Origin of the sequence: Natronoflexus pectinivorans, assembly GCF_004345615.1 — a bacterium.
Taxonomy (GTDB): domain Bacteria; phylum Bacteroidota; class Bacteroidia; order Bacteroidales; family Marinilabiliaceae; genus Natronoflexus; species Natronoflexus pectinivorans.
The window spans coordinates 1-115,343 of the sequence record NZ_SLWK01000007.1; the positions used below are offsets into that span (position 1 = coordinate 1).

Sequence of the window (115,343 nt, forward strand, 5' to 3'; positions counted from 1 at the left end):
CTGTCCGGATAATTCCAGAACGCATGTCCGGATATTACCGGAATGCCTGCCCGGATAATTCCAGAACGGGTGTCCGGATGCCTCCGGATTTTGCACCTTGCTCTACTGTTTCGTATCTTTTCACCCATCACCCTTGCTATTGCCCGCCCTCAAGCAAAAATTCCGCCAGCCCCTTGCTGTAAACAGTAGCCATCCATTGCCCTCATTCTTCGGGCTCTTAGTCTGCCACCGGTGGCTCCACTCGCAGTCGGCTCGCACTTCGTTCCTTCGCTTCGGTTGCAATCCGTTCGTACCTCACTCATTGCACCCTACGCCCCAACGCTTGCTCAAGGCTGTATAACCTGTTTTTCCCGACTCGCAAATTAAAACAGCAATTGACGAAAGTAATCTAACGACAGTAAATTTCTGATTATCAAATACACCAAAACATAATAGCAAAGTTACAGGTATGGTTGCCAAAGCTGACAAGGGTTCGCTTCGCCAGCCTCAAAAATTCTCCACCCTCATTCTTCGGGTAGTATTTTTTGGTCTGCCCTTGCATCTTTGTCCCCCAACCTGGGCTGAATGGGCATTATGTTTAAATGTATTTTTTCCAGTAAGTTGGGTGGCTGGTGGCTTCTCGCTTACAAATGCAGTTCAGCTAATTTCCGCTATTCTTACATAGGCGGTTATGCTCCGGTTTACACTCTTCAGCTCTTGTGGCTGCAAATCTCAATTAGTAGGCTGCCTTTTTAGGTAGCTTACTATTTATATGACATTCTCTTGAAAAACAATAAATCGAAATGAAATTATCATGAATTGAAAGTATGATATAAGCAATGTAATGCATATAAACGCAACAACTACCAATATCATTCATTTGCCCAAAATTTAGCTTAATTTTCCTCGAAAGCTAGAACAACGCCGGGTTTCAACCGTGCCAAGTCCAAGAATGATTTATTTGTTTAACTTAATTTCTTTAGAAAATGGGAAAAATTAGTCAGGGTATTTTAGGTGGTTTCTCCGGGAAAGTTGGAAGCGTTATTGGAGGTAGCTGGAAAGGCATAAGTTACATGCGTGCTAAAGCCACCTCGGTAAGCAATCCACGTACCGATGGGCAAGTTAATCAGCGTACTAAGTTTGCCTTAGTATTGTCAATTTTGAAGCCAATAACCGGATTTATCCGTGTAGGTTACAAAAAGTACGCAATCAAACAAACAGCGTTTAATGCTGCCATGTCCTACATTCTTAACAATGCTGTTACTGGCAGTTATTCCGACGATTATAGCATTGACTTTTCAAAAATGCTTGTTTCTCGTGGTAACCTCACTGGGGCTGTAAATGCACAAGCAACCTCTGCAAATGGTGTCGTAACCCTTACATGGGATGACAATTCAGGTAGTGGTACTGCAACCCAAACAGACAAAGCTTTGATTGTTGTTTTGAATCCAACAAGAGCCGAATCTGTATTTGATGCAGGTGGAAACCAAAGGGGCTTTGGCACAGAAGATATTTCTGTTCCTGCTGATTGGGCTGGCGAAAATGTTGAAGTGTTCCTGGGTTTCATTACCGCAGACGGAAAAGAAGTTGCAAACAGTGTTTATTTGGGTTCTTTGACTGCTGCCTAAGCGTAGATGTTTGATTTCCTTGCGATTGCCGCCCTCAAAAGGGGCGGCTTTTTTTATTTATTAAATCAGAATTATTATATTTGAAGCGTGTTTATGAATACTTATCTACAAGCAGTTAAGTAGCAGAATAACAGCATGATATATTCTGTTTTTAATACTTAAATATTTGTACCATATTTGCAACATAACGCTATAAGTAATTGAAATATAGAGCGTATTAATTTTGAAGAAGTGAAGTAATCGTTTCTTTGCCATATTAAATAAAGAGTAAGACAATTATAGTGAAAGCCGGGTCGTCCGTTCGGACGACCCGGCTTTTTTTTGGTACTATTATTGGAATATATTAATTTGGACACGATTTTTATGCTGAACTATTTTAATTAACGGGATTTACCAGATGGGAAAAATGAGAGTTGTTTTATTAATGGTTTTGATGGCTGTGATGCCTGGAGTTGTTTCTGCTCAGCAAACTTTCAGTGCTTCTGAAGGTCAGGAAGCACAGGTTAATTATACCGACGAGAACGGTCTTCGACAGGGGTTATGGGAACGATCATATCCAAACGGACGATTAATGTATCGTGCAAATTTTGTGGATAATAAGCCGGTAGGGGAAATGGTGCGTTTTCATCCCAACGGAAATAAAATGGCTCAGATTGTATATGATGAAGATGGCGAGAATGGTGATGGGAAGCTTTTTGACCAGAACGGAAGGCTTATTGCAGAAGGAAAATACAGGCAAACCAGTAAAGAAGGTGAATGGGTTTTTTACAATGAACGTGGATCAATCATATCCCGGGAAAGCTACAAGAATGATAAACTTCATGGTGAAGCCATTGCCTATTACCCCAACGGCAATAAAGCTGCAGTACGTAATTGGGTAAATGGTATTCAGGATGGTCAGGAGGTTGTTTTTTTTCCTAACGGAAATAAACGTCTGGAAGCTAACTATCGTGAGGGAAACCTGCATGGAGCTTATACTGTCTATTATAGAAACGGACGCAGAGAAGTACATGGCATGTATAACCGTGGACGAATGCATGGGCCATGGTTCTTTTTTGACGGACTTGGAAATGAGGATTATCGTTTGAATTTTGAAAACGGCGTGTCGAAAGAAGCTGATTTGCTTGATCAGCAACAAGAAGAGCGATTCCGGGAGTTTGAACGAAGTCGTGGCCGGATAGCTGATCCCGAGGATTATATGGATGACCCGGACGGGTATATGAGAACATGGTAACATAGTTATATCCTAGTTTTTGTCATGCCACAAGAAAAAGCCATTTCATTATTTGAACTGAATCAGCGTCTGCGCGATGTTGTAAAGGAGTCCTTTTCAATTGCCGTATGGATAAGGGCAGAAGTGGCCGAGTTGCGTGAAAACCGAAATGGACACTGCTATCTTGATCTCATAGAGAAGGATGAAGCTTCAGATCAGGTCATTGCCCGAATGAAAGCCATGATCTGGAGTTATAATTACCGGATGATCAAACCATATTTTGAAACCACAGCAGGCCGGCCATTGAGTCAGGGGATAAAAATAATGGTTAGAGGAGTTGTTGAGTTTCAGGAGCTGTATGGCATAAGTTTTATTATAAGAGATATCGATCCTGCTTATACTCTGGGCGATCTGGCTCAGCGACGACGAGAGGTGCTCTTGAAATTGCAGGAGGAGGGCGTGGTTGAGATGAATAAAGAATTGCCTCTTCCGCTGGTTCCCCAGCGAATAGCGGTGATTTCGTCTCCAACTGCAGCAGGGTATGGCGACTTTGTTCATCAATTGCGTACCAATTCCAGAGGAATTGTTTTTTATCCCAGATTATTTCCCGCTTTAATGCAGGGTGAGCAGGCTTCTGCTTCTATTATTGCTGCATTGGATAAAGTGTTCGAAAACAGTTCTTTGTTTGATGTGGTAGTGATAATCAGAGGCGGCGGGGCTTCTCTTGATTTGCTCTGTTTTGATGATTACTGGCTGGCATCGCATATCGCTCAGTTCCCAATGCCGGTTTTAACCGGCATTGGTCATGAACGAGATACTTCCGTGGCCGACCTGGTGGCTCATACTTACTTGAAAACTCCAACTGCAGTCGCTGAATTTCTGATTTCCGGCACCGAACAGGTTTTAGAAAAACTGGATGAGTTCTCAGAGACTCTCATGCAGAGTGTCCGCAGTAGCATTAATCAACAAACCAGAATACTTGACAAGCATTCCTATAATTTTACCCGGGTGGTCAAAGAGTTGCTACAGATAGAGAAATACGGTCTCCAAAGAATCACAGAAAAACTCCCGGTGCATTCCGGTCAGATCATACGTGGGCAGAGAGAGAAAATCAACCAGTTCTCTCAATACCTAAGTCGTACCCCTTTAAAAAATCTGGAAACTAACCGAAATGAACTAAATCGCTTGCTAACTTTTTTGAGATCGCAGGTAAAAGTTCTCCTGAAACAGGAGTCAGGTAGAATGGAATTTTATGACAAATCCTGCCAATTAAATGACCCGTTGTTGATACTTAACCGAGGTTTCACCATTAGCAAACGCAATGGGAAAGTTGTAAAAGATGTTTCAGCCATTTCACCGGGAGAAATTCTCGAAACCCGCTTCAGGGATGGTATCGCTGTCAGTGAGGTGATTTCAAAGAACCAAGAGAAATAGAATAATCAACCACAAGACCTTTACTTTTAAAAATTGGTTTCGTATTTTTGGTTTTATTTATTTTAATGTTGAGTAGCGATTTCTGCCTGACAATGAGCTGTGATCATTGTACGAACTGGGGATATTTTAAAAACAACTCCTTTGGAATTGTTTTATTTAGGTTTTTCTTGCAATATGCAAACATCACAACCGTTACCACATGTTGTTATTTTACGTAGTTTCAAATTTTCCTAGTATTTTTATCAGACAGTCGTCAGGCGCTGGCTTATATCATCTGATTCAGGATGTTGTTGGATTCCAATCGTATATGTGGGTGGGTCCTTCCTCGTTTTCCACCATTTCGTTATTTATTTTTATTGCAGCGTTGATATTACTATTGGTGATTTTTCGTCAGAAAAATCACAAGTTAATGGCTCGTAACAAGAAACTTGAACAGGAGAATGCTGCAAAAGACCGTTTTTTTTCCATCGTTGCACACGATCTGAAAAGTCCTTTTAATTCATTAATTGGGTTGTCGGAGATGCTTATGCTTCACTCTGAAAGCATGAATCAGGAGCAGGTGAAAAACTACAGCAAAATGGTGCACCAATCCACTTCTAAGCTATATTCATTGGTTGATAATCTGTTACAATGGTCGCGCACACAATTGGGGAAAACTGATTACAGACCCGAAAAAATTGATGTCAGTATTGTAACCTCTAATATTGTTAATCTTCTGAGAATTTCTGCTCAGGAGAAGGATATTGTGATATCTCTAAACATGAACAAGGATTTGGTCGGAATTGCTGATGTTAATATTTTTTCTGCTGTGATAAGAAATCTAGTCAGCAATGCTGTGAAGTTTTCAAAAATAGGTGGAACAATATATGTCAACGGAAAAATGCGTCCTGATAAAATGATTGAGGTAGAAGTTGCAGATCGTGGTGTGGGAATGGATAAGATACAGATTGAAAAAGCTTTCAGAATTGATTCAGGCACTTCCACAACCGGAACATTTAACGAAAAAGGAACTGGGTTAGGTCTTATATTGTGCAAAGAATTTGTGGAAATTAACAAAGGTTCCATTCTGCTCGAAAGTAAACCAGGGAAAGGCACTTCAGTGAAATTTACAGTTCCATCCATTGGCTACAATATGAATTAGAAGATTTTTGTAACTTTAAAGCTGAATACAAAATCTCAAATTATTACTATGAGCAAAAAGAAATTGAAATATAGTGAGGCCATTGCTGAAATCGAAGAGGTTCTGGAGCAAATGGAAAATGAGGAGTTAGATGTGGATGATTTATCCGAAAAAGTAAAACGTGTTTCCGAATTGATTCGTCTTTGCAGGGAAAAACTCACCAAAACAGAAGACGAGGTGGTGAAAGTGTTAAACGAGATTGAGGATTAAAAATAATCAGACCCAAAGATTAATGGAAGCAATTCTGTTGAGTCATCTATTTTTAGGATGTTGTTTTTCCCGATAAGTATAATCGGGAAATTTTGTTTATATCGATGAGAGGTTTCAACAATAACCTGCCTACAGCTTCCGCATGGTGAAATCACCTGATTTGTTATTTCATCATCTTTTAGAGCAACAACTGCCATAGAGGAAACCGGAACATCCGGAAAGTTTGCACCGGCGTAGAATAAAGCTACTCTTTCGGCGCACAAACCAGATGGATATGCAGCATTTTCCTGATTGTTTCCACAAATTATTTCCCCATTTTTCAGTTTGATGGCGGTTCCCACGTTAAATCGTGAGTAAGGAGCATATGCTGATTTTGCACTGTTAATTGCCTTCTCTGCTAACTCCCTGTCGCCGGTGGATAATTGATCAACAGATTGGTATTCTGTATAACTGATCGTCTTTTTATGGGACTGCATAATTCAGCTGTTAGGTTATTGCCTGATGCGTCGTCGCAAATTAAGTCTGTCGCCTGCCTTCGGCTGCTCTCCGGCTTGCATCCTGTTAAAATGGTATAGCCGGTTTAATCTGACCCCGTATTGCTGGCTGATTTCATGCATTGTTTCACCTTCTTTTACAATGTGATAAGGATGGTCGGGGTGTGCGTTTCTCCTTTTATTCTCAATGTAAAGAATACGGTATTTATTGATGTTGGCATTGGCCGGAAGATCGTTATAGCTTGGGATTTCCCAGTTTCTGAGGTTAAACATCCTTGACAAACTTTCGAAGGTGTCACCGGGCTCAACCATTACATATCTTACCCCGTTATTATATGCTGTTTGGCGCTTGCCAAACGGATCAATAACCAGTTCTCCGGAAGTGTCTCTTCTCTGTGTTTCCCTGCGGGAGCGACGAGCAGATTCAGAAATGTCCTGATCTAAAAGATATAGTTGATTCTCTTCTATGATCCTAATTAAAAGCCTGGCGTAGTTGGGATTGGTGGCATAGCCGGCTTGTTGCAGACCGTTTGCCCAACCTTTATAATCGGTGGTGGCCAGTTCAAATAGTCCCGAGTATCTCGGACGTGTTGTTAAGAATGTTGTATGATCCTCAAAGGATTGTCGGGGATTTCTGTATTTTCTGAAGCATTCGTTTCTGGCATCGTCATGATGAAAAACTCTCTCTCCTTCCCATCCTGTATGGCACTTTATACCAAAATGGTTGTTGGCCTCCACGGCCAGACGGCTATTGCCGCTAGCAGATTCCAAAATTCCCTGAGCCAGTTTGATGGATGCCGGAATTCCTGAGCGCCGCATGTCTTCAATGGCCCAGTCTTTATAAGTTTCAATATATTGTTCTCGGGTAATGCGGTTTTGGCCTGTAATCTCAGAAATCTGAAAAAATAGAATAGCAGATAAGAGTAAACCCTGACTCGAATATTTATTGATCATTGTTTTATGATGTTTCGTATGGCGTTAATAATGGACAGTTCGTACTTAATTGTACAAACCTTCTGAAAACGTTAATAACACAAATATAATTATTACCTGATAATTTGCAAGCAGTAGTTATTTCAAAACAGTTCCGTTTTGCCAGTTGTAACCTTTAAGAAAATCAATAGATGTCATGCGTTTTTTGCCGGCCAGTTGAAGTTCTTTAATTTCTAAGTCGCCATCAGCTGTGCCAACTAATATATATGTTTTATCATCGCTGCGGCTCTCTCCGGGTTTTAGATCACTGGAAGGTCTTGGCATGGTTTTGAATATTTTCATGGTGGTGGTTTTACCATCGGGGGTCTCTATTTCGGTCCAGCTTGCGGGATATGGACTTAGTCCCCGAACTCTATTGTGCACTTTTGTGGCTCGATGATTCCAGTCTATTTTGCAGTCCTCTTTAAAAATCTTGGGAGCGGACTTTAGTTCAACGTCTTTTGTTAATCTCTCCTGAGGGATTGGTTTGATGTTGTCATCTGCAATGGCCTTAACTGTCTCTACTACCAGCCGGGCTCCGGTTTCCATTAGCTTATCATGAACTGTGCCGGCATCATCTTCCGGTTCTATGGCAACTTTTTGTTGCATAATAATATTGCCGGTATCAATGTCATGATTCAGAAAAAAAGTACTAACGCCGGTTTCTGTTTCTCCGTTGATTACTGCCCAATTAATGGGAGCCGCACCACGGTATTGAGGTAAAAGTGACGCATGCAGGTTAAAGGTTCCTTTAGGCGGAAGATTCCAGACTTGTTCGGGCAACATTCTGAAAGCCACCACTACTTGCAAATCGGGTTTATAACTTTTAAGTTCTTGCAGAAAGTCCGGGTTTTTTAATTTTTCAGGTTGAAGTACTGGAATATTTAGTTCTATGGCCGTTTGCTTTACATCGGACGGAGTTAGTTTACGTCCACGTCCTGCAGGTTTGTCAGGCGCTGTTATCACTGCCACAATATTTGCACCAGCCTCATGCAATACTCTTAAGCTATGCGAAGCAAATGCGGGCGTACCCATGAAAACGATTCGAAGATTTTTCATTGACTTATTGTTTGAATGCAAATTTACAATTTAAAAATGAGCCGTGAGAATCATTAAGCAGTTTTGAAGCCGAAGTCTAATACCTCGTTTAGAGAAAATGTAAAGCAACGCATTTTATGTTTTGTAATTAATTGTTTACCTTTAATTCTTGATTCAATAGGTCTTTTATTCCGAATATCTCGGGGTTAGTTGTTAGACAAATTAAACTATTAAGTTTAATGAGATTTAATAGAAATGAGCAAGTCCTTATATGTGATATGTTTGTAAATAAGGCAGATGACTAAATTTGAATAAGTGTTATATTTAATTTAGACCCTATATTATGAAAAAACATTATGTTGTTTCTTGCTTTTTTGTTATTCTTGCGTTCACATCATGTAAAAAGGATAGTGACTCTGAATATCTTCCATCTTTTGAGGGGATTACGATTAGAGATAATGGTTATGATCTTCCAATTGAAAATGATCCTGATGATTGGAGGTTAGATGTAGAATTTTCTCAAATAGAACGTAATTTATTTGACACCATAGATTTTAACAACATTGCTTCTGTAGAGGAAGCTGTTGTTGAAGAAGTTACTGGATCTATTCCTGCAATTATTAAGTGCCCTAAGCCAGTCTTTTATCCAAATCCCGTAAATCATTATGGATATATCAGTCATAATGCAGGAGATATAGTTAATATCGTTGTTGTTAATAAGTCCTTTCAAAGGCTTTTCGAGTTTAGAGGGGATTCTTTTCGAGTGATGCGCATCGATTTTAGTGATTTCCCCGAGGGTTTTTACAGACTTTATTACGTATTTCAGAATTTAGAATATGAAATAACTGGAATGGGGTATGGAGATGTTTCGGTTGGAATGTTCGATCTCTTTTATGGGGATATGTAGGTATTATATTCTAGTAATTTAAAAACTGTGATATTTCGTTTTGATAAATCAGGTTGCTGATTAACAAGTCAATATAAAAGCACGGATTTATCCGTGCTTTTATATTATTACTTTTGTGCCTTATGTGTAAATTTCTAGTAATGCTGGCAATCCACTTCAAAGTGTTCACGGTCGTGATCACATGCAGGGCACACTTTTGGTGCTTTTTGAGATTCATGTACAAAACCGCAGTTACGGCATTTCCAGCGAACTTTCTCTTCCTTCTCGAAAACAGTTCCGTTTTCAACATTTGCCAACAATGCTAAATATCTTGCTTCATGCTCTTTTTCTACTTTGGCGATGTTTTTGAAAGCGTTGGCGATTTTTTGAAACCCTTCTTTTGCAGCTACTTCGGCAAATTCAGGATAAAGGTCAGCCCATTCCTCGTTTTCTCCTTCTGCAGCGGCTTTCAGGTTTTCGGCTGTAGTTCCTACTTTTCCCGCAGGGAAAGTAGCAGTTACTTCAACCATGCCACCCTCCAAGTACTTAAAGAATCGTTTGGCATGCTCCAATTCCTGCTCAGCAGTTTCCATAAAAATGGCTTCAATCTGACGGTATCCCTCTTTGCGAGCCTGCTTGGCAAACATGGTGTAACGACTGCGTGCTTGAGATTCTCCGGCAAATGCCTTCAATAGATTTTTTTCAGTTTCAGTTCCTTTCAATGATTTTTCCATCTTATTATCTTCGTTTTTAGTTAAACTTTCGAGACTTCGAAAATAATATGGGAAAAGTTGAGAATGAAACTAAATAGGCTGTTCAGTTGCTTTCAACTTATCAACAATCAACTACCAACCCTCAACATCTTATTAAAACCTCCAGCCCAGAGTTACTGCTAATGTATGAGTGTTAGCTTTCATGGAAACTGGCTCCTGAAACTCGTCTTCAATATGTGGAGCATAGTACATCGAATACATATATTTTTGGTATCTCATCATGTAGGCAACGTCCACAAACATGTTCTGCATTCTGTAACCAACTCCAAAAGAGTAGGTTTGGGTTTTATCTCCGCTTTTAAAATGATCCGATTGATATGGGCTTTGATAATTGGCAAAACCTCCTCGCAATGTCACGGTCTCTGTAGGTCGAAATTCTGCTCCAAATCTCAGGTTGTGTGTTGCTCTGAAGGTGTTATTGATTTGATTGTTGAGTTCTGAAACCGCAGCTTTATCGGCTACGCTTGAACTTTTACTGCGGTATTGCATGCTTGAATTGTCTGTGTACTCATAATCCATGCTTATTAATCCACGAGTGCCAAACAAATAAGATACACTACCTATTGCTTTAAATGGTGTGCGAAAGTTGTACGAGTTCTCCGCATAACGGCGTTCATCAAATCTGTCCAGATCATAAAACAGGTAAGTTTCTTCATCGTCGCTTAAGTCAATTAAAAACTGGTCAGCAATAATTCTTGTGGTATATTCATTGTCAACGGAAAAGAAAGTGGGTGTGTGAAACGCAGCACCAATTCGCAATGCATTAATAGGTTTATAAATGATTCCGGTTTTTAGATTGATTCCGGTGGCACGTGTTGTTACTCTTTCCCTGAATGTATAATTGTCAAGACCAAAGAACCCTTCTTCTTCGTTATCCAGCCAAAGTTGTTCTGATTCAAGCCATCGGTATTCATAATACCCTTCAAGCTGTTCGGGGAAATTTGCATAATTATTTCTGCCTCCTGCAACTTCCTCAAAATGATCCATGTTTCTGGTATATGAAAAAACCGGAATTCCTAATGATGCTCCAATATAGAACGTATGGCTGATGTTTGCTCCTGCAGCTATATTAAACTCTCCTGAACTTCCGCTTTCTGATAAAATCCGGGTCTGGTTTATTCCATCCAGAGGTCCCCATTGAGGAACAGCCAGGTCATAACTCGGGAATCCATTCTCATCATCAACATTAAACCTGTTATATTCAAATGCATTCAAATAGTTATGCGGATATGATTCATTTGGAAACATGCTCGCCACATCTGATGCGTAAGGGTTTCTATCCAATAAAAATGCATCATATGCCAGTCTTTCATATAAGTTATCCATTCTACCCATATTAGCATTATGGGTGAACATATCCAATAATGATGAGCCAATATTTAAACCATTTATATACGTTTTTCTTGAAAACGTATTGTTTCGGTTATATCCTATGGCAAAATGTGTGCTTATTATTCCACTTGTAGCTTCTCTAATTGGCTTATAAGTACCAACAAAACCAATTTGCTGGAAAGGCATGGTGATTCTGTCGTCATCGGTTTTCATCCCATAGTAATCGGCTTCAGTTCTGTCGAAACGAAATGATGGAGTGAATGTGAATTCACTGCTTCGGTAAACTGCAATACCTGCCGGATTTATCCCAATGCTGGAGTAATCGCCACCCAATGAGCCCATAGCATTTCCTAACGACATGCTTCTGGCAGTTCCGGTGGGCTGGCTTGATGTAAACCGAATGGCATCTTCTGTTGTTTGGCCTGTTACCATTAATGAAGCTGTTAGAAAGGCCAAAGCACCTATATATCTTTTCATCATGATGAGTTTTATTGGTTTTTAGAAATTATGAATCCAGAGGTAACAATATTCCTTAAATATTAATTAGTAATCTATATCTAGTGTCAAATCAATCATAAATTGACGGGTTAATATAGTGCGTATGCCTTGGCTTCGACGTGAGTGTTCGACTGAGCTCACACCGAAGTCTCACACCGAAATCTGAGCCGAATGGGGCTAGGGGTGAGCTCTGGATACAATTCTATTTTGATATAACACTAACCCGTTTTGTTAATTTTTTAACAAATCAATGAGTTTTATTTTCCCTCAGTTTTTTCAAAAAAAACTGAGGGAAATATAAATTTGAGGAGAATTTTATCTAAATTTTAGCGGCGTCCACCTCTGGATGAAGAACTGCTTGAGCTACTACTTCCACCTGAACTTCTGCTTGAAGACCCACTGCTGCTTGATGGCGCAACTGATCTGGATGGTGTACTGCTGCTTGAAGGTGCAACTGACCTTGAAGGTGTGCTGCTTCTCGCTGGCGCAACCGATCTGGATGGTGTTGTAGTTCTTGAAGGAGAACTCTGAACACCTGATTGTCTTTGCGGTGCGCTGCTGCTACCTCGTTGGTATGTCGCCGGTGCGCTCTGCCTGGTTGTTGCTCCAGACTGACGGTTCCCGGTATTTTGAATGTCTTGCCTGGTTGGCGCTGATTGCACAGATCTTGTGTTTTGCTGTGTTGCAGTACGCGATGTTTGTTGCACTTGCCGAGTTGTACTACTACTTGCTCCCTGAACTGTTCCGGTGGTTTGTGTCTGCCTTGTATTATTGGCATTACTTACTCTTGTGTAGGTTGCCCGGTTGTATGTTGGTCTTGTGTTTCCTTCTGGTTGAGAGTACGTAGGTGTATAACTTCTTCTTACAGTAGTCTCAGAGTTCCTACGTGATGAAGATGAAGCAGAACCTTCTCTTGTAGATCTAAGTTCCCCGTCACCGCTGGTTCCTCTGGCAATCGCTCCGCTTGCATTCCCTGATACACGGCTTGATCTTTCACGTGCATCTAAAGTGGATGTTCGTGCCATGCGATCGTCCGAAGAGGTTCTTGTGGCTCTGTCGGTGGTACTTCTCAGGCCTTCACTTCTACCAACTGATGCCGTTCCACGACTGTCTCCGCTTAAGCTACCTCTGAATCCTTGATATACAACAGGACGGGTAGTATGTGGTCTGTGATTGTAAGGTCTGTGATACGCATAATAAGGATTGTGATAAAATGGCCTGTAATAGCCACCCCAAAAATACGGTCTGTGCCAGTGCCAGTAATGACCTGCAAACCAAGGTGAATGCCAGTCATACCATCCGAATCCATAGTATGGCGATCCAAAATGCCAACTCATACCCCACCCGAATGGGCGTCCATGCCATCCACCAAAGTAGAAACTATTATACCATCTGTTGTGCCAAGCTGGAACTGCGTAAGCATAATGTCCGTCAACATATACATTCCAGTCATAATGGTTGAAATACACTATCTCGCTGTAAACCGGAGAGTGATAAGGGATTCGTATAGCAGGGCCATGAAACCTGATGATGCGTTCTGCATAGTTTCGATCCGAGGCAGAGCCTCTAAATCCATCTACCCAATATCCGGTTTCTTCATTGTAATAGAGTAAAGTATCCGTTTCCTGAATGTTTTCATCACTCAGAATGGCAGCATACTCTTCCTGGATTCCTGAAAAATCACGAAGGTCTTGCTGTTCGCGAGATCTTTGGCTTCTTTCGAATTCATTTTGCTGAATGGCCAAATCACGTCTTTCATTTTTTCTATCTTCACCAGTCAATGAGGGTACAGGCGAGAATGCCTGATGCACATTTTCACGACTGGATCCTGGTACAAAATAAATATCATCGTAATAAACTCCAGGCCCTGTCAAATTAGTTGATGCGCAGGATGTAAGAATCATTACGCTTACCAGTGCAGTTGTTAGTTTTATAGCTTTCATAATATCTCCTCCTCATTGGTTTGCTACTTTTAATTTAGCAAATACTATACCAAAACATATCTCTTCTTCTTTGATTTGCTTATTTATATAAAATACTTCTAAAATATGTAAAATATTACTCAAATATGGCTGTTTGTTTGCAAATATACAAACAAAGAACTTGTTTTCGTAAAGCAACTGCATTTAAACAGAAGCTATGTTTAGGCAATGTTTATAACCTGTTTAAATTCTATTTAAGTGTTTTTTATTTTTATGTTAGCAGAGCATGTTTTGTAGGATGTGTTTTATGTAATTGTCAGTGGGTCAGGTTTGTATTGTTGTAGTTTAAGTTAGCGTCCGGAGTTGAATCTTTCTGTTTCCATAAACTATTAGTGATTTTTCGCTCTTTTTAAGGCGATAATTCCTATTTTTGTGCCTCAAAATGTGACACACAGTTAGAGTTTTAGATTCATTATTTTTGAATTAATCATTTTTATGGCAAAAGTATTAACAAGCCGTTCCGAGAGTTATGCACAATGGTACAATGATTTGGTGCTAAAAGCTGATTTGGCTGAAAACTCTTCCGTACGTGGGTGTATGGTTATAAAGCCTTACGGTTACGCTATTTGGGAAAAAATGCAACGTGTTTTAGATGATATGTTTAAAGAAACCGGACACGTTAATGCTTATTTCCCCCTGTTCATTCCAAAATCATTTTTTAGCAAAGAGGCTGCTCACGTAGATGGTTTCGCCAAAGAGTGTGCTATAGTTACTCACTACAGACTGAAAAATGATCCTGATGGTAAAGGTGTAATCGTTGACCCGGATGCCAAACTTGAAGAAGAGTATATTGTTCGTCCCACATCAGAAACCATCATTTGGAATACATATAAAAACTGGATTCAATCCTACCGTGATTTACCAATTTTGGTTAATCAATGGGCAAATGTGGTAAGATGGGAAATGCGCACCAGATTGTTTTTGAGAACTGCTGAGTTCTTATGGCAGGAAGGACATACTGCCCATTCAACAAAAGAGGAAGCGATAAAAGAAACTGAAACCATGCTTGGTGTTTATGCCAATTTTGCTGAGCAGTGGATGGCAATGCCGGTGGTTCAAGGATATAAAACTGCCAACGAGAGATTTGCCGGTGCATTGGAAACTTTAACCATTGAAGCTTTGATGCAGGATGGAAAAGCTCTTCAATCAGGTACATCGCACTTTCTTGGTCAAAATTTTGCCAAAGCTTTTGACGTAACTTTCACCAACAAAGAAGGAAAAATTGAGCATGTATGGGCAACTTCATGGGGTGTTTCAACACGATTGATGGGAGCACTAATCATGACTCACTCAGATGATAACGGATTGGTTTTGCCTCCCAAACTTGCACCTACTCAGGTAGTCATTGTGCCTATATACAAAAAAGATGAAGAGTTAAGCAAAATATCAGAAGTAGCGGAAAAACTGGTGACTGAATTGAAATTACGCGGTATTTCGGTGAAATATGACGATGATGACAAGCGAAAACCCGGTTGGAAATTTGCAGAGTACGAATTAAAAGGTGTACCCGTTCGTTTAGCCATTGGCCCACGCGATCTTGAAAACGGAACAGTGGAAGTTGCCCGAAGGGATACCCTTACCAAGGAAATTATGCCACTAGAAGGTATCACTGGTAAGATTGAAGCTTTATTGAATGATATTCAGGAGAATATTTTCAAAAAGGCACTTGATTACCGCACAGAGCACACAACGAAAGTGGACGATTACGAGGAGTTCAAGCAACTTTTGGATGATAAAGGTGGATTTTTCCTCTGTCACTGGGACGGAACCTCTGAAACCGAAGAAAAAATTAAAGCCGATACAAAAGCTACCATTCGTTGTATCCCATTGGATGCGCCCGATGAAGAGGGTAAATGTATGGTTACTGGTAAACCATCTTCAAAGCGAGTGTTGTTTGCACGATCGTATTAGTCTGTTCGTTTTAATACACAGATACAAAGCTCACAAAGGATTGTCTAAATCTCCTTTGTGAGCTTTGTGCTTTCGTGGGTGTTTTTTTATTTTGAGTCTCGACTCTTTTTTTTAGCCCCCTGGTCACTTTTTGCAATATTTCATTAAATTGTAGCACTCAATTAATCATTAAGAACCATTTATGGAAAAGAGAATAGTTGAATTGCTAAGGACACGTGCATCTTTAAAACAAGGTGTTTTTGACACTACCCTGGATACATTTAATATACTGAAAGAAGCTCTAAGAGACTTACCATCTCATTATAATTCTCAAATTGCTGAGCAGGATAGTCGATTATTTCTGGAATATGAGGAAGTTGGCAACTTTGTAGCCAAACTAAAAATTGCAGGTGATGTTTTGGTTTTTTTCATGCATACCAATGCTTTTATGTTCGATCGCGATCATAAAGTATGGAACAATGCGTATGTCAAGGAAAATGGAGCTCGATGTTATACTGGCGTCATAAATATCTACAATTTTTTATACGACTCTTTCCGATACAGCCGGATGGAGGATTACGGTTACATGGTGGCGAGGGTTTTTGTAAACCGGGAACGTAGTTTTTTTGTTGAAGGTAAAAGACAACGATCTATGGGATTGAGCAATTTTGGTAAGTCAAAACTTGATAAAGATAACATTCTCAAAATTGTAGAAACGGCCATGCACTATTCCCTTGAATTTGATTTGCTGGTACCCCCATACGAAAATATGAATGTAATTACCATGGCTCAGATGAACGAAGAAATTTTTCAATCGCGACAACGAACCGGTAAGCGATTAGGTTTTATCTTTAAAAGTGATGATGTACAGCAATAAACATACTGTTAGTTATTTATGAATGTAGTAGATAGATTCCTTGAATATGTATCGATAGATACCCGTTCCAATGATCAATTAGAGGAATGTCCCAGCACTTCGGGTCAGATGTTTTTGGCTCGTCTTTTATCTGATGAATTGAAAAGAATCGGGATGCAGGAGGTTGAGTTGGACGATAATGGTTATGTAATGGCCACCTTGCCATCGAATTTCGATGGCAAGGTTCCTGTAATTGGTTTTATTGCGCACATGGACACAAGTCCCGATATGTCGGGTGAAAATGTCAAACCCCGCATAACAAAGAATTATGATGGCGGAGACATCATTCTTGATAAGAAAAATAATATCATTCTTAAACCAGATGACTTCCCGGAGTTAATAAATTACATCGGTCAGGATATCATTACCACCAGCGGAAATACTCTCCTAGGGGCAGATGACAAAGCCGGAATTGCCGAAATTGTAACGGCAATGGAGTTTCTGATTCAAAATCCATCGGTAAAACATGGTGAAATAAGAGTCTGTTTTACACCCGATGAAGAAATTGGACGTGGTGCCAATAAGTTTGATGTTAGAAAGTTCGGAGCCAATTTTGCATATACCATCGATGGAGGTGAAATTGGGGAGTTGGAGTATGAAAATTTTAACGCTGCAGTAGCGCTGATTGAAATTCAGGGAAGGAATGTTCATCCCGGTTATGCCTTCAAGAAAATGGTCAATTCCCTCGAAATTGCTGGTAGGATTGTTTCAACTCTGCCTGTTTCAGAGTCCCCGGCACATACAAAAGATTATGATGGGTTTTACCACGTCATTTCGGTAAATGGCGAGGTAGAGAAAACTGAAATTGAAATTCTCATCAGAGATTTTGATGAGGAAGGATTTAATTCTAGGAAAAAATATCTGGAAAATCTGGTTTCCAAGATAAATGAAGAGATTTCCATTAAACCGGTTAAAATAAAGATTGAGGATCAATATCAAAACATGCGTAAGCAAATTGAGTCGGTGCTGCATGTGGTGGAACTGGCTAAAAAAGCCATGTTGGAGTCCGGTGTTAAGCCAATTATTCGGCCTATCAGAGGCGGCACCGATGGCGCACGACTATCTTATATGGGATTACCAACTCCTAATATTTTTGCAGGAGGCCACAACTTTCATGGTCGTTATGAGTTTATTCCTGTTCAGAGCATGGAAAAGGCTGTAGATGTTATTGTAAAAATTTCTGAACTGGCAATAAATTAAAGAATTATTTCTGTATAAATTTTGTTTATGGATTATCAGGATTAATTAAGCAAAAAAATACTTTTATGCTTGGTTGTGTTTCTTTGATTCTATAAGTTTGCAACTGAAAACATGTTACTTGTTTTCATATTAATGCATTTAGCGAGAATATACTTATAAATTAACTTTTAAATTGTAATCTATGTCAGTATTAGTAGGTAAAAAAGCTCCTGCCTTTTCTGCAAAAGCAGTGATCAACGGCCACGAAATTGTTGATAACTTTTCTTTGGAACAATATGTTGGAAAGAAGTATGTGGTGTTCTTCTTCTATCCAGCGGATTTTACCTTTGTTTGTCCAACAGAAATTATTGCTTTTCAGGAAAAACTTGAAGAATTTGAGAAACGTAATGTAGCTGTGGTTGGAGTTTCAACCGACTCTGAGTTCTCTCACTGGAAATGGTTGCAAACTGAGAAAAAAGAAGGTGGAATTAAAGGTGTTAAGTTTCCCCTTGTTGCAGACAGCAGCATGACAATCTCCGACAATTATGATGTGTTGGCAGGTGAGTATGATTATAACGATGAAGGTGAACTTGAGTTCAAAGGAACACCCATGGCATACCGTGGGTTATTCCTTATTGATAAGGAAGGAGTTGTTCGTCACCAGGTTGTAAACGATATGCCTCTTGGGCGAAGTGTTGACGAAACCTTACGTATGATTGATGCATTGCAGTTTTTTGAAGTAAATGGAGAAGTTTGTCCTGCCGACTGGAGAAGTGGTTCTGAGGGATTAAAAGCTACCCAGGAGGGGATTTCAGAATACCTAAGCAAAAATTAACCGTTAATTACCTGTTTTAATTTTAGCAGGGACAGCAATTAATGCTGTCCCTGTTTTCGTTCTATGCTTTATGGTACTTTTAGTTTTTTAGAGATGATGCGAGCGAACTAATAGCCTCACGCAAATCATCGCCGGCAGGTAGCTGGAAGACTCTTAAATCAAATTCAGGTATCACAGCCAGAACATGGTCAAATATGTCGGCCTGAATCTCTTCGTATTTTGCCCATGCCTTATCTTTGCAGAATACATAAATTTCCAGCGGGATGCCTTTTTCAGAAGGCTGAAGATGTCTTATCAAGAATATCATCTCAGTGTTTAGTTTTGGGTGGCGTACTACATAATTCTCCAAATATTTCCTGAAAACACCAAGGTTTGTCATGTGACGCCCGTTTACCATAACGGTTTCATCTATGTTGTTGGCCTTGTTATACTCCTCAATTTCTTTTTCTCTATTTTCAATGTATTCTTTTAGATGATGAATTTTTTTGTACTTTTCAAGCATCTCCGGTGTGCAAAACTTTACGCTGCGCATATCCAAATTTACCCATCGTTTGATGCGTCGCCCTCCGGACTCCTCCATGCCACGCCAATTTATAAACGGACTTGATACCAACGCGTATGTGGGAATGGTGGTGATGGTTCTGTCCCAATTCTGAACTTTTACGGTGTTGAGAGTAATTTCAATCACATCTCCATCGGCATTGTGTGAAGGCATGGATATCCAATCTCCAACACGCACCATTTTGTTGGCCGATAATTGTATGCCTGCAGTTAATCCCAGAATCGAATCTTTAAAAATCAGCATCAACACGGCAGCCATAGCGCCCATTCCGGCAAAGATGCGGGTCACTTGTACGTCAAATAGATAGGATAAAAGAATGAAAAAACAAATGATGTAAGAGAGCAGATGAATTAACTGCATATAACCACGAATTGGGCGTTCGTGTGCAAAAGCCAAGGTGTTGTATATATCTTCTAATGCATTCAGAGCAGCCTGGATGCTCCAGAATAATACCACAATCATGTATATAATGGCGGAGCTGCTTAAAAATATTTCAACTTTTGGGAAGATTCCAAAGAATGAGTCTGAAAGAACATATATTACCACTGCGGGAGCCAGATGCGATAACCGGTTAAAAACCTTTCTATGAAGAAAGAAATCATCTATTTTACTTTTTGATTTTACAATGATTTTTACAAGGTAAAAAAGTATAATTTTTTTTACGACATAGTAAGCAATGCTACTCAGAATTGCTAACACAATAAAACGGACGCTAAAATCAACCAGCGTAAATGCCTGTTCAGGCATATTCATGTTTTCCATGGTTTGGCGTAACCCTTCCCTTAGCCAATCAGATTGACGTACAATTTGTGAAATAAGATCCTCTGACATATTATTTAAAATTTTATCCGGCCATAAAACTAAGAAAGAATCCTTATCTTGCCAAAGATAAATTTCTTAATACAACAATGATAGAACATAGTTTGAGCAGATATTTAGTTCTTATATGTATCATCACATGTAGCTGCTTGACCAAAGGAGCCGACAAAAAAGGTTTTGATTTTGATACAACACTGCGGGTAGATTTTATTCTGGCAGGAAATCATTCAAATCAAAATGCATATTTGGTTTCATTGTCTCAGTATGATGGTTGGAGTGGAAGTCCCAATCAATTAATTTCGCCATTCGATTTTGGAGAGTATCGTTATATGTTGGTTCACCCGGAAACAGGGGACACTTTATTTCAAAGAGGATTTTCCACATTGTTTGAGGAGTGGAGGACGGTGGAAGAAGCAAAGTATTCACGCAGAGCATTTCAGCAAACTGTTCTCATGCCATTGCCATTGATGAAAATGACTTTGGTTATTGATGGTCGTGAAAGAGATGGGTTTTTCTTCCGTCAATTACTTGAGGAGACGATTGAACCGGAATCTTTATCCATAAAAATATCTCAGCCGGCGGAATTCGAAAAAAGAATTTTACATGGCGATTTTAAAGTTCCGAAAGCCGATTTTTTAATAATGGCAGAAGGTTTCGAGATTGATGAAATGGAGGTTTTTTATCAGTATGCTATGGAATTGACAGAGGCGATTCTGAATGTTGAGCCATTTAAATCGCATCGCGATTTAATGTCTGTTTCAGCGTTGGGAGTTCCTTCAAAGCAATCCGGAGTTAACGATCCTCATCAAAACACCTGGCGAAACAGCGCCATGGGTGCAAGTTTTAACAGCCTGGGAATCGATCGTTATCTTGTGACAGAATCATTCTGGAAAGTTCATGATTATGCGGCGCAAGTTCCACACGACCATCTCATTATTTTAGTTAATGGCAACAAATATGGGGGTGGAGGAATATATAACCATTTTTCGGTGGTTACTTCACACAACAGATTGTCGGCCGAAGTTTTACTTCATGAAATAGGGCATGGTTTCGCGGGACTTGGAGATGAATATTTTGATTCAGACGTTTCGTATACTGATTATATCAATCAGGAGATTGAACCGTGGCAACCCAATCTTACCACATTGATAGATTTTGGTTCTAAATGGCAGCATATACTATCCTCTGACACGCCTGTTCCCACGCCAATTCGTCCTAAATATCGAAACGTTACCGGTGTTTTTGAAGGGGGAGGATATGTGGCCAAAGGAGTTTTTCGGCCTGCCATTAATTGTAGAATGCGAAGCGTTGACGCTTCCGCATTCTGTGAAGTTTGTCACAAGGTAATTCTTCAAAAATTACTGTTCTATTCTCAGTAGTTAGCTAAATTCATAAGATCAGAATAAAAGAAGTACTTTTGCGAATCCCAAATGATGATTTAGCAGAAAGTTTGCCGACGGTTTTAAGTTGGCTATTACAAACATAAAGTTTACAAACTATGATTTATAAAGCATCAGAGTCGCGATATGAGAAGATGCAGTACCGCAGGAGTGGTAAAAGTGGAATTTTACTTCCGGCAATCTCTCTGGGATTGTGGCACAATTTCGGTTCCGTGGATCGTGTAGAGAACATGCGGGAAATGTTGACTTTTGCATTTGATCAAGGCATTACACATTTCGATTTGGCCAACAATTATGGTCCGGAACCCGGGTCAGCCGAAGAAAACTTAGGTAGGTTTATGGCTAAGGAATTTAAGCCTTATCGAGATGAAATGATCATATCTACTAAAGCTGGCTATGGAATGTGGCCGGGTCCATATGGAGAGTGGGGATCGAAAAAGTATCTGGTGGCCAGTCTTGATCAAAGTCTTAAACGAATGGGTCTTGATTACGTGGACATATTTTACAGTCACCGTCCTGATCCTGAGACTCCATTGGAAGAGACCATGGCTGCATTGGACTTAATCGTTCGTCAGGGCAAAGCGCTGTATGTTGGTATTTCCAACTATACAGCTGAACAAACACAGCGTGCAGAATCTATATTACACGAGATGGGTACGCCGTGCCTTATACATCAGCCAAGGTATAGTATCCTCGACAGATGGGCGGAGGATGGATTACTGAATGTGCTGGATAAACGAGGAGTAGGATGCATAGCCTTTTCGCCGCTTGCACAAGGATTACTAACCAGCAGATATCTTGATGAAGTTCCTGCCGATTCCCGCATTGCAAAACCCCACGGGTTTTTACAGAAAGAGGCCCTTACGGAGGATCGTCAATCTGCATTACGCAAATTAAACGAAATAGCTCAAATGCGGGGTCAAACTCTTTCACAAATGGCCATTGCCTGGTTATTGCGCGATACCCGCATAACCTCTGTTTTGTTAGGAGCAAGTTCTGTTAGTCAGTTAAATGAGAACCTTGGAGCTTTGGAAAATTACTCTTTTTCAGCTGAAGAACTTGAATTAATTGACAAAACCTCCAAGCCGGTGATGATGAGGTAGAAACATCAGCATGTTGGAATTTATCTTAGATATTATTTGAAATTAGGTTATGGCAAACATTTTATCAGTTGAGGAAGTAACCCATCATTACGGAGACGTTCGGTTATTCAGTAATGTTACATTTGGGTTGGAAGAGGGAGATAAAGCTGCTCTAATTGCCCGAAACGGAACCGGTAAAACTACATTGCTAAATGTTCTTTGGGGCGATTTAATTCCGGATAGCGGTTCTGTCACCATCAGGAATGGCATAAAAACCGGTTATCTCACGCAGGATCCTGTTTTTGATGAAGCCCATACCGTTTTAGAGGCCATATTTGATAGTGATAATGAGGTGATTCAGTTGGTTCGTCAGTATGAAAGAGCCATTGAGAACAACGATGAGGCTGAGATTTCCAGACTGGTGGCTTTAATGGATGCCAAAGATGCATGGGATTATGAATCGAGGGTTAAACAAATTCTGACTAAACTTAAAATCTCCAAACTTAATCAACCCGTAAGAGAGCTTTCGGGTGGACAGGTGAAACGTATTGCATTGGCGGCTGTTCTGGTTACAGAACCCGATTTTTTAATTCTTGATGAGCCCACCAACCATCTTGATTTGGACATGGTTCAATGGTTGGAAGATTACCTGAGTAGAAACAGGGCCACATTACTGATGGTAACTCACGACCGCTACTTTCTCGACCGGGTTTGCAACACCATTTTAGAAATTGATAGAGAGCAACTTTTCAGGTATCAGGGGAACTACTCTTATTTTCTGGAGAAGCGTAAGGAGCGGATTTTGTTGAAGCAACAGGAGGTAGAAAAAGCCAAAAACCTGTTGCGCAAAGAGCAGGACTGGATGAACCGCATGCCCCAGGCTCGTGCCACCAAGGCAAAATACCGGATAGATGCATTTTATGAATTAAAGGATGTTGCCGGACAAAAAACCGATGAGCAGAGAATACAATTAAATATTCCCACTTCGCGTTTGGGCTCTAAGGTGCTAAACCTTTTTGAAGTAGGGAAATCATTTAATGGTCATGATTTCATAAAGGATTTCTCCTATAAATTTGTCAAGGGAGACCGAATTGGCATCATTGGAAAAAACGGAACCGGTAAAAGTACTTTCTTAAATCTGGTAACCGGAAATTTGCAGCCGGACAGCGGACAGGTTGAATTGGGCGAAACTTTGGTATTTGGATACTACAGGCAGGAAGGCATTCAACTTGAAGAAGATAAAAAGGTAATTGAGGTCATTTCCGATATCGCAGACATCATACAAACCGACTCCGGTAAAACATTGGATGCAGCCCAGTTCTTGCGTCAGTTTATGTTTCCAAACGAAATGCACCATGTATTGGTAAACAAACTCAGTGGTGGCGAGAAAAAGCGTCTGTATTTGATGACGGTTCTTATGCGTCATCCAAACTTCCTGATTTTGGATGAGCCTACCAACGATTTGGATATTTTCACATTGACTTTGCTAGAGGAGTATTTGAATGAATTTGGAGGATGTGTTCTGGTGGTTTCTCACGACCGGTACTTTCTTGATAACGTAGTTGACCAGCTGTTTGTGTTTGATGGAAACGGTTTGATAAAACCGTTTCCGGGAAATTATTCCCGATATCTGGAGCATATTAAGATGGAGGAGTCTGAAATCAATCGCAAAAAATCCTCTCAATCAGCACCTAAACCACGTGAACAAAAAGAAAAACCCCGAAAATTATCATTTAAGGAGAAGCAGGAGTTTCAGCAATTAGAATTAAAAATTTCTGAACTGGAGAATGAAAAGGCTGATTTGGAGGGGAAATTAAATTCAGGAAAGTTGTCGCCTGATGAGTTAATAGAGGCATCAAATAGAATTGGAGAACTGCTTGAAGAGCTGGATTTGGCTGAAATGCGCTGGCTCGAACTGAGTGAAATCAATGATCAGTAGGCAACGTTGCTCCGGTGCCTTTGCTGAAAAAATCTTTTACTACAGGGATGTCAGACTTTAGTGCATCTTGCGGTGTGCCTTTGAAAGTTATAACACCATCATCAAGAAATATAATCTTATCGGCAATGCGTAAAATGCTGGAAACTTCGTGAGTGACCATCACCACTGTAATTCCTAACAGATTTCTTAAGTTCAGTATGAGTTGATCAAGTGAAGCCAGAGAAACGGGATCCAATCCTGCTCCCGGCTCATCACAGAATAGCAACGGAGGATCCATGATGATGGCACGTGCAAGTGCGGCACGTTTCAACATACCGCCACTCAGTTGCGACGGGAAAAGTTGGTAAGCATCGCCCAGATTTACCAGTTCAAGTTTTGTTCTGACAATGTTTTCAATTATATCGGGAGGGAGGGAGGTGTGTTGTTCCAACGCTAATGCTACGTTTTCTCCAACAGTTAATGAATTTAACAGAGCCCCATTCTGATAAAAAACTCCAAGTTTCATGAAAAACACCAATTGTTCAGATTCATTCAGGTCGGCAATGTCTTTGTCAAAAATGCGGATGGTGTTGTATGGAACATCATAAAGCCTAAGCATGTGGCGAAAAATGGTGCTTTTTCCGCTTCCGCTGCCACCAAGAATCACAGCAATTTCCCTCTCGTTTATTGTGAAGGAAACATTTTTCAGCACTTGCCTGTCATCGAAAGAAGCTGATAGGCTCTTAACTTCTATCATTGTATTGCTTGCCATTCGCTATGTTTAATAGTTCGTTAATCTTTTTATGTGTATAAAAGTTGTTTGTATTTGTAAGTATCTCAAGATTAAAAGTATAATTGAATTTGAAATCTAAGATTCTTATAGTCTAACGATCTCTTCTCTTATCTGTAAAAAATCAATCCCATGATTAAGTCAGCCACAATAACTAAAGATATAGCTGCCACCACCGATTTGGTTGTGGACTTCCCAACTCCTTCAGCTCCTTTTTCAACGCGTAAACCGAAATAGCAGCCGGTAATTACTATCAGATTGATGTAAACGATGCTTTTAATTATGCTTGTGATAATGTCTTTTTGATATAAAACCCCACTCATACGGTTTATGAATATTTCCGGAGTGATATCCAGATAAATGTATGAGGCCAATGCACCGCCTGCAATTCCTGCCACGTTTGCAAGCATGGTTAAAAAAGGCATTGTAATAATGCCTCCGTATATCTTAGGAATGACTACATATCGCAAGGGGTTTAACCCCATGGTTTTCAGTGCATCTATTTCGGATGTGACTTTCATGGTAGCAATTTCGGCAGCAATGGCTGACCCGCTGCGTCCGGCCACAAGAATGGCCGTTATCAATGGCCCCATTTGAGCCATCATGGATATCACAATTAAATCAACGATAAAAATGTTGGCTCCGTAGTTTCTCAGCTGAGTTGCAGATTGTACAGAAATAACCATGCCGATAATGAATGTCAAAACCAACACGATGGGTAGGGCATTTACCCCAATATTTACCGCCTGATTGACGAATTCACCTTTGCGCCGTTGTTTCCTGTTAAATATGTCAGCAATAGTCCAGTAGGAGATGTCCGCAATTAAATATAAAAAAGATAGTGCATGCTCTTTAAAAACTTTGTAAAGCAGATCCCCGATTTTTAAGAGAAAACCATTTTTTTGAGAGCTTTTATGTGTTTCAAAATCAGGCGGTTTAAAAAGTTCTAATTTCTCCTTAATGGTCTCGCTTTCTGCGGTAAATGATGTTGTTATGCCTTTTTTGTTGAGAATTCTCACCGTATTATATATGGCTGCAACACCTGCACTGTCAATTGATTCAAGTTGATTACAATCAATGGTTATATTCCTCTCTTTAATATTTGGCAGGAATTTGCGAAGCCTGTTAGAGTAGTCACCGGCATTTGAAAAACCAAGCTGGTTTTTCAAATAAAGCACTCCTCCCTGATAGCTGTAGTTATTGTAATCAAAAACTTTTAAAGGCTTCATCATATATTAAATTAAATCCCTTGCCACCCTTCACATTTCCACCTCTTACCCTTCACCCTCTTACCTTTTTACCTTTCATTTTCAAAATGATCTTTAATGAGGTTTGAGAATTGTGAAAGTTCTTCAAATAGTAGTTCACTGATGGTTTCGGCCAACAGGTTTAGATTTCGTTTTTCAAGTTCTTTTTTTCGCACAGCACTGTGCGAAAAAATAATCTGGTCTGCTCGTATGTCTAACAAGGCCAATTCAATATTGAGGTGTGCATAAAAAGTTCGGCCATCCTGTATCACTTCAAGGTTATTAATGTTGGTTTGTATTTGATATGTAGGAATAACCTGCCAAAACCTTGTAGCAACTCTTTTAAAGATGTTGCTGTCAGAAAAAAAGTCTATTATCATGTGAGTAATGGCTTCGGATGGTCGAACGGCCCATTCATGATTCTCAAAATAGCGAATTTGGTGTGATTGGTTCCTCAGTGCAATATCTCGTGTGGCATAGGCCGGTGAAATCCTTATTTCCGCAATTTCACACCAGGCGTCAATCAACGGTAAAGAGTCCGAAATGATTTCAGCGCGATGTGTTGGTGTCAATTCTATCAGGTAGTAGTTTTTTACGACAGTTTTTTTACTTCCACATGAAGAAAGTATTAAGGACATCAGTAGCAATATTAAAATTTTCGACTTCATAAGAGTTGTTGCTTAGATTAATTTCTTTTGATGATAGATTAAAATCATAGATAATCAATCTCTTAAAAGATCATCCGGTGAATCTTTGGTTCGTGATCCGCGAATGAGTAGTGAAGGATCGCGGTTAATTTTTCTGGATGCTTCGTCAAGGTTTCTTAAAGTTGATTTCAACAATGATTGAGATTCAACCAAATATTGGCTTCCCCGGTTGATGTCATCATCTACCTTGATGAGAAGTTGTTGGGTGTGTTGAGCCAGAATTGCCAAATCTTCAATCAGTTGCTTTATGTTCGATTCATTGATGGTATGAGTTATCTCACGCAGGTTTCCTATTATTTGGCTGATTGAGTCTCCGGTAGCGTAAGCATTAATCTGTTCAACTGTGCTTTGAATAAGATTGGTTGATGCAATAAGGTTTTCGGTAACCAGATTGGCTGCATGGACGGTTGATCTGATGTTGGCTCTGTTTTCCCGAATGATGGTATCAAGAGATAGGATGGTTCGGTCGGTATTGTTCGCCAATCGTGTGTAATCATCAACCATCCCCGTTATTTTATCGATGTTATGTTGACTTGTGAGTCTCAACAGATTGTTGAGAACTTGTTCTGCTTTTTCTGCAATGACTTCTGCTTTCCCGGTTATTTCGTCAGCCAGTGAAGTTCCGGGCTCAATAAATCCACCCGGTTTTAAAAAAGCAGATTCATTGGTGCCTCCACGAATTTCTATCGATTTGAGGCCGGTTATACCCATCGTTACAATATCAGCCTTTGAGTCTTCTTTAACAGGTGTTCCCGGTTTTAGAGACAGCTCAACAATGATGCTGGTTATATCTTCGGGATTAATTTGTATATCGGAAATTGAGCCAACACGAATTCCGAGATATCGAACCGGACTGCCCACTTCCATGCCACTGACTGATATTTCCTGAAAAGAAATGAAATAGGTATCCTTTCTCTCAAGTAGTTGACGTGCAGTGAAAAACACCATCAAAATAATGATGATGGCAGCACCGGTTGCCACAAAAATCCCGAGTCTTATTTTTTGCGCACGATTCTTCATCCCGCTTTGTTTTAGAACTTATTTGATGTGTTAAATTACATATTTTATATAAGATCTACAATACAATTGGCTTTAGAGCCAATTGAATTCGACGTAGTAACAATATATGATTGATATTTAGATTGTTTTGTTGAAAAAAAAGATTTAAATAGATGTGTTTAATGTTAAAAATCATTAAGTTTGCAAGGTAATTAATTCATTACCCTACCATGAATTTCATTAGAGTTTTTCTTTTTTATTTAATTATCGCTCAATTTTGCAATATCAGCAATGTTGCTGCCGAAATGATCCCGGATAGGATAAGGGTTGCTGTATATAGTAATTATCCATTCGTTTTTGTTAATGATTCGGGAATTGCAAATGGCTTGTACATTGATATAATTGAGCAAACCGCTAAAAAAAACAATTGGAAACTGGAATATATTCCAACTACATTACGCGAAGCATTAAGCTTGTTAAATAATAGTAGGATTGATATCATTCCTGCCATTGGCTATTCAGAGCTTCGAGATTCATTGTTTTATCTCAATAATGAGTTGGTTTTTCTTAATTGGGGAACTGTTTATACCACTCGAGGTCAAAACATAAAATCGGTTATTGATTTGGAAGGCAAGATTGTTGGAGTTCAATATGCAGATTTACATGCTGTTGAGTTTCAACAGATGATCAGCGATTTCAGAGTTGAGTGCCGACTCAGATGGTATACATCCTATAACGATATGCAACGGGCTTTATCTGTTGGCCAAATTGATGCTGCCTTATTTAACCGAGCATATGGTGAAAGAAGTAAGTATTTATTGAGATTGGAATCAACTCCCATTATTTTGAATCCGGTAGAGATGAAGTTTGCCGGAAACCATTCTGGTCAGCATCTGCTTGCAGCAATAGATGATCAGATTCGATTGTTAAAAACCGATAAGACATCCGAATTTCAGGCATTACTGGATCAATGGACAACTCCGGGTCCTGACTTTTCAGTATTTCGGAAATGGATATATATTTTCATCGTATTTATTTTGGTGATTTTGGTTTCGTTTCTGATTTTATTGACTGTGTTTTTAAAATCCCGATTTGAAGAGAAGTCTGCTCTACTTGAGAAAGAAAGAGCTTCCCGGCAAGACATTGAGCGACGTATGGAAATTTCAGAGAAGGAGAAGTCAATGATCTTAAACAGTGTGAGTGATCTGGTGCTCTTTTTATCTCCCGAAAACCGGGTGTTATGGGCCAACAATCATTTCTTTAAAACTTTTAATAAGCGCGTGGAGGATGTAAAAGGCAAAGCTTTTAATGAGATAGTACCCATAGATGTTTCACAATTTACTAATGAACCCTCAGAAGATGGAAAGTTGAAAACAAGATATCATGAATATTTCTTGCCCGATGATCACAGAGTGTTTAAAGCAACAGTAAACCCTGTGTTTAATGAAAATGAGCAATTTGAAGGTTATGTAAAAACACTAACTGATGTCACACTTCAAAAGCATATTGAAAATGAACTGCTAAAAGCAAAAGAAGATGCAGAAGAGGCTGATAAACTTAAAAGTGCTTTTTTGGCCAATATGAGCCATGAAATTAGAACCCCAATGAATGCCATTATTGGATTTACAGAATTGCTTGAACTTGATGATTCGTCAAACGACGAGAAGAAGGATTATCTAAAAATAATCCGTTCGAATGGTCATCATTTGATGATGTTGATTTCTGATATTTTGGTTTTCTCTCAAATTGAAACAGGTCAATTGCAAATAGTCCGTAGTGCTATTGATGTAAAATCACTTCTCAATGAAATATATAGCCAGTTCTCTGAAGAGATGAGAAGGAGCGACAAAATGGTCGAATTTAAGCTTGATGTGGAAATATTTAATAGTGGAGAGATGTTCACCGATCCGATACGCTTGCGTCAGGTTTTATACAATCTTATTAATAATGCCATAAAGTTTACCTCAAAGGGTTCAATTGTTTTGGGATGCAGAGCCGGAAAAGAAAACTTTATGTTTTATGTAAAAGATACTGGTACAGGTATTCCAAAATCAAAACAACAGGTTGTTTTTAAGAGGTTTGAACAGGTGCATGGCAGTAATGGAAAGAAGTATACCGGTACAGGCTTGGGCTTAGCTATTTGCAGGGAATTGGTCTATCTTATGGGAGGCCGAATCTGGCTTAAATCAAGGGAAGGGGAAGGCAGTACTTTCTATTTTGAGTTGCCGGGATAAAATATGTGAGAATTGTCATTTTTTTTAGAAATGATTTGTACCGTGAAAATTTTATACTTAATTTTGTGCTGTTGATGTAACAGAATCTGATTATCATGAAGCGATACACATCCTATTTTTATTATTTCTTTTTCTTCTTTTTTTGGTTCTACGGCCAAAAGAGGTGGGTTTTGTGTTTCCCTGAACAAGAAATGAAATAGGAATCCAGGATATTTAAAATCCCGCCTCTTTAACAAGAAGGCGGGATTTTTATTTAGTGAAGGTTTAAAATCGAATTTATCAAGAGAAAATGCTCTTTGGGGCATATTCAAAATAAAAAATAGAAATGGAAAAATATAAAGTGGCCATTCAGGGATGGCAGGGAGCAAACCATGATATTGCGGCCAGGGCTTATTTCAATGGGGGAGAGGTTGAAATTGAACCTTGTCTGACCTTTTATGAATTATTCGATAAGGTTGGAAAAGATCAAAACGGATTACTTGGAATGGTTGCCATTGAGAATACACTGGTTGGAAGTTTACTTTCGAACTACACTTTACTGAAGAATTCCGGTCTCTCGGTACTTGGTGAGCACAAGCTTAGAATTCGACATCAGTTGATGACGCTTCCGGGGCAAACCATAGCCGACATCAAGGAGGTTCACTCGCATCCCATGGCCTTGGCTCAGTGTGAGCAGTTTTTCAGGGAGTACCCGCATATACGGCTTATTGAATCTGAAGATACAGCTTTAAGTGCAAAGCTTATTCAAGAAGGAAAAATAAAGGGTGTTGCGGCCATTGCTTCTTCTCTTGCTGCTAAACTTTATAACCTGGAAATTATTGCAAAGGATATTGAAACCAATAAGCATAATTATACCCGGTTTTTAGTGGTAGGCAAACCTAATAAGGCTGAATTCAGCAAAATGCTGGAGCAAAATTTAGTAAATAAATCGTCAATTGTATTTTCTGTGCCTCACGAGGAAGGTAGTTTGTCAAAGGTGTTAACCATCCTGGCTTTTTACAGAATTAATCTCTCCAAGATTCAGTCCTTGCCAATTGTAGGGCAAGAGTGGCAATATCTTATGTACATTGATATCGATTTTAATGATTATCAACGTTATTTACAATCACTTGATGCCATACGTCCTCTCTGTGAGCAGCTGAGTGTGCTAGGTGAGTATCGTGCCGCAGACACTCTTTATGTTACCAATGGAGACGCAGTGGTGAAAAAAGCAGATGCCGAAAACTAACCAGATAACAAATATTTACAGAATGATTGAACCAGCAAAGCGGATTGGAACCGTACAAGAATATTACTTTTCTGTTAAACTTAAGCAGATAGAACAAATGCGGCAGGCAGGAATCGATGTGATCAATCTTGGAATTGGAAACCCGGATCAGGCTCCTGCGGACTCAGTTCTCGATAAGTTGCATGAATCTGCACAGGTACCCGGTAATCATGGTTATCAGAGTTATGTTGGAATTCCGGCTTTGCGGAATGGCTTCTCAGAATTATATAAAAAGTATTATAACGTTGATCTGGATGCCAATACTGAAATTTTACCTATGATGGGCTCCAAGGAGGCCATCATGCATATTTCAATGGCATTTCTAAATCCCGGTGATGGTGTTTTGCTGCCCAACCCGGGGTATCCAACTTATTCGGCTGTTGCTAATCTGGTAGGAGCAGAGGCTCATTTTTATGATCTGAAAGATGAAAATGGATGGCAACCTGATTTGGCAGAACTGGAAAAGAAGGATCTTTCAGGGGTAAAGCTGATGTGGGTGAATTATCCAAATATGCCAACAGGAACTGCGGCGAATCCTGATGTTATGAAATCTTTAATTGATTTTGGAAAGCGTCATAACATTGTTATTTGTAACGATAATCCATATAGTTTTATTCTAAATCCAAAACCTTCCAGTATCCTTTCTGTTGAAGGAGCAAAGGATATTGCCATAGAACTAAACTCGCTTAGCAAGTCACATAATATGGCCGGATGGCGCATTGGAATGGTGGGAACCAATTCACAGTTTATCAACTACATTCTGAGGGTAAAAAGCAACATGGATTCCGGAATGTTTCGGCCACTTCAGGAGGCAGCATCAGTGGCTCTTGCGCTGGATGACGAATGGTACCGCAAGATTAATAGAGTTTACGAAAAACGCAGAACTCTGGTGTGGGAAATCATGGATACCCTTGGAAGTTCATACGATAAGAATCAGGTAGGTATGTTTATTTGGGCTAAAGTGCCTTCAACTGTTGAAAATGGGCAGGCTGTTAGCGATGAGGTTTTGGACAAAGCTCACGTATTTATTACTCCGGGATTTATTTTTGGTAGTAATGGAGAAAAATACATCAGAATTTCATTATGTACGCCTGAAGACAAATTAAAAGAAGCAATTAATAGAATTAAGAATATACAAATTTAATAAGCCATGTCAAAACTTAATATTGAAGCGATTAAATTTCCGGGATTGGAGTTGAAACGTCCGGTTATTATTTCCGGCCCTTGTAGTGCCGAAACCGAAGAGCAGGTGTTGGCCACCGCTAAAGAACTTGCCGCTATTGGAGTTAAAATTTTTCGCGCAGGTATCTGGAAGCCGCGCACCCGTCCAGGCGCTTTTGAGGGGGTAGGGTCTCTTGGTTTACCCTGGTTAAAGCGTGTCAAGGAAGAAACCGGAATGTTTATTGGTGTTGAGGTTGCTACATCGCATCATGTTTACGAAGCACTAAAATTTGGAGTTGACATGGTTTGGGTTGGGGCTCGTACGTCGGCAAATCCATTTGCAGTGCAGGAGGTTGCTGATGCATTAAAGGGCGTTAACATTCCTGTTTTTGTGAAGAATCCGGTTAACCCCGATTTGGATCTCTGGATTGGCGCACTAGAACGAATTAATGGTGCCGGAATTACTCAATTGGGAGCCATTCATCGTGGTTTCAGCACCTATGATAAATCTGAATTCCGCAACCATCCTCAGTGGCAAATTCCTATTGAATTGCATCGTCGAATTCCTGAATTGCCAATTATTACTGATCCAAGTCACATCGGCGGTACACGTGACCTGATTGCCGATATCTCTCAGGAGGCTATGGACTTAAACTTCGATGGGCTGATTATTGAAGCTCATAATTGTCCTGAAAAAGCCTGGAGCGACGCTTCACAGCAAGTTACACCCGCTCGCCTTAAAGAAATCCTTGACAATCTTGTGTTGCGTCGTCCTAAAATTGGAGATACTCCACGTAACGCACTGGATGAACTAAGAAAAAAGATTGACGAACTTGATAATCAATTATTGGATGTGCTGAATGAGCGTATGAAGATTTCTGAAGCCATTGGTCAATATAAATATGAGAATAACATAACCATTCTTCAGACTCGTAGGTATGATGAAATTATGAAGGATAGAGTTGGAAGAGCTGCAAGTCGTGGATTGGATGCTGAGTTTGCTACCAAAATATTTGAATCCATTCACGAGGAATCCATCTCATGTCAGAGTGCCATCATGAATCGTGAGTTAAAACGTAAAGAAGGTAAATAGATGAAGATATGTGTGCTTGGTGCCGGCAAAATGGGCACATGGTTGACCGATGCGTTGTGCCTTCAACATGAAGTAGCCATTTATGATGTTGATAAAGAGCGTCTGAGGTATGTTTTCAACACTCAGAGATTAACAACTTTGGAGGAGATTCGGGATTTTGCTCCCGAACTCCTTATCAATAGTGTGAATCTAAAATATACCATCAAGGCTTTTGAAGAGGTGCTTCCTTATTTGCCTGATGGATGTATTTTAAGTGATATTGCATCGGTGAAAACCGGGTTTCAGGAGTTTTATAAACAAACCGGTCGCCGGTTTGTCTCTACTCACCCTATGTTTGGACCAACTTTTGCTAATTTAAAGGATCTAAGCGCTCATCATGCCATCATTATCACAGAATCAGACCACATGGGTAAGGCTTTTTTTAAGGATTTCTTTGGCTCATTGGGGTTGAACATTCATCAGTATTCATTTGATGAACACGATGAAACCATCGCTTATTCGCTTTCGATTCCATTCTCCTCAACATTGGTTTTTGCTGCGTGCATGAAAAAACAGGATGCTCCCGGAACTACGTTCCGTAAGCATATGGACATTGCAAAAGGTTTGTTGTCGGAAGACGATTATCTGTTAACCGAAATTCTTTTTAACCCATACACCATTAGTCAGGTGGAGCAAATCAGAAAGGAACTTAAAGAGTTGCTCGAACTTATCGGGAAACGCGATTCTGAAGGAATGCAGAAGTTTCTTGGAAAAGTCCGAAAGAATTTGGAGTGATTCATAACAATATTCAAAAAGCGCTTGGATTAAAAATCCAAGCGCTTTTTGATTTAAATCAGTTGACTTTAAAGAACCTCTTTTAGAGCTTTCAATGCTTTTTCGTAATCAGGTTCTTGTGTTACCTCAGGAACATATTCCACATATCTTATTTTATCTTCTTTATCAATAATGATTGTTCCTCTGGAGAGCAGTCTCAATTCTTCAATCACAAAGCCATATTTAAGGCCAAAATCAAGGTTTTTATGATCAGATAGAGTCACAATGCTGTTTAATCCTTCGGCTGCACAAAACCTGCTTTGCGCAAAAGGTAGGTCCACCGAAATTGAAAGCACCGCCACATCCTTTAATTTGTCTGCTTCCTGATTAAATCTTCTGTTCTGAGCCTGACAAATTCCTGTATCAATTGAGGGGTAAACCGCTATGACTTTCACTTTCCCTTTATAGCTTTCCAATGAAACAGGCTCCAAGCCTGATGAGAGCACTGTAAAATCAGGCGCTTTTTCACCTTGGCTCACCTCTTTGCCAACTAGGGTAACCGGGTTCCCTTTAAATGTCACTTTTGTTTTATTCTTTTCCATATTTAAAATATTAGGGTGTTTCTTATAGCAGATAAACAGATGTACTGTCAATTTGTTTGGATTTATTTAAAATTCCTTCAATAAACAAGGTATTCTGTTTATGGTCATAAATGCCTTTAGTTTCTGTCTGGTGTTTTTGAAATTAGAGGGGGATGTGATAATAAAATATTAACAATTGATCGGTTTGGGGTTAAAATTAATTCATGTTATAGGAAATTTACCAAAATTCTGTTGGCAAGCCCTAAAATAAAGAGGGGATGGGTTAAAGATTGGTAAGAAATTATAAATCGGTAATCAAATACTTGATACGCGTGTTATAATATCATTAGATTTGCACATATAATTACTAATTGTTATTCGTTTTGTATTATTAATTTTAAATTGAAAATCATGAAGAGATTTTTTAGATTGAAAAGTTTGTTGCTGGTAGCAACATTTTTCGCAGTAACCTTGGCAGTGGCAGCCGAAAGCAGAATTTCTGTTACTCCTTACCCAAGATCCAGTTTTGTGTTAGTTTCAGCTATCCCTTCAGATGCAGGGTTTTACTCGGTAGTAATTCAAGACCGTTCAGGCAATGTGGTTTTTGTAAGCAATCGTTTTGAGAGCGGAGACAGTTTCTCTCGTCTGTTTGACTTCTCAAAGCTTGCTGATGGCGACTACAGAGCTCGCCTAAGAAACCGAAATGGGATCGATTCGGAGACTATGTTTAGTTTAAGAGCAGGTCGTCTGTTAGAACAAGCGCCAACTGCTGTTAGAGATTCTGAATCTTTAGCTAAAATATGGACTGCTTCCGACTATCTGTTTGTTAGTCATTTAAACAAAGAGATGAAGCCTACGGCAATCAGATTAGCTGATTCCAAAGGGAATATCATTTATTCCGGTGAATTGCCATCAGAATTGACTTATTCAGGCAGATACAACATCTCAGCACTGCCCGTTGGAGACTATTCAGTAAGTTTAATTTCAGGTAATACCGTTTATAACTATGGATTCAGAAAGTGATCAGATTATTTATCATCAGCTATTTAGAAAAGTGTATCTTTAATCAATGAGGATACACTTTTTTTTATGCATGAATAGCGTTTTCTATGATCTCTGTAAAAACCTCCTTTATATCTAATTTTGCTGCTTCAATTTGCTGCGGAATAAAGCTGGTAGGTGTCATTCCCGGTGTGGTATTTACTTCCAGTAAATAGTGTTTTTCGCCTTCAATGATGTAATCAATTCTGACAATTCCTTTACAACTAAGCAGCTCATATGTCGTTTGGGTGGTTTTCTTGATGGCCTCTGTAAGCTCATCTGAAATGCGAGCCGGCGTAATTTCAGTAACTTTTTCGGGAGTGTATTTGGCTTCGAAATCAAAGAACTCGTTTTTGCTGATGACTTCTGTGATAGGTAGAATGACGGTTCTTTCTTTTGTTTTATATAACCCGCAGGTGACTTCAACTCCTTCAATGAATTGCTCAATAATTACCTCATCACTTTCCTTAAAGGCTTTTTCTATGGCCTGATTCAGGTTATCCATCTCCTTTACTTTTGATATCCCAAAACTAGAGCCTCCAGCATTGGGCTTAACAAAACAGGGGAAACCACAGGTTTTTCCTATTTTATTTAAGTCGTAGGGTTTGTCTTTTCGAACCAGAACCGAAGTAGCTACTCTTATTCCAAAATTCTTAAGATAGTTATTGCACATGTATTTATTAAAGGTGAGAGCAGCAGTCAGAACGTCACAGGTAGAGTGCGGAACATTCATTAGTTTCAGGTATCCCTGAAGGAGTCCATCTTCTCCCGGTGTTCCATGAATGGTGATGTATGCAAAGTCAAATTTGATGTGCTGGTCATTAAGGATTATAGAAAAATCGCTTTTGTTTACTGCTATTTCGTCGTTGTTTAGAACAACGACCCATTTTTCAGGAGTTATTAGCAGGGGAAATAGATTGTATTTTTGAGTATCAATGAACGAGAGTATGCCTTCTGCACTTCTTTTGCTTACAACCTCCTCTGAGGAAAATCCTCCATAAACAACGGCGATGTTTCGTTTTTCCATAAGTGATTAAGTTATTGCGGTCTGGATGCGATATAGTTTTTCCACTTCTCAATTACGGTAGTCATATCTTCTGGCAGTTCGGAATTGAATTCGATGTATTTACCGGTTTTTGGATGCTCAAAACCAAGTGTCTTGGCATGTAGCGCCTGCCTTGGCAAGATCGAAAAACAATTCTCAACAAATTGTTTATACTTGGTAAAAGTGGTGCCTTTTAATATCTGGTTTCCACCATATCTTTCATCATTAAACAGAGGATGCCCAATGTATTTGAAATGTGCACGTATTTGATGTGTTCTTCCGGTTTCCAGCCGGCACTCAACGAGGCTAACGTAACCAAGTTTTTCCAGAACAGTGTAGTGGGTTACCGCAGGCTTGCCGTACTCTCCCTCAGAAAATACAGTCATTTGTTTCCTGTCTTTCAAGCTTCTTCCTATGTGACCTGTTATGGTGTCTTCTTCAGGCTCGGGAGCCCCCCACACAATGGCCTGATAAGTCCTGGTGCTGGTTTTTTCGAAAAACTGAGAAGCAAGGTGCATTTTGGCCTCTTCTGTTTTGGCTATTACTAATAATCCGGAGGTGTCTTTATCTATTCTGTGAACCAATCCCGGTCTGGGATCGTCCGAGTTAAACCAGGGTTGATCTTTAAAGTGCCAGGCCAGTGCATTTACCAGTGTACCGGTGTAGTTTCCATAGCCGGGGTGTACCACCATGCCGGGATCCTTATTAATTATGACGAGGGTGTCATCTTCAAAAACAATGTTAAGCGGAATATCCTGTGGGATGATCTCAATTTCCCTAGGGGGATAAGACATCACAACAGAAACAACATCGTTTGGTTTTACTTTGTAATTGGCTTTAACGGGTTGGTTGTTGACGCGAATACAACCTGCCTGGGCTGCCTCCTGGATTTTGCTTCGTGAGGCATTTTCAATACGATTAACCAAAAATTTGTCTATGCGCAGAGCACTTTGACCACTATCAGCAGTAAAACTATGGTGCTCATAAAATTGCCCGCTTTCACCATCGGTGGTTTCTTCCGAATAGTTTTCGTCCTCAAGCTCTTCAAACTCTTCCTGATAATCCTGCATTGGTGGTTGTGATTGTTGTTAAAAGAATTCGTCCCCAAAATCATCTGTAATCTCTTGTTCAGGGAGATCTTCAGGCTCATCAGGTTTTAGCAGATCTTCGTCTATGGACAGCCAGATATCGATGGATGCACCCAGATTTAGCTGGAACCCTCTTTGTGCAGGTGGGTTTTGTCGCCAAACAAATGCGTTTAACGAATCTGTCGCAGTAGCTACAGTGTCTGCATAAATGGTTGCTCCAATATTTAACGAAACACTTCGAGCTACTCTTCTAGCTTCTTCAAGAGTCATTCCAATCATATCGGGCACAGCTGTGGTTTCACTGCTAAGTCCACGGCCTATAAGCAAATCTATTTTAGAGCCTCTCGGCACCAACGTTCCGGGTTCAACCGGTTTCCCTTCCTTGTGCTGCCCTAATACAAGATTGGTGTATTCTGAAGGGATGTAAATTAGTTCACCTGTTTCGAGGCCAAAGGACTCAAGTATCACCTTGGCGTTTCTTAAACTATAGTCCATCAGGCTTGGAACAGCTACTTGTTCTTCTGTCCAGGCGTTAATGGTAAAAAAGATCCTTCGGTTCTTTTTTACTTTTTGGCCGGCACCCGGTACTTGCTCAATAACAACGCCTTTAGGCATGTTGTCAATGTGCACTGAATCAATTATCGTGTATCTGAGATTTCTGGAATTAATCAGGTGCTGTAGCTGTTGTTCTGTTAGCCCTGTAAAATCTGGTACAGGAGCCCCTTGTCCGTGAAGGGTGTAGATTTTAAGGAAAAAAAAGATCGAAATCAGAAGCACGACAGCGGATCCGGCCAGAATTCCGATGTGCTTCCAAAGTGTTTTTTCAAGTAAGATTTTCCAGCGAGACATCTCTATTCTTTTTTTATTCGATCTCAAAAATAATATAAAATATTCAAATATAGCGGGTCGGTGATCATAAACAAAAAAAGACCCGAATTACGGGTCTTTTTTATTCTATAGCGTAGCCCCTTTGATTAGGCTTTGTGCTTTCTTTCGTCAGATACAGTTAGTTTTTTTCTGCCTTTGGCACGTCTGGATGCCAAAACACGACGACCATTTGCGGTTGCCATCCGGCTTCTGAAACCATGCTTGTTTCTTCTTTTCCGGTTCGAAGGTTGAAATGTCCTTTTCATTTTAGTTTCGTTTTATCTTTTTATAAATGCCTTGTATTCATTTCGGACTGCAAAAATAGATGTTTTTTTTATCAAACCAAAGAAATGACGTTTATTTTTTATTCCTTTTTCTAAATGCACATGGCTTGATCCCCGGCTTTTTGATTGATGATCATTTTTGAGTGGTCATTGTTTCATACAGGTAAACAAGTGCCTTTATGCGTATAAATTGTAATTGTTTCTGAAAACTAAACCTTTGTGTTGATTGTGCGTATACACTTGCAGTAACTAGTGAGTCTGCAGAATGAAAAGTGCGTTGAATAGATTTTTTATCGGGGTCATTATTCTTCTTCTGGGAACTGCTCAGGTTAATTCTCAGATAATTATAAGAGATCCACATCATGCAACCTTCCGTAGAGCCATGAATGCCTCGGATGTAGGTGATTTTTCCAGGGCGATTGAATTGTTTCAAAGCATACTGGTTGAGTCGCCTCAACATATTGATGCCCTCACTCAGCTAGGGATGAGCTATATGTTTTCTCATCAAAATCTTGACTCTGCCATTGTTTTGTTCGATAAGGTGCTAGAGATCATCCCGGAGGATGATGCTTTTAATGAGTTTGGGATATACATACAACACGCCAAAAGCCGGGCTTATCGTTTAATGAATCAGCCCTCCTTTGCCATACCTATATTGGAGCAATTGAGAGATTCAGTTCAGGATACTGAACTGAAGGATGATTTTTCATTGGAACTGAAACAGGCCAGGCACGCAGCAATTCTGGTACAAAATCCTGTCCCTTTAAAAATCACGAGTATAGGAGATGTGATTAACTCAGAGTTTGATGATCACAGTCCTCTGGTATGTTTAACCGGGAATCGTGTATTTTTTACTTCTCGCAGGCCAGTACCTCGTGAAAGAGCATTTCAGGATGGGCAATATGCCGAGAAGATATTTGTTTCTGAGTATAAGGATGGTCAATGGCAAGAGCCAAACCTGGTTCGGGAGCTTTATTCCCGGCATGAGCACATCTCAATACTTTCTCTTTCTCCTGACGGGACAAAACTTTTTCTGTTTATGAACGACCGGTATCCCGGACGCAATATATATGTCAGTAATTTGGTTAACGGACTATGGCAGGAGCCTGAGATGTTGCCAGCACCCATCAATTCAGAGTGGGACGAAACTCATGCAAGTCTTTCGCCGGATCAGAGTACGCTCTTCTTTACCAGTAACCGTCCCGGTGGATATGGCGGCTTGGACATCTACAAAGTAAGAATGAATGAAAAGGGGGACTGGGGGGAGCCGGTAAACCTTGGGCCAAACATCAACACTGAATTTGATGAAGAGACTCCAAAGATGCATCCTGATGGATTGACTCTCTATTTTTCATCTGAAGGACATAACTCCATTGGAGGTTTTGATGTGTTCTATACTCAAAAATTGCCGGATGGCAGTTGGGCGGGTGCTGTAAATATGGGCGTTCCTGTAAACAGCGCAGACGATGATTACTTTTTTGTGCCTACCCTCGATAAAAGTCAGGCCTATTTTGCCTCTTACCGTTTTTCCGGAAAGAAGGCCCGTTCAGATATTTATCGTGTAAGCTTTGATGAGCAACGAAAAGGTTCATTAGCAGTGGTTGAGGGGTATGTTTCAGATGATTCCGGGAAATCCGGATTGCCGATAAGAATATTGGTGTGGCGTGACGACGATAGCAAGATGGTAGGAGATTATCGGCCTAACCGGCAGACCGGAAGATATTTACTTTTTCTTGAAGCAGGTGAGTCTTATCGCATAGAGGAGGTCATTTTGGATGAGGTTGTTAAATCCAGAGCAGTTTACATTCCTGAAGAATTGACTTATGAGAGGGAGCAAAATGTTGTCTTGCTTCAGGAATTGTCTATGGAGTCTCCTCTTAAACGTGAAATTGAAAGGTTTGAGGAACAGGAACCTATTTTTCCTCATTTCTATATGACAGAAATTATAGATGAACCCCGGTCTGAACTTTATACAGTTCAGATATTAGCTCTTTTGCGCAATCCGAACCCGGCAGATAGTTTCTTTTCAGGATTGGACAAACAAAACATCAGAGCTTATAAAGGGAAAGATGGATTTATCCGGTTTGTTGCCGGTGAATTTTCCAGCGAAGAGGATGCCGAGGAATTTCTTGAGAACATTCGTAGGTCAGGAAAGTACCACGATGCATGGATAAGAGAGTTGCCTGAGCTGAAAGCAGGGTCTGAAGAGGAATGGATGGTGATGTTGGATTAAACGGTTAAAGCGAAAGGTGAACCAGTTTTTTGGTTTCAAAGAAAGACTCCTTGAAGTATTGATTAAGATTTATTACCGAGGCTCTTTTGCCAAATGGCTTGACCTCCGAATGAATCTCGCCTCCTTTCAAATAAAGGATTCCATTGGAGATGGCATTCTTTTGGTTTTGAGAAATCAGGTGCTTGGTCAACTTTACAAAATCAGGCAATGTGGTTACTGCTCTGCTTACAATAAAATCATATTTCCCCGAGTGTTGTTCTGATCGCGACTGTAGCCCTTCTGCGTTAATTAGCCCCAACGATTTTATCACTTCATTAACCACCTTAATTTTTTTTCCAATAGAGTCAACCAACACGAATTTGCAATCGGGAAACATGATTGATAGTGGAATGCCCGGAAACCCTCCACCTGTTCCAATATCAATGATTTGGCTTCCTGGTGAAAAGCTGATGAATTTTGCGATGGCAAGCGAATGAAGCACGTGGTGTTCATAAAATTCATCCATATCCTTTCTTGAGATCACGTTGATTTTGCTGTTCCAGTCATCATACAATGATTTTAACTGATCAAATTTTTCTTTCTGTGCGTCCGTTAAAATGGAGAAGTATTGATAAACAGGATTTGTCATTCTGCGTTAAAATCGTGTAAATTGTCGACTAGATGAGAGATGTTATTTTTTTACTTCGGTGTTTTTGAGTGTATTGAAAAGGAGTTCCCGCGCTCTGAACAATTGAGCTTTGACAGTTCCCAATGGCAAGTCCAGCTCTTCTGATATCTCTTCGTATGAGTATTCTTTAAAATAGCGAAGTTCAATCAGGGTTCTGTATCGCGGTTTTAGCTTTTTTACCACTGTACGCATCAATACAGCTTTTTGTGCACGTATGAGATTCTCTTCCGGGTCGGGGGTTTCATCCTTTAAATGGATGTGTGAATCCATTTCCTTATCTTCAGAAAATGATCCGTCTATGGAGATATGATTAGAGCGTTTCTTTCTTAGGTAATCAATGCAGTTGTTTGATGCTATTTTAAATAACCAGGTACTAAAGGCATAACTTGGTGAGTATTGGCTGAGATTTTTGAATGCTTTTCCAAATGCTTCTATTGTAAGATCTTCTGCATCTGTTTTGTTGTTGATCATCTTTAGGAGCATAAAGTATATAGCATCCCTATAGCGAGCCATTAACTCCGCATAAGCCTTCTGATCACCGCTTTCAGCTCTTTTTACCAGATCAAGGTCATACCTGGCCTTTTCCGACAGATTGGGATTTATTACTTCCATTTACTTTTCTTTCTACTGAATAGGTTAGCAAACTGTGCCCATAGCAAAAACCAGGGATGAATAAATTCAAATATCAGCATCCACCAGTGCAGCCTTCCCTGTGCAAGTTTAATAGAAATATTTCTATTAAACAATAACCTGATAACGAACATAAACAGGTATAGTCCTGCAGCTATTATTGCAAAAGTATTAAAAATTATTAAAAGAATGGTGAGGGCGATCAATAATTGTCTTGTAAAAAGGTCAGTAAAAAGTGCTCGTTTGATGCTGCCTTTGTAATAAGGAGCTGTTGTGAGATGACGCGCTTTTTGTCTCCGCCACTCGCTCAGGTTAACTGGGGGAGTGGAAATGGTTTGTGCCTCAGGGTTTACGATGATCTCAGTGTTGTGTTTATTCGCAACAGATTGAACAAAGAGATCATCATCACCTGATAGTATGTGGCTATGGCTCTTTACTCCATTGTTTTTCACAAACAAATCCTTTTTGTATGCCAGATTTCTTCCAACCCCCATATATGGTTTTTTACTTAATGCATAACCCAAATATTGAATGGCAGTAATGAAGGTGTCGTATCTGGTTAAAAGGTTGGTGAAACCGGATTTTTTCTCATAAGTTCCAAATCCTAAAACAACTTCCTTGTCGTTCTTAAAGCCTTGCATCATGCCGGAAAGCCATTTGTCGGAAGTCGGGTAACAATCTGCATCGGTTAAAACCAGGTGATTGTTTTTTGCCGCTTTAACACCAATTGTGAGTGCCAGTTTTTTTCCATGAGAGAATTTTCTGTCAACCGGGATATTGGTATAATATAAATGAGGATGTTTTTCTTTTAATCTGGCCAACACCATTTCAGAATCGTCTTCTGAGCAGTCGTTAACCACAATTACTTCAAATTCTGGATACTCTTGTGTGAGAACCTTGGGCAAAAATTTCTCCAGATTTTCAGATTCATTTTTTGCACAAATGATAACCGATACGGGTTTCGTGTTTGTTGACTCTGTTTGTATAACTGGTAATGAATAAAATGCGAGTGGTCTTATTCGAATCAAAAGAAACCACAACTGTATGAGCCAGCTAATAACGAAGACGCCTGATATAATTAGTTCAGTCGTTGATGCGGATGAAAAGTCCATATATACGTTACAATTTTAGCCAAAAATGCGATTTTTTTCTCTCGCAGACAAATTAAAATTATGTCATTGGCAAATTGTATCTTTGCGCCTCTCATAATAGAAATATATTAGAATGGACTTTGTATTGCACAAAAAAGATGCTTTCTCGAAAGCACGTGCCGGAGAAATCTCAACTGATCATGGGAAAATAGAAACTCCGGTTTTTATGCCTGTCGGAACTGTTGGATCGGTTAAGGGGATTCATGTACGTGATCTGGAGCAGGAGGTAAGGGCCCGGATTATTCTAGGGAATACTTATCATCTATATTTGCGTCCTGGAATTGATGTTTTGAGAAAAGCCGGAGGGTTACATAAATTCAATAGCTGGGATAAGCCAATTCTTACTGATAGTGGGGGATTTCAGGTGTTCTCGTTAAGCCATCGCAGAAAATTGAAGGAAGAGGGAGCCGAATTTCAAAGTCACATAGATGGCTCGAAGCACGTTTTTACACCTGAAAATGTGGTTGATATCCAAAGGGTAATCGGAGCAGATATAATTATGGCATTTGATGAGTGCCCGCCTGGAGACAGCGATTTCAATTATGCCAAAAAATCGATGGAATTAACACACCGTTGGCTATTGAGAGGGATTGAACGTTTTGACTCAACTGAGCCGCTTTATGATTATGGACAGACTTTTTTTCCGATCGTTCAGGGAGCAGGGTTTCCTGATTTAAGGCGTCAATCTGCTGAGTTTATAGCAAATCAGAATCGCGAGGGAAATGCCATTGGCGGTTTGGCCGTTGGAGAACCCGAAGAAGTGATGTATAAAATGATACAGGTTGTCAATGAAATCCTTCCTGAAGATAAACCCCGATATTTAATGGGGGTAGGAACTCCGGCCAATATACTTGAAGCCATCAGTCTGGGTGTGGATATGTTCGACTGTGTGATGCCAACGCGAAACGGACGAAATGGAATGCTATTTACGTCAAAGGGAATCATTAACATCCGAAATGAGAAGTGGAAGTATGATTTTTCGCCAATCGACCCGGATGGCAACTCTGCATTCGATTTGATTTATTCAAAAGCTTATTTGCGTCACCTTTTTATTGCTGGTGAGATGCTTGGTCCCCAAATTGCGTCAATCCATAATTTGTCATTTTATATGTGGTTGGTTGATGAGGCCAGAAGGCAAATCAACCAAGGCACGTTTTTTGATTGGAAAGAACAAATGGTAAAGCAATTAAAGGTGAGATTGTAATTTGTAATAGTATTTTGTTTTTGGTTCTGTTACTCAGAACCAAACTTAATCATAGATCTGTTTCTAAGATAATTGCCTTTGATGTTTTTCGCTTGTTTATTAGGTGTGTGAGATGCTCTAAAGCTGTTCAATTAATAAATTGTAAAGAGTTTGCATACATCCAATATGTAGTAATAATAAAAGTCTTGCGGTCAATTGATTCGCAGATTGTTCATTTTTTTGTTCCTTTGTAAATCCTTGTTCAAAAAGGTAAATTATAACAACTGCTGATGGAGAGTTGGTACACTAAGTTATTTGGCTTAAAAAAACTGGATATTTATATACTCCGGAAATTCCTTGGTACATTTTTCTTTGCTATTTTATTAATCATTAGTATATCGGTTGTATTCGATTTGGCAGAGAAGATTGATGATTTTCTTGAAAATGCTGCCCCTTTGAATGCCATCGTGTTTGATTATTACGCCAATTTTGTACCCTACTTCGCCAATTTGTTTACGCCACTGTTTGTTTTTATTGCGGTAATTTTCTTCACTTCAAAAATGGCTTATCAAACCGAAATCATCGCCATTCTTTCAAGTGGGGTAAGTTTTAGGCGTTTAATGGTGCCATATATTGTCGGGGCTTTTATTATTGGAGCATTCTCATTTGTTTTGGGGTCATATGTGATTCCTCCTGCCAATAAGGTTCGCCTCGATTTTGAAAGCACCTATGTTCGTAAAAGGCGCGAAACCGGGATGAATAATATACACATGCAGATTGAGCCAAATGTTTATGTATATGTACGTAGATACTCCTCTTTGCGTGAGGTGGGTGATGATTTCAGTCTGGAGGTCTTCGACGGAAAACAGTTAAGAAAGAAAATTACAGCACAATCTGCTGTTTATGATACAGCAACCTCTGGATGGTCTCTGAGGAACTATGTAAAAAGAGAATACATCTCACGCGAAAAGCAGATCATTACCGAAGGTAGGGAGATGGATACCATTCTGAACATGCGTCCAGCCGATTTAAAAGAGGAACGCAAGTTTTTTGAAACCATGACCACGCCTGAACTGACAACATACATCGAAGAACAACAACAGCGGGGGGTAGGAAATGTGGAAGAATTTCTGATTGAAAAGCATCGACGACAGGCATCTCCTTTCTCGGCTTTTATTTTATCCATTATGGGATTGTCGCTTGCTTCACGAAAAGTACGGGGAGGGATGGGGCTTCATATAGGGATAGGAATTGCTCTGAGTTTTGGGTATATTTTATTTATGACGGTGAGCACCACTTTTGCCATCAATGGAAATATGAGCCCCTGGCTTGCTGTGTGGATTCCTAATTTTGTATTTGCTTTGGTGGCTGCCTATCTTTATCGCCGTGCACCCAAATAGTTAACTCTGAATTATTACATGGAGTTTTGTTTATTGAAGTAGATAGTAAATTTTATTAAATTTATTATCTCATGAGAAATCCTGCCTTTCCCATGTATTGAAAACGTCTTTTGTATTTTTCTGAATATTAACGGTTTGTTGTTTATCTGTGAAAAAAAGTCAATAAAAATGCAGACTTTTGGGGTTAAAATTTGTAATTATGCACCTTCAATTGGTTTGTCAGTTTTAGTGTATTTTACTGATAAACATTAAATTAACCAAAACTAATTGAGTATGTCATTGAAAAAGCACATCCTTGATCTTCGTAAAAGAAGAGAAAAGGTTCAGTTGGGAGGTGGCGAAAAAGCCATTGAGAAGCAGATGGCGATGGGTAAAATGACCGCCCGCTCGCGAATTTTAGCTCTTCTCGACAATGAATCTTTCACCGAGTATGACCTTTTTGTTGAGCACGAGGCCCGTGACTTCGGAATGGACAAGAAGCAGTTACATGGTGACGGTGTGATTATAGGAACCGGAACCATTTATGGAGCACCGGTTTGTATTTTTGCACAGGACTTTACTGTTGCCGGTGGATCTTTGGGCTTAATGCACGCCCGTAAGATTACAAAAATTATGGATCACGCCTTGAAAATGCGAGTTCCTTTGATTGGTATTAACGACTCGGGTGGAGCCCGTATTCAGGAAGGAGTAAATTCTCTTGCCGGATATGGTGAGATCTTCTATCGCAATACCATTGCTTCCGGAGTTATTCCACAGATTTCTGTAATATTAGGACCATGTGCAGGCGGAGCAGTATATTCTCCTGCGTTAACGGACTTTGTCTTTGTGGTTGATCAGATTTCTAAAATGTTTATTACCGGGCCAAGCGTTATTAAAACAGTTCTTGGTGAAGAAATTTCCATGGAAGAACTGGGTGGTGCGCGAGTGCACGCCGAAATTACAGGTAATGCTCATTTCTTTGCCGGAAGCGAAATGGAGTGTTTTGAGCAGATTAAGAAGCTTATTACCTTTATTCCCTGGAACAACACACAAAAGGCGAGAGCATTTCCTCCAAAAGAGCCTAAGTTTAAAGGAAATATTGAGGACATTATTCCAGCCGATCCAAAGCAGCCTTACGATGTAAGGGATGTTATTAAAGCCATTGTTGACGACTCTGATTTCTTCGAAATTCAAGAGTTTTTTGCTCCCAACATTGTAATCGGATTTGGCCGTATGAACGGACAAACCACCGGTTTTGTAGCAAACCAGCCATTGGTTTTGGCCGGAGTGCTTGATTGCGACAGTTCTGATAAAGCTGCCCGTTTCATTCGTTACTGTAACGCATTTAACATTCCGATCATTACCCTTGAAGATATGCCGGGCTATTTGCCGGGTGTTGATCAAGAGCATGCCGGTGTTATTCGTCACGGAGCTAAAGTGCTTTATGCATACTCTGAGGCCACTGTGCCAAAAATTACCGTGATTCTGCGTAAAGCATATGGCGGAGGTTATATTGCTATGAACTCACGCCATCTTGGTGCTGACTTTATGTTTGCCTGGCCAATGGCTGAAATCGCAGTAATGGGCCCTGAAGGGGCTGCCAACATCATCTTTAAGAAAGAGATTGAAGAGGCCGAAGATCCTGATGCAATGCGTGAAGAAAAAGTTCAGGAATACATCGACCGTTTCGCAAATCCTTATGTTGCAGCTGCTAAAGGGTATATTGATTCCGTAATTGAGCCATCTGAAACCAGACATTTGCTGCTACATGCCATTGAGGTGTCCAGCAACAAGAATGATCAGAGACCATACAAAAAGCACGGAATTCCACCATTTTAATATGCACAATCATGGAAGATAAAAAGCTTGAGCTGGTCGATTTTGCCGTGACTGCGCGTAAATACAAGACCTTGCTTACCATTAAATATGCAACCAGAAAACCTTATAAAGCTCCCGATCCGAAAGAGATTAAATCTTACATACCGGGAACTATTATCGATATTAAGGTTAAGCCCGGTGCTAAAGTAAAAGAAGGCCAAATCCTTTTAATACTTGAAGCCATGAAGATGATGAATAAGGTGTTGATGCCTTTTGACGGAAAGATTAAGAATATTCATGTTTCCAAGGGGGAAAAGATACCGAAGAATCACTTGATGATTGAATTGGAATAAAAAAATGCCCCGCGATCGCGGGGCATTTTTTTATTCCTTTAAATATCTCTCCAACCAGTTGTGAAGCTCTTCATACCAGAAAATTGAATTTTGAGGATTTAAAATCCAGTGATTCTCATCAGGATAATAGACCAATCTGGCATCCAATCCCATCGATTTGTAAATTCCATATATTAAAAAGCCATGAGCCACAGGCACCCTGTAGTCCAGTTCTCCATGAATAACCAGCATCGGGGTTTTAAAGTTGTGTGCAAACTGCGCAGGGTTGTTTGCATTAAGCTGATCAAAGTTTTCCCAGGGAGAGCCGCTGTATTGATAGGCTCTGTTTCCGGAGTAGTCTGATGCAAATTGCAAATGCAGATCGTAAACTCCTGCATGATTAACCAGTGCGGCAAACCGATCGGTGTGACCAGCGATCCAGCTTACCATATATCCTCCGTAACTGCCTCCGGTGGCTGCCATTCTGGTTTCATCAACAATGCCGCGTTCAATCAGGTAATCGGTTGCTCTCATGATGTCCTCAAAAGGCTTAGGAGCATGTTCACCGTGTATGCTGATGGCAAAGTCCTGACCAAAACTGGTGGAGCCATGAAAATTTGGCATGGCCACTATGTATCCGGGGGCTGCAAACAACTGGCTGTTCCACCGGAAATGAAATGAATCGCCAAAAATGCCGTGTGGCCCACCATGGATCATCAATACCAAAGGATATTTTTTATTCGGGTCGTAATCGGGTGGGTAGTTGATGAACAATTGCACATCGTGGTTTTCTGCTCCTTTGTAAGTTACATTTTCAATAGTACCCCAATTTATGGATGCAACTAAATCATCGTTAAACCCGGTCAGTTTTTCTGTCTGTCTGTTGCGCAGGTTTAATCTGTATAGTTCTGGTGCCGCGCTTAGGTTGTGATGATTAAAGATAAGATGCCGGTTTCCTGCCAAAGCTGCACCACTGTTGGTGCCTGAGCCGAATAACTCTGTGTGCTGTCCACCATTTGTAGGGATGCTGAAGATGGAGGTCATTGAATTATCTTGTGCATGAAAGTAAATGGTGCGTCCGTTTTCGCTGAAAAACCAATTTTCACAGGATAGGTCGATGTGATCGGTAAGCCTTTGTTTGTTTCCGGTTGCAACATCGTAAAGAACCATGACGGTTTTATCGGCATAGAAATGGTAGATTTCTTTAGCTCCGTAAAGAATTTTTTTTCCATCGGGCGAAAATACAGGATTCATATCGTCAGCAGGATTATCAGCTGTGATATTGGTTAATTCTCCTGATCCATCAGTGGGAACCAGGTACAGATCGTAATTTAATCTTTCATAGGGAGGTTTAGTTGAGTTCATGCTTACCACGATGGTTTTACCATCGGGGGCAATATCGTAATTTACCCCGCTCATCATATTGAAAAAGTTGCTGGTGTTGGGCATCAAATCAGTAACGGTTTCCGAATTCAAATCAACGGTAAAAAGTCGTGGGTAAAGCCCGTCGGTAATCCATCTGTCCCAAAACCGATACATCACATTTTCGGTAACTTTCGCGGTTACTTTGCTTTCTCTGTTTTTTTTCTGAATCTCCTTTAGTTTGTCCCAATCTCCATCATAGTCGGGATGAATGTTGGCTGCAAATGCAAGTTTTTTTCCATCGGGGAACCACTTAGGGGCAAACACTCCAACAGGGAGATCTGTAATTTTTCTGGGTTCACCCCCGTATAACGGCAGGATAAATAGTTGTGCGGGGTTATTGTCCCGACGCGAAACAAATGCTATATATTGACCATCGGGCGACCATGCAGGGGAGCTTTCACTTCCATTAAAGGTTAACTGTCGGTAATTCCCATTATCATTGTTCATCAAATAAAGATGAGTTTTGGAATTGTTCTCTTCAATGCAATAAGTCGATACAGGAAAGACTGTTTGTTTTCCGTCTGGTGAAACTGTTGGGCTGCCAACCCGGGCAAATTCCCAGAGATTTTCGGCAGTAATCGGGCTCTTTTCTGCAATGGAGTGAATAAATATTCCAAACATCATTGCAATCATCATGCTTAATACCTTCATTTTTTATAAGTTTTAAATGATTTTGATGCACAATATAGAAAAGCAGGGGCATTTATTCAATGACAGGCCTTTGGTTTTGGGTATTTTAACATCAAAGCGTATATTTTTATTCCATTCTCTCTTTTCTCTGTATCTAATTGATTATTTTTACAGTCCGAAAAGTTTTGTTTACATCCCCTTTGATAGCTTTTTTAATTAGTAGAGATCTGTTCGAATTCATTTTCATGAATTCGAACATGGAAAAAGAGATGTATTTAATTTTCAGAATTTATTTAACTTATAGTAATAACCTGACTGAATATGCGACGCACAAAAATTGTTGAGGTACTTAAAAGTGAAGAAACTGGTAAGGAGTTTTTAGTAAAAGGCTGGGTCAGAACCCGAAGAGGTAATAAGCAGGTGAATTTTATTGCCATGAATGACGGCTCAACCATTCATAATCTTCAAATTGTTGCAGATGTAGAAAAGTTTGGCGAAGAGTTGATGCGCCGGATCAATACAGGTGCTTCACTGGCTGTTGTGGGAGAGTTGAATCAATCGCAGGGAACCGGACAAAATGTTGAACTGCTGGCTAAGAAAATTGAAGTCATTGGAGACTGTGACGTAAATGAGTATCCTCTACAACCCAAAAAACATTCCCTGGAATTTTTGCGCGAGAAAGCGCATTTGCGCTTTCGTACCAATACTTTCAGTGCCATTGCAAGAGTTCGCCATGCTATGATATTTGCTGTTCATAGCTTCTTTTCTTCGAAAGGATTTGTGAATATTCATACCCCAATCATCACCTCATCTGATGCAGAAGGTGCAGGTGAAATGTTTCAGGTTACAACACTGAATCTTGACAACATCCCTAAAAATGATGATGGAGCCATAGATTTCTCAAAAGATTTTTTTGGTCGTCCCACTAATTTGACGGTTTCCGGACAGTTAGAGGGAGAATTGGCAGCTATGGGATTGGCTGACATCTATACTTTTGGCCCCACATTCAGAGCTGAGAATTCAAATACCACTCGTCACCTGGCTGAGTTTTGGATGATTGAGCCGGAAATGGCTTTTTACGATCTGAATGACAACATGGATTTGGCTGAGGAATTTCTGAAATTTTTGATTCGATATGCCCTGGATAATTGTGCTGACGATTTAAATTTTCTCAGCAACAGGCTTAAAGAGGAGGAGAAAAACAAAAAAGCCGATGAAAAAAGCATGGAATTGATTGAAAAATTAAAATTCGTGCTGGAAGATGATTTTGTGCGATTGACCTACACAGAAGCAATCGAAATATTGCGTAACAGTAAACCCAATAAAAAGGGACAATTCAAATATCCAATTGAAGGATATGGAGCCGATCTGCAAAGTGAGCACGAGCGTTACCTTGTAGAGCGTCATTTTAAGAAACCTGTGATTCTTACCGATTATCCCAAGGAGATCAAAGCTTTTTACATGAAGTTAAATGAGGAAAACAAAACAGTTAGAGCCATGGATGTTCTATTTCCTCAGATAGGTGAAATCATAGGAGGCTCACAGCGGGAAGAAAACTACGACAAATTGGTGGCAAGAATGGAGGAAATGGATATTCCTGTTGAGGAGATGTGGTGGTATCTGGAAACCCGTAAGTTTGGAACGGTACCGCACAGTGGCTTTGGTCTTGGTTTTGAAAGATTAATGCTTTTCGTTACCGGGATGGGTAATATTCGGGATGTCATTCCGTTCCCAAGAACTCCAAAAAATGCTGAGTTTTAATTTTCTTTTTAGAAACCATCATTATATGGAAACAGTCTGTTCGTAATACGAACAGACTGTTTTTATTTAAAAATGGTACTCAACTTTATGAGATATAATAAAAATTTTTCCAAAAAAAATACCAATTATTGAGAAAAATATGAACTTTTTTTCAAATAAAATATGTTAAGTTGTTTGAATTGGTGACGTTATTTAAGTTTTATTTAAAAACAGATGTTTTAGTTTGTTGTGTATTTTATACACTTTTTTAGTTGAATTGAAAAAAAATATTGTTTATAAAGAGGTCGCTTGTTTTATATTTATGCATGATTAGGGTTTGATTATGAATTGGTAAAGATTTAGAAAATGATAACATTTTTTCACTTGATCACGTACAATACATTAATGATTAAAGGAGAGATGTGAAAAGATTACTCAAAAGTGCGGTAGTTATTTGTTTGGTGTTGAGTGTCCGAATTGGTTTTGCTCAATATCCCGATCTGTATTTTAAGCGATTACCCGACTACGTAAATCTTTCAAGCCATTATGTAACACATATGGCTCAGGACGATGACGGGTACGTTTGGATAGGAACAAGGGATGGCTTAAATCGGTTCGATGGTCATGAAATACGGGTTTATCGGGCTGTTGACAATCAATTGAACGCTGGTTTGGCAGGTAATCAGATTGAACATTTGTTGGTTGATTCGGCCAGCAGGGTGTGGGTTGTATCTTCTGACGTAATATCGGTTTACAACCGAGAGTATGATCGTTTCGATATAGTAGCGAGTCCTCATCAGCCGGCTGGATTGGAAGAATTTTACTTTAATCATATGGAGATTGATTTGTATGGGCGGCTTACACTCTGCACAGGTAATGATTTATTCTACTTTGATGACGCAACAAAGAGCTTTCAACATCTCCTATCAACCGATTTAGGTTATATTTATTCTTATGCTTTCGACAAACAAGGGGGAATTTGGATTGGGCATTATAACTCTGGAGGAGTTTCATATTACTCGGACTATGAATCAGATGCACCGTTATTTGTTTTGGAAGCTACTCTTCATCCAAACCGGGAACAGATCTCAGTAATAGATCTTGAAGTTGATGATCAGTTTCTATGGGTAGGAATTGAGCACGGCGGAATTGCTCGTGTAGATAGAGAGACAGGAGCTATTCAAAACTATTTCCATGACACTTCGGAGAGGTTTGTTACCCGATTTTTTACTGATGCAACGGGTAAATTGTGGTCGGTAGATTATAGCGGAATGAAGGTATACGTGGAAGAGGAAGACCGTTTCCATGGGTATTATCATGATTCTAATATGTCCGGATCAATCAGACCAAACCTTAATGGTGTTTTTCAGGATACTCAAGGAAATTATTACACTTATTATAATGGCGAGGGAGTATATGCGAGTTCTGTTGCCAGAGGATTTCAATTGTATAACGAGAGTGATTATTACTATTGGCATGTACGACAAAGCAACATCAGTGCTGTTCATGAAGATGTTTATGGCAATTTGTGGCTTGGCGGATTTAGTGGTGGACTTACAGTTTTTAATTGGGGAAGCGGTGAAATTATTTGGTATCCTTCTACAGAAAACATTCCCGGTCAGATTGGACGAGGAAGTGTTTTATCTATTTTTCAGGACTCCAAATCCCGGATGTGGCTGGGAACCCACAATGGCGGGTTACATTTGTATGATGAAAGCAACAACCGGTTTGAGGCATGGAGAGCAGATGGAACCAACAGCAGCTTAAGTAACAATGATGTAAGAGCAATCGCTGAAGACTCGAAGGGAAACCTCTGGATTGGAACCCATGGAGGAGGTGTTAATCAGTTTTTAGTAGAAGATAATAAGTTTGTGGTATATAATGAGTTGAACAGTGCTCTAAATTCCGATTGGATTCACTACTTAATGGTTGACCGAGATGATAAGCTTTGGGTTGGGACAGCTTATGGTTTATGTATTGTGGATATAGAATCTCAAGAATTCCGAAACTTTTATGCAGAACCCGGAAATCCCGAAGCAATACATGGAAATCAGGTAATCACCATACTGGAGTCGGGTAATGGCACCATTTGGATTGGCACAAATAACGGATTGTTCCGTTTTGATGAAACTAATGAAACCTTTATCCGGCGTGACCAGAATTTCAGAAATAGTTATATTACAAGCATTGAAGAAGATCAGAATGGAGAATTGTGGGTTGGGACTCTCTTTGGTTTACACCGATACAATCCAGAAACCGGTGATTTGTTCCATTTTGATGAAAATGATGGGATACAGGGTCCCGGGTTTAATAATAATGCTTCTTATTTTAATGGTGAAGATATTCTCTTTTTCGCCGGAAGTGGCGGGGTCAACGCATTTAATCCGGATAATCTTCACTATAATACCTCTCCTCCGGAATTGAGATTCTCGAGATTTTTGTTGTTTAACAGGGAAGTTTCAGACTATGAGTCGAGTTCTGTTCTCAATAAAGAGATCAATTGGGTGGACGAAATAGTTCTTGACCACAATCAGAATTTTTTTAGTTTCGAGTTTGTTGCGCTTAATATGATTAACTCCCATCGCAATGAATATGCTGTTATGATGGAAGGTTTTGATGATGGGTGGGTTTATATTGGTGCACGACGCCAGGTGTCATACACCAATCTCAGTCCGGGAAGGTATGTTTTTCGTGTAAAGGCTGCAAATAATGACGGAATATGGAATGAAGAAGGTATTTCAGTAAAAGTTAGAGTTCTGCCTCCCTGGTATAAAACCATTTGGTTTTATACTGCTATCACATTGGTGATTTTAATCCTTATCTTCTCAATATTTCGAATACGTACAGCGAATTTAATAAAGCAGAAAAAAAGATTAGCTCGTATAGTTTCAGAGCAAACGCGGAAATTGCGAAAAAGCAATCGAGAATTAAAGCATCGGGCAACAGAGTTGAACCGGATTAACAAGATTCTTGAGGAACGGCAAAAACTAATAACAGATCAGCGTGAAGAACTGGAGAGTCAGGCTGACCATCTGCAAAAAAGCAACAGGGAGTTAATTAAACTGATCAACACCAAGGATAAGCTCTTTTCAATTATTGCACACGATTTAAGGTCTCCTTTCAACACCATTCTAGGATTCTCATCACTTCTTTCTGAATTCAGTGATCAGGATGACAGAGAGCAGGTGAGGGAGCATGCCCGAATTATTCATGATTCATCTTTGGTGGTGTTTAACCTGTTGGAGAACCTGCTTTATTGGGCGCGTACTCAGACCAACGACATACAATTTTCTCCTGTTCATACAGATTTAAATGATATTGTGAACGAAAATTTCATTTTGATTGATGATGGTGCAAAAAAGAAAGAGATTGAGGTTGATGTTTCGGAATATCAAAATCTTCCGGTGTTCGCCGACATCAATATGATGCGAACGGTGGTTCGCAATTTATTAATTAACGCTGTGAAGTTTACGCCAAGGGGTGGAAAGATTTCTGTGTCATCGGAGGAGATCAATGATCGTGTATTTATATATATAAAGGATACGGGAGTAGGAATGGGTTCTTCTGATATAGAACAAATTCTGACACTGGGAGCCTCTTCCAGCACAAAAGGAACCGAAGGCGAGAAAGGCTCTGGTTTAGGTTTGGTTTTGTGTAATGAGTTTATTCAGAAAAATGGAGGTAAATTGCTGATTGAGAGTAAACCAGGATTAGGCAGTAGCTTTGGTTTTTCACTCCCGAGAGGAGTGAAAAAAATTAGCTGATTTCCTCCAGATGAGTTACATATGTAGATGACCAGGTGATTTCAGGTTTATCTTTGAATAATCCGTAAACCGCAGAACCGCTTCCCGACATGGAAGCATATATGGCTCCATTTCGGTAGAAATTTTCTTTTATTTCGGCTATAGCAGGATGTTTTTGAAATACAGTATCCTCAAAGTCGTTTTTGAGAAATTTTCTCCACTCTTTAATAGGCTTGGTTAAGATTTCATTTATTGGCATGGATGGTGATTTTGGGATAATTCCGCCATATGCTTCGGCAGTTGACACATGAATGCCCGGCGCAACAATTAAAAGCCAAAGGCTTTTTAATTGAAGTGAAATACCTGAGAATTCATTGCCTATTCCTCTTGCCATGACAGCCTGGTTTTTAATAAAAACAGGACAATCGGCTCCCAACGTGGCAGCCATCTTTTCCAGATCAGAAGAAGAGAAGTTTTTTTGAAACTGCTCGTTTAGCAGTTTCAGCATGAAAGCAGCATCTGCTGAGCCTCCTCCAAGACCGGCTCCAAAAGGAATCACTTTGTGAAGGTGGATCTTAAGCGGAGGAATTGATGTGTGTTGGCGCATGTGTGTCAAGGCCTTCATGCAAAGGTTGTTGTCGGAGGAGCCATCAATATTTAGCCCGGAAACCGAAAATTCGTCAGAGTTTTCAGTTGATGGAATGACTTCCAGAACATCATTCCATTTCTTTACAGGAAAAAAGACGGTTTCCAAATTGTGATAACCATCGTTTCTTTTGGAAACGATGTTCAAACCCAGATTTATTTTAGCATTGGGAAATACGATCATGCCGAAGATTTTTATATCACATCAAAGAACAAAAGTAGTTAATTTTAATGCAAATGAATGGATTGTTAATAACTCTGTTTGATAGTTGTTAATATGAATCCTTTAAATGGCTTTCAAGCACACCCACTTTTTTATACCTTTGTATCCTTTTCAAAAAATAATTTTATCAATGGCCGAGAAACGATATAATAACAGAAAGAAGTCCCCGGAACCGATGGATTTTGGTGTGGGGAAAATGCCACCACAGGCCATTGAACTCGAAGAAGCCGTATTGGGAGCCATGCTTCTTGAAAAAGATGCATTTACCAATGTGTCAGAAATATTAAAGACTGAGTGCTTCTATAAGGAAGCGCATCAACATATTTATGAGGCCATAACCAGCCTTTTTGCCCGCCAGGAACCGGCCGATTTGCTTACTGTTACCGAAGAGTTACGTCGAATGGCAAAACTGGAAGAGGTGGGTGGAGCTTTTTATATCACCCAGCTTACCGGAAGAGTTGCCTCTGCGGCTCATATAGAGTACCATTCGCGCATCATTTACCAGAAATATCTGCAACGTGAAATGATACGCATTTCAGGAGTTATCCAAACCAAGGCGTTTGATGAGTCGGAGGATGTGAATGATTTGCTGGAAGAGGCGGAAAATTCACTTTTTATGCTTTCACAAGGAAGTATGAAGCGTGATGCAACGCAAATTAGTCCGGTGATTAATGAAGCCATTGAGATGATTCAGGTGGCCAGTAAGCGGACAGATGGTTTGAGTGGTGTTCCCAGTGGATTTACAGAACTTGACAGAATGACATCAGGTTGGCAAAATTCCGATATGGTTGTAATTGCTGCACGTCCTGCCATGGGAAAAACTGCATTTGTTTTGTCGATGGCACGAAATATGGCGGTGAAATATAATCAGGCCGTGGCTGTGTTTTCTCTTGAGATGTCAAATGTTCAGCTTGTTAATCGTTTAATAGTAGCAGAAACTGAATTGGCTGCTGAGAAAATTAAAACAGGGAAACTTGAACCATACGAATGGGAGCAATTGGATCATAAAATTAAATCTCTGGTAGATGCACCCATATTTGTGGATGACACAGCTGGTTTATCAGTATTTGAACTGAGAGCAAAGTGCCGCAGGTTAAAGAAGCAGCATGATCTGAAAATCATTATCATTGATTATCTTCAGTTGATGAATGCCAGCGGCATGAACCCCGGTAACCGTCAGGAAGAAGTGAGTATGATTTCCCGTTCATTAAAAGGTCTGGCCAAGGAGTTAAATGTTCCAATTCTTGCACTTTCTCAGTTAAACAGGGGGGTAGAAAGTCGAACAGGGGAGGGGAAACGTCCGCAACTTTCTGATCTTCGGGAGTCCGGAGCCATTGAACAGGATGCGGATATGGTTCTTTTCATCCACCGACCCGAGTATTATAAAATTACCGAGGATGAAAATGGTAACTCACTAATCGGAATGGCCGAAATTATAATTGCCAAGCATCGTAACGGAGCCACAGGTGATGTTCGTTTGAGATTCCGTCCGGAGGTGATTCGATTTGAGGATGTGGATGTTGATGGATTTGGTGGAGGATATGGGGGGGAATCAGATTCTATGCAGGTGTTCAGTTCAAAAATGAATGAAACCATCTCCACAGGTAGTCCTGCTCCCGGCTCCAAACCCGACTTTGGCTTTGGTGGTAATTTTGAAAGGGATGCTGAGTTTTAACTTTACAAACAATCCAACAACTCCTTCAGCGATCTGATCTCCATAAAAACCACCTCATTATGAGGTGTTGCAGCAGGGTTAAAATATACGTGATCCAATCCGAAGTTTTTGGCTCCGGCGATGTCGGTTTCAAGGCTGTCGCCTATTATCAGACTCTCTTTTTTCTTTGCGTTGCAGCTTCGTATGGCATGTTCAAAGAATTCTTGTTTAGGTTTTTGTGCACCGATCTCTTCCGAAATAAATATTTTTTGAAAAAAGGGTTTTAGTCCGCTCTTTTCCATCTTAACATGCTGTGCCTCTACGAATCCGTTGGTAATGATGTGTAGATTGTATTTTGGATGCAGATACTCCAAAAGCTCAATGGCACCGGGAATAAGTGCTGTTTTTTTAGAGTTTTCCGCCACAAAATCAAAAGAGAATTTTCGTGCCCTTTCAAAATCGTCAAGTCCGGAGGTTAAAAATGTCTTATGAAACCGCCCTATGGCAACTTCCGGTTTTCTGATTTCTCCATGTCTGTATTTAAGCCATAAATCGGCATTTATTGGCTCGTAGGTGTTGAAAAAAATGTCAAAACTGTCAAAGTGTTTATCCAGTTTGTACCGGATAAACAACTCTGACAGTGTATGTTTTTCGTTTGTATTAAAGTCCCAAAGGGTGTGATCAAGATCAAAAAAAAGATGCTGATACTGCTGAATGTACATTATTATTTATTATGTAACTGTTTAAGTTTAGTTTCCAAAGAATTTAATAGATGCGAAGATCCATAGATTATAGACAGATAGAATAGATGAAACGAGCCATGAGAAAACCTTCTCACACAGGCAAAGTACTGAGCTCTGTCGAAGTAAGAATGACTATGATGGCGAGTTTCATGTGACCTTAAAATACAAATTTTAGACACATGAAAAAGATAATTAGAACGATCTGATTCTCTTTATAGTCTTGTCTATCTGTCTAAAAATCTAATATCTAAAGATCTTTTTGCCTATTCGATACAAATTTTAAACAGCCTCTAAAACTCCTGTGCTAATTTACCTGAATGACCAGATAACGCGTTATACTCCAGAAAAGTTCCGGATCTTCTATTACTAAAATCAGATTTCCTTCCTCTCCGGTAACCAGTTGGAATGACCCTGAGGGATGATTGGAAAGCACTTCAGCTTTTGAAGTATAAAGCTGTATTGTATCTTTTTCCCTGATGTCTATTTGCTGGAAATAACTTTTATCAAAATCTTCTTTCAGTATTCTGGTGCTTCCAAAAAACAGGAATCCTTCACGGGTTAATATGTTTTGATTTCGAAGTTCACGACGCGTTCCCATGGTGTACCATGCGCGGTTATAATAATCCGTTGTCTGGTCGAGTTCTTGACGCGTTGATTCATTGGCCTTGCGGATGGAGTCCATCTCGAAACTGAGATCCATGATCTCCAGATTCAGGTGGTCAATTACAAGTTCTCTTTGCTGAAGTTGCTCCTGAAGCAGAACAATTTGTGCTGATTTTTCCTGAAGTTGCTCATTTAATCCGGCAATCAGACGGTTTACTCTATTGTTCTCAACACCTGAGTTTCTGAGTTGCGCTTCAAGTTCCTGAATACGATCCTTGTTTTGAACCATCAACTCATATATGAGTTGAATGTCCTCGTTAATTTGTTCACCGGTGCGGCCACGCATATCTCCGGATTCAGCCTGAACCGATATAATTTGTTCCTTCTCTTTAATCAGACGAAGGTTTTCATCAATATCACCGAGTGTCTCAACCAACTGGTTTAATTGGATCTCTTTTTTGGCTGTTTCAACCAAAAGAGAGTCGTTCATCTGCATCAGCTCGGTACGGGACGGCCCCGATGTGCATTGCCATAAGAATGGCACCAGCATGAGTAAAATTAAATTTCTCATATTCTTAGATTTATGGGTGTAAATTTTTATAGTTCTCTGTTTCCTTCAATGACCAGCACGATCTCCCCCTTGGGAGGATGATCGGTATAATATTTTATTAATTCTTCCAGGCTTCCTCGTTTAATTTCTTCATAAAATTTTGACAACTCTCTGCATACAGCTGCTTTTCTTTCCAATCCAAAAAACTCGGCAGATTGATTAAGCGTTTTTACCAATCGGTGTGGTGATTCATAAAACACCATGGTTCTTTCCTCCTGCTGAAGTGCCGTTAGTTTTTTTTGGCGTCCTTTTTTTGGAGGAAGGAATCCTTCAAAGCAAAACCTGTCGTTTGGTAATCCTGCCATCACGATGGCAGGGATAAGCGCCGTTGCTCCTGGTAAGCATTCAACTTCTATGCCATTGGTTATGCAATGATTTACCAGGAGGTAGCCGGGGTCGGAAATGCCTGGTGTTCCAGCATCTGAGACCATTGCAGCAGTCTCTCCGCCTTTGATGCGTTGTGTAATTTTTTCTACAGTATTGTGTTCATTGAATTTATGATGGGAAAACATTTTACTCTCAATCTGGTAGTGCTTAAGAAGCATTCCTGTTGTGCGTGTATCTTCCGCAAGAATGAAGTCGGCTTCCTTTAAAACACGTAAAGCCCGGAGAGTAATATCTTCCAGATTGCCGATGGGAGTAGGTACGAGAATTAATTTGCCCATTATAGGATTATTTGGGGAATCTTCTTTTTATCAGTTCTTTAAAAGACACCACTGCTTCATTGTTTTGATCCCAGTTAAAGTTTCCGGATAAAAAGGAGACAGCAGATTCAAATGTGGCCATTTGATTGATCTGATCAATGGTTTGGTTAAACAGTTCGGAGTTGTTCCCGAACAGTTCTCTTTGGAAGAAAAACCGGTCGTTTATGCCTATTGCCTTACGCAAATCGGCAATTGGTTGTTGAAATTTTGGAATTGAGACGGAATCGTGACCGGTACCCAATTTCTCATTAAAGGATTGTTTGTCTTTACCCAATATTTCACCAAGAACAGTTCCTTGTGTTGTTGGCTCATTTTTCTGTGTTGCTTTTGCCGTTTCCTGTTTGGTAGCTTCAACCGATTTAGGAGCGGGTTCGGGTGTTTTAGTTTTTTCTGGGGTGGGTGCAGGTGGTGAGGCTTTTTCTTCATGTTGGATTTCAGGCTCCGGAGATGGAACTGTTTTCTCTTCCTCTGCAGGTTCGTTGATGATTTCCAGCACAGGATTTTCCTCTTTCATTGGTTTGGGTTCTTCTTTTACAGGAGCGGGTTGCGGAGGTATTGGCAGATCTGTTTTTTGAGGCGCATTAAGTCCTTCAAAAAGTGCAATTTCATCCAGTATTCCTTTGGTTTTACTCTTTGCTAATTGTATGTATACAGCAGGGACTTCCTCTTTTCCGGAAAAGGTATTCAGCAATGTTTCCAGCTCCTTTATGTCCTGAAGAATTATTTTAAGCAGTGCTTCTTTTTCCATATTATCTTGTTGACAATCATTTTTCTTTACCTTTGCAAAGGTAGTAATTGAATTTTTGTGAATCTACTATTCTTAACAATATTTCAAATCAGATGTTTCTCGAAAACCGTCAAAATAACAGGAATAAGCGGCATGGATGGATCGAAGTCATTTGTGGCTCCATGTTCTCAGGAAAAACAGAGGAGTTGTTACGCCGATTGCGTCGTGCTCGTATTGCGCGACAAAATGTAGAGATTTTTAAGCCTTTAGTTGACAGGCGATACAGCGAAGAAGAAGTTGTGTCTCACGATGCCAACAGCATTCGTTGTACACCTGTTGAGAGTTCCGGAAATATTCTTTTATTAAGTGGTAATACCGATGTGATTGGGATTGATGAAGCACAATTTTTTGATAATGGTTTGGTTGATGTTTGCAACACATTGGCCAGTCAGGGAGTACGTGTAATTATTGCGGGACTGGATATGGATTTCAAAGGAAAACCTTTTGGTCCTATGCCCGGCATAATGGCCTGTGCCGAGTACGTAACTAAAGTTCATGCCATATGCATGCAATGTGGCGATTTGGCACATTTTTCCTACAGGTTTAAAGCCAGCGATAAACTGGTGGAAGTAGGCGCCGCCGAAGCATACGAAGCCGTTTGCCGCAGTTGCTACCATCAGTTAAACCGAAACAAATGACGTTGACTTCATACTCCATACAACAAATCGCTCAAATGGCATCCGGACGACTATTTGGAAACATCACCACAGTGGTGACCAAATTGGCATACGACAGCCGCCTCGTTTTTAACTCGCCAGGAGTTCTCTTTTTTGCAATTAAAAGCAGCCATTTAAATGGCGGTGCCTTTGTAAATACTCTATACCAACGAGGAGTGAGAGCTTTTGTTGTTGAAAAGGATTTTGTAATCCCTGTGGAAATGACCGATGCTTCATTCATAGTTGTGGATAATTCTCTACAGGCATTACAGCGAGTGGCAGCCAATCACCGTTCGGTTTTTAACTTGCCGGTGCTTGCCATTACCGGAAGTAACGGGAAAACCATTGTAAAGGAGTGGTTGGGTCAGGTTTTAGGGGATTCTGTAAAAGTGACTCGTTCGCCACGAAGTTTTAACAGTCAGATTGGAGTGCCCTTATCGGTATGGCAATTAAATGATGAGAGTGAATTGGGGATTTTTGAAGCGGGCATCAGTAAACCTGGTGAAATGGAAGCTTTGAGAGAGATTCTGAAACCCACTTTAGGACTCATTACCAATATTGGAGCAGCTCACCAGGAAAATTTTTCGTCAATGGACGAAAAATTAATGGAAAAGCTGGCTCTTTTCAAAGAAGTTGATACTGTTTTCTACAAACTGGATGATGAATTGATTCATCATGCCATCATGAAGTTATATCCCCAAAAGAAGAAGTTGACTTGGGGCGTTCATCCCGATTCAAATCTTCGGTTATTATCCAGCGAAGCAGAAAACGGAAAGTTGCAAATGACTCTCCAATGGCAGAAAAAATCTTTTAGTGTATCTCTGCCATTTCCTGATAAAATAAGCCGGGAAAATGCTTTGCCGGTCATTTTGCTGATGCTTTATAAAGGGTTAGGTTTTGATGCCATCAGCCGTTCCATGTTGCATTTGCAACCAGTTGCCATGCGAATGGAGCAGATTGAAGGACTCGACGGTTCTCTAATCATTAACGACAGTTATAACTCTGACTTTACATCGCTGGAGGTGGCACTTGATTTTCTGGAGCAACAGGGTCGTAAAAAGGGACGACAACGCATCCTGATTTTGTCAGATTTATTACAAACAGGTATAGAACCTGGGATTCTTTATCCACGTATTGCAGATTTAATCAAAATCCGTGGAGTTGAGCGTCTCATAGGGGTGGGGAGCGAAATATCCGGATATGCATCCTGTTTTCGTGCGAGCGATACATTCTTCAAAACCACTGAAGAGCTGCTTGCTGCCATCCCCCGCCTTTCATTCCGCAACGAGGCCATCCTGATAAAAGGCGCCAGAGCATTTGAGTTTGAAAGAATCAGTGAACAACTTGAGCAAAAACAGCACAGTACCTGCTTGGAAATCAACCTCAACGCTCTCATTCATAATTTCAAAACGTTTAAGAGTGGCGTAAATCCTCAAACAAGGATTCTTGCCATGGTAAAGGCATCCGGTTACGGAAGTGGAGCTTTTGAAATTGCTTCGGCTTTGCAACACCATAAGGTCGATTATCTGGGTGTGGCTTTCGCCGATGAAGGGATGGAATTACGAAAAGCAGGGATTCAAACACCGATTATGGTCATGAGTCCTGAGGTGAAGAGTTTTAACCAGATGCTTCAGTATAAGCTGGAGCCTGAAATATATGGATTTCGCCTACTGGAAGCTTTTTGCCAACACATGGCAAAAAGCGGTGAAGGGGAGGCCGGAATTCACTTAAAGGTGGATACAGGAATGTATCGATTGGGATTTTACCCCGAAGATGCCGAAGAGTTGGTTGTATATTTAAAGAAAAGGATCAACGTTAGGGTTTTATCGGTGTTTACCCATTTGGCCGGAACCGACGATTCTGTTCATGATGCCTTTACATCCCAGCAAATTGGCCGGTTTACCAATTTTGCTGACATCATTGAGAAGGGTTTGGGATATGCGGTTTGGCGACATGCGCTCAACTCTGCCGGCATTGAACGTTTTCCGCAGTATCAGTTTGATATGGTACGTTTGGGAATTGGTTTGTACGGCGTGAGCAGTCTGCCTGAAAATCCTTTATTGAATGTGGTTACACTCAAAACTTATATTTCGCAGATTAAAACGGTAAAAGCCGGTGAAACCATCGGATACAGTCGGCGTGGAAGTGTTTCAGCAAATGGCAAAATTGCCGTTTTGCCAATTGGGTATGCCGATGGTTTAAACAGACGTCTGAGCAACGGTGTAGGTCAGGTTTTAGTACGTGGTAAACTTTGTCCTATAGTTGGGAATATTTGTATGGACATGTGTATGATTGATGTTTCGGGAATGGATTTACCAGAAGGTGAAGAGGTAGTTGTTTTTGGCGATGAGCATCCTTTAACACAGATGGCCGAAATACTGGACACCATTCCTTACGAAGTTTTAACCAGCATCAGTCAGCGTGTTAAGAGAGTTTATTTTAAAGAATAAACCAGGCTCTTAATTATCCCAGCCTCGATATTCTCTCCAGCATATCTTCATCCAGAATTTTAATGATGCGGCCATCAACTGCAATCAGCTTCTCTTTCATAAAGGTTGTGAGTGTGCGGATGGCATTTGAAGTGGTCATGTTGGAGAAATTGGCCAAATCCTCACGGGATAAATAAATATTGAGCGTGCAGCCATCTTCTTCGTAACCGTAGATCTCTTTCAGCAGCATCAGACTTTCCGCCAATCGACCCCTGATGTGTTTTTGAGTGAGTGTAACTGTCCTGAAACGCGAAAATCCAAGCTCCGAGGCAAAGGATTTGATGATGTTGATGCAGAGTTTGTTGTTGCTGGCCATTAGGTTGTCAACAACTTCCTTGTTGATGTGAAAAATGGTGCAGGGTTCAATTACCACTGCAGAGGCCACATGGTTCTCACCAGCAAAGAGAGCTCTATATCCGATCAGGCCAGGTGCTTTTGCCAATCTCACAATCTGGTCGCGTCCACCAACGCCTTCCTTAAAAATTTTAACTTTTCCTGATCCGAGGCAAAGCAACCCGGTTGGCATTTCACCCTCCTGGTATATGATTTGGTTTTTGCGGTACTTGACCGTTCTGTGGTTTTTTTCCAGATACTCTTTTTCAGCGTCGGTCAGAACGCTGAAAATTAACTGTATATCTTTAATTGACGGGTCATTTGTTCCCGCTTTTTTTGTTGCTGTCATACCCCTGTGTTCTAAAACACTGTTCTAAAACACCAAAATTAACAAAAAAACAGAATGAATTCAAATAAATAGAAGCTAATGGAACGAAATGGTTAAAAATATGACCAAAATGTTCGTTTGGTTGGATTAATATCTTGCCACCAGTGGTATTCTTCGGCCAAAGCCAAATGCTTTGCCGGAAACACGTAAAACCGGTGGTGCCTGAAACCGTTTATGTTCATTACGGTTAACCATCTGTATTGTTTTCAAAACCGTGTCCTGGTCAAAACCTTCGGAAACAATCTCTTTCGCCGACCTATTCTGTTCAATGTATCGGAACAGAATGGCATCCAGCAGATTGTATTCAGGCAGTGAATCGGAGTCTTTTTGGTCGGGTCGCAACTCTGCCGACGGTGGTTTAGTGATGGTGTTTTCGGGGATTATTTCTCCATATCGGTTCAGAAACCGGCACATTTCGAATACACGAGTTTTATATACATCGCCTAAAACACTAAGGCCGCCGTTCATATCGCCATAAAGGGTTCCATAACCAACTGCCGCCTCACTTTTGTTGGATGTGTTCAGCAGAATGTTCCCAAACTTGTTTGAATATGCCATCAGCAAGGTTCCACGAATCCTGGCCTGGATGTTCTCTTCGGCTAAGTCACTTTCTTTTCCAGAAAAAGTGTTCTCTAAAGCCGAATCAAATTGATTCACGATCTCTTTAATTGGAATGATTTCGTAGCTCATACCCAGGTTTTCAGCCAAATCCCGTGCGTCAGTTACACTGTGATCGCTGGAATATTGTGATGGCATTAAAATGCCATGCACGTTTTCTTTTCCCAACGCCGCAACAGCAATGGCTGCAGTAAGTGCAGAATCAATTCCACCTGATAATCCTACCAAGGCCTTTTTCAGACCACTTTTGTTGAAATAGTCCCGAACACCTGTCACCAATGCCTGGTAAATTAATTCAATTTCTGAAGGTTTCTCTTCTGATTTGTTGGGAGTGGCTGGTTCGTTAAAGTTCGTGTAAAAGGTCTCTTCTTTAAAAAAACTCAACCTGTGCATTACATCTCCGGCGGGAGAAATAACCATGGAGCCTCCATCGAAAATAAGTTCTGTATTGGCTCCGGTTTGGTTTACATAGAAAACGGGGATCTGATATTGGGCTGCTTTTTTACAAACCACCTGTTTCCTGATTTCGTGCTGATGATATGAGAAGGGAGATGCGGCAATGTTGATGGCAAAAGTTGGTCGCAACGCGGCCAGCTTTTGCATGGGCGACAAGGTGTATAGATGGTTCCTGTCAAAGGCATTTTCTATTGGCCGGTCATCCCAGATGTCTTCACAAATTGTGATGGCAATTCTGTGTCCTTTAAAACTTATGACATTAAAATCCTGGTTGGGCTGAAAATAGCGATATTCATCAAATACATCGTAAGTAGGCAAAAGTGTTTTGTGTACTACCGGACGGGCATCGCCATCACTTAAAAGCCAGGCGGAATTAAAGAGCTGTTTTCCTTTCGATCCCGGATTGATGGAGGGGCCACCAACAATTGCAGTAACGGTTTGGCAGTGTTTTGCAATTTCATGCATGCAGTCAATGGCTTCCCGGACAAATTCTTCGCGTGTTAGCATGTCCAAAGGTGGGTATCCACAAATGGCCAGCTCGGAAAAGATGATGAGGTCAACTTGGTTTTCCGCGGCTTTTTTTATTTCATTAATGATTTTTGCCTTATTGGCGTCGAAGTCGCCTATTTTGTAGTTGAGTTGCGAAAGTGCCAGTTTTATTGGTGCCTGCATGATCTTTTTCTGATTTTTTCTGTATTAGAAGATAAAGCCAAATTCGAAGACGAATCTGTTTAGGATGGATTTATCGTTAAAACCTGATTTATTCGTAATATCTGTAAATCCGTTGTTGAATAATAGTCCTATCATTAAGGCATTTCGTCCACCAACAGAATACTCAATTCCGCCTCCAAGATGGTATCCTAAATCGAAGAATCGCACTTCACTGCTGATGCTGTTTCCGTTGCCATCCTGTGCCTGGATGTTTATCTGAGGCGATAGGCCAAATCTTCCGTAAATATTGGTTCGTCTGATGTCTTCTGATCTCAGTCTTAATCCCAGTGGAACCTCTAAATATTTCAAGTTGTACCGTTGGCTGAAAACCTCTTCCCCGGTATCGTACGAAAGTTTTCCGCCTGTTGTGTTAATTGTGAGTCCAGTGGCAAATGCGTAATTATGGCCAAAAAATCTATCCATGAGCACCCCAAAATTGTATCCGGCTCGGGAACCTTTGTCGTCTACATTCTGATGATCAGATTTCATCCATGATATCTGGGGAGTAAGAACAAAAGAAAACCTGAAATCGCCACTGTGCTGAGCCGATAGTTGGGTTATCGAAATCAGAATTATAAATAGAGAAAATAGCTTTTTCATTTCTTAAAGTGTTGAATGTTAAGGTGTAATTTAGTTAATGACTAAATGTTCTCAAAATTTTGTACAAACTTAATGAAATCAACGTGTGTTTTGGCACATATAAAGCAATAAATTGCTTTATATGTAATCTTTTGGGAATAATAATTGTTAATGATATAACCGATTTATGCCGGCTTTTATTGCAAAATCAAGGCCATGTTTCTATTATTGCAATTATATTTTTAATTTAATCTGATTTACTATGTCTGGAAATCGATCATTTTGGTTTCGATTATTGGTACTCTCACCTCTTGCTTTTGTGCTGTTGTTTAATTCCTGTTCCTGTGAACGACCACCAAGGGTCGATCACATAGAGGTCGATATAAATCTAATTCCATTTTATGAAGATTTGTTCTCCATCAATCCCGACAGTTTTCATCTGGAATTGGATCGATTGAAAAAAACTTATGGAAAGTATCTTGAAGCGTATAGTTTAGGGGTGATAGGAGCGGGGCACCCAGATGATTCTGATTACGTGGAGAATATGAGATTTTTCTTAAACTATGAGCCCAATCAGGAGGTTTTGGATACAGTTCGGCATGTTTTTCATGATAAGGATGCGTTAAAACGGGAGTTGACCAAAGCATTTCAATACTATTTGTATTACTTTCCCGACGAGCCTGTTCCAGATATTTATTTGCACATCTCCGGATTTAATCAGAATATGGTTGTTGATTCAACATGGCTGTCAATCAGTGTTGAGCAATACCTCGGCGCCGATTGCATTTTTTATGAGTGGTTATCGGTTCCCATGTATTTGAGACGTACCAAAGTTACCGAAAAAGTAGTGCCGGATGTGATGAAAGCGATCGCCATGAGCAGATATTTGTACAACGATTCCATTGATGATTTGGCCAATCAGATGATTTATAATGGAAAACTGCTTTGGTTTGTAAAGCATATGGTTCCGGATATTCCTGACACCTTGCTGTTTGATTTTTCCAAGGAACAGATGGCTTGGGTTAAAAGATTTGAAAAGGATATGTGGGCTGTTGTAGTTGAACAAAAACATCTCTTCTCCACGGACAGGATGACACTTCAGCGTTATATTGGTAAGAGTCCGTTTACGTTTTTCTTTGGGCAGGACTCTCCCGGCCGAACCGGACATTATATAGGCTACAGAATCATTCAATCGTTTATGAGAAGAAATCCGGATGTTACTTTGCAAGAACTTATGGAGATGGATAATGGACATGAGATTTTTGCCGCAGCGAGGTACAGACCATAATTATTGAATTACAGTCATTCACGAATAAGTTTGCTATGCGGGTTGGGTTGTTACAATACGCTCCGGTTATAGGAGATATAGACAAAAACATCAGGATTATTGAGAAATCTCTCGAAAAATCAGATGGTGCCGATTTGTGGGTTTTACCAGAGTTGGCTTCCTCAGGCTATGCGTTTGCTTCGCGCGAAGAGGCTGTTTTATTATCTGAAAAGCTTAGTGACAGTAAATTCGTCAGATTTTTGATGTCCCAGGCGCAAAAACATCGTTGCTGGTTTGTAAGCGGGATTAATGAACGAGAGGGGGATAAGCTATATAACAGTTCTGTTTTGGTAAATGAAGAGGGTGTTATAGGGGTTTATCGAAAACTTCACCTTTTCAAAAATGAAAAAAATATTTTTGAACCCGGAAATCTGGGTTTACCTGTGTTTGAAACGCCTTTGGGGAAAATTGGGATGTTGATCTGTTTCGACTGGATGTTTCCTGAAGTATGGCGAATAATGGGGTTAAAGGGAGTTCAAATGGTATGTCATCCGTCCAATTTGGTTTTGCCCTGGTGCCAGACTGCCATTCCCGGATATGCACTTACCAACAGATTTTATGTTGCCACCACCAATCGAGTGGGAACTGAACGGGGTTTGAAATTTACCGGCCGTTCAGTGTTGGTTTCTCCAACAGGAGAGTATTTGCTGCAAGGGAAAAGAAAAAAGGAGCAATCTTTGGTGGCTGATGTCGATCTTAAGAAATCGACAGATAAACAAATAACAGAAGAGAACCATGCGTTTGAAGACCGCAGAATAGATGTATACGAAATAAACCAGTGATGCAGAGTATGGCAGTAGTTGAAAAAAAGAGAGCGCTGAGAAAAGATATCGCTGGTTTTAAACGGTTGATGACTCAGGAGACAAAGCATGCTGAAAGCATGCTTTGTGTAGAAGCGATTGAGAATACGGAAGTCTTTTCAAAGTCAGAAATAATATTGGCTTATTGGCCATTGTCTGATGAGATTGATTTACGTCCCTTAATTTTGAAATGGCATCCTGAAAAAACTTTTTTATTGCCTCAAGTGGTTGGCGAGAAGTTGGAATTAAGATATTTCAAAGGTGAGGATTTGCTGGCTCCCCAAGGGAAGTACAGAATAATGGAACCGCGTACAGAAATTTTTACGATTTACGATAAGGTTGATCTTGTGTTGGTTCCCGGACTGGCCTTTGACCATTTGGGCTACCGATTGGGACGAGGAGCGGGTTATTACGATAAATTACTGCCAAAATTGTATAACGCAGTTAAGATTGGGGTTGGATTCAGTTTTCAGATGGTAAAAGAAGTGCCGGTTGAACCTCATGATGAGGTGCTTGATATTGTGATTGTCCCCAAATAAAAAAGGCTGCCCAAGGCAGCCTCTTTAATGCATTTCAGTGCTTATTATGCGGGATGGATTGCCTCAGTAGGACAAACATCAGCACAAGCGCCGCAGTCGGTGCAAGCTTCAGGATCAATTACATAAATATCTCCCTCAGCGATGGCATCCACGGGGCACTCATCTAAACAGGAACCGCAAGCAATGCAATCTTCATTAATAACGTAAGCCATTTTATTAGATTTTAGGATTTACTTACAGGCAAAATTATTGGGTTTTTTTATTAAAAAAAATCATTTGGCGTTAAAAGCGTTTATTTTTATAGGTTATAAATTGTGTTTAGGGTCTAACGTTCAGAATATCATGATTGTGTGTTTAAGAAGCCGATGGCAATAAATGCCATGAGTCCCGAAGCTGTTTTTAAAGATTCCTCGTTTAAATTAAACTGCGGTGTGTGCAGAGCACCGGTAATTCCTTCTTTTTGTTTCACTCCAAAACGGTAAAATGTACAGGGGTATTCTTGGCTATAGTACCCGAAGTCTTCAGCAGTCATGCGGGTATCCATCTCCTCAACCTGATCTTGACCAAGGTATACAGAAGCCATTTCTGATGCCTTTTGTGTGACCAACTCATTGTTGAAAACCATTGGGTAACCATCTTTTATGTCAATGTTGCATTCGCACCCAAATGCAGAAGCTGTGTGGCTGGCAATTTCCCTGATTTTTGTTTTTATTATTTCGCGCCACTCTTCGTTCATTGTTCTCAGGGTTCCCGCAAGATAAACTGTTTCAGGAATGATATTGGTAGCGCCTTTCCCTTCAATTTGGCCAAATGATAGTACTGTAGGGATTGTTGCCGGAACAACCCGACTTACCACTTGCTGAAGTGCTACCACTATTTGCGATGCAGCCAAAACAGTATCGTTCAGGGTGTGTGGCATGGCCGCGTGTCCGCCTTTCCCCTTAACGGTGATGTGGACTTCGTCGCCCGAGGCCATATACATTCCCGGTTTAAACCCAACGTGTCCGCTCTCCATTTCCGGCAAAACATGTTGACCAATTATGATGTCTGGTTTCGGATTATTTAATGCACCTTCTTTTAATATTAGTGATGCGCCACCCGGGAATTTCTCTTCGCCTGGCTGAAATATTAGTAGGGCGGTTCCTTCCCAAGAATCTTTTATTTGCGTAAGAATTTTTGCTACACCCAACAATGATGCACTGTGTGCATCATGTCCACACGCATGCATCACACCTTCTTTTTGAGAACTGAAATCCAATCCCGAATTCTCCTGAATGGGCAAAGCATCCATGTCGGCTCTGAGACCAACCACCGGTCCATTTGTGGTTTTGCCTTCGATGGTTGCAATGATTCCGGTACCGGCAATCCCTTTTTTGAAAGGAATTTTGAGTTTGTTAAGTTCATTGGCTATGTACTCTGAAGTCCGGACTTCTTCGAAAGATAATTCCGGATTTTGGTGTAGCCATCGACGATGATTGATTATTTCAAGATAAATCTGATCTGAAAGCTGTCGGATTCTTTCCAATAGTGATTGATGCATGAAGGTTTTATTTTGTTTGATGACAAATTTACAAAAAAAGAAAAGGTCATCCGATATTTTTTACGGATGACCTTTTCTAATATATTGTCAAATTCGATTTAGTTTAGAAGCTCTTCTAATACTTCAATCAGTTCCTCACCTCTTAACTGTTTATGCATGATGTTTCCATCTCTGTCAAGCAACCATGTGTTAGGTATGGATTGAACTGCATAGGTTTGAGCCACGCTTCCCATGGGGTCGTGTACAAGAACCCAGTTTAGCTGATCTTCTTCTACAGCCTTTTTCCATGCTTCAGTGGTTTCGTCCAATGATACACTCACGATTTCAAATTCATCTCCACCAAAGCGATCATAAGCTCTCTTTAAAATTGGATTTTCCATGCGGCATGGACGACACCATGCTGCCCAGAAATCAAGAAAAACATATTTTCCGCGGTATTGATCAAGGCTTACAGGGTTCCCTTCAATATCGGATAGGGTGAAAACCGGTGCTTCATTTCCAACAGAGAGTGCTGCTTCAGCTGCTCTTTGGGTTTGCATAGGAGCTAAAAATTCCTTTAGTTGAACTACGTATGGATGACCGGAAAGATTGGCTTCAAGTTTCTCAAGAATCTCTTCCAGCTCTTCCACTTCAAGAGCTTGTGCCATGTTTAGGGCAAGGAAGGCGCCAACTACGTTGTTGCTGTTCTCTTTCACAAAATTACGATAGTAATTTTGTTGCTCTTCAATAATAACCTGCATATCGGCCATAATGCTCTCCATTGTGGATTGATCACCGCTGCTTTGAGCCATGAAAAACTCCTCTCTCATTTTTTCAACTTTTTCAATATGAGGGATATCATCATTGAATTTTTTGAAAAGGTTATTTAGGCGTGAACCTTTAATTTCAACCGCTTCCATATCAGTAGTACTTCCTGTTATGGTAATGTTGGTGTTTTCTATAAACAGTGCGGCCGGAACCCTGTTGGTTCCATGAAAAATTAAGTAGAGTTCAGGGTGTTCAACCGAACCTTCAAAGGTAAAGGCTCCATTAACCAATTCAGTTGTATCGACATCTTCTATACCAAACTCTGTAATTTTTTTCAAATATACAGTCCCGGTGGTTACATCATCAAATTTACCTGACAACTTATAGCTGTCGGATGAACAGGCAGCCAGAATAATGGTTGTTGCCAGTGCAAAAAAAACATTTTTCATCATAAAAATAAAGTTGTTTAAATTATAAGTGTTTTATTAAAATGCAGTCAGGCTGCATTTCAATTCATTGTTATACTTGTTTATTATACAATTCAAGCAGTTCTCTAGCAGCTTCAAACGAACTAATTTGTCCGCTGTTTACCAGGGGTTCAATTTCGGCAATTTTATTCTTTATTAACGCATTATGGTAAAAATTATTTTTAAGTTTCTCGTTGATGGATTCATACATCCAGTATTGTGCCTGTTCCCGACGGTTTGTGTTGAAATAACCGTTGTTTTTTGTTTTGTGCAAATACTCTTCCACCATATCCCATATGTTGGCAATGCCTTCTGACAAGATGGAAGAACAAGTTTCTACCCGTGGAATCCATCCAGAACGAGTGGGAGGGAATAGGTGAAGGGCGTTGGAATATTGTGTTTTTGCCAGTTGTGCTTTTTGTATATTTTGGCCATCTGCTTTATTAACTGCAATTCCGTCGGCCATTTCCATAATGCCTCGTTTTATTCCCTGGAGTTCGTCTCCGGCACCTGCTATCAGTATTAACAGGAAAAAATCGACCATAGAATGAACCGCAGTTTCACTCTGTCCCACACCTACAGTTTCAATAAATATGGTGTTATAGCCGGCTGCTTCACAAAGAATAATGGTTTCTCTGGTTTTTCGGGCTACACCTCCCAGTGATCCCGCCGAGGGAGAAGGTCTTATGTAGGCATTGGGTGTTGATGAGAGGCTTTCCATACGTGTTTTGTCTCCCAATATGCTCCCTTTTGATCGTTCGCTGCTGGGATCGATGGCTAAAACGGCCAGTTTAGCACCTTTTTCAATTAGGTGTAGACCCAGAGCTTCTATAAAGGTGCTTTTTCCGGCACCCGGAACGCCAGTAATACCAAGTCTTACTGCATTCCCCGAATATGGCAGACATTTAAGGATAATCTGCTGAGCCAACTCCTGGTGTTTGGGAAGAGAACTTTCAATGAGTGTTACGGCACGACTCAAAATTGTTATGTCGCCTGCCAGTATTCCGTCCACATACTGTGCCAAAGTCAATTCCTGTGGTCTTTTTTGCAGAAATCGTCTGGCTGCATCGGGGTTAACCGATGGTGGTTGTTCAACTCCTTTGTTTACAATGAGTCCTTTATAGTTGGGATCGTTTTCGATGTGACTGTGTTCTTTTCCCGGGTGCATGTTCTGTTGAAAATTATTTTGACAAACAAAGATAAAGGATATTTTAACCAATCCCGAATATTTGACCTTTATTGTATTACAACACCCGAAAGTCTTAATATTGATGCACTTCTGTCAGGGTCGTTGGTGTAAATTGTAATGGATTGGTTTTGTCTTCCATTTCGTCCGCGTGAATTAAATGTTACCGGAACCGTGGTGGATTGTCCCGGAGGGATAATGCTGCGGTCGGGGTTAGATGCTGTGCAGCCGCAAGAGGTTCTTACGCGGCGTAAAATTAAATCACTTTTGCCAGAGTTTGTAACAACAAATGAGTGGTTGATTATTTCTCCCTGCTTTATCTCCCCAAAATCGAATGTGGTTTGGCTAAACTCTATTTTTGGTGCATTTGCAAGTGCTTCTTCATTCCATGAGGAGAAATCCTCCTCAATGGTTGCAGTGGAGCTGATGCGATTATTGCTTATTTGTTCACCGTTAATCAGAACCTGCATATGCGTATTGACAAATCCCCATTCATCTGTTTTTTCGGAATTAAAGGTGCCTTTGATGATTCCCTCCTGGCCAGGTTGGAGCCTTTGGGGATTTGCCTCCATGGTAATATGATCCGGTACTCTTGCAAATGTTATGGTTACAGGATTTTGTGATGTGTTTATGATTTCAACAGAATTTTCTTTTTGTGTACCTTTTGGTACTCTTCCGAAAGATAAATTTGTGTGTTTAAGACGTATAGGTCCAATCTCCCGCCGGTATATCTCTTCAATTGGCCGGGCTCCCTGGGTAACAGTGCCAATAATTCTTAGTATTTCCTGACCTTGTTCTGCATTGCTGGCAATTGTAATGGATTGATTAAAATTACCGGGTCTGTTACGTGGGTCGTATGTTATTTTTATAGTGCCTTTACGTTTTGGTTGAACTGGTGTTCTTGTCCATTCCGGAGCAGCACATCCACAGGATGTGCGGACATTATGAATTACAAGTGGTTGTTCCCCATTATTGGTGAACTCAAAAACATGGCTTACCACCCCGTTTTCTTCAAGAATTTCACCAAAATCATGAACTTTATTCTCAAAATGAATAGTTGGTCTTGAACGTTGGCTCATGCCGGTAATTGAAAATGCCAATATTAAAATGACTATGGTTGAAAATTGTTTCATTCGTCTGTGATTTTATTTATCAATTAGTCAGGCTCTATTTTAGCTATGTAAAACTAGTGAAATAATTTTTACACGTAAAATGAAAACCTGTCTGATCATTATTTCGTACACAGTTTTGTGAACGTCAAAAGTTATACCAGAAGCTGATTTCCAAGATTTGTGTAAATGTTTTAAATAGCTTGAAAATGAGATGGCTGCAGCTTTTGTTTTTTGTGTAGCCAATTGTGGTTCGGTTTTTGAATAGCATGTAATAAATTTATATAAAAACTGTTTATTTAATTTAAAGTTTGATGTTATGAAGAAGTTTACTTACCTCTTATCTTTATTAATGGTTGGTACGGTTTTAATGTTTACTCAGTGCCGATCGAAAAAAGAGACTGCAACTGTAACTCCTCCTCCGGGAGAAACTCGAGTTGAAGTGTTGTGTAGCGGCCCTGAATATTTCTCCAATTCAGAATTTTTTAGAGCAAACAGTGTAGCAGAAAGCCCAAACCAGGCCAACTCTAAACGTATGGCTTTAAGTAACGCCAGAGCTGAATTGGCTGCTCAAATTGAGGTTACTGTTAAATCAGTGATCGATAATTATGTGCAGGATATTACAGTGGGCAATCGTCAGGAGTTTACCCAACGTTATGAAGGACTTACGCGCGAAGTAATTAATCAGCGTTTAACCGGTACACGGGTAATTTGCGAAGAGCTTACCAGAACTTCTGAAGGACGTTATAAGACCTATATTGCCATTGAGTTAAGTGGAGAAGAACTGGTTAATGCCATGAATGATCGTATTTCAAGAGATGAAAGACTTCGTTTAGATTATGATTATGAAAGGTTTAAAGATACCTTTAATCAGGAAATGGAGCAAATGAGACAGGATAGAGGTTATTAATAAGATATTTTTGTTCTGAACTATGGAAATATGGTTCAATGAGACATGTCTCATTGAACCATATTTTTTATTGAGGGTTCGTTTTTCCTGAAATAATCAGATGCCCAACTCTGCACATCAGGCATCGTTTTTCTCTGCAATAACGTTTTTTTAGATGGACAAGGGCCTGGGATTGCGATGCATTTTTAGCTTTTATGCCAATTTCTTGCCATTTCTCAATTATGTTATTCAATTCCGGTTTTAATGATTCCAGCCATTCTGTACTTTTATTGCAAAGATCTTCATTTCCGCGAAGTTTGCCATAAGCAAATACCAACGGAACAAAGGTGTTGATGATGATGAGTTCCCTGGAATTTTGTCCAATGGCTTTGCTTTTAACCGGCGACTCAGCACCCGGCCGGTAGTGACTCATCCAGTAACCTGACGGAGAAATGTTGAGCAAGGCAATTAGTTGTTGAATGTTTTCAGCTTTTAATACTTTACTAAGTGACAATCTTCCTTTGTTAAATAACTCAGCCAACTGAACCAGTCTGATGGTTGGGAAATTAGATGGTCTTAACCGGAGGAATTTCCAGGTGAAATTTTCGACAGGAATTAATCCATATTTACCGGAAAGGAGTCGGTATTCTTTCTGGAGCTTCTGTATGTATTCATCCTCAGGAAGTAATTCTGATAGGAAACCTCCCTGACCAAGAAAAATGGCCTCCAAACGTTCAATGTTATCAGCATTTTTTAATATTGTCCTCCATGGGGTTCGTCGGGCAAGCATCTCAAATGGGTCTCCATTTAAACCAAAGCCAAAGTTGCGAACCAGCAGAACGTAAAAAACTTCGTCCCAGTCGTTGTTGTATTGTGAGAGCAGTTTAATGACTGAATCAACTTTTATTTCCAGTTTTTCAATGGTCATTCTCTCCAGCCATTGAGTGAGTTGAAATTCATCAACTCTAGCAATGTCAGATGCACATGGTATCCATAACTGGTTCTGTTGAAGTTCCATGTATTTATATGTGCATGCCGTTTCAATAGGGATTTCCCAAACAGGAATTTCTCTTTGGGAGGCGCTGAAACACGTTGAATTGTTTTCAGCAACTACATGAAGTATAACATTGTTGTATGCTTCATCCTCATGGTGTCCATGTTTGAACCAATCTGAGGCCTTTAGATGGATTTCTATATTTCCGGCCCACATGGTATCCCCGATTTTGACCTTCGCATTGAAAAAGTCGGGACCTGCATCGCTGTTCAGGAGTCCGGGATTGATGATTTCCAGTTGCTCTCCCTGATTGGTAGAGTATTGTCCCGGCTTGTATAGCCTGTGTTTCCATATGTAATGAAGAAAATCTTCGGTCATGTTATAGGGATTTGGTTATTAGGTTTATCCCTAAAATACGATTTTTTATTTTAATATTTGGATAATATTTATTCTTTGATGGCCTCAATCGTATAACCGGCTTCTTTGAGCAAATAAAGTAGTCCTTTAGCCCCCGGAAGATGACCTGCACCCACCGCGATAAAGGACTGATGTTCTGTCATGATTTTCTCTAATAGTGGAACCCAGTTTTTGTTTCGCTCGGTGAGAAGTATCTCTTCAAAGTCTCTAATGTAGCTGTCAGATTCTTTTATGGCTTCGTAAAGGCAGTTTATATCCTGATTTTTATAGCAGTGAACGAGTTGCTCAAATTCTGCCAAACCTTTTTCAGGATCATTTATCATGGCAACCAGCTCTTTTACCTGAAGTTCGTATGGTATGTTGTCGAATAAGCCTGCCTGAAACTCAATGGTTTCTAATCCTTTGATGTTTATTCCATTTTGGATGGCATACGTTAAGAAGTAGTTCTCATATGATTCGACTCTGTCACAGTTTATCTGTGTCATTACCAGCATGGATGCTATCACGAAAGGTTTCATCATGCCTATATGCTCTAATCCTGCACCAAATCGGCTGGTCAGATAGTTATTGAATGCTTCAGCATCTTCGGGCTTCATGAAATCTGAAATATTTTTCATTTCCGGATGCATGGCCAGTCCTTGCATTTTTTGCATCATTTGAGGATCACTCATGTCTAGTTCCATTACCATCTTTTGACTTGACTTTAAAGCTTCTGAAACTGCATCTGAAATAAAGAAGTCTTCCGCACAAATCATATGTATGGTCCCATATATCCAGGATGGTTGCTCTAACCCATTGCCTGAGACGCGATAAAGGAGGCTGGTGTTATCATCTGCCGTTGTTGTGACAGGAGATAAAATTATGATTGTGAATACAATCATAAATAATTTTGTACATTCTCTAAAAGAAGGTTTTTCAAGTTTTTTCATCGTATTAATCTTTAATTATTATTGGTTTAATTTCATTATTCCCGTTAAATGTAGGAAAATACATTAATTCTATTTTGGCAGGATTGAGGTTGTATCTTCCGGTAAATCTTGGAACAAGTTTGACTTCCAAAGTGTATTCACCCTGTTTTAAGGTGCGAAAGAACACTGCAGTTTCATTTCTAAAATATTCACGATGAACTTCTGGCCATCCACCTTGAATTCGCTCTCCGTAGGAGCATCCACCTGGAATTGGAATGTTAAGCATGACATATTCCGCATCTGCTTTCACAATTAGATTTACTATTAAACTGGTTTCAACACCAGCGGTTAGGATATTATTTGTTGTGTTAGAAAACCAGGTGTCAATCTTGAAGTTCGTTGTGTTTCTTGTCGGCTCTTTATTCCAAAATTTCTGGTATGATGTAAAATAGACCGGGAAACTTCCGCTTTTTTCAATTGTCAGATCTGAATTATTCGAAATTTTGTGCTCAAACGGGAACTCGTCAACCGTTTTGTCAATATTTCCCCGCAATATCAATTTTGGAGCAGATACTCTGCCCTTTTCGCCCAATATATCCGGTACAATGGTTTCTAAAATTTTTATGGATTCGTATGTGTTTCTCCATTTTCCCGAGCCTCTTCTTTCCAATAGATAATTTCGGATTTGCAGCAGCAAATCTTGGTCTGGTTCATTTGAGCTTTTGATGATTCTGTATGCTAATAATGTGCTCTGCACTCTGTTGTTTAATATGTTATACCTGTATAGATTTTTGATTGTATCGTTGTAATATATATTACCCAGTATTGTTTGGTTTTTGAAGGCGTCCAAAAAGTCAATTTCTACAGGGATGTCATTTGACATCTTTAACTCTTTTAATAAAAGTAGATGATTTAAGTTGAATTCCTTTGGTAAGGACAGTTTCTCAATTTCATGAGTTAAGTTAATATGTGGTTCAAGGGTCTTTATGGCTTTAAGTATCCTAATTTGATAAGTAAAGTTATTCGTTCTATCCAGTTCTAGAATAAACCTTTGCGACAGAGTTTGGGTGTTGATGTTAATTTTATAGCCAGCATGTTGGGCTGCTGTTAAAGCTTCCACCACATGAAGACTTATCCAGTATTCTGGTTCAGAATTTCTCCACCATCCCCATAATCCGTTACGATTGATGCCTTTCTCAAGTAAATCGATTTGATTAAGTAACTGCTTTTCCAATTTAAACTCCTCATTATTAAGCTTGGCGATTTTTTTTATCATTAATAGAGCTTTTATTCTTGAGGCTATTTGTTCATTACAGTTGTACCGATAGTTAATTACTTGATGCGCTTCAGACTGCAAAATATTAAGCACATCTGAATGTGCATAGATATATGCCGAATCGATTTCAGGATTAAATTGAATCGTTATAACTGTATCGTTGTTCAGAACATGGAAGAAGCCTAATGTTTCTTCCATACCAATTGGATAAATCGGGATATGCCTTAGCTCTCCATCGAAGTAGTTCGATTCTGTTTTGAGGGAGTACTCAATTTTCAAAGAATCCTGATCATGAGTTGTAATTTGTAAGGTGTCTATTAAGATTTCCTGGCAATATCTGTCATCAAGACGAAGATTTTCAATTTCATTTATCTTAAATGTTGTTGTTAGTTTTATCGAATCGGGCAAGTAATTTAATGCTTTGCCGATGATATTTGTGGTGTCTGTTTCTACCAGAAAACGGGGAACAGCAAGTTGCCCCATTAACGGCTTAAACGATCGGGTAATGCTTTTGGTCTGTCCGCTCTGTTTTCTGCTATTCATGGCCAGAACAAAAGTTTCCCAACTGGTAATATCGTCGGGAAATGTTGTAGTAAATGTAGCCACTCCATTTTTGTCAGTACTAAGTGTTGGTTTCCAGAAAGCATAGTCTGAAAAGTTTTGCCGTATTGAGCCAGATTGCATTGCTAATTCTGTAAAAGTCTCGTCAAAATGCCCCTCTCTTAAATTATGTGGTGTTTGATTAGCTATGAAGGAATCTTTGGTGGAGATAATGATAACTCCGTTGACTGCTTTTAATCCATATATTGATGTAGCAGCGTCTCCTTTTAAAATCTCTGTGCTGTTAATCAGGCCAGGGTTAAGAGATGAGATGTCTCCAGTAAATACAAGACCGTTAACAATGATTAATGGCTTCCCTTCTTGGTCGCCAGTCGATAGATTTCCAAGTATTTGGATTCCGGGGGTCTGTCCTGCTAATTGGTGAGAAATATTTAATTGATTATTGGTGGATATTGAAGATGCTGATTGTGTTAATGACTGTCTTCTAGAAACGCCATAGCCAACAACTATAACTTCTTCAAGGGATACATAATCAGAAGTCAAAAAAACATCGATTCTGTCTCCGGCATCGGTACTAATCACTTCTTGGTTGTAGCCGATAAAGTTATAAGTTAGAAATGTATAGTGTGGAGGAACTGTAATTGAATAAAACCCTTCCAGATTGGTGACGACACCCAAATTAGTCCCTTTAACCATTATTGTAACCCCGGGTATTGGCTCTCCCGAATCGTTGTCATAAACAAAACCTTGGATGGTATTACCTCCAACTGTTGGAAATGCTTGAAAATAAGTGGATGAGAATTCTGATATAATTTTTTTCTCATGGTTAAGCGTATGAACGGGAGCGTATAGGTGATCCTCTATCAGTTCAGCAATGTTGTTGCTGAAGCTGTCTTTTTTTAATGCTTTCGGCAGTTTTATCTGATAAAAGTTTAAACCATTGTTTTTCACACCTATTGAATCAATAATATGGTATTCGGAGTTTTCAAAGAACAGGATTACCAGATAGATTCCTTTATCAAGATTTTCGATAAACGTCCTATTGTGATATATGTGCAGGAACAATGGGTCATCATGCTTTTTGACAATGGTATTTAAGAGTTGACGTTGTGATTGGTTTTCTTCGTTCTGTTCAATGGATAATTGTATGCGACCATTACCGGATGATTGGGATTCAGGAACAAAATTTCGCGCTCTTAATCGTTTTAATCTATACTGCTCCTTTTGCCATTCCGCTAGAATGCTTTTTTCGGTAATTACAGCATCAGAAAATGATTGAGGTAAATGTTTGCCTGACAGTTTTCCGGGGATAAGATGTTTTGAATTGTAACTCCTCATTTTTACCAAATTTGGAGAAAAGTCATATTGAAAGCCCGGCTCATGTTCTAACTTCATGGAGTAGCGATTAAGCTGATTAAATGAGAAATAGCTAGAAACAGGACCCGTGTAGTTATAACGAATAGGTTGAGAGTTCAATCTATTTAACATTTGTATGCCGCTGGATGTTTGTATGTAGGCAATGTTTGAATGAAAGTTATTCCTATATGGAAACATGAGGTTTGCAAGAGCTGTTGTTTCTTGGTTCGAAAACTTATTATTTGAACTTTGTACTCTTATGTTATGATGTTGAATGTTTTCGTTTATGCTTATTATCTGTTTTTTACCTGTCTCAAAAAACAGGCTATCAATGGTAATGGTTTTATCATCTGTTCGTAAGGTTATCTGATTATATCCCGGTTGAATTTTAAATGAGTATGGCTGAGAATGGTTACTCCAACTAAAATAAACCGGTCGTGCATTAACATAGATTATGTGAATGGGTTTTAGTTTGCCTTTGTCAGATACAATAAAAGGAGCAAACTGAGTTATTTCTTCTTTTGGTGTATATTCAGATTGGTAAATATTGTTACCGGGAAATAGGAATTTATAATATTCTATCGAATCAATGCCCGATAATAGTTTCCAAAGCTCATAATCAAGAATCAGTTCCGGATGCTTTGATTCGGCATGATTTATGGTGAATCTGTTTATAAATGTCCGATTTTTTCTGTTTTTTTCAAAGCTTGGTAGTTGAGGAGGCAAATATTCAAATTTGGAGGTTAGAGCATAAGCTGTAAGGTCTACGTCTTTTACCGGACTGCTAGAGTAATCGGTCACTCTAATTTCTACCTCCACTTCCTGTCCTGGGTATACCAATTGAGGTTTAATTACTTCAACGTTCAGTCTCCTTTCTTCAATTGGGATTTTGTAGTTCTCTGTGTAAACTTTACCTCCCCAAATGTAGCTGATTGAAAAGAAGTAGTTCTTCTTAGTCCTCGCTTTTCTTGAGATATCCAAAGAGCGGGTTGATCCGCTCTCGATTCTGCGATTCCCCCTGTATATGAAATAATTAAACTCTATATTCCGAGGATTATAAACTGCAATACTGACATCGTCTTTGGTTCGGGAGGAGTAAGTTTGAATCAGCGAAGATTCATTGGAAATGTTTATTGCCTTGGCTGTTTTGTTTTCTGATGTGGCGATATATTCATTATAAAATGGGTTTAGTTCTGTTTTTAGTGGTGTTTTAGATTGTTTTATTAAGGTTTGATTGCCAAAATGATCTAACCCATATATAGATGCATCAATATTAATGGGGATTCCATCGCTTTTGAAGTCAAAAGCAATAGAATCGTTTTCAAGGTTTATCTCAAAATCATTTTTCGTATGGTAATATTTGTACGTTTTAGATGTTGATGCTGATTCATTGTCAGTAGTCAATAGCTCGACATGGACGTTGTAGTCCATGTTAACTTTTGGGAAGATGGTATCAGGAATAGTAATTGTTGTTTCTTTGGATGGGTTTAGTGGCAGACTCTTATATAATAAAGTATCTGGAATGAAAGCATGGTTGGATATTAACTCGTTGACTTTTGCCGGGCTCACAAGTATGTTCAGTCTTCCATCAAGAATATTAAGATTGTTCTCATCTGTTCCCTTTATGTAAATGGTTTGCTCTTTGTTATTGTAAAAAACATCAGTATCTGCTCTTAAATCTACTTTTAGCTTAGAGAGTTCGTAATCTTCATACGTAAACCAACCGTTCATTTTCGTTTCTCCTTTGCTTGAAATTAGTGCCATGTGGTATCTGCGATCCAATTTTAAATCCAATGAGTCATGAATAAAGAAGTTATGGTGATATGCCCCTCTTCTGTATGGATGCAGTTCTGCCATTTTGATTCTTTTTCCCGGGACGTTTAGATATAGATCGAGAGGTTTGTTAATGGGGCGTCCATTCTCTTTCGTGATAAAGGCTTTTAGTTTAACGGTGTCTCCCGGAAGATACTTGGGTTTATTAAAAACAAAATAACCTGCATACCCAACTCTTCGGTTATATCGGCAATGCCATATGTCATTAAAGATGTTGCAGGCAATACTGGAATAGGCATTTGAGAAAAAGTGGGATGTTTGTCGAATTGTTCCTGTTGGATAATTGTTAATGATGGATTTTGTTCCGTCAATAGGCAAGAAAGCTATAAATCTTACAGGTTTCCAGATATACTTTGCCGGTGTATTATATGCAATGGTTCTTGAAGTTCTTTTTATCCAAGAGTTGTTTATAAACCTGTTTAATTCGTAATATTCTGTATGATTGTTCCAATAAACTGTGATTAATCCTTTTCGATTTGACTTTTCATGAGAATAACTATTTGTCTTTGGATTAAACCTGATTCGCTTGTTGCCTGTTTTTACAATTGCATCTGAAATGATTTCACCATGAAGACTTAACACCTGTATGTTGATATCTGTTTCATTGTTGAAAACTACTACATCAAACTTTGAAATCGAAAAATATTCAAAAACCTGATTCCCTTCCCGAGTGTAAAAGTAAAAATAATGTCCTGGAGGTAAATCTTTATCATAACTTAAATGAGTGGGAAAGGAATCAGTTAAAGTGTGTAAAAGGGATTTGGAAAACTCCCATTTTTTGTTTTTAAAAAGATCTTTCGTTTCAATATCTGTAAGCTGATATATGTATGTATAATAGCTAGTTCTATTACTGTTTAGTAAATCTTGCCCACTTACGTAGAATAAACAAATAAACAACAGGATTGCTGAAATAAAAGATCTTATATGTCTCATGAAGTAAAACCTTCTCCTTAATATACTATTTCTAAATAGCCTGATGTTTGAACATAAATATCTATATCCTGTCCCCAAAGACCGCGATCAATTGCGCTGTTCCTAAGATGTTGTCGCCTTCTGGCTTCATATGGTAATTTGTCTAAAATGCGAGGATCAATGGGTTGAATGTGAAGTTTGTTGATGTCGATTTCTGATGACATTAGTAGAATTTTCTGATGGTTGGTAATGGTGTCGTTGGCGTTTTGATTATCATAATAAGCTTGCAACTTATTAATATTTAAGTGATACTGTAGAAGCATCACAGAGTCTAACTCTAATGAGAATTGTTCCCCATTGGATTTCAAATAATGGAGTTGATACTCATTTTCAGTTTTAATGATTTTGCCATAGACGAACTCGTTATCACTTATTTCCGGAAACAATAGAAAGTCTGTTTTTTCTTTTTGAGAGATGGAATCTCCTACAACCGGGTGCAAAACGATGGTGCCATTTTGAGACCAAACAGTAATTGTTATAGCAAGAAATAGAGATAGAATAAATGATCGTTTCATATTAGTTTTGAATTAGAGGTTTCGTAATTTCTTAAATTATTTAGTAGAGAGATTTATCGGCTCTGATTTTTTTAATGTCCTGGTCATTGAACGTTCTAATGCTGTATTTAAAACCTGCATAAAGGGCAAGTCCATAAAATACAATGTCCATAAAACTGAAAGTTGCAGACATTAGCTGTGGCAGCAGTCGGTAATCAAACCCAAAAATTAAATCTAAAACATTTACATCCTGCATTTTTGCAATGATCGCCATTAGAGCAAAGAATTTTCCCCAAAAAACACTGAACAGAGAGATGATGGCTCCAACCGCACCAAAAACCGGCTCAATTCCGTTTCCGAAAGTTCTTACGGCAAAACCTACACCGAAACCAATCCCAAGGGCAAGCCATCCAATCTGGAAGCCTGTGGCAGCTGCTATTGCCCCCCAAGCTACAGCACCAAGAAAACCGGCAATTACGCCTGCATAAATTCCAAATGCCAGGTTTTGTTCACTTTTTAATCTTGCATATTGTTCTGGTGTAATCCTGTGAATCACATCACCCGGAGTTAACGGTTCCAATTCAACCTGAGGTGTTGTTTTTACTTTCTCATCCAGGTTAAAGTCGCCGCATGTTGAAGTAAAAGTAGCGATGTTGCCTGTCAGACTGCATAGCAGTCCCTGTTTCATGTCCATTTGCCTGTGCTGGCATACTTTGCAGAACTGTAGTTGTTCGTTTCTTGTCATTATGATCAGGTTAGGATTAACGTTTTAACTAAGAAAATCAGTTCATCAAAAATATAACTTTTTTGCAAATTTACATTATTTAACGTTCGTTTTTTTGCTGTTTATTCATGAGGTATTTAAAGCCTGATGGATCAGGCTTTAAGGTTAGGTGTATATTTTACCTATATATACGGTCAGATTCATCCAACCTGTTCGATATATTCTATCTATATGAAGAGTTCAAAAAAAATCACTATATTTGGATAAAAGGATAAGAAAATCCGCAAAACATCTTATCCCTGATTCCCATCTTTTACGATGTTCCTGTCTAAAATTCTTCAATTTTTTAATTAAACTACGCGAAAATGAGGTTTATAACTATCAATGCAAGAAATTACAGAGAAGTTGAATACATTAGGTATTTGCCGGAGGAAGTTAAACGTGAAATTGATATCGTATCAAGTGTAATACCTTTTAAAACCAATAATTACGTTGTAGATTACCTGATTGATTGGGATAACTATGAGAATGATCCGATTTACATCCTCAATTTTCCAAATAGAAACATGATGAAACAGCATCATTACGAGAAGTTGAAGGATGCGTATGACAGAGGGATTCCAAAGCCTGATATTGACAAGTTAATTTTTAATATTCGGATGGATATGAATCCACACCCGGCTCAGCAAATGACTAATGTTCCAAATCTGAACGGTGAAGAATTAAAAGGGGTTCAACATAAATATCGTGACATTGTGCTGTTTTTTCCCAGTCAGGGACAGACCTGCCATGCACATTGCACCTTTTGTTTCCGCTGGCCACAGTTTGTTAAGGATATGGATTTAAAGTTTTCCATGAGGGAAATAGAAAAGGTGATTGATTACATCAGAATAAATCCTGATGTCAATGAAATTCTGTTTACAGGAGGTGATCCCATGGTGATGGATCCGGCCACCATTCGAAAATATTTTGAAGCCTTAAAGGAGGCGCGTCCCGGTAATCTGAAACACATACGCTTTGGAACCAAATCACTTTCTTACTGGCCATTTGCTTTTATTCCCCAACTGAGTGAGGAGGGACAGGATATGCTTGATTTGTTAAAGGACATTGCCGATAGTGGTTTTCATCTGGCTTTTATGGCACATTTTAATCATCCAAACGAACTGGACAACGAAATTGTACAGGAGGCCATATACAACATCCGCCAGGCAGGGGCTGAAATTAGGACCCAGGCTCCAATTCTTCGTCACATAAATGACGATAGTCAAGTGTGGGCGCAAATGTGGAAAAAGCAGGTAGAGCTGGGTCTTATTCCTTATTACATGTTTATAGAGCGTGAAACCGGGCCTTATAATTACTTTCAGATTCCATTGGCGGAAGTTTATGAGTTATACCGAAACGCCATCAGGGAATCGGGAAGTTTTGCAAAAACCATTACCGGCCCGGTCATGTCAGCTGCAAAAGGTAAGGCTCACATTATGGGAGTCATGGATAATCCTGCTGATGGTGAAAAATACTTCATGATGCAATATGTACGTCACCGCAATTACAAGCAGACCTATAAACCTTTCTTTATGGAATACGATGAAAAAGCCACCTGGATTGACCAACTTAAAGAGGTCTCAGTTGGTAGTATGGTGTGAGTCTAGTTAGTGCAAATGAATTTACAACGAGAAATGCAAAGCAAATTAAATAAAACCAATGGCGAATATCTTTTGACGGATAAAAAAAATATCGCTGTAATGAATCGGGGAAAATCAAATACTTTATATGTGATATATGGCAGTCGCACGGGAAACTCCCGTGCTGCTGCTGAACTGGCTTTTGAGTATGGGAAATATATTGGGATGGATTGTGAACTATTGGATATGAAGGAGTTTCCGTATAACGAGATTCAGTATATCCGAAACATTTTAATTGCTGTTAGCACCCATGGTGAAGGTGATCCGCCTGCTGTAGTTGAGGCATTTTATCAATTCATGCATGGCGATGATGTTCCCTCAATGAGCGGCGTAAATTTCAGCATATTGGCACTTGGAGACAGCAGCTATAAGGATTTTTGTAAAACAGGTCATGATTTTCGTAAGCGATTGATCAGTCTGGGTGCCAAAGAGGTTTATCCAATTGTGGAATGTGATATTGATTACGAGGAAAATGCCAAAAAGTGGGTAGTTGCAGCTGTTGATTTATTCGAGAAAAAGCTTCCAAGGATCAATCAGAGACCAAACAAGGAGTTTGCCTTCGAATTAAATAAACGGGAGTTGGACGACTATAACGCTTTTTACGCTAAAGTAATGAAAAAAGGGCTGTTAACCGCCAAGGGTTATAATAAGAGAACTTATCATTTAACCCTTGATATGAATGGCTTTAAAGGGGAGTTTCATCCGGGCGATTCTTTTGGTGTTTACGCCATCAATTCTCGTTTGCTGGTAGATAAGATTCTACGAGCGATGAAATATGACGGAACGCACCGGGTTCTGGTAGATAATAAATCAAAAATGTTGAAAGAGACTTTGGTGCATGACTTTGAGATCACCATGGTAACTCCGGTTGTGATTAAAAAGTATGCTGAATTAGCCGGACACCGAGATCTTGCAAAGCTTGTTGCCAATGAACTACAGATGATTGCTTTTTGTGAGTTTCATGACGTGCTCGACTTGGTCACCATGTTTCCGGCACAGGTTGATCAGCAGCAATTTCTTTCCATACTGAGAAAACTAAACCCCAGATTGTATTCTGTGGCAGCCAGTTCTTTGGCTCATCCCGGAGAGTTACACCTTACAGCAGGAATCATTGAATATCCACTCTATAACCGCAAACATTCAGGTGTTTGCTCGTCCATGTTTGCCGATAGGTTAGAAGAAGGGGACACCCTTGCATTATTTCATGAGCCCAATGAGTCTTTCAGATTACCGACAGATGATTCTTTGCCGGTTATTATGGTAGCAACTGGTACAGGTATCGCACCTTTTCGGGGTTTTTTGCAGGAACGGGCATTTCGAAAAGCAGAGGGCGCAAACTGGCTTTTCTTTGGAGATCGTTATTCTTCAAGTGATTTTCTGTACGGCAGAGAGTTGGAAGATTTCTTTGAATCGGGTTTGTTAACCCGATTGAATCTGGCTTTTTCTCGCGACTATAAGGAGAAAATATACGTTCAGGATTTGATGGAGAAGAATGGTAAGGAAATTTTTGAGTGGATTGATGAACGTGGTGCCATCATATACATCTGTGGTAATAAGCGAACCATAGGGCAGGATGCGAGGGAATCATTGAAACGAATAATTAACATTTACCGGGATATTGATGATCCGGCGCCGGATGAGTATTTGAAGAAGTTAGTATTTGAAAAACGACTAAGAACCGATTTGTATTAGTTTTTTTATTGTTTGGGTCATATATGACAGGGGCTTTCTTTTATAATTGGGGAGAAAATCATTCAGTATATCCTTTTTGCCTGATACTTATCGTTGTTGTATTGCGATACAATTCTTATATTTGAGGCAGTTGAACAAACCATATGGTTTGTTCATTTTGTTCGCATTTTTTTCCGGTAAACCTAATTGTAACGCATTAACACATTAGTAAAATGAAAAAATTATTTGGTTTTATTTTAACACTCGTCTTTATGGCATCATGTGCTACAACGGATGAAAATCCGTTTTTTTCTGATTATGATACTCCGTTTGGAGTTCCGCCCTTTCATTTAATTGAAAACTCTCATTTCATTCCTGCCTTTGAAGAAGGAGTTCGTCAACAGGAAGCTGAAATTGCAGCCATTATAACTAATCCTGCACTACCTGATTTTGATAATACTGTGGCAGCGCTTGATTACAGCGGCGATTTGCTGAATCGTGTAGCCTCTGTGTTTTATAATTATAACTCATCCAATACATCAGATGAAATTCAGGCATTGGCTCAGGAAGTTGCGCCTATGATGTCATCTCATAGAGATAACATCAGTCTGAATCCTGCGTTATTTTCAAGGATTCAGACCGTTTACAATCAAAAAGATGAACTGGATTTGACCGAAGAGCAAGCCATGCTCCTGGAAGAGACCTACCAGAGTTTTGTTCGCAATGGAGCAGCGCTTCCGGCCGAGCAGCAGGAGCGTTTTCGTGAAATAAATCAGGAGTTGTCGGTTCTCACTTTGCGTTTTGGTCAAAATGTTTTGGCAGATGTTAACGATTTCAAACTTTGGATTGATGATGAGGCTGATCTTGCAGGTTTGCCCGGTTCAGTGGTTGATGCTGCTGCCGAAGCAGCAGCTGCTGAAGGTCAGGAAGGCAAGTGGTTGTTTACCCTTCATAACCCCAGCGTTATGCCATTCCTAACTTATGCCGACAACCGCGATCTACGTGAGAAAATGAATCGTGCATATGTGCTTCGTGGAAATAATGATAATGATAACAACAACCAGGAGATCATCAATCGTTTGGTTGAGTTGCGTCTTGAGCGTTCAAAAATGCTTGGGTTTGATACATATGCCGATTTTGCTTTGCAAAACCGCATGGCTGGAAATGTAGAAACTGTTGAGACCTTCCTGAAAGATTTATGGACAGCTGCACTTCCCATTGCACGTGACGAGGCTGTTGAACTGCAAAAAATGATTACCAGCGAGGGAGGTGATTTTGAACTTGCATATTGGGATTGGCGCTATTACGCTGAAAAAGTGCGTAAAGCAAAATATGATCTTGATGAAGGTGAAATCAGCCAGTATTTTGAAATCAATAATGTTCGCGATGGTATTTTTATGATTGTGAATAAGCTTTGGGGATTGGAATTTGTTGAGCGTCCAGACGTTCCTGTTTACCATCCCGATGCTACTGCGTGGGAGGTTCTCGAAGCTGATGGTTCTCATCTTGGTATTTTATACATGGATATGCACCCGCGTGCAAGCAAGAGAGGTGGAGCATGGATGAGTAGCTACCGCAGGCAGCAGGTAACTCAGGATGGGGAGTTTGTACACCCCATAATTACCATTGTTTGTAACTTTACTGCACCCAGCGGAAACCAGCCTGCTTTGCTTACTTTCGACGAAATGACCACCTTCTTTCACGAGTTTGGACATGCCATTCATGGTTTGATGTCGGATGTTATTTATCCCGGTCTGGCTGGAACTTCTGTCCCTCGTGATTTTGTTGAGTTGCCATCACAAGTACTTGAGAACTGGGCAAAACATCCCGATGTTTTGAAAATGTTTGCAAAACATTACGAAACAGGAGAAACCATTACTGATGAATTAATTGACAGAATTATGGCCAGTGCCAATTTTAACCAGGGATTTGCAACAGTTGAGTTTTTGGCATCTGCACTCCTTGATATGGATTACCATACCAAAACCGTGTTTGAATCTTTTGATGTAAACGAATTTGAAACTCGTGTTCAGAATCGTTACGACATGATGGATGAAATTTATTTCCGCCATGGTAGTACACATTTCCAGCATATTTTCTCAGGAGGTTACTCTGCCGGTTATTACAGCTACATTTGGGCGGGTGTTTTAGATGCCGATGCCTTTGAGGCGTTTGTTGAAACCGGAGATCTGTTCCACCAGGAAACAGCCAGAAAATTCCGTACAGAGATTCTTGAGCGCGGTGGTACCCGTGATGCTATGGAAATGTATAAATCTTTCCGTGGAAAGGAACCCGGAATTGAACCTCTTTTAAGACAACGTGGCTTAGTAAGATAAGGATATTTATAATTCAATAGAAATAAAGAGGCTGTCACTTATTGGACAGCCTCTTTATTTCTAAATTATTTTAAAAAAACTACTTCTATAAATATTTCTCCAGAAGAGCAGCCATTTCATCTCTCACTTCTACAGCTGCTTCGCGAGCCTTTTCTGCGAATTTTTCATCCTTCCCGGCATAAATAATCTGCCGTGAAGAGTTCACCAGTAAACCGCACTGTTTGTTTAGTCCGTTTTTGGCTACCTCTTCAAGACTTCCGCCCTGTGCTCCAACGCCCGGTACCAACAGGAAATGGTTGGGGATGATTTTTCTGATATCAGCAAGCATTTCTGCACGGGTTGCACCTACAACATACATCATGTTGTCTTCATTTCCCCATTTTGATGAAGTTTTAATCACTCGTTCAAAAAGTTTTTCGTTGTTTTCGGTCATGTACTGGAAATCATCAGCCCCTTTATTGGAGGTGAGAGCCAGCAGAATAACCCACTTCCCTACGTAAGTAAAGAATGGTGTAACAGAATCTTCTCCCATGTATGGTGCCACTGTCACTGCATCGAAATCCATGGCATCGAAAAACGCACGAGCATAAAGGTTCGAAGTGTTTCCTATGTCGCCGCGTTTGGCGTCGGCAATGATAAACAGATCGGGGTAGTTATAGCGGATGTAGTTCACTGTTTTTTCCAGACTGTTCCAGCCATTCACACCCAGACTTTCGTAAAATGCCAGATTGGGTTTGTAAGCCACAGCAAGGTCGTGAGTTGCATCAATAATCTCCTTGTTAAAGGCGAAAATTGGGTCGGTTGTATCCAGCAATTGGCGTGGAATTTTCTGAATATCAGTATCCAGACCAATGCATAAAAAGCTCTTCTTGGCTTTTATCTGGTTAAAAAGTTCTGCTGATGTCATAACTGTTGTTTTTTATATCCGGATTACAATATGTGGTTAATGGTAAGCCTGTTATTCCATATGGAAAAAGCGCAAAAATTTAAAGTCTTTCCCGCTGCACTACAATATACTTCAAGCCCTTCCGGTCCTATCCCTTAAATATGAATACCCTTTGCTGCATAACCATGAACAATAAACTAAAAAGTATACTCCATTCGCGGGTTCCGATATTCGGCATTCCGCTATACTTCAACTCCGCTACGCTCCGAAACCCTTCCCGATCCTCGGAACTTCGCTACGCTTCGAAACCATAAACTTTGAACTATAAACTTTGAACTTCAAACCTCAAATCTACATCTCACTCTCCTTCAACCTTTCTGCGTTTTCTTCCATTTGAAGTTTGTCAATCAGTCCTTGAATGTCTCCATCCATCACAACCGGAAGATTGTACATGGTATAGTTTATTCTGTGGTCAGTTACTCGTCCCTGTGGATAATTGTATGTACGAATTTTCGCCGAACGGTCTCCGGTCGATACCATTGTTTTTCGCTTGGATGATATCTCATCCAGATATTTTTGGTACTCCAGGTTATAAATTCTGGTGCGAAGTTCAACCATGGCCTTATCCAGGTTTTTCAACTGCGATTTTTGATCCTGACAAGTCACGACAATCCCCGTTGGAATGTGCGTTAGACGGATGGCCGAATAAGTGGTGTTAACCGACTGTCCTCCGGGTCCAGAGGAGCAATATGTGTCTTTTCTGATGTCTTCCTGTTTAAGTTGGATGTCAAACTCATCGGCTTCAGGGAGAACTGCCACCGAAGCCGCAGATGTATGCACACGCCCCTGCGTTTCGGTCTGAGGTACTCTCTGCACACGGTGAACGCCCGATTCATATTTCAGGATTCCGTAAACTCCGGCGCCGGTAACATTAAACACAACCTCTTTGTAGCCTCCTGAGGTTCCTTCCGAAACATGGGTTACTTCAGTTTTCCAACCTTTACGTTCACAAAATTTGGTGTACATTCTAAACAAATCACCGGCAAAAATTGCCGCCTCGTCACCTCCGGTTCCTCCTCTGATTTCCACTACCGCATTTTTAGCATCCTGTGGATCCGATGGCAACAGAAGCACTTTTATTTGTTCTTCCATTTCCGGAAGTTTGTCTTCCATCTCTTCCAGTTCCTCTTTGGCCATTTCTCGCATCTCTTCATCGCTCTCTTCTTTCAGCATCTGTTTTGTGCTGGCCATGTTTTCAATGAGGTTTTTGTACTCTTTGGAAACGCTCACAAGCTCTTCCAGCTCTTTGTATTCTTTGTTGAGCTTGATGTATCTTTTTGTGTCCGAAATGACTTCCGGGTCGGTTATTTGTTGTCCGATTTCTTCAAAACGGAGGCGTATGGCCTCCAGTTTTTCTAAAAGTGAATTATTATTTGCCATGATAAAATTTCTGTTGTTGAATGATTAGATAATTACAGGGTTTGGTTTAAATGAAATTTCAACAAGTGAGTTTTTTCTTGCACCATGATGCAAGAAATCTTGTCAAACCTGTCTATATCTAATAGAAGAATTCACCAAAACCACTTCTTATGGTAAGTTTTGGTTTTTCAAATGCTTCACATCTACCCACAATTTTAGCATCAATGTTAAATGCCTTTGAAATAGCAATGATTTCTTCGGCTATTTCAGGCTTTACATATAGTTCCATGCGATGGCCCATGTTAAAGACTTTATACATTTCGACCCATGGGGTTCCGGATTGTTCCTGAATGATTTTGAACAATGGCGGTACCTCAAAAAGGTTATCTTTTATGATGTGCAAATTGTCAACAAAATGCAGTACTTTGGTTTGTGCTCCACCCGAACAGTGCACCATTCCGTGTATCTCGCTGCGCAGATTTTTTAAAATCTGCTTGATAACCGGTGCATAGGTACGGGTGGGAGAAAGCACCAGCTTTCCTGCATCAATCCCCAGATTTTCTATTTCCTGAGTGAGAGAATATTTTCCTGAATAAACCAACTCATCAGGGACTTGAGGGTCGAAACTCTCGGGATATTTTTCAGCCAGATATTTGTTAAAAACATCGTGTCTTGCAGATGTCAGGCCATTGCTGCCCATTCCGCCGTTGTACTCTGATTCATAGCTGGCCTGTCCGTAGGATGACAGTCCTACAATTACATCGCCTGCTGCTATGTTTCTGTTGCAGACGACGTCTTTTCGCGGCATTCTGCAGGTCACCGTTGAATCAACTATGATGGTTCTTACGAGGTCTCCCACATCGGCTGTTTCGCCTCCGGTTGAGTAGATGGAAACATCGGCATCACGCAATTGCTGAAGAATCTCTTCTGTTCCATTAATAATGGCTGAGATAACTTCTCCCGGAATGAGGTTTTTGTTGCGTCCTATTGTGGAGGAGAGAAGGATGTTGTCGGTGGCTCCAACGCACAACAAGTCATCCACGTTCATAATGATGGCATCCTGTGCAATGCCTTTCCAAACAGAGAGGTCACCGGTTTCTTTCCAATACATGTAAGCCAAAGACGATTTGGTTCCGGCACCATCGGCATGCATGATGTTGCAATAATCGGGGTCTCCGGCCAGTATGTCAGGCACAATTTTACAAAAGGCTTTTGGAAAAAGACCTTTGTCTATGTTCTTGATGGCTTTATGCACATCTTCTTTCGACGCGGAAACGCCTCTTTGGTTGTATCTGGATTCAATACTCACAGCAACAGTTTTTGTTGAAATTTGTGACCGCAAAATTAATACAATCTTTTGGGATCATCAACATTAACGTACAATACTAAATTCCACCCGGTTGTTTAATGCCCTTACATTGCTCTGGTATTGCCGGTTGAGACGTTGTATGTAAGCTTCATTAAGTTCTTCTCCTGCGCGCAAATAGTTGTATCTTGCTGCCAAATTCTCTGTTACTTTAAGTGGTTGTGCACCTCCAACGCCTCTTGCAGAGAGTCTTTCCTGTGCAATTCCCCGGGAGGTTAAAAATTCCATGACTTTCTCAGCGCGTTGTTGCGACAGAATCACCAAATCGGTTAAATCACCATTTGCATCGGTGTGTGCCGTGATATTGATTTCAATGTTGGCATTGTCGTTCAGCATGGAAGCCAGGCGTTCCAATTCCCTTATGGCATTGCCATTAAGGTTGTAAGATCCAGATTCAAACTGAAGGTTTTCGAATACCAAAGGTTGTTGAGCGCTGGTAAGTTGCACGTTTAATTCAAATTGACGGCTGGCAGTTAAGTTCCTGGTGTCAACTCTTTCCCGGTGATTGAAATAGCCCGGTGCTGAGATTAAGATGGTGTATTCATTACCCGGTTCCAGTAGCGCATTAAATGTGCCGGCTGGTTCAACATTGATGCGCATATTGGAACCATCGGTTCCAATTATTCTGACTCTTGTGTTTTGGGGTATGGGTTCATTATTCGGCAGGGTAATTTCGCCGGCCATCACTGCCTGTATCACCGGTAACCTGAATTGATAGATGTTGTCAAAGCCTCTTGGATTGTCTCTTGAACTGGAAAAATATCCCACTTCCCGTCCACGGTGAAAAGTAATGCCGAAATCATCAGACTCTGAATTGATGGGACGTCCCATGTTTGTAACAGTCCATCTTTCCTCGTCTCTTTTTTCTGCTCTGAAAATATCCAAACCACCAAAACCGATGTGCCCATCAGAACTAAAATAGAGGTTTCCATTGGCTCGGACGTAGGGAAACTTTTCGTTTCCGGCGGTGTTTATGTCTGCTCCAAGATTTATTGGCATGCTCCATTGATCTCCACCCAGTTTTTCAACTTTCCATATGTCAAGTCCGCCAAATCCGCCAGGTAAATCCGAAACAAAGTATAAAGTATTGCCATCGGGAGATATGGCCGGATGAGCAAAAATTAAACTGTCCGGACCTAATTCAACTTTGGAGGGTTCTCCCCATCGCCCGCCCATTCTTTGAGTTTGCCATATTTCGGTGCCCATGGGGCCGGTGTTTTCGTATCTGGCTCGGGTAAAATATGCAGTTCTGCCATCTACTGTAATAGAGATGGATCCATCTTCCCAATCTTGAGTGGGGTCGTTCTCAAATAGCAACTGAGCATCCATCCAATCACCTCTGGAATCTTCACGAGCGGTATAAATTCTGGATGGTGCCTGACCGGTAATCCGGCTGGTTTGTTGTCGGCGCGCTCCTGGCAATTGTCGCATTGATGAGAAAAAAATCTGCGACGGATCATCTGGTGCGATAAATGGAGAGTAGTCGCTGTTGCGGGAGTTTAAAGCCCTTATGGCCGTAATTTCGTATCGTGTTTTTTGTTCGTCCTGCAGTGCTCTTCTGGATGCTGCCAGTCCATTGTGGGCCAGTGGGTCGCCAGCAACATCCTCCAGATATTCCTCATAAAGAACAATGGCTTCTTCATAATTACCTATTTTCTGAAGCGATTGAGCCTGATATAGCTTTGCTTTTCTTTCTGGATATCCAAACCGAATGGCACGTCCATAAATGGGAGCCGCCCGTCGGGGTTGGTTTGTTTTTCGGTAGCTCTCGGCGAGATAAAATGAGATTTTTCCCCTGTAATAGCGGTTGCTTTCACGTCTGTAGGCCCGTGTAAGTGCAGTTATGGCACGATCATATTCTCCAACTTCGTAGAGACTTTGTGCCCGTCCCAGTCGTTTTGACCCGGAGCACCCTGTCAGCAAAAGTGAAGCAATAAATGCAGTAAATATGATGTATAAAAAAACTCTGTTCATATGACAAAGATATATTGCATCATCGTATTTGGATGCATCTTCATCATGAAAAACGAAATTAGGTGATTATTATTTTGCGGATTTAAGATGATTTTAAAAGAACTCACCCGATCATTTCCCAGAGTAAGGAGAAATCATCGGGTGTTTTTTATTAAGAGTTTTTAGAAATTATATGTGAATTACTTCATCATAAGCAGCTGCAGCGGCTTCCATTATGGCTTCCGACATGGTTGGGTGAGGATGAATTGCTTTAATGAGTTCGTGGCCGGTTGTTTCCAGTTTTCTGGCAGTCACCAGTTCGGCAATCATCTCAGTAACATTTGCTCCAATGAGGTGAGCTCCCAATAATTCTCCGTATTTTGCATCAAATATGAGTTTGACAAAACCGTCTTTATGTCCGGCAGCACTCGCTTTACCGGATGCGGTAAAGGGAAATTTTCCAATTTTCAGGTCATATCCTGCCTCTTTGGCTGCTTTTTCAGTAAATCCAACAGAGGCGACTTCCGGACTGGTATAGGTGCATCCAGGAATGTTGTTGTAGTTTATTGGTTCGGGATTGTGACCTGCAATCTTTTCTACACAAAGAATCCCTTCAGCGCTGGCCACATGGGCTAGTGCCTGGCCGGGAACAATATCTCCGATGGCATATATTCCTTTTGCCGTGGTTTGATAGAACTCATCAACCTTAACGCGTCCGTTTTCTACTTCCACGCCAGCTTCTTCAAGGCCAATATTTTCGATATTGGGCGTGATTCCAACAGCAGATAAAACAATGTCTGCTTCAACGGTTGTTTCTTTTCCTTTTTTATCCTTGATGTTAACTTTTACAGTTTTTCCTGATGTATCAACTGAAGTGACTTCCGAACTGACTTTCACATCAATTCCCGCTTTTTTAAATGAACGTCCAAGCTGTTTTGAAACTTCTTCATCTTCAAGAGGTACAATATTGTCAAGATATTCAACCAGGGTAACTTTGGTTCCAATAGCGTTATAGAAATATGCAAATTCACTTCCAATGGCACCGGAACCAACTACCAACATAGATTTTGGTTGTTTTTCAAGTGTTAAAGCTTTGCGATAACCAATAACCTTCTCTCCATCCTGTGGCAGGTTGGGTAGTTGCCTACTTCTTGCACCTGTTGCAAGAAGTATGTGTTTGGATTCGTAAACGCTCTTTTTATCCTTGCTGTCAGTTACTTCAACCTTTTTGTCTTTGGTTAGTTTTCCTGTACCTTGTATGACATCAATTTTATTTTTCTTTAGAAGATACTGTACTCCATTGCTCATGCCATCAGCAACACCGCGACTACGTTCCACCATGGCTTTGAAGTCGGGTTTTGCATTTCCTTCTATGGAAATGCCATAGTCAGATGCATGTGTTAGATATTCAAAAACTTGGGCACTTTTTAAAAGTGATTTTGTTGGAATGCACCCCCAATTGAGACATACACCGCCAAGCTCATCGCGTTCAACAATGGCTGTTTTCAATCCAAGTTGTGAAGCTCTGATGGCTGATACATATCCACCGGGGCCGCTTCCTATTACAATTAAATCGTATTGCATGGTTGTATTGTGTTATTGTATTTTAAATGATTAATACAGAATTCGGAAGATAATAGACCTTCCTTTTCAACAATTTAACAAAGAAGTTCAAAGTTGGTTCATAACCAACATTACAATTGGAGAATTACTTTTTCTTCTTGATGTTCTTTATTTTCTTAATCACTTTTTCAGCAGCAGTGTTCATATTGCTGTCGGGGCTTTTGCTTTTCACCGCTCCCAGCAGAAATCCATATGCTTCCATACCATCAATCTCATCGAAAATGACTTTTAAGATGGCAATTCCTGGAATAAACAGAATCATACCGGCCAATCCCCAAATGTAATTTCCTATAAACAGAGCAATGATGGTCATCAAAGGATTCATTGATACTTTGCTGCCTACAATTTTTGGTGTAAATAGATTGCTTTCGAACAACTGGATTACGTAAAATGCCAGAAAAACTCCAAACGGGTACCAGAGTGAATCTTTGGTAAGAAGTGCAAACAGGATGGGAAATGTAGCTCCCAGGAAAGGCCCCAGAAAAGGGATTACATTTAAAAAAGCTGCAAATACTGCGAAAAGAAGTGCGTGTTTTATACCCAGGCTATATAGCGCTATACTGTTTAACACTGCCAGAATACAAATCACAATGAAAGCTCCCTTAATGTAATTCTGAACGACTCCTTTTACTTTGGTTATTCCGTGATTTACCTTGTCTTCATACTTTTCGCTGAAAGCTTTTTTTACAAATTCAATGAGAAAACCCCTAAAATACAGGAAAAGGAATATGTAAACAGGTATAATGAAAATCATTGTAACTGTTCCAGCCGTGGCGATAATTCCTTGGGTAAGTGTATTGATATTGTCTGACAGCTGTTGAAACAGAACATCTTTGATGTTATCCATTGAAATGGGAACAGCGCCCTCGAAATTGGCCGTGATAAAATCATTTATTTGCCCAACCAACTCTCCAAATCTTCGTTCCAGGCCATCTAAATCTCCGGCAAAACCAATAATCTGATTGTAAAAGAAGTAAACCACTGCGGATAAAATCACCAAAAGACCAATTAAACTTGCGATACAAGCCAGTGCGGAGGGGATACCTTTTTTTTCCATCCAGGAAGTAAAGGGACTGATAAGGATCGCTAGAAAACCGGCTATTAAAATAGGCACCAATACGCTTTTGGCTTGTTTCATGACAATCACAACCAGCACTATACCAAAAAGCACGGCTATCAACTTAAGGTATGGAGGCAGTTTTATCTGAATTTTTTCTGCTTTACTCATTTCAATGAATCGTTTTTTAGAATTTTTTGATTAGCAGTATATTAGCCCTAAATGGCTCAGTAGACAAGTGGTGTCAGGGCTATATTTCTGAACTGAATCCATGACCCTTCACTTTGCAAGCCAATATATCCATTGGTTGGGTGAACCTTTGAGGCGGACATTTGGAGAATCCCATTTACCCATAGTTTTAGGTCACCGTTATAAAATCTGATGCGATAATGATTCCACTCTCCATGGTCTTTTTCAGATGCCTCTTCGAACTTTTCCACTACTGAAACCCATCTCACATTGGGGTCGACCTGATGCTTAACTCCATTAACAGTCGCTTTTGCTCCTTCGTGCATAAGCACAAGGTCTCCCGCACTTTGATCGCGCAGCTGAGCTTCAATGCAATGCGGCCAAACAGCATCTTCACCTGTAATTGCCAGCAAAACGCCACTGTTGGTGGCGTTTTCTACCCAGCGCCATTCAAGATTCAGTTCGTAGTTTTCATATTTTTCTGTGGTTCTGATGTAGGCAAAGGGATCTCCTTTGGCGTTCAAGATGCAATCACTGAAAAAGAAAACTGTGTCCGGATCAGCTTCAGATTGCAGAACCTTGTGCCAGTCTGACGAACTTTCTTCATTAAATAAACTGATGGAGGTTTGAGCGTAAAAGGAGCTGTTAATTAATAGCAAAATTACGATAATAAATATCTTCTGAGTTTTCATAATATGTATGGTTTGTTTGTCAATAAATATAGTAATTATCCGCGTTATGAATATTAACTTATTGCGAAACTCTTTTGTTTAAAAAGAATTCTGCAATTATTCAAATTTCAAATAAAAACCACAAAAATCACTAAGAATTTCACAAAGTTCATGAAGAAATATTTGTCAATGATTTCAAATTGTGAACTTTGTGTAGTCTCCGTGACCTTTGTGGTTAAATTTATCGTTAAAGAGTCTGTTACTATTTGTGTCGTTACTTATCAGCCATGTTAAACGACCCAATATTGGTTATTTCATAGTCAGCCATGTTGAATGTGACATTGGCACGGTCATTAATCTCGGTTACTTTCATAACATTTCTTTCTCCGCTTTCATGTTCGGTATATTCGCTTTCCATAATAAAGCCCGAAGGTTGTCCCTGGGCAACAGCCGATACGGTAAATACTGAACCAAATAAGTGTCTGGAATCGCCCTGGAAGTTTGGAGCTATCCAAAATGTTCCTTTTCCTTCGTCATCTGAAAACTCCCATTCTTCGCAACGATGGCCATGGATGGTCTTGGTACGGCCGGTTTTTCGGAATTTTGGGTTGGTTTCAGGTTCAATATCATCGTCCTCATCATACAGGGAGTCGTCCACACCTGTAAAAAGGTTCATGGCATCTGAACCATACGCGATGCCGGTTTTTTTCCCACGTTCCTGTGTGAGAACAATCGTGGCTTTGTTTTTTGTGTCAACAATGATGGTTCCGCCTTCTTCTACAGTGCCTATGGCTTGGGTGTTGCCTGAAATAAATTCATAAGCCAGGTGTTCACTGTTGCTGGATACATAGGTGATAAAATCACCATCGTTTTGAAGAGTTCCATCGCCGTCGTACATTTGCATATTCATACGTAGAGTAGAATGAAATCGGTATTGATCTTCAATGGGAACAGGTTCGCCTGATACGCCCATGCTGCTCATCATGGACTGGAATCTTCGCTGTGAACGTTCTTCACGTTCCTCAGCTCTTCTTTCACGTGTTGCCGACCTTTGATCTCTGTCTGGCTCGTCACGCTCCACTGAAGATTCAACATTATCTAAACTCCGGTCGATGGCATCGTCAACTTTGCGATCGATTCTCTCCTCTGTTTTTTGTTCAAGTCGTTCTGCAGCTCTTCGGGTGGCACGTTCCAGTAATCCTTGTCCAAAAATAGGGGAGGATACAAACGAAAATAAGAGGATGAATAGTAGAATGGATTGATGATTGCGATTCATAACAATATTGTTTTGGTTTGAAAATTTTGTGTTACCAAAATTATAATCGCATTCTCCCAATGTCAATCTTATATTTGCAAACAGATTCAGTTTGTTGATGAATGTATGTTTTTTGAGTTTAAGCGTTGAGCTTGGGGTGGATCTTTTTGGCCATTTCCCACAAAACAACTCCTGCTGATACCGAAACATTCAAAGAATGTTTCGTCCCAAACTGGGGTATTTCAACACAATCGTTACACATATTAATGACCGCTTGTTGAACCCCTTTTACTTCATTGCCAAAAATTATGGCATATTTTTCAGATGCATTAAATGAGAAATGATTCAGTTGGATGCTGTTTTCAACCTGTTCAATTCCAACTATTCGATAGTTGTTTTTTATGAGTTCAATTACAGCATCTTCCGTTTTTTCAAAATACTCCCATGAAACAGTATCTTCGGCACCTAGCGCAGTTTTGTGGATTTCATTGTGTGGCGGTGTGGCAGTAATGCCACACAAACAGATGCTTTTAATGCAAAAAGCATCTGCGGTGCGAAAAATGCTTCCAACATTGTGCAGACTTCTTACATTATCCAGTATGATAACCACTTCAATTTTTCCGGTTGCTTTAAACTCTTCCGGGGTTAATCTGTTTAATTCAGTAATACGGAGTTTTCGCATTAAGTTTTGATTTCAGTTCTACAACGGAGTTTTGTCATTACAAAAGTAGAAATTATAACAGCCATTTTGCAGGTTTAAATAGCAAAATGTTAAATGCTAAAATTTGCAGATTTTTTAAAAATATTTAAATTGAACCATAATTAATCCACCGGGAGTGCTCAAAAAGAGAAATACTGCACTTCATTAAATCTTAGGTTATGAATATTCATGAATATCAGGCTAAATCCATTTTAAAGCAGAATGGTGTTACCATTCAGGAAGGCATTGTTGTATCAAGTCCCAATGAGGCGGTAATCGCTGCAAAGGAATTGCAGAAACTCACAGGCACTTCGTGGTGGGTAATTAAAGCTCAGATTCATGCCGGAGGTCGTGGAAAAGGGGGAGGAGTAAAGCTGGCAAAAAGTCTTGATGAGGTTAAAGAAATTGCAGGTCAGATTATCGGCATGCAACTGGTAACACCACAAACCGGACCAGCCGGTAAGCAAGTGCATAAAGTGCTTGTTGCTCAGGATGTTTATTATCCAGGGTCTGTTGAAAAGGAGGAGTTTTACATGAGTATTCTGCTCGACAGGCGATCGGGGAAAAACGTGGTGATGTATTCTCCAGATGGAGGCGTGGATATTGAAGAGGTTGCCGCAACACGACCTGACAGAATTTTCCGCGAGCCAATTGACCCTGCATTAGGAATTTTGCCATTTCAAACCAGACGAATTGCCTATAATTTGGGATTGTCCGGGAAAGCCGCATCAGAAATGACTCGCTTTGTAAGAAGTTTATATCAGTCTTATCTCTTTTGTGATGCTTCACTTTTTGAAATCAATCCGGTATTGAAAACAACCGATGAAAAAATTCTGGCTGTGGATGCCAAGGTTAACATAGATGACAACGCATTGTATCGCCATCCTGAAATTGCTGCTATGCGAGACATTTCTGAAGAAGATGCTGCTGAAGTGGAAGCTGGCAAAAACGACCTTAATTTTGTCAAGCTTGACGGCAATGTAGGGTGTATGGTAAATGGAGCCGGATTGGCTATGGCAACCATGGATATCATCAAATTATCAGGTGGCGATCCGGCTAATTTTCTTGATGTTGGTGGAGGAGCCAATGCACAAACCGTTGAGGCCGGATTGAAAATTATTCTTTCCGATGAGAATGTGAAAGCTGTTCTGATAAATATTTTTGGAGGTATTGTTCGTTGCGACCGGGTTGCCAACGGAGTGGTTGAAGCCTATAAGAAATTAGGAAATATCAATGTGCCTGTAATTGTCCGCCTTCAGGGAACCAATGCTCAGGAAGGAAAGGATGTGATTGACAATTCTGGCCTGAAGGTTTATTCTGCCATAACGCTTGAAGAAGCTGCACAATTGGTGAAATCTTTAGTAAACTAAATGTCTTGTTAGGATCAAGAGCAATTTAGGAACCATAACAGATTCATTCATATCAACAGCTTTTTTAGTATGAGTAAACCCAGATATATAGGTGCCCATGTAAGTGCTGCAGGTGGAGTTGAAAACGCTCCCCTCAATGCAGCGGCAATTGGTGGAAATGCTTTTGCTTTATTTACCAAAAACCAACGTCAATGGGTGGCAAAACCCTTGTCTTCCGGCAGCATTGATTTGTTTAAACAACACTGCGAGGAGAACCATCTCGATCCGGCCTTTATTTTGCCGCATGACAGTTATCTGATTAATTTGGGACATCCTAAACGTGAAGGGATTGAAAAATCCCGAAAAGCATTTTTGGATGAAATGCAACGATGTGAACAATTAGGTTTGCAGCTGCTCAACTTTCATCCGGGAAGTCATCTGAACGAAATCACAGAGGACGAATGTCTGAAACGAATTGCTGAATCAATCAATTTTGTGCTGGATAAAACAAAGGGAGTTACGGCGGTTATTGAGAATACCTCCGGACAAGGAACCAACATGGGTTATAAGTTTGAACATCTGGCCCAAATCATTAACGGGGTTGAAGACAAAAGCCGTGTTGGAGTTTGTATTGACACCTGCCATGCCTACACTGCCGGTTATGATATTGTGGATGCTGATGGTTATGCAGAAACCTGGAAGAAATTCGATGAAATCGTTGGTGCAGATTATTTAAAAGGTATTCATTTAAATGACAGTAAAAAGCCTTTAGGTAGTAGGGTGGACAGGCATGACAGCCTGGGGCAGGGATTGATGGGGAAAGACTTTTTTAAACGTTTTATTCGTGATGATCGGTTTTCAGCAATCCCGATTGTTTTGGAAACTCCTGATGAAAGCTTGTGGGAAAAGGAAATTGAATGGTTGCGGAGCAAATTATAAAAATAGTTTGCTTTTTACCATTTCTCATGTGATGTTAATTAAGGCCTGATTTTTGCAAATCTATTTACGTAGTATTAATTTTATTTGGCCTTAAATCAACTTTGCAGGGTTTATGACAAAGCTAAGTCTCCTTATATTATCAACAGCTCTGGCTCTGATTTCGATGAGCGCATCCGGACAACGAGTGCAACCAATTCTGGAGACCGATTCTCTCTTGATCAACCTGCACTATCTGCGTTCCGAAATTAGGGATGGAGATACCATTGCTCATGTTTTGCTGGATGAGGTTAGAATTATCCCGCCATGGAACTTTCAGAATCGCCGTGAAGAGAGGCGTTATGGGCGTTTGGCACATAATGTAAAGGTGACTCTTCCATACGCTAGACTTGCTGCTGAAAAAATGCTGGAAATCAATAATGAGATGGCAAAAATTAAGGACGACAGGGAGAGGCGTCGCTATTTAAGAAGTGCTGAGCGTGAGTTGTTTGCTGAGTTTGAAGATCCTTTGAGAAGACTGACTTTCACCCAGGGACGATTATTGATTAAGCTAATAGACAGGGAGACCGGAGATACCAGTTATAATCTCATTCGGGAGTATAAAGGGGGAGTGCCTGCCTTTTTTTGGCAGGGAATTGCACGCTTGTTTGGTGCAAATCTAAAAGATGAATACGATCCCGATCAGGATGATAAAATGGTTGAGCACATCATCCAGTTAATCGATATGGGACTACTCTAATTGATGTTTGGCAAGATGATTTTAAAATAGCAGATATGCTAAATCACATATCTGCTATATTAAATCTTACATTAAATCATTTTCAATACAGTGTTGACAATATTTCTGGCTCCTTCGGCAATCTGTGTGATGGTTGCATCCAACATATAGCAAGGAGTCGTGGCTATCTTGTTTTTTTTGTCAATAATAACTTCACCATGAGTAGTATTTACATGAGTTCCACCCATTTTGTTAATGGCTGCGGCCGTGCCTTCATCACTTCCGATGGTTACTTCTGCTGCTCCTAAAACCTTTGTGATTAAAGCAGGAGAGATACATAATGCCCCAATGGGTTTTCCGGCTTTATGGAAAGATTTTACCACCAGTTCAGCTTCCGGATTGACTTTGCAATCGGGGCCATCAACTGCAAAAGAGCAAAGGTTTTTGGCTACCCCGAAACCACCGGGAATCATGAGTGCATCTGCATTCTCTACTTTAAGTTCTGATAATGGTTTAATATTTCCCCGGGCAATTCTGGCCGCTTCTATCATCACGTTGCGCTTTTCATTCATCTCTTCGCCAGATATGTGGTTCACTACATGATGTTGCTCAATATCTGGTGCAAACAATTCATATTCGGCGCCGGCCTGCTGGATTGCCAACATGGTAAGAACCGATTCGTGTATTTCTGCTCCATCATATACACCACATCCTGCTAATATGACTGCAATTTTCTTTTTTGTCATGATTGTGTAATTTTAATAGGTTTTACATCCAATGACTAAATTAAAATAATCCTGAAACAATTGCAAACAGTGGATTTATGAAACGAGCCATGAGAAAGATTTCCTCATACAGGGGAATCGAAGATCGGCGAAGCCAATGACTCGATTGGCGAGTTCCATGTGACCTTAAAATACAAATTATAGACACATGAAAAGGACTTTTATCGCTGTCCCAATTCAGCCAGTTGAGCCTCTTCTGGAAGAAATAGAATTTTTTAAGAAAAATTTGCGTGGGGTAAATGTGAAATGGGTTGATGTTAATCAAATGCATATTACACTCGCATTTATAGGTGAAACCAATTCTAAAATGGAACAACAAATCACAGATTTGTTGTTAGGATTAACTGGTCAATTTTCAACCAGTATTATTGATCTGTCCGGGTTTGGTGTTTTTAGTTCCCTGAAAAGTCCCCGAATTTTATGGATTGGAATAAAAGAGAACTTAGTACTGAACGATTTACACCAATACTTCAGTAGTCAATTACAAAAAGCAGGTATAAAAGTTGAACAAAGAGACTTTGTTGCACACATAACCATTGGCAGAATAAAGCAGTTGATAGACGAAAAGAAGTTCAGAGATAGTTTTAATGGGAAATTCACATCAGCGAATCATGCTGTTTTATTATCAAAAATTGTTTATTATGAAAGTGTACTCCGACCAGATGGTGCTAAATACGTGGAGCTTGCGTCGCTTTGTATCTGCTGACTTATGTATGTGTTATTGGTTTTTTACCAGCTCAAGCATCAGGATGCTTTTCGGATTGAGGATGATATTGCCAAATCCAGAAGAAACTTCACCTGTGGCAATGTTTGTAACTTGACCGATATTACCTATTGAGGTGGAGAATCTACCGGGTTCAATTCTTTTTGGGGATGAAATATGGTTGTTGATAATAACCAGCAATAATTTGTGATCCGATTCTCTAATGTAAGCATATATGTTATCCCTTGGCTCAAAATGGATGGTGTTACCGGTCATCAGTTCCGGATTGTTTTTTCTCCAGTTAAGCAGAGTGGTGAAATATCTTAAAGCTTCACGTTGTTGGTTCGAGAGGGTGTTTGGGTTGAATGCGCTCACCTGATCTCCAGGCCATCCTCCGGGAAAGTCTCCTCTTAAAAAACCGGTTCCTTGTGCAGCCAGTCCTTCCATCATGACCTCCGAACCGTAGAGGAAGGATGGGATGCCTCTGGCAGTAAGTAAAAAACCAGCATACATTTTGAATATGCTTAAATCTTTTTCTGCAAGAGTAAAGAGCCTGGTAAGGTCATGGTTATCGCCGGTAAAAATAAGCTGCGATGCAGCATCGGTATATGCACGGTCTCTTGCTTTGGTTTTGTATATGTTGAATAGCATATCATTCGGACGGCTGTATTCGGCAAATACATCCATCCAGTTTCTGTACAGAGGCTGATCGGTTATATGTGTAAATGAGAATTCGCCATTGGCGCCGGTTTTCCAGTATTTGTTATGAACAACCGATGAGGTTTCAGCTGTAGCTATGAGGTTTAATGATGGAAAATCCAATGTAATTGCTTGTGAGAGTTCTTCCAGTAATTGGGGATGCAGTAGGTGTGTTTTCTCAATTTTAATACCATCCGGTTGTGTTTTCTGTATCCACCAAAGAACATTTTGAATCAGATATCTTCGGACCTCCGGGTTATTATGGTTGAGAGATGGCGAGTCGAATGATTCCCATCTGTTGGTTTGCCGGCCGATATCTTCTCTACTGGCGTATGGATCAGCAAAGACAATGGGGTTGTCGCTGCCGGAATGAATGTTATCTCTTTGATAAATCCAATCTGGTGCAGGAAGGTTTTGTATGAGCGAGTTTTGGTTTCCGGCCTTATGCAATACTTTGGTTAGAATTACTTTGATATTTCTTGTTCTATAATGAGATACTAAGTTGGTTAGGTCATTAATGCTACCTAATCGTGAATCAACTTTGTAGTGGTTCGTAGGTGAAAATCTTTCGTAGGATAGAACAAGTTGGTTCGTTTCATACACCGGAGTCAGTTCAATGGTGGTAACTCCGAGTTGCCTCAAATAATTTGAGGAGTTAATAATTCCCTGAAGATCTCCCCCATGAATGCCTGCCGGATTTCTTCTGTCTGATCGTTCAAAATACCCGTTTATGTTATCATTTGCCGGAACTGCATTAACAAAACGATCAGGAACAATTTGGTATATGGCATCAGCTCCCGTTATTGTGGCCGGACTGAAATTTGTGACTCTGTTATTGAGAGTAAAGTTTACAACCCCAACAGCCTGGTTTCTGTTTGAAAGCCGAATTGGATAGATTCCAGGCGATGCGTTATTTGATATTTCTATTTCCAGAAATAGGTGGGTACGATTTTGTGAAGAATACTGGTTCCTGATGGTTATGCCTTGTTGGTTGATCCCAGCCTGGCTTTGTGCCACATTATTCCCTTGAATAACCAGAAGTAGCCTGTTATTCTGCATACCTATCCACCATTCCGAAGGCCAGCATTCAATTTGGTTTCTTCCTGTTTGTCCCGACAACAAGGATGAAAATGAAAAAAATAGTATGATAGAGGTGATAACAGCCTGGTTCATAGCATTGCATTTTGCTATTAAAAACGGTGTATTGATGCGTTTATTACAAATATACAGAATAAATTATGAGGATATGAAGAGAGTTTGTTAATTTTTAAAGATATAATGCTGATGTTTTCTTTATATATTGAAACGAGCCATGAGAATCGCCAGATCGACGAAGTCAAAGCTTTTCTCACACAGGGGAATCGAGATCGTCGTAGCCAATGACTGGATTGGCGAGTTCTCCCGAGGCCTCGGGAGTAACTAAAAAACAAATTATAGTATATGAAAAAAGGGATGGTCAATGACCATCCCTTTTATATATGATTCAATATTCAGATTATTGTACAATTGATCTGAAGGTAGCATCTGCAAAGAATCTTGCGAATTCCATGTCAGTAGCAGCATATTGCTTGTATTTAGCATCCAGATCAGTTGCTTTACGAAGACTGTCAAACATCATATCTGTATCGTTGGTGCGAACAGCAACGATCGCTTTTAGATAATACTTAAGACCAACTTCTTCTGTGTTTGCATTAAGTGTAGAAAGAGCAGCGTCATAGTTGCCTGCAAGAATTTTTGCAAGAGCAGCGTTGTTGCTTACACTGTTTCCAAAGTAACGAACAGCTTCGTCATAAAGACCTTTTTTAAGAGCCACAACACCAAGGTTGTTGTCAAGAGCACTTCCTGCACCAGCAGCTGCACCGAAATACTCTTCAGCTTTGGTAATATCTCCTTCACGAAGTGCTATTGCTCCAAGGTTGTTCATAACCTCTGGTTGGTTTGCCTGAACTGAGTTAGCTCTTTCAAATGCAACTTTAGCACCAGAAAGGTCATCTTTTTTGTAAAGGGCATAACCTACGTTGTTATGAGTTCTCCAGTCGTTTGCAAATTGAGAGGCAGCAGCCTGATAAATGGCAAGTTGTTCATCAACGTTATCAGTTAAAGTTGCAGCGTAAAGAATTTCTTCCACGTTAAGGGCAGATGGATTGCTTGAGGCAAGATCTGAAATTTCTTCGTCCGATTTTCCAATTTCTTCAACGTTAACGCTCATTCTTGAACGACGCAGCTTTGGCAAAATGTCGTCAGCAAGTACTTCAAAAGTACTAGCCATGTTTCTAATTTCACGCTCACGCACTTCAGGATCGGTATGCATTGAAAGTACACGTAGGATCAACTCTTTATCCTGAATGTTACTTCTTTCAACCAATTGCTTGAAACCTTCCCAGTCTTCAGGAGTTGTTCTCAGGTCAAAGAAGTCAGCGTCACTTGCATCAGCAACTCTTGCTCTTGTGAACTGACGAGAAAGGTAGCTTTTAGCTGAGTTCTCACGTTGAGAAGCTAAACGGGTGTTTAAGTCGATTGGTCCGTCAGGAGAAGCGTAAGAAGAGATGTCAACACCTCTGAATTCTTTGTTCTCAGCATCACGAACTTGTACAATAAAGTCGTTGATTGCTTTTACTTCATCCTTAGTCAACTCAGTGTTACGAATGTTAGCCTGATGAATCAGATAAAGAATTTCGGCAGTTTTTGTAATGGGGATGATTCTTTGGAATTGGTCTGCACCAACAGTGCTTTTAATTCCTCTTGCTTCAACCATTGCAGAAGTAGAAATAACTCCTTCAGCAATTTTGTAAGGTTCAAATACTACTTCATTGTTACCTCTGGTGGCACGAATACGCACAACAAGGTCTGAAACTCTCATGTTCTCATTATAAGGAACAGATTGTTCGTAGGTAACCTGGCCGCCATTGGCTCTTGAAATAACCTGATGGTTACCTTCAGCACGGTCGCCTTGAATAGTATAGCTTGGGAAAGCGGTTTCACCACCTTCGTATACCAATACAGGTGTAGCTTCCAGAGTAGCTCTGCGGTCAAAATATCCAGCAGGGATTCTTACTCTGATGTTTGCATTTACCTGGCCCCCATGAGCCTCCAAAACTTCAGGTGTAACGGTATAGCTAATATCCTCCGCATTTCGTCTCATCTTCTCGAGACTGGAGCATCCGGCAAAAACTACAGCAGTTAGTGCCAGAAAAGCAAAAAGTTTGATTGTCGTTCTTTTCATAATGTTTGCTTAATTATTTGTTCTTGAACTAATTCTAAATCTCACACACAAATATAATAATGTTTTCAAAAAATAAAAGTTTCAAACCCTTTTTATTGTGAATGTTGGCTGTTAAAGCATTTTCGCAGGGACAAACTTTATTTTAAATCTAACATAAAGATATTTAGTATTTGTTTTTTTATTTCCTTACCAATACATTTCAAGGCGAATAAAACTCTAAATTAACAATAATTTATTAGATTCCCCATTCTTATTAAGTTTTCGATGTTGTTAAATTTTATGATATTTATTTAGTTGGCTTAAAAACAGTGTGTTGTGTGTTTTCTGATAATTCCAATAATCTGCCTTGATCCAATAATTGCTAATGCTTTTACTTAGATGCAAATATTCATTACTTTTTTTATATCTGCAAGTAACTTTAGCTGATTTTCGGTTGAATTACTTATTTTTTTCTGAACTCCATGTTTCATTCATGCTAAATAATGTAAAAGCTAGCCTGTCTGCCACTTCTTCAATTTGCATTGAAAGAGGTTTTCCTGCTCCATGCCCTGCCAATGTTTCTATTCTGATGAGTACCGGATTCGGGCCACTATACCGATCCTGCAGAGTGGCTATGTATTTGAATGAATGCGCTGGTACAACCCGGTCGTCGTGGTCGGCAGTCGTTACCAAAGTAGCTGGGAACAGATCCCCTTTTGGGATATTGTGGATAGGAGAATAAGCATAAAGATATTTGAACATCTCTTCACTGTCATCGCTTCTTCCATAATCGCCAGCCCAAGCCCATCCAATTGTAAAATATTGATACCTGAGCATGTCCATTACACCAACTGCTGGTAGCGCAACGCCAAACAGATCAGGGCGTTGATTGGCCACAGCACCAACCAGCAAACCGCCATTACTTCCTCCCATTATGGCTAATTTTTCGGGAGATGTATAACCTGATTCTATAAGAAATTCCGCGGCCAGTATGAAATCATCAAAAACACGTTGTTTATTCTTTTTTATTCCCGCACGATACCATCCTTCGCCATATTCTCCTCCTCCACGGATGTGTGCGTGAATGTATATACCTCCATTTTCGAGCCAGGGAATAATACGTGCATCAAATCTTGGAGGTTGCACCACATTAAAGCCACCATAACCGTAAAGCAATGCCGGGTTGCTGCCATCCAACTCGATATTCTTCTTATGCACTATAAACAGTGGGACTTCTGCTCCATCTTCTGCTACAACAAAGATTTGGTTTACAGTATACTCTTCACTCTTGAAGTCTACGTTGGGAACGAAGTGAGCTACCGGTGGGTTAGTTGATTTCAAATCCTTTCTGTATACACTCTCAGGTGTTGTAAAGGATGCAAAGGTGAAATAGAGAACGTCTTCTTCACTAAAAGTTGAGAGTCCCGATGCAGATCCTGACCCGGGCAGTTTGATGTCACGAATGTATCTGCCTGCTTTTGAATAAAGACTTAATTTGGATTGAACATCTACCATGTAATGGGCAATGATGTAATTGTCTGATGTTGATACAGATCTTAACACGTTTCCGGATTCCGGTATGATTTCTCTCCAGTTTTCCACATCGGGTCTGTTGGGATTTATGGCCATCAGTCGGTATCGGGGAGCATCATAGTTTGTAAGGACAAGTATTTCATTTCCTATTGTTCCCACATAACTGCTTTGGGTTTCAAAGTCTGTGTCTGCTACAATCCAATTACCTCCCTTGTTAAGGTCGCGGATGAACAGGTTGTTACCCTGTGTGGAAATTCTTGAGTAGAGCATCAGATATTTGTTGTCGTCATCAACCTGTGCTGAAAAGTTCATTTGGGGGTTGTCATTGTCTTGATGAATCAACAGATCCTGATCCTGGGAAGTTCCTAGTTTGTGGTAAAACACTTTTTGAAATTCATTGCTTGCCGAAAGTTCATCTCCCGGAGCAGGCTCGTCATATCTGCTGTAGTAAAAGCCGTTTTCATCCCACGATAGACCAGAAAACTTTATCCATTTTAGGTGTGTGTCCAGATCCTTGCCGGTGGCAACTTCTCTCACGAAAACGTCTCTCCAGTCTGAACCTCCTTTACTGATACCATATGCAACATATTTTCCGTCTTTTGAGACCGATGCCATAGCCAAACTGGTGGTGCCGTCTTCAGAAAATAGGTTTGGATCAATCAGGACTCTTTCTTCACCGTTTTTCTCTTTTACATATAGAACGGCGTGGTTTCTAATGCCATCATGACGGTAATAAAAGATATTTTCGCCACGTTTCCAGGGCGAAAACTGCCTTGTGTATGACCATATTTCGGTCAGTCTGTTTTTTATATCTTCTCTGAATGGTATCTGTTGCAACCATGCGTTGGTTACTTTGTTTTGTGCTTTTACCCACTCTTTGGTTTCTGGTGCATGGTCATCTTCGAGCCAACGAAATGGATCGGGGACTTCATGGCCAAAATATGTGTCCACAACATCCCCTTTTTTGGTTTCAGGATAAGTTAGATCGGGAGATGACATTTGTCGGCATGAAGTGCCGGCAATTGTTAGAGCCAGTATGGTAACGCAAATGACTAGTTTTCGTTTCATCGTTTTAATTAATTAAAATATTTTTCCTTGTTTCTTTAGTATTCTTTCAAAAGTTTTTCCAGAAACCCAGCCCAATGTCATTCCACCTGCAATAAAAAGCATGAGGAGTTCATGAATTTCAATCTGACTGCCGCCAAGATTAAAGAGAAGTGCTGTGATTATTCCGGAAACGATTCCAAAAAGGGTGTATCTTGATAGCAAAAGCCCTTTGGGCGTCATGTTGTGTTTCTTTTTTAGATGAACTGCTGAGTTTTGCAACTGTTTCTGAAATTGTTTGAGTTCTGGTGTTTCGTCTTTTACCCAAATTGCCGCATGTTCCAGCATCTTGTATAAAATCAGATAGTTCTCCATGCACTCTTCACATTCATCTTTTTTATGATCGAGCGTACACATTAGCCTTGGAATGGTTTCTATGTTGTAATGGCGAACCGATTCGCGTGGTACGTCACGGAATATGTCGCTTATGTTTTCATACCATTGAGGCAGTTTTAGCGGTTCGTGTTCCACTAGGTTGAATTTAAAATGGAAAAAATGGATAGATGATACCAAAACACGAATTTAATCTATTTGTTTTAGAAATTCTAATGAAAAGTGGCTGAGTTAAGAAATCCAACCCAAAGTTTTAAGGTTTTTTATTTCTGATTAAAAAAAATGGAGGATGAAAACAAAAAACGCTGCCCATGGGGGCAGCGTTTGACCTTTATAAGAGAATTACTCTATTTCGATTTGTCATTGTCTCTGGGAAGAAGAACTTTTCTTGAAAGTTTTAGTTTTCCTGATCTGGAATCAATTTCGATTAGTTTTACTTCAATTTCTTCGCCTTCTTTTAACACATCTTCTGTTTTTTCGATGCGTTTCCAGTCGATTTCTGAAATGTGAAGTAATCCGTCTTTGCC

The 115,343-nt window shown here is 40.0% G+C and carries 93 protein-coding genes (1 of these 93 running past the window's edge); 40 read left to right on the forward strand and 53 right to left on the reverse strand.

The window, feature by feature from the left end; genetic code table 11:
* Window positions 1-965 precede the first annotated feature (965 nt).
* The 5 genes from EV194_RS10255 to xseB all read left to right on the forward strand — a co-directional run bounded on the left by EV194_RS10255 (window position 966) and on the right by xseB (window position 5,644).
* The gene (locus EV194_RS10255; protein WP_132433952.1) at window positions 966-1,607 is read left to right on the forward strand and encodes a DUF6266 family protein; all 642 of its coding nucleotides are present in this window, start codon (window positions 966-968) and stop codon (window positions 1,605-1,607) included.
* A gap of 397 nt (window positions 1,608-2,004) precedes the next feature.
* Entirely contained in the window at window positions 2,005-2,841 is an 837-nt protein-coding gene (locus tag EV194_RS10260; RefSeq protein WP_132433953.1) for a toxin-antitoxin system YwqK family antitoxin, read from the forward strand.
* A gap of 24 nt (window positions 2,842-2,865) precedes the next feature.
* Window positions 2,866-4,254 (forward strand): exodeoxyribonuclease VII large subunit, encoded by a 1,389-nt coding sequence (xseA, locus tag EV194_RS10265; protein WP_132433954.1) that lies wholly within the window; start codon window positions 2,866-2,868, stop codon window positions 4,252-4,254.
* A 199-nt stretch (window positions 4,255-4,453) separates the two neighbouring features.
* The gene (locus EV194_RS10270) at window positions 4,454-5,395 is read left to right on the forward strand and encodes a sensor histidine kinase (RefSeq protein WP_132433955.1); all 942 of its coding nucleotides are present in this window, start codon (window positions 4,454-4,456) and stop codon (window positions 5,393-5,395) included.
* Window positions 5,396-5,443: 48 nt separating this feature from the next.
* The gene (gene xseB / locus EV194_RS10275; RefSeq protein ID WP_132433956.1) at window positions 5,444-5,644 is read left to right on the forward strand and encodes an exodeoxyribonuclease VII small subunit; all 201 of its coding nucleotides are present in this window, start codon (window positions 5,444-5,446) and stop codon (window positions 5,642-5,644) included.
* Here xseB and EV194_RS10280 read toward each other — a convergent pair.
* The 3 genes from EV194_RS10280 to fmt form a co-directional block, all read right to left on the reverse strand.
* Window positions 5,641-6,120 (reverse strand): cytidine deaminase, encoded by a 480-nt coding sequence (locus tag EV194_RS10280; protein ID WP_243699386.1) that lies wholly within the window; start codon window positions 6,118-6,120, stop codon window positions 5,641-5,643. The genes xseB and EV194_RS10280 overlap by 4 nt on opposite strands.
* 15 nt (window positions 6,121-6,135) lie before the next feature.
* Entirely contained in the window at window positions 6,136-7,092 is a 957-nt protein-coding gene (locus tag EV194_RS10285) for a glucosaminidase domain-containing protein (RefSeq protein WP_132433958.1), read from the reverse strand.
* A 117-nt stretch (window positions 7,093-7,209) separates the two neighbouring features.
* Window positions 7,210-8,169 carry a methionyl-tRNA formyltransferase gene (gene fmt / locus EV194_RS10290; RefSeq protein ID WP_132433959.1) on the reverse strand — a complete coding sequence of 320 codons (960 nt, stop codon included), beginning with the start codon at window positions 8,167-8,169 and terminating at the stop codon, window positions 7,210-7,212.
* Between the two features lie 322 nt (window positions 8,170-8,491).
* On the opposite strand from fmt, the gene EV194_RS10295 reads away from it, so the two are divergent.
* Window positions 8,492-9,055 (forward strand): hypothetical protein, encoded by a 564-nt coding sequence (locus tag EV194_RS10295; protein WP_132433960.1) that lies wholly within the window; start codon window positions 8,492-8,494, stop codon window positions 9,053-9,055.
* A gap of 134 nt (window positions 9,056-9,189) precedes the next feature.
* Here EV194_RS10295 and rbr read toward each other — a convergent pair whose 3' ends face one another.
* The 3 genes from rbr to EV194_RS10310 form a co-directional block, all read right to left on the reverse strand.
* Window positions 9,190-9,768, reverse strand: a complete 579-nt coding sequence (gene rbr / locus EV194_RS10300) for a rubrerythrin (RefSeq protein WP_132433961.1) — start codon at window positions 9,766-9,768, stop codon at window positions 9,190-9,192.
* A gap of 132 nt (window positions 9,769-9,900) precedes the next feature.
* Window positions 9,901-11,616 carry an OmpP1/FadL family transporter gene (locus tag EV194_RS10305; RefSeq protein ID WP_132433962.1) on the reverse strand — a complete coding sequence of 572 codons (1,716 nt, stop codon included), beginning with the start codon at window positions 11,614-11,616 and terminating at the stop codon, window positions 9,901-9,903.
* Window positions 11,617-11,963: 347 nt separating this feature from the next.
* Window positions 11,964-13,580, reverse strand: a complete 1,617-nt coding sequence (locus tag EV194_RS10310; protein ID WP_132433963.1) for a hypothetical protein — start codon at window positions 13,578-13,580, stop codon at window positions 11,964-11,966.
* A 474-nt stretch (window positions 13,581-14,054) separates the two neighbouring features.
* On the opposite strand from EV194_RS10310, the gene proS reads away from it, so the two are divergent.
* The 4 genes from proS to EV194_RS10330 all read left to right on the forward strand — a co-directional run bounded on the left by proS (window position 14,055) and on the right by EV194_RS10330 (window position 18,439).
* On the forward strand, window positions 14,055-15,530 hold the full coding sequence (gene proS / locus EV194_RS10315) for a proline--tRNA ligase (RefSeq protein WP_132433964.1): 1,476 nt from the start codon (window positions 14,055-14,057) through the stop codon (window positions 15,528-15,530).
* A gap of 181 nt (window positions 15,531-15,711) precedes the next feature.
* Window positions 15,712-16,386, forward strand: a complete 675-nt coding sequence (locus tag EV194_RS10320) for a hypothetical protein (RefSeq protein WP_132433965.1) — start codon at window positions 15,712-15,714, stop codon at window positions 16,384-16,386.
* An 18-nt stretch (window positions 16,387-16,404) separates the two neighbouring features.
* On the forward strand, window positions 16,405-17,625 hold the full coding sequence (gene pepT / locus EV194_RS10325; RefSeq protein WP_132433966.1) for a peptidase T: 1,221 nt from the start codon (window positions 16,405-16,407) through the stop codon (window positions 17,623-17,625).
* A gap of 181 nt (window positions 17,626-17,806) precedes the next feature.
* Complete coding sequence (locus EV194_RS10330; protein WP_132433967.1) at window positions 17,807-18,439, forward strand: peroxiredoxin; 633 nt, start codon at window positions 17,807-17,809, stop codon at window positions 18,437-18,439.
* Window positions 18,440-18,518: 79 nt separating this feature from the next.
* Here the strand turns inward: EV194_RS10330 and EV194_RS10335 are convergent, their stop codons facing one another.
* A complete protein-coding gene (locus tag EV194_RS10335) occupies window positions 18,519-19,832 on the reverse strand; it encodes a mechanosensitive ion channel family protein (RefSeq protein WP_243699387.1) in 1,314 nt (437 codons plus the stop codon).
* 137 nt (window positions 19,833-19,969) lie between these two features.
* On the opposite strand from EV194_RS10335, the gene EV194_RS10340 reads away from it, so the two are divergent.
* The 3 genes from EV194_RS10340 (at window position 19,970) to EV194_RS10350 (ending at window position 24,241) form a co-directional block, all read left to right on the forward strand.
* Entirely contained in the window at window positions 19,970-21,199 is a 1,230-nt protein-coding gene (locus tag EV194_RS10340) for a M64 family metallopeptidase (RefSeq protein ID WP_165921857.1), read from the forward strand.
* A 119-nt stretch (window positions 21,200-21,318) separates the two neighbouring features.
* Window positions 21,319-22,323, forward strand: coding sequence for an L-glyceraldehyde 3-phosphate reductase (gene mgrA / locus EV194_RS10345; RefSeq protein WP_132433969.1), 1,005 nt, complete (start codon window positions 21,319-21,321; stop codon window positions 22,321-22,323).
* A gap of 49 nt (window positions 22,324-22,372) precedes the next feature.
* Complete coding sequence (locus EV194_RS10350; protein ID WP_132433970.1) at window positions 22,373-24,241, forward strand: ABC-F family ATP-binding cassette domain-containing protein; 1,869 nt, start codon at window positions 22,373-22,375, stop codon at window positions 24,239-24,241.
* On the opposite strand, the gene EV194_RS10355 is transcribed toward EV194_RS10350, so the two are convergent.
* The 4 genes from EV194_RS10355 to EV194_RS10370 form a co-directional block, all read right to left on the reverse strand.
* Window positions 24,228-24,992: an ABC transporter ATP-binding protein gene (locus EV194_RS10355; RefSeq protein ID WP_132433971.1), complete on the reverse strand. Its 765-nt coding sequence runs from the start codon at window positions 24,990-24,992 to the stop codon at window positions 24,228-24,230. The two genes, EV194_RS10350 and EV194_RS10355, sit on opposite strands and share 14 nt — an antisense overlap.
* Window positions 24,993-25,120: 128 nt before the next feature.
* Window positions 25,121-26,239: an ABC transporter permease gene (locus EV194_RS10360; RefSeq protein ID WP_132433972.1), complete on the reverse strand. Its 1,119-nt coding sequence runs from the start codon at window positions 26,237-26,239 to the stop codon at window positions 25,121-25,123.
* Between the two features lie 68 nt (window positions 26,240-26,307).
* On the reverse strand, window positions 26,308-26,895 hold the full coding sequence (locus EV194_RS10365) for an ABC-type transport auxiliary lipoprotein family protein (RefSeq protein ID WP_165921858.1): 588 nt from the start codon (window positions 26,893-26,895) through the stop codon (window positions 26,308-26,310).
* 84 nt (window positions 26,896-26,979) lie between these two features.
* Window positions 26,980-27,984: an MlaD family protein gene (locus tag EV194_RS10370; protein ID WP_132433974.1), complete on the reverse strand. Its 1,005-nt coding sequence runs from the start codon at window positions 27,982-27,984 to the stop codon at window positions 26,980-26,982.
* Window positions 27,985-28,193: 209 nt separating this feature from the next.
* On the opposite strand from EV194_RS10370, the gene EV194_RS10375 reads away from it, so the two are divergent.
* From EV194_RS10375 to EV194_RS10395, 5 genes are all read left to right on the forward strand, one after another.
* Window positions 28,194-30,197, forward strand: a complete 2,004-nt coding sequence (locus EV194_RS10375) for an ATP-binding protein (protein WP_132433975.1) — start codon at window positions 28,194-28,196, stop codon at window positions 30,195-30,197.
* A 325-nt stretch (window positions 30,198-30,522) separates the two neighbouring features.
* On the forward strand, window positions 30,523-31,425 hold the full coding sequence (locus EV194_RS10380; RefSeq protein ID WP_132433976.1) for a prephenate dehydratase: 903 nt from the start codon (window positions 30,523-30,525) through the stop codon (window positions 31,423-31,425).
* A gap of 22 nt (window positions 31,426-31,447) precedes the next feature.
* The gene (locus EV194_RS10385; protein WP_132433977.1) at window positions 31,448-32,608 is read left to right on the forward strand and encodes a pyridoxal phosphate-dependent aminotransferase; all 1,161 of its coding nucleotides are present in this window, start codon (window positions 31,448-31,450) and stop codon (window positions 32,606-32,608) included.
* Window positions 32,609-32,614: 6 nt separating this feature from the next.
* Entirely contained in the window at window positions 32,615-33,718 is a 1,104-nt protein-coding gene (locus EV194_RS10390) for a bifunctional 3-deoxy-7-phosphoheptulonate synthase/chorismate mutase type II (RefSeq protein WP_132433978.1), read from the forward strand.
* Window positions 33,719-34,492, forward strand: coding sequence for a prephenate dehydrogenase (locus EV194_RS10395; protein WP_132433979.1), 774 nt, complete (start codon window positions 33,719-33,721; stop codon window positions 34,490-34,492).
* A gap of 68 nt (window positions 34,493-34,560) precedes the next feature.
* Here EV194_RS10395 and tpx read toward each other — a convergent pair whose 3' ends face one another.
* Complete coding sequence (gene tpx, locus EV194_RS10400) at window positions 34,561-35,073, reverse strand: thiol peroxidase (RefSeq protein WP_132433980.1); 513 nt, start codon at window positions 35,071-35,073, stop codon at window positions 34,561-34,563.
* Between the two features lie 390 nt (window positions 35,074-35,463).
* Between tpx and EV194_RS10405 the strand changes: the two genes are divergently transcribed.
* Entirely contained in the window at window positions 35,464-36,075 is a 612-nt protein-coding gene (locus EV194_RS10405) for a hypothetical protein (protein ID WP_132433981.1), read from the forward strand.
* Between the two features lie 64 nt (window positions 36,076-36,139).
* On the opposite strand, the gene EV194_RS10410 is transcribed toward EV194_RS10405, so the two are convergent.
* From EV194_RS10410 to rpmH, 4 genes are all read right to left on the reverse strand, one after another.
* A complete protein-coding gene (locus EV194_RS10410; protein WP_132433982.1) occupies window positions 36,140-37,120 on the reverse strand; it encodes a D-alanine--D-alanine ligase in 981 nt (326 codons plus the stop codon).
* Window positions 37,121-37,131: 11 nt separating this feature from the next.
* A complete protein-coding gene (locus EV194_RS10415) occupies window positions 37,132-38,208 on the reverse strand; it encodes an RluA family pseudouridine synthase (protein ID WP_132433983.1) in 1,077 nt (358 codons plus the stop codon).
* Window positions 38,209-38,226: 18 nt separating this feature from the next.
* Window positions 38,227-39,075 (reverse strand): PASTA domain-containing protein, encoded by an 849-nt coding sequence (locus EV194_RS10420; protein ID WP_132433984.1) that lies wholly within the window; start codon window positions 39,073-39,075, stop codon window positions 38,227-38,229.
* 125 nt (window positions 39,076-39,200) lie between these two features.
* The gene (gene rpmH / locus EV194_RS10425; protein ID WP_079558007.1) at window positions 39,201-39,359 is read right to left on the reverse strand and encodes a 50S ribosomal protein L34; all 159 of its coding nucleotides are present in this window, start codon (window positions 39,357-39,359) and stop codon (window positions 39,201-39,203) included.
* A 295-nt stretch (window positions 39,360-39,654) separates the two neighbouring features.
* Between rpmH and EV194_RS10430 the strand changes: the two genes are divergently transcribed.
* A complete protein-coding gene (locus tag EV194_RS10430; protein ID WP_165921860.1) occupies window positions 39,655-41,610 on the forward strand; it encodes an SPOR domain-containing protein in 1,956 nt (651 codons plus the stop codon).
* Window positions 41,611-41,614: 4 nt separating this feature from the next.
* Here the strand turns inward: EV194_RS10430 and rsmG are convergent, their stop codons facing one another.
* From rsmG to EV194_RS10445, 3 genes are read right to left on the reverse strand one after another with little or no spacing between them, the layout of a single operon-like run.
* The gene (gene rsmG, locus EV194_RS10435; protein ID WP_132433986.1) at window positions 41,615-42,238 is read right to left on the reverse strand and encodes a 16S rRNA (guanine(527)-N(7))-methyltransferase RsmG; all 624 of its coding nucleotides are present in this window, start codon (window positions 42,236-42,238) and stop codon (window positions 41,615-41,617) included.
* Between the two features lie 42 nt (window positions 42,239-42,280).
* Window positions 42,281-42,889 carry an RNA polymerase sigma factor gene (locus EV194_RS10440; protein ID WP_132433987.1) on the reverse strand — a complete coding sequence of 203 codons (609 nt, stop codon included), beginning with the start codon at window positions 42,887-42,889 and terminating at the stop codon, window positions 42,281-42,283.
* Window positions 42,880-44,019, reverse strand: coding sequence for a glycosyltransferase (locus EV194_RS10445; RefSeq protein ID WP_132433988.1), 1,140 nt, complete (start codon window positions 44,017-44,019; stop codon window positions 42,880-42,882). Before EV194_RS10445 ends, EV194_RS10440 begins: the two co-directional genes overlap by 10 nt.
* Window positions 44,020-44,131: 112 nt before the next feature.
* Between EV194_RS10445 and tgt the strand changes: the two genes are divergently transcribed.
* The 4 genes from tgt to EV194_RS10465 all read left to right on the forward strand — a co-directional run bounded on the left by tgt (window position 44,132) and on the right by EV194_RS10465 (window position 48,791).
* Window positions 44,132-45,262, forward strand: coding sequence for a tRNA guanosine(34) transglycosylase Tgt (gene tgt, locus EV194_RS10450; RefSeq protein ID WP_132433989.1), 1,131 nt, complete (start codon window positions 44,132-44,134; stop codon window positions 45,260-45,262).
* 269 nt (window positions 45,263-45,531) lie between these two features.
* Entirely contained in the window at window positions 45,532-46,641 is a 1,110-nt protein-coding gene (locus tag EV194_RS10455; protein ID WP_132433990.1) for an LptF/LptG family permease, read from the forward strand.
* Window positions 46,642-46,914: 273 nt separating this feature from the next.
* On the forward strand, window positions 46,915-48,459 hold the full coding sequence (locus tag EV194_RS10460; protein WP_132433991.1) for an acyl-CoA carboxylase subunit beta: 1,545 nt from the start codon (window positions 46,915-46,917) through the stop codon (window positions 48,457-48,459).
* Between the two features lie 11 nt (window positions 48,460-48,470).
* The gene (locus tag EV194_RS10465; protein WP_079557999.1) at window positions 48,471-48,791 is read left to right on the forward strand and encodes an acetyl-CoA carboxylase biotin carboxyl carrier protein subunit; all 321 of its coding nucleotides are present in this window, start codon (window positions 48,471-48,473) and stop codon (window positions 48,789-48,791) included.
* Between the two features lie 30 nt (window positions 48,792-48,821).
* Here EV194_RS10465 and EV194_RS10470 read toward each other — a convergent pair whose 3' ends face one another.
* Complete coding sequence (locus tag EV194_RS10470) at window positions 48,822-50,846, reverse strand: S9 family peptidase (protein WP_132433992.1); 2,025 nt, start codon at window positions 50,844-50,846, stop codon at window positions 48,822-48,824.
* Window positions 50,847-51,146: 300 nt separating this feature from the next.
* On the opposite strand from EV194_RS10470, the gene asnS reads away from it, so the two are divergent.
* Both asnS and EV194_RS10480 read left to right on the forward strand, forming a co-directional pair.
* A complete protein-coding gene (asnS, locus tag EV194_RS10475; RefSeq protein WP_132433993.1) occupies window positions 51,147-52,586 on the forward strand; it encodes an asparagine--tRNA ligase in 1,440 nt (479 codons plus the stop codon).
* A 401-nt stretch (window positions 52,587-52,987) separates the two neighbouring features.
* The gene (locus EV194_RS10480; protein ID WP_132433994.1) at window positions 52,988-56,329 is read left to right on the forward strand and encodes a sensor histidine kinase; all 3,342 of its coding nucleotides are present in this window, start codon (window positions 52,988-52,990) and stop codon (window positions 56,327-56,329) included.
* Here the strand turns inward: EV194_RS10480 and ispE are convergent.
* On the reverse strand, window positions 56,322-57,137 hold the full coding sequence (gene ispE / locus EV194_RS10485; protein WP_132433995.1) for a 4-(cytidine 5'-diphospho)-2-C-methyl-D-erythritol kinase: 816 nt from the start codon (window positions 57,135-57,137) through the stop codon (window positions 56,322-56,324). The two genes, EV194_RS10480 and ispE, sit on opposite strands and share 8 nt — an antisense overlap.
* Before the next feature lie 169 nt (window positions 57,138-57,306).
* Between ispE and dnaB the strand changes: the two genes are divergently transcribed.
* On the forward strand, window positions 57,307-58,851 hold the full coding sequence (dnaB, locus tag EV194_RS10490) for a replicative DNA helicase (RefSeq protein ID WP_132433996.1): 1,545 nt from the start codon (window positions 57,307-57,309) through the stop codon (window positions 58,849-58,851).
* Window positions 58,852-58,853: 2 nt separating this feature from the next.
* On the opposite strand, the gene EV194_RS10495 is transcribed toward dnaB, so the two are convergent.
* From EV194_RS10495 to EV194_RS10510, 4 genes are all read right to left on the reverse strand, one after another.
* Window positions 58,854-59,552, reverse strand: coding sequence for a YjjG family noncanonical pyrimidine nucleotidase (locus tag EV194_RS10495; RefSeq protein ID WP_132433997.1), 699 nt, complete (start codon window positions 59,550-59,552; stop codon window positions 58,854-58,856).
* Between the two features lie 325 nt (window positions 59,553-59,877).
* Window positions 59,878-60,747: a Cbp1 family collagen-binding glycoprotein adhesin gene (locus EV194_RS10500; RefSeq protein WP_132433998.1), complete on the reverse strand. Its 870-nt coding sequence runs from the start codon at window positions 60,745-60,747 to the stop codon at window positions 59,878-59,880.
* A 26-nt stretch (window positions 60,748-60,773) separates the two neighbouring features.
* Window positions 60,774-61,451 (reverse strand): 16S rRNA (cytidine(1402)-2'-O)-methyltransferase, encoded by a 678-nt coding sequence (gene rsmI / locus EV194_RS10505; protein ID WP_132433999.1) that lies wholly within the window; start codon window positions 61,449-61,451, stop codon window positions 60,774-60,776.
* Window positions 61,452-61,458: 7 nt separating this feature from the next.
* The gene (locus tag EV194_RS10510) at window positions 61,459-62,238 is read right to left on the reverse strand and encodes a hypothetical protein (RefSeq protein WP_132434000.1); all 780 of its coding nucleotides are present in this window, start codon (window positions 62,236-62,238) and stop codon (window positions 61,459-61,461) included.
* A gap of 92 nt (window positions 62,239-62,330) precedes the next feature.
* On the opposite strand from EV194_RS10510, the gene EV194_RS10515 reads away from it, so the two are divergent.
* Together EV194_RS10515 and EV194_RS10520 are read left to right on the forward strand one after the other, a co-directional pair.
* The gene (locus tag EV194_RS10515; RefSeq protein ID WP_132434001.1) at window positions 62,331-62,915 is read left to right on the forward strand and encodes a thymidine kinase; all 585 of its coding nucleotides are present in this window, start codon (window positions 62,331-62,333) and stop codon (window positions 62,913-62,915) included.
* Window positions 62,912-65,383, forward strand: a complete 2,472-nt coding sequence (locus EV194_RS10520) for a bifunctional UDP-N-acetylmuramoyl-tripeptide:D-alanyl-D-alanine ligase/alanine racemase (RefSeq protein WP_243699388.1) — start codon at window positions 62,912-62,914, stop codon at window positions 65,381-65,383. The genes EV194_RS10515 and EV194_RS10520 overlap by 4 nt, the downstream gene beginning before the upstream one ends.
* Window positions 65,384-65,396: 13 nt before the next feature.
* On the opposite strand, the gene EV194_RS10525 is transcribed toward EV194_RS10520, so the two are convergent.
* The 3 genes from EV194_RS10525 to EV194_RS10535 all read right to left on the reverse strand — a co-directional run bounded on the left by EV194_RS10525 (window position 65,397) and on the right by EV194_RS10535 (window position 68,528).
* Window positions 65,397-66,104 carry a Crp/Fnr family transcriptional regulator gene (locus tag EV194_RS10525; protein WP_132434002.1) on the reverse strand — a complete coding sequence of 236 codons (708 nt, stop codon included), beginning with the start codon at window positions 66,102-66,104 and terminating at the stop codon, window positions 65,397-65,399.
* Window positions 66,105-66,230: 126 nt separating this feature from the next.
* Window positions 66,231-67,889, reverse strand: coding sequence for an NAD+ synthase (locus EV194_RS10530; RefSeq protein ID WP_243699389.1), 1,659 nt, complete (start codon window positions 67,887-67,889; stop codon window positions 66,231-66,233).
* Window positions 67,890-67,913: 24 nt separating this feature from the next.
* Window positions 67,914-68,528, reverse strand: coding sequence for a porin family protein (locus EV194_RS10535; RefSeq protein WP_132434003.1), 615 nt, complete (start codon window positions 68,526-68,528; stop codon window positions 67,914-67,916).
* 241 nt (window positions 68,529-68,769) lie between these two features.
* Here EV194_RS10535 and gldB point away from each other — a divergent pair, with 241 nt between their 5' ends.
* From gldB to EV194_RS17110, 3 genes are read left to right on the forward strand one after another with little or no spacing between them, the layout of a single operon-like run.
* Window positions 68,770-69,795: a gliding motility lipoprotein GldB gene (gldB, locus tag EV194_RS10540; RefSeq protein ID WP_132434004.1), complete on the forward strand. Its 1,026-nt coding sequence runs from the start codon at window positions 68,770-68,772 to the stop codon at window positions 69,793-69,795.
* A 35-nt stretch (window positions 69,796-69,830) separates the two neighbouring features.
* Window positions 69,831-70,616, forward strand: coding sequence for a nitrilase-related carbon-nitrogen hydrolase (locus EV194_RS17105; protein ID WP_243699390.1), 786 nt, complete (start codon window positions 69,831-69,833; stop codon window positions 70,614-70,616).
* 8 nt (window positions 70,617-70,624) lie between these two features.
* The gene (locus tag EV194_RS17110; RefSeq protein WP_243699391.1) at window positions 70,625-71,173 is read left to right on the forward strand and encodes a 5-formyltetrahydrofolate cyclo-ligase; all 549 of its coding nucleotides are present in this window, start codon (window positions 70,625-70,627) and stop codon (window positions 71,171-71,173) included.
* Window positions 71,174-71,217: 44 nt separating this feature from the next.
* Here the strand turns inward: EV194_RS17110 and EV194_RS10550 are convergent, their stop codons facing one another.
* From EV194_RS10550 to EV194_RS10570, 5 genes are all read right to left on the reverse strand, one after another.
* Window positions 71,218-71,385, reverse strand: a complete 168-nt coding sequence (locus tag EV194_RS10550) for a DUF362 domain-containing protein (RefSeq protein WP_079557985.1) — start codon at window positions 71,383-71,385, stop codon at window positions 71,218-71,220.
* Window positions 71,386-71,513: 128 nt separating this feature from the next.
* Window positions 71,514-72,713: a M20 metallopeptidase family protein gene (locus tag EV194_RS10555; RefSeq protein WP_132434005.1), complete on the reverse strand. Its 1,200-nt coding sequence runs from the start codon at window positions 72,711-72,713 to the stop codon at window positions 71,514-71,516.
* 98 nt (window positions 72,714-72,811) lie between these two features.
* Window positions 72,812-73,912 carry a TlpA disulfide reductase family protein gene (locus EV194_RS10560; RefSeq protein ID WP_243699392.1) on the reverse strand — a complete coding sequence of 367 codons (1,101 nt, stop codon included), beginning with the start codon at window positions 73,910-73,912 and terminating at the stop codon, window positions 72,812-72,814.
* A gap of 67 nt (window positions 73,913-73,979) precedes the next feature.
* Window positions 73,980-75,095 carry a methylmalonyl Co-A mutase-associated GTPase MeaB gene (meaB, locus tag EV194_RS10565; protein WP_132434006.1) on the reverse strand — a complete coding sequence of 372 codons (1,116 nt, stop codon included), beginning with the start codon at window positions 75,093-75,095 and terminating at the stop codon, window positions 73,980-73,982.
* Between the two features lie 68 nt (window positions 75,096-75,163).
* A complete protein-coding gene (locus EV194_RS10570; RefSeq protein WP_132434007.1) occupies window positions 75,164-76,246 on the reverse strand; it encodes a DUF1573 domain-containing protein in 1,083 nt (360 codons plus the stop codon).
* Between the two features lie 295 nt (window positions 76,247-76,541).
* Between EV194_RS10570 and EV194_RS10575 the strand changes: the two genes are divergently transcribed.
* Window positions 76,542-77,132 carry an LPP20 family lipoprotein gene (locus tag EV194_RS10575; RefSeq protein WP_132434008.1) on the forward strand — a complete coding sequence of 197 codons (591 nt, stop codon included), beginning with the start codon at window positions 76,542-76,544 and terminating at the stop codon, window positions 77,130-77,132.
* Between the two features lie 67 nt (window positions 77,133-77,199).
* Here EV194_RS10575 and EV194_RS10580 read toward each other — a convergent pair whose 3' ends face one another.
* From EV194_RS10580 to EV194_RS10600, 5 genes are all read right to left on the reverse strand, one after another.
* The gene (locus tag EV194_RS10580; RefSeq protein WP_132434009.1) at window positions 77,200-78,483 is read right to left on the reverse strand and encodes a DUF2851 family protein; all 1,284 of its coding nucleotides are present in this window, start codon (window positions 78,481-78,483) and stop codon (window positions 77,200-77,202) included.
* A gap of 68 nt (window positions 78,484-78,551) precedes the next feature.
* Window positions 78,552-79,451 (reverse strand): TraB/GumN family protein, encoded by a 900-nt coding sequence (locus tag EV194_RS10585; RefSeq protein ID WP_132434010.1) that lies wholly within the window; start codon window positions 79,449-79,451, stop codon window positions 78,552-78,554.
* Between the two features lie 4 nt (window positions 79,452-79,455).
* Window positions 79,456-85,389 carry a carboxypeptidase-like regulatory domain-containing protein gene (locus EV194_RS10590; RefSeq protein WP_132434011.1) on the reverse strand — a complete coding sequence of 1,978 codons (5,934 nt, stop codon included), beginning with the start codon at window positions 85,387-85,389 and terminating at the stop codon, window positions 79,456-79,458.
* A 17-nt stretch (window positions 85,390-85,406) separates the two neighbouring features.
* Window positions 85,407-85,943, reverse strand: a complete 537-nt coding sequence (locus EV194_RS10595; RefSeq protein WP_132434012.1) for a hypothetical protein — start codon at window positions 85,941-85,943, stop codon at window positions 85,407-85,409.
* 40 nt (window positions 85,944-85,983) lie between these two features.
* Window positions 85,984-86,667, reverse strand: a complete 684-nt coding sequence (locus tag EV194_RS10600; RefSeq protein ID WP_132434013.1) for a hypothetical protein — start codon at window positions 86,665-86,667, stop codon at window positions 85,984-85,986.
* A gap of 344 nt (window positions 86,668-87,011) precedes the next feature.
* On the opposite strand from EV194_RS10600, the gene EV194_RS10605 reads away from it, so the two are divergent.
* From EV194_RS10605 to EV194_RS10615, 3 genes are all read left to right on the forward strand, one after another.
* A complete protein-coding gene (locus EV194_RS10605) occupies window positions 87,012-88,289 on the forward strand; it encodes a KamA family radical SAM protein (protein WP_132434014.1) in 1,278 nt (425 codons plus the stop codon).
* Window positions 88,290-88,322: 33 nt separating this feature from the next.
* The gene (locus EV194_RS10610) at window positions 88,323-90,020 is read left to right on the forward strand and encodes a diflavin oxidoreductase (protein WP_207916003.1); all 1,698 of its coding nucleotides are present in this window, start codon (window positions 88,323-88,325) and stop codon (window positions 90,018-90,020) included.
* Window positions 90,021-90,232: 212 nt separating this feature from the next.
* Window positions 90,233-92,335: a M3 family metallopeptidase gene (locus EV194_RS10615; RefSeq protein ID WP_132434016.1), complete on the forward strand. Its 2,103-nt coding sequence runs from the start codon at window positions 90,233-90,235 to the stop codon at window positions 92,333-92,335.
* Between the two features lie 85 nt (window positions 92,336-92,420).
* On the opposite strand, the gene pyrF is transcribed toward EV194_RS10615, so the two are convergent.
* From pyrF to EV194_RS10660, 9 genes are all read right to left on the reverse strand, one after another.
* Entirely contained in the window at window positions 92,421-93,242 is an 822-nt protein-coding gene (pyrF, locus tag EV194_RS10620; RefSeq protein ID WP_132434017.1) for an orotidine-5'-phosphate decarboxylase, read from the reverse strand.
* 330 nt (window positions 93,243-93,572) lie between these two features.
* Complete coding sequence (gene prfA / locus EV194_RS10625; protein ID WP_132434018.1) at window positions 93,573-94,661, reverse strand: peptide chain release factor 1; 1,089 nt, start codon at window positions 94,659-94,661, stop codon at window positions 93,573-93,575.
* A gap of 118 nt (window positions 94,662-94,779) precedes the next feature.
* Entirely contained in the window at window positions 94,780-95,949 is a 1,170-nt protein-coding gene (locus EV194_RS10630) for an AIR synthase related protein (protein WP_132434019.1), read from the reverse strand.
* A gap of 63 nt (window positions 95,950-96,012) precedes the next feature.
* Window positions 96,013-97,980 carry a PorE family type IX secretion system protein gene (gene porE / locus EV194_RS10635; protein ID WP_132434020.1) on the reverse strand — a complete coding sequence of 656 codons (1,968 nt, stop codon included), beginning with the start codon at window positions 97,978-97,980 and terminating at the stop codon, window positions 96,013-96,015.
* A gap of 168 nt (window positions 97,981-98,148) precedes the next feature.
* Complete coding sequence (gene lpdA / locus EV194_RS10640; RefSeq protein ID WP_132434021.1) at window positions 98,149-99,543, reverse strand: dihydrolipoyl dehydrogenase; 1,395 nt, start codon at window positions 99,541-99,543, stop codon at window positions 98,149-98,151.
* A gap of 124 nt (window positions 99,544-99,667) precedes the next feature.
* Window positions 99,668-100,810 (reverse strand): AI-2E family transporter, encoded by a 1,143-nt coding sequence (locus EV194_RS10645; protein WP_132434022.1) that lies wholly within the window; start codon window positions 100,808-100,810, stop codon window positions 99,668-99,670.
* 56 nt (window positions 100,811-100,866) lie between these two features.
* Complete coding sequence (locus tag EV194_RS10650) at window positions 100,867-101,520, reverse strand: 3-keto-disaccharide hydrolase (protein WP_132434023.1); 654 nt, start codon at window positions 101,518-101,520, stop codon at window positions 100,867-100,869.
* Window positions 101,521-101,773: 253 nt separating this feature from the next.
* Complete coding sequence (locus EV194_RS10655; RefSeq protein ID WP_132434024.1) at window positions 101,774-102,775, reverse strand: hypothetical protein; 1,002 nt, start codon at window positions 102,773-102,775, stop codon at window positions 101,774-101,776.
* Window positions 102,776-102,893: 118 nt separating this feature from the next.
* The gene (locus EV194_RS10660) at window positions 102,894-103,436 is read right to left on the reverse strand and encodes an RNA methyltransferase (RefSeq protein ID WP_132434025.1); all 543 of its coding nucleotides are present in this window, start codon (window positions 103,434-103,436) and stop codon (window positions 102,894-102,896) included.
* A 197-nt stretch (window positions 103,437-103,633) separates the two neighbouring features.
* Here EV194_RS10660 and sucC point away from each other — a divergent pair, with 197 nt between their 5' ends.
* From sucC to EV194_RS10675, 3 genes are all read left to right on the forward strand, one after another.
* Complete coding sequence (gene sucC / locus EV194_RS10665; protein WP_132434026.1) at window positions 103,634-104,824, forward strand: ADP-forming succinate--CoA ligase subunit beta; 1,191 nt, start codon at window positions 103,634-103,636, stop codon at window positions 104,822-104,824.
* Window positions 104,825-104,893: 69 nt separating this feature from the next.
* Window positions 104,894-105,742 (forward strand): deoxyribonuclease IV, encoded by an 849-nt coding sequence (gene nfo / locus EV194_RS10670; protein WP_132434027.1) that lies wholly within the window; start codon window positions 104,894-104,896, stop codon window positions 105,740-105,742.
* Between the two features lie 112 nt (window positions 105,743-105,854).
* Window positions 105,855-106,478, forward strand: coding sequence for a DUF4294 domain-containing protein (locus EV194_RS10675; RefSeq protein ID WP_243699393.1), 624 nt, complete (start codon window positions 105,855-105,857; stop codon window positions 106,476-106,478).
* Window positions 106,479-106,549: 71 nt separating this feature from the next.
* Here EV194_RS10675 and elbB read toward each other — a convergent pair whose 3' ends face one another.
* The gene (elbB, locus tag EV194_RS10680; RefSeq protein ID WP_132434028.1) at window positions 106,550-107,203 is read right to left on the reverse strand and encodes an isoprenoid biosynthesis glyoxalase ElbB; all 654 of its coding nucleotides are present in this window, start codon (window positions 107,201-107,203) and stop codon (window positions 106,550-106,552) included.
* 187 nt (window positions 107,204-107,390) lie between these two features.
* Here elbB and thpR point away from each other — a divergent pair, with 187 nt between their 5' ends.
* Window positions 107,391-107,948 carry an RNA 2',3'-cyclic phosphodiesterase gene (gene thpR / locus EV194_RS10685; protein WP_132434029.1) on the forward strand — a complete coding sequence of 186 codons (558 nt, stop codon included), beginning with the start codon at window positions 107,391-107,393 and terminating at the stop codon, window positions 107,946-107,948.
* 12 nt (window positions 107,949-107,960) lie between these two features.
* Here the strand turns inward: thpR and EV194_RS10690 are convergent, their stop codons facing one another.
* From EV194_RS10690 to pnp, 5 genes are all read right to left on the reverse strand, one after another.
* Window positions 107,961-109,817 (reverse strand): alpha-amylase family glycosyl hydrolase, encoded by a 1,857-nt coding sequence (locus tag EV194_RS10690; RefSeq protein ID WP_132434030.1) that lies wholly within the window; start codon window positions 109,815-109,817, stop codon window positions 107,961-107,963.
* Between the two features lie 322 nt (window positions 109,818-110,139).
* Window positions 110,140-111,867 (reverse strand): TPR end-of-group domain-containing protein, encoded by a 1,728-nt coding sequence (locus EV194_RS10695; RefSeq protein WP_132434031.1) that lies wholly within the window; start codon window positions 111,865-111,867, stop codon window positions 110,140-110,142.
* A 438-nt stretch (window positions 111,868-112,305) separates the two neighbouring features.
* Window positions 112,306-114,447, reverse strand: coding sequence for a prolyl oligopeptidase family serine peptidase (locus EV194_RS10700; protein WP_132434032.1), 2,142 nt, complete (start codon window positions 114,445-114,447; stop codon window positions 112,306-112,308).
* Window positions 114,448-114,459: 12 nt separating this feature from the next.
* Window positions 114,460-114,954: a hypothetical protein gene (locus tag EV194_RS10705; protein ID WP_132434033.1), complete on the reverse strand. Its 495-nt coding sequence runs from the start codon at window positions 114,952-114,954 to the stop codon at window positions 114,460-114,462.
* A gap of 209 nt (window positions 114,955-115,163) precedes the next feature.
* Window positions 115,164-115,343 carry the 3' portion of a polyribonucleotide nucleotidyltransferase gene (gene pnp / locus EV194_RS10710; protein ID WP_132434034.1) on the reverse strand. The gene runs 1,956 nt beyond the window's last position, so the window shows 180 of its 2,136 coding nt (coding positions 1,957-2,136); its start codon lies off the right edge, out of view — the gene reads right to left on this strand; its stop codon occupies window positions 115,164-115,166.

What these genes read in the sequence shown, in the direction of transcription:
- EV194_RS10255 (WP_132433952.1), top strand. Translation starts at nt 966, where the DNA reads ATGGGAAAAATTAGTCAGGGTATTTTAGGTGGTTTCTCCGGGAAAGTT.
- EV194_RS10260 (WP_132433953.1), top strand. Translation starts at nt 2,005, where the DNA reads ATGGGAAAAATGAGAGTTGTTTTATTAATGGTTTTGATGGCTGTGATG.
- xseA (WP_132433954.1), top strand. Translation starts at nt 2,866, where the DNA reads ATGCCACAAGAAAAAGCCATTTCATTATTTGAACTGAATCAGCGTCTG.
- EV194_RS10270 (WP_132433955.1), top strand. Translation starts at nt 4,454, where the DNA reads ATGTTGTTATTTTACGTAGTTTCAAATTTTCCTAGTATTTTTATCAGA.
- xseB (WP_132433956.1), top strand. Translation starts at nt 5,444, where the DNA reads ATGAGCAAAAAGAAATTGAAATATAGTGAGGCCATTGCTGAAATCGAA.
- EV194_RS10280 (WP_243699386.1), bottom strand. Translation starts at nt 6,120, where the DNA reads ATGCAGTCCCATAAAAAGACGATCAGTTATACAGAATACCAATCTGTT.
- EV194_RS10285 (WP_132433958.1), bottom strand. Translation starts at nt 7,092, where the DNA reads ATGATCAATAAATATTCGAGTCAGGGTTTACTCTTATCTGCTATTCTA.
- fmt (WP_132433959.1), bottom strand. Translation starts at nt 8,169, where the DNA reads ATGAAAAATCTTCGAATCGTTTTCATGGGTACGCCCGCATTTGCTTCG.
- EV194_RS10295 (WP_132433960.1), top strand. Translation starts at nt 8,492, where the DNA reads ATGAAAAAACATTATGTTGTTTCTTGCTTTTTTGTTATTCTTGCGTTC.
- rbr (WP_132433961.1), bottom strand. Translation starts at nt 9,768, where the DNA reads ATGGAAAAATCATTGAAAGGAACTGAAACTGAAAAAAATCTATTGAAG.
- EV194_RS10305 (WP_132433962.1), bottom strand. Translation starts at nt 11,616, where the DNA reads ATGAAAAGATATATAGGTGCTTTGGCCTTTCTAACAGCTTCATTAATG.
- EV194_RS10310 (WP_132433963.1), bottom strand. Translation starts at nt 13,580, where the DNA reads ATGAAAGCTATAAAACTAACAACTGCACTGGTAAGCGTAATGATTCTT.
- proS (WP_132433964.1), top strand. Translation starts at nt 14,055, where the DNA reads ATGGCAAAAGTATTAACAAGCCGTTCCGAGAGTTATGCACAATGGTAC.
- EV194_RS10320 (WP_132433965.1), top strand. Translation starts at nt 15,712, where the DNA reads ATGGAAAAGAGAATAGTTGAATTGCTAAGGACACGTGCATCTTTAAAA.
- pepT (WP_132433966.1), top strand. Translation starts at nt 16,405, where the DNA reads ATGAATGTAGTAGATAGATTCCTTGAATATGTATCGATAGATACCCGT.
- EV194_RS10330 (WP_132433967.1), top strand. Translation starts at nt 17,807, where the DNA reads ATGTCAGTATTAGTAGGTAAAAAAGCTCCTGCCTTTTCTGCAAAAGCA.
- EV194_RS10335 (WP_243699387.1), bottom strand. Translation starts at nt 19,832, where the DNA reads ATGTCAGAGGATCTTATTTCACAAATTGTACGTCAATCTGATTGGCTA.
- mgrA (WP_132433969.1), top strand. Translation starts at nt 21,319, where the DNA reads ATGATTTATAAAGCATCAGAGTCGCGATATGAGAAGATGCAGTACCGC.
- EV194_RS10350 (WP_132433970.1), top strand. Translation starts at nt 22,373, where the DNA reads ATGGCAAACATTTTATCAGTTGAGGAAGTAACCCATCATTACGGAGAC.
- EV194_RS10355 (WP_132433971.1), bottom strand. Translation starts at nt 24,992, where the DNA reads ATGGCAAGCAATACAATGATAGAAGTTAAGAGCCTATCAGCTTCTTTC.
- EV194_RS10360 (WP_132433972.1), bottom strand. Translation starts at nt 26,239, where the DNA reads ATGAAGCCTTTAAAAGTTTTTGATTACAATAACTACAGCTATCAGGGA.
- EV194_RS10365 (WP_165921858.1), bottom strand. Translation starts at nt 26,895, where the DNA reads ATGTCCTTAATACTTTCTTCATGTGGAAGTAAAAAAACTGTCGTAAAA.
- EV194_RS10370 (WP_132433974.1), bottom strand. Translation starts at nt 27,984, where the DNA reads ATGAAGAATCGTGCGCAAAAAATAAGACTCGGGATTTTTGTGGCAACC.
- EV194_RS10375 (WP_132433975.1), top strand. Translation starts at nt 28,194, where the DNA reads ATGAATTTCATTAGAGTTTTTCTTTTTTATTTAATTATCGCTCAATTT.
- EV194_RS10380 (WP_132433976.1), top strand. Translation starts at nt 30,523, where the DNA reads ATGGAAAAATATAAAGTGGCCATTCAGGGATGGCAGGGAGCAAACCAT.
- EV194_RS10385 (WP_132433977.1), top strand. Translation starts at nt 31,448, where the DNA reads ATGATTGAACCAGCAAAGCGGATTGGAACCGTACAAGAATATTACTTT.
- EV194_RS10390 (WP_132433978.1), top strand. Translation starts at nt 32,615, where the DNA reads ATGTCAAAACTTAATATTGAAGCGATTAAATTTCCGGGATTGGAGTTG.
- EV194_RS10395 (WP_132433979.1), top strand. Translation starts at nt 33,719, where the DNA reads ATGAAGATATGTGTGCTTGGTGCCGGCAAAATGGGCACATGGTTGACC.
- tpx (WP_132433980.1), bottom strand. Translation starts at nt 35,073, where the DNA reads ATGGAAAAGAATAAAACAAAAGTGACATTTAAAGGGAACCCGGTTACC.
- EV194_RS10405 (WP_132433981.1), top strand. Translation starts at nt 35,464, where the DNA reads ATGAAGAGATTTTTTAGATTGAAAAGTTTGTTGCTGGTAGCAACATTT.
- EV194_RS10410 (WP_132433982.1), bottom strand. Translation starts at nt 37,120, where the DNA reads ATGGAAAAACGAAACATCGCCGTTGTTTATGGAGGATTTTCCTCAGAG.
- EV194_RS10415 (WP_132433983.1), bottom strand. Translation starts at nt 38,208, where the DNA reads ATGCAGGATTATCAGGAAGAGTTTGAAGAGCTTGAGGACGAAAACTAT.
- EV194_RS10420 (WP_132433984.1), bottom strand. Translation starts at nt 39,075, where the DNA reads ATGTCTCGCTGGAAAATCTTACTTGAAAAAACACTTTGGAAGCACATC.
- rpmH (WP_079558007.1), bottom strand. Translation starts at nt 39,359, where the DNA reads ATGAAAAGGACATTTCAACCTTCGAACCGGAAAAGAAGAAACAAGCAT.
- rsmG (WP_132433986.1), bottom strand. Translation starts at nt 42,238, where the DNA reads ATGACAAATCCTGTTTATCAATACTTCTCCATTTTAACGGACGCACAG.
- EV194_RS10440 (WP_132433987.1), bottom strand. Translation starts at nt 42,889, where the DNA reads ATGGAAGTAATAAATCCCAATCTGTCGGAAAAGGCCAGGTATGACCTT.
- EV194_RS10445 (WP_132433988.1), bottom strand. Translation starts at nt 44,019, where the DNA reads ATGGACTTTTCATCCGCATCAACGACTGAACTAATTATATCAGGCGTC.
- tgt (WP_132433989.1), top strand. Translation starts at nt 44,132, where the DNA reads ATGGACTTTGTATTGCACAAAAAAGATGCTTTCTCGAAAGCACGTGCC.
- EV194_RS10455 (WP_132433990.1), top strand. Translation starts at nt 45,532, where the DNA reads ATGGAGAGTTGGTACACTAAGTTATTTGGCTTAAAAAAACTGGATATT.
- EV194_RS10460 (WP_132433991.1), top strand. Translation starts at nt 46,915, where the DNA reads ATGTCATTGAAAAAGCACATCCTTGATCTTCGTAAAAGAAGAGAAAAG.
- EV194_RS10465 (WP_079557999.1), top strand. Translation starts at nt 48,471, where the DNA reads ATGGAAGATAAAAAGCTTGAGCTGGTCGATTTTGCCGTGACTGCGCGT.
- EV194_RS10470 (WP_132433992.1), bottom strand. Translation starts at nt 50,846, where the DNA reads ATGAAGGTATTAAGCATGATGATTGCAATGATGTTTGGAATATTTATT.
- asnS (WP_132433993.1), top strand. Translation starts at nt 51,147, where the DNA reads ATGCGACGCACAAAAATTGTTGAGGTACTTAAAAGTGAAGAAACTGGT.
- ispE (WP_132433995.1), bottom strand. Translation starts at nt 57,137, where the DNA reads ATGATCGTATTTCCCAATGCTAAAATAAATCTGGGTTTGAACATCGTT.
- dnaB (WP_132433996.1), top strand. Translation starts at nt 57,307, where the DNA reads ATGGCCGAGAAACGATATAATAACAGAAAGAAGTCCCCGGAACCGATG.
- EV194_RS10495 (WP_132433997.1), bottom strand. Translation starts at nt 59,552, where the DNA reads ATGTACATTCAGCAGTATCAGCATCTTTTTTTTGATCTTGATCACACC.
- EV194_RS10500 (WP_132433998.1), bottom strand. Translation starts at nt 60,747, where the DNA reads ATGAGAAATTTAATTTTACTCATGCTGGTGCCATTCTTATGGCAATGC.
- rsmI (WP_132433999.1), bottom strand. Translation starts at nt 61,451, where the DNA reads ATGGGCAAATTAATTCTCGTACCTACTCCCATCGGCAATCTGGAAGAT.
- EV194_RS10510 (WP_132434000.1), bottom strand. Translation starts at nt 62,238, where the DNA reads ATGGAAAAAGAAGCACTGCTTAAAATAATTCTTCAGGACATAAAGGAG.
- EV194_RS10515 (WP_132434001.1), top strand. Translation starts at nt 62,331, where the DNA reads ATGTTTCTCGAAAACCGTCAAAATAACAGGAATAAGCGGCATGGATGG.
- EV194_RS10520 (WP_243699388.1), top strand. Translation starts at nt 62,912, where the DNA reads ATGACGTTGACTTCATACTCCATACAACAAATCGCTCAAATGGCATCC.
- EV194_RS10525 (WP_132434002.1), bottom strand. Translation starts at nt 66,104, where the DNA reads ATGACAGCAACAAAAAAAGCGGGAACAAATGACCCGTCAATTAAAGAT.
- EV194_RS10530 (WP_243699389.1), bottom strand. Translation starts at nt 67,889, where the DNA reads ATGCAGGCACCAATAAAACTGGCACTTTCGCAACTCAACTACAAAATA.
- EV194_RS10535 (WP_132434003.1), bottom strand. Translation starts at nt 68,528, where the DNA reads ATGAAAAAGCTATTTTCTCTATTTATAATTCTGATTTCGATAACCCAA.
- gldB (WP_132434004.1), top strand. Translation starts at nt 68,770, where the DNA reads ATGTCTGGAAATCGATCATTTTGGTTTCGATTATTGGTACTCTCACCT.
- EV194_RS17105 (WP_243699390.1), top strand. Translation starts at nt 69,831, where the DNA reads ATGCGGGTTGGGTTGTTACAATACGCTCCGGTTATAGGAGATATAGAC.
- EV194_RS17110 (WP_243699391.1), top strand. Translation starts at nt 70,625, where the DNA reads ATGGCAGTAGTTGAAAAAAAGAGAGCGCTGAGAAAAGATATCGCTGGT.
- EV194_RS10550 (WP_079557985.1), bottom strand. Translation starts at nt 71,385, where the DNA reads ATGGCTTACGTTATTAATGAAGATTGCATTGCTTGCGGTTCCTGTTTA.
- EV194_RS10555 (WP_132434005.1), bottom strand. Translation starts at nt 72,713, where the DNA reads ATGCATCAATCACTATTGGAAAGAATCCGACAGCTTTCAGATCAGATT.
- EV194_RS10560 (WP_243699392.1), bottom strand. Translation starts at nt 73,912, where the DNA reads ATGATGAAAAATGTTTTTTTTGCACTGGCAACAACCATTATTCTGGCT.
- meaB (WP_132434006.1), bottom strand. Translation starts at nt 75,095, where the DNA reads ATGCACCCGGGAAAAGAACACAGTCACATCGAAAACGATCCCAACTAT.
- EV194_RS10570 (WP_132434007.1), bottom strand. Translation starts at nt 76,246, where the DNA reads ATGAAACAATTTTCAACCATAGTCATTTTAATATTGGCATTTTCAATT.
- EV194_RS10575 (WP_132434008.1), top strand. Translation starts at nt 76,542, where the DNA reads ATGAAGAAGTTTACTTACCTCTTATCTTTATTAATGGTTGGTACGGTT.
- EV194_RS10580 (WP_132434009.1), bottom strand. Translation starts at nt 78,483, where the DNA reads ATGACCGAAGATTTTCTTCATTACATATGGAAACACAGGCTATACAAG.
- EV194_RS10585 (WP_132434010.1), bottom strand. Translation starts at nt 79,451, where the DNA reads ATGAAAAAACTTGAAAAACCTTCTTTTAGAGAATGTACAAAATTATTT.
- EV194_RS10590 (WP_132434011.1), bottom strand. Translation starts at nt 85,389, where the DNA reads ATGAGACATATAAGATCTTTTATTTCAGCAATCCTGTTGTTTATTTGT.
- EV194_RS10595 (WP_132434012.1), bottom strand. Translation starts at nt 85,943, where the DNA reads ATGAAACGATCATTTATTCTATCTCTATTTCTTGCTATAACAATTACT.
- EV194_RS10600 (WP_132434013.1), bottom strand. Translation starts at nt 86,667, where the DNA reads ATGACAAGAAACGAACAACTACAGTTCTGCAAAGTATGCCAGCACAGG.
- EV194_RS10605 (WP_132434014.1), top strand. Translation starts at nt 87,012, where the DNA reads ATGAGGTTTATAACTATCAATGCAAGAAATTACAGAGAAGTTGAATAC.
- EV194_RS10610 (WP_207916003.1), top strand. Translation starts at nt 88,323, where the DNA reads ATGCAAAGCAAATTAAATAAAACCAATGGCGAATATCTTTTGACGGAT.
- EV194_RS10615 (WP_132434016.1), top strand. Translation starts at nt 90,233, where the DNA reads ATGAAAAAATTATTTGGTTTTATTTTAACACTCGTCTTTATGGCATCA.
- pyrF (WP_132434017.1), bottom strand. Translation starts at nt 93,242, where the DNA reads ATGACATCAGCAGAACTTTTTAACCAGATAAAAGCCAAGAAGAGCTTT.
- prfA (WP_132434018.1), bottom strand. Translation starts at nt 94,661, where the DNA reads ATGGCAAATAATAATTCACTTTTAGAAAAACTGGAGGCCATACGCCTC.
- porE (WP_132434020.1), bottom strand. Translation starts at nt 97,980, where the DNA reads ATGAACAGAGTTTTTTTATACATCATATTTACTGCATTTATTGCTTCA.
- lpdA (WP_132434021.1), bottom strand. Translation starts at nt 99,543, where the DNA reads ATGCAATACGATTTAATTGTAATAGGAAGCGGCCCCGGTGGATATGTA.
- EV194_RS10645 (WP_132434022.1), bottom strand. Translation starts at nt 100,810, where the DNA reads ATGAGTAAAGCAGAAAAAATTCAGATAAAACTGCCTCCATACCTTAAG.
- EV194_RS10650 (WP_132434023.1), bottom strand. Translation starts at nt 101,520, where the DNA reads ATGAAAACTCAGAAGATATTTATTATCGTAATTTTGCTATTAATTAAC.
- EV194_RS10655 (WP_132434024.1), bottom strand. Translation starts at nt 102,775, where the DNA reads ATGAATCGCAATCATCAATCCATTCTACTATTCATCCTCTTATTTTCG.
- EV194_RS10660 (WP_132434025.1), bottom strand. Translation starts at nt 103,436, where the DNA reads ATGCGAAAACTCCGTATTACTGAATTAAACAGATTAACCCCGGAAGAG.
- sucC (WP_132434026.1), top strand. Translation starts at nt 103,634, where the DNA reads ATGAATATTCATGAATATCAGGCTAAATCCATTTTAAAGCAGAATGGT.
- nfo (WP_132434027.1), top strand. Translation starts at nt 104,894, where the DNA reads ATGAGTAAACCCAGATATATAGGTGCCCATGTAAGTGCTGCAGGTGGA.
- EV194_RS10675 (WP_243699393.1), top strand. Translation starts at nt 105,855, where the DNA reads ATGACAAAGCTAAGTCTCCTTATATTATCAACAGCTCTGGCTCTGATT.
- elbB (WP_132434028.1), bottom strand. Translation starts at nt 107,203, where the DNA reads ATGACAAAAAAGAAAATTGCAGTCATATTAGCAGGATGTGGTGTATAT.
- thpR (WP_132434029.1), top strand. Translation starts at nt 107,391, where the DNA reads ATGAAAAGGACTTTTATCGCTGTCCCAATTCAGCCAGTTGAGCCTCTT.
- EV194_RS10690 (WP_132434030.1), bottom strand. Translation starts at nt 109,817, where the DNA reads ATGAACCAGGCTGTTATCACCTCTATCATACTATTTTTTTCATTTTCA.
- EV194_RS10695 (WP_132434031.1), bottom strand. Translation starts at nt 111,867, where the DNA reads ATGAAAAGAACGACAATCAAACTTTTTGCTTTTCTGGCACTAACTGCT.
- EV194_RS10700 (WP_132434032.1), bottom strand. Translation starts at nt 114,447, where the DNA reads ATGAAACGAAAACTAGTCATTTGCGTTACCATACTGGCTCTAACAATT.